Source organism: Alteromonas sp. 4NH20-0056, from assembly GCF_057539655.1.
Genome location: NZ_BAAJLS010000004.1, coordinates 1 through 115343 on the forward strand (window position 1 = coordinate 1; position 115343 = coordinate 115343).

Genomic DNA, 115343 nt, shown 5'->3' on the forward strand with positions numbered 1-115343 from the left:
ACCCTCAATGAGTACCCACACAGATTGTCTTGTCTAAATTGTTAAAGAACATTGCTACTTAGTAGCTTCACCGTAAGCCGTTGCTTTTTGGTGACTCACTCTGCTTGAGTGAGGTGCGCATTATACGCTGGAAGATTTTGATGTCAACACTTTTTGAAAATTTATTTTCTGAAGCGCATCTTCTAAACTCCCGTCTTTACTGGCCTATATAGGTAGTAGAGACTTACTTAAGGAGGTAAACCGTTTTGCTTTCCTCCCGAAGCGGATGCGCATTTTAGGGATCTGAGCGCTCACGTCAACAACTATTTTAAAAAAAGTGTCATATTTGGTTTGTTCGTTCAAAATACCGCCGATGCGGTGATAATCCACACAAATCAACCTGTACATTTTCGATTTACACCGCTGCCACTATGTTAAAATTAGAACCATAGGGTTCTCACTCATTTGAAAATCACTATGATTATGCTCTTTTACTTTTAACGAATAACGAATAACGAATAACGAAAAGGTAATACTGTGACACTACGCGAATATAAGTCTATTACTCCTACCCTTGGTGAAAACACCTATATAGATACGTCTTCGGTGATCGTAGGTGATGTTTATCTAGATGATGATAGTAGTATCTGGCCATTGGTGGCCGCACGCGGCGATGTAAATGTAATACGCATCGGTAAGCGAACCAACGTACAGGATGGCACTGTATTACACGTTAGTCGCCCGACATCGACAAACCCAGACGGCTATCCGCTTATTATTGGTGATGATGTAACAGTGGGTCATAAATGTATGTTGCATGGATGTCAGCTAGGTAACCGTATTTTGGTTGGTATGGGCGCTATCATTATGGATGGTGTGGTAGTAGAAGATGACGTGTTTATCGGTGCAGGTACCTTAGTACCGCCAAATAAGCGGTTAGAAAGTGGTTTTCTTTATGTAGGAAACCCGATGCAAAAGAAGAGAACGCTTAGTGACACAGAGATGGCTTTCTTAAAACAGTCCGCTGTTAACTATGTTTTACTAAAAGATGACTACCTGAAGTAAAGTAACAGCATCCATAGTTGGATGCTGTCTCTAAAATTTATTGATCTTCGACTTCACCAATATCGGGATCGGTTATATCGGTTACCGTTATAATTCCGCGTCGAAGATTCCAAGATAATCCAAGATTGAGTCCAGCGAGCCAATTACTCAAGCCGACTTGGTTGCTACCATTATATGCATAGGTATTTCCAAGAACAGCTTCAAGATTAGGTACGCCATTTTCTATTGGTATTTCAAGCACAACGACGCCATCATCAATAATTGAAATTGCTGTAACCTCTGCTGTCACTCCTTTCGCGCCATTGTAGGTCAAGCTCACAGCGACAGTGAGATAGTTGTCACCTTTTAAATATACTGTTGCTTGATTTGACGAAGACTGCGATATTGATACCGAGGCAGAAATTGCACCGGTTAGTGCCTTTGAAATTTGAGCTTGTAACATCGTTGACAAATTAACGGTTACATCTACTTTTCTAAGTTCAGCAGCTCTTTGAAGTTTAGATGAGATTGCACTATTTATTTGGTAGATAGACTGACCCAACTCAGAGAGACTCTGAGAGCCGCTCCACACATCACTCAGTATGTATACTGGTCTCCCGTTGACGACGCTTAATTCCATAGATACTTCGCCAAGTACACTACCAAGTGGATCAGTACTAAACCCTATAAATTCCGCAGCAGCTATTGTAACCTCATCTGGCAGCGTAGATAATTTTCGCGCTCCAATAGCATACATTCCGGGGAATTCAAGACCACCAGCATCTACAACAGTCACCTCATAATGATAACTCTTACCTTTGAAGACATCTAACACGATTACATCGGCAGGCTCACCTTTTGCTACACTAATAGCATGACTTCTCAAAGCAGAATCTGAACAGGATGAAACACTTTCACAAACTGTCACTGTTGTTGAAGCAAGAGAATTACCCGAGCTCACTAAAAGACCAGCGGTTAGAAAAAAGGAGGGGATTAACTTCATAACTTCCTTGTTTAAACGTTTTTTATAAACTCATAATGACTAATGAAAGAAGGCAAAATAAATAATACGCTCACCATCACTGAAAAAAGTTATCAAATTCGGGGGGGGGGAGTAAGTTAAATTTGCTTAAACTATTCAACCGCTTTTTTTAAATATTCGATGACGTGTTTGGTATGAGGGCGTTTTCCCGTCCATATATAAAACGCTTCGGCCGCTTGCTCGACCAGCATGCCTAAGCCATCTATTTGCGTTTCAACACCTAGCGTAGCCGCATCTCGCATAAAGCGCGTAGGGGAGTTTTTATAAACCATGTCGTAAACCACGTCACAGTTATCTAAAACACCGTCTTGCAAACTACACGGTAATTCGTTATTCAAGCTGGCGGCAGTTGAGTTAATAATGATGTGGGGCTTAACCGTTGCTATGTCAGCAAGCGACACCACATGCACTTTAGCGTTTGAAGCAGCATTGGCCACTTCTTCTGCTTTCGCTTTCGTTCTATTTGCTATAGTCAGTGAAGCAGCCCCTGCTTCTAATAACGGAGAAATCACACCACGCGCTGCACCGCCGGCTCCGATAAGCAACACGTGCCTGCCGTTTATCTCAACACCGCTATTTAGTAAATCGTTTACCAGCCCGATACCATCTGTGTTGTATCCAAGCACGTCACCGTTATCACCTTTCATTAGTGTATTAACAGCCTGCGCATCTTTAGCAGCTTGGTCATCAACTTTTGCTAGGTTAAATGCATCAAGCTTAAACGGCATGGTGACGTTGCAACCCACCGCGTCTTTCTGCGCTAAAAACACGTTTGCTGCATCAATGAAACCATCTTCTGGCGCAAGTATCTTCTCATAAGAAATACTCTCTCCAACTTGATCAGCAAACATTTTATGAATAGTTGGTGATAAACTCTGGGCAATAGGATTTCCGAATACAGCGAATTTTTTCATGGGAATACGAAACTTCTTTAAATCGAAACGAATAAGCGACAATAAGGTCGATCAGACTACACCATATTTTCGAATAGGTGGAGAAGAGAAAGTGCGAGAATTATCGAATCGTTTTTATGACATTATGGAAACCGATAGTGTTGCAGACGAACTTTATGCGATGCACCCTCAGCCGCTTACTCGCATTCGTCACGTGTTCTTTTTATATTTAAGCTTGTGGCTGGGTGGACCTGATAACTATCAACGGGAGTTTGGCCACCCGCGTTTACGCGCTAGACATTTGCCTTTTACCGTTACACCAGAACTGAAAGCGCAGTGGATGTACTGTATGCGTAAAGCCATGCATCAAACCGTTGATGATTTTACGTTGGCACAGCAATTACTTTCGTCGCTAGACCAACTAGCTGAACACATGGTGAACACAAAATAAAAACGCGCCGGTGATTTAGGCGCGTTTATCATATATGTAGTGTTAACTTACAAGCAGCTTAGTAGGTGTAGCCAATAGAGAGTGTATATACCCATGGGTCTATTTCGATGCTGTTAACGCTGCCGCTTGCTTCACCCACGTTAAACGACGCTTCTGTATCTATATCAATAAACCGCACAGACGCATTAACGTGCCAGTCTGTATCAATTTTATAATCCATACCTACTTGTGCAGATAAACCAAAAGAGTTATCGAGCGATAAATTACTGAGGCCAGCCTCTTTGTTAGCAGACGTAAATTCTTCATCAAAGATAAACGTATAGTTAATCCCTGCACCAATATATGGCTGGAAGGCTGAACTTGCATCGTTAAAGTAGTAGTTTGCAGTTAATGTCGGCGGCAAATGCGTTACTTCACCAAGCTTAGTGCCAGTATCTAATGGGTCGTTTACTGAAAAATTAACATCATGCTTAAACGGCGTTGCGGCAAGTAATTCAATATTGATATTGTCGGTAACAAAGTAAGCAACGTTAATCCCTAACTGGGTATTACTATCAATAGTAAGCGCGACACCTAAATCATTCCCACCTGCAATAATGTTAGACGTAGATTCGTCAGGGGTAACTGTTGTGAAACCGCCACGGACAATGATGTCGCCCTGCTGGTGTGCTGTCGCGAATGGCGCTGCTAGTGCAAGAGAAAGGCAAAGTGCTGAGAGTGCTTGTTTACGCATAGTGTGTCTCTTCTGTGTTTAAATAAGATGACGTCACTGTAATACGTTTACGAATAATTCTATTGATCCAGCGCAAAGGTCATTTGCACTGGGGAATCCAATAGGATAGAGGGTTGATATGGATCAAGATTACGGGCTGCAAAGGCATTGCAGCCCAACACATTACCAGTCGGTTGGCTTCAGCCAATCAATAAGTTTTGCCTCTGCGCTACCTGGCGCAGGAGTATAACAATACTCCCATCGGGCTAGTGGTGGCATCGACATTAATATCGATTCGGTTCTACCACCGGTTTGAAGCCCAAATAAGGTGCCTCGGTCAAAAACAAGATTAAACTCAACATAACGTCCACGACGATATAATTGAAAGTCTCGCTCGCGCTCAGTAAACGCCATCGCTTTTCTGCGTTCGACAATGGGAATATAAGCATCTAGGTAACCGTTACCGACCGCTTGCATAAAAGCAAATGACTGCTCAAAACCAAGTTCGTTTAGGTCGTCAAAGAATAACCCGCCTACGCCTCGCGTTTCGTCGCGGTGCTTAAGATAAAAATACTCGTCACACCAGGCTTTGTATTTTGGATATACATTCTCGCCAAACGGAGCGCATAGTTTCTTAGCCGTATCATGCCAATGCATCACATCGTCTTTAAACGGATAAAATGGCGTTAAGTCGAAGCCGCCACCAAACCACCAAATAGGCGCTTCACCTTCTTTCTCCGCAATAAAGAAACGTACATTAGCATGAGAAGTAGGAATATAGGGGTTGTGTGGATGGATAACCAATGACACACCCATTGCCTGAAAGTTTCTACCTGCAAGCTCTGGGCGATTGGCCGTCGCTGACGCAGGCATTTGGCTGCCAAAAACGTGCGAGAAATTCACCCCACCTTGTTCAATAACGGCGCCGTTTTTGATAACGCGAGAGCGGCCACCACCACCTTCTTCACGTACCCAAGAATCTTCAACAAACTGCCCTTTGCCATCAGCTAATTCTAACGTTTGACAGATGTTGTCTTGTAAGCCGAGCAAATAGCTTTTTACTAACGCTATAACTTCAGCAGCATTTTTGCCATCTAATTGTAACGACTGAGTCATGCGCGTATTACCTCTCCAGTATCGCCGTCTCTAATAATACTCGGTTTGTCTAACCCTCCGATATCACCCTCGACATACACTACGGAATCAGCAAACACCGTTTTAGCTTCATCAATGCTGCGTGTCGGAGGCTCACCCGCTAAGTTTGCACTGGTAGAAACAATCGGCCTACCGAGTTTTTCACATAACGCTTTAGCGACAGGATGATTAGTGACCCTAACTGCTATTTTCGGATGAGAGCCCGATAACCAGGCAGGTGTATTTTTCGATTTAGGCAGCAACCATGTATTAGGCCCAGGCCAACTGGAAAAGATATCAGTACGCTTATGTTGTAGTACTGCGTCATCATTTACATAGGGTAAAAGCTGAGAATAATTGGCTGCAATCAGGATTACCCCTTTCTCAATAGATCTTTGTTTTATCTCTAATAGCTTGCGCACTGCAGCTTCATTATCAGGATCGCACCCTATGCCCATTACCGCCTCGGTGGGATACACCAGTAGCTCGCCATTTTCAAACGCGCTGATAATTGGATCAACGTTATCTTCTCGCCCTTCATGAGCGTTATTTGTGGTGTTCATTTTAGTACGTTAACTCTCGTTTACTCGCAATACCCGCATAAAGGTTGAGGGCAGCATGCGCGTCCTTTTCTATCAATCATGACAGCCCACCCGCATTCTGGGCAGCTTTTATTTATTGGCGTGAAATTTAACACATAACGACATTGGGGATAGTGATTGCACGCAAAAAACTGTTTACCGTATTTATTTGTGCGTGAAATAAGCTGCCCTTTTTCACACTTTGGGCAAACGACATGCGTGTCTTCTTGCTGTTTTATGGGCTCAATATGGTGGCACGTGGGGAAATTGGTACAGCCAACAAACATACCAAACCGACCTTTCTTAATCGCTAACTCTTCATGGCACAATGGGCACGATGAACCGGATAACGTTTTAAGTAGTGTTGTTTGTTTGTCGTGTAATGGTTTACTAAAGTGGCAATCTGGGTAGCCAGTACAGCCAATAAATGGCCCTGACTTACTGTTTCTTATATGCAATGCCTTGCCACACTCTGGGCAATCCCCAAATGTGTCGTTCAACGCATGTTCATGTGCTGAAAATAATGAATGGTCTATTTTCGACATGATGGCTACAGCAATATCTGACGTGCTGCATTAATCAATGCAACACACCATCAGATTCGTCAAATAACAAATCTTCCATTTGCGCGTAAGCCTTTTCTTTGCCAGGTACATTAAATAGCACCATAAGCACTACCCACTTTAAATCTTCAAGACAGAATTCTGCTGAATCGATTTCCATGACACGGTCGATAACCATTTCGCGTGTCGACGCATCCAGCACAGCCACCTGCTCTAAGAACAAGAGAAAACCGCGACACTCTACATCGAGACGCATTTGCTCGTCGTGGGTGTAGATACGACTAAGGCTGGTATTAATCCCTTTACAGAAATACGGCTTAATATCGGTTTCTTGTAGCGCGGCTAACTTTTCAAGCCACGCAAGTGCCTTGTATATTTCATCATGATGAAAACCTGCACGCACAAGCTCTTCGGTTAACTCATCTTGGTCAACACGAATTTCTGTTTCACTGTGAATGAAATTTTCAAACAGATACATGAGGATGTCGAACATATTATTTACCCCTCAATTTAACGTAACCGCCAGGGACAGCAGTTACCAAACCACGCAACTCATACTCTAATAACACTGCCATTACCTGGTTCACAGGAGTGGCGCTGCGTTGGGCTATAACATCAATAGCAGTGATGTCGTAATCCACACTATCTAATAATGTATCGGTTGCCAAGTTATTCACTTCACTTTTTTTGCTATCGGTATCAGCCTTAGTCATAAAAGGTAATGGCTGCACCGCAATTTCATCAATAATGTCATCGACGTTAGTTATCAGTTTAGCACCTTGCTGGATTAACCAGTGACAACCTTCAGAATGCGTATTAAAAATACTACTTGGTACTGCAAATACTTCTCTCCCTATATTTGCGGCCAAATTCGCTGTTATCAAGGTGCCACTCTTAATTTTTGCCTCAACCACCACGGTTCCAAGGGTTAACGCGGCAATAATTCGATTACGTCGAGGGAAATGCCATGCTCTTGCAGACACGCCAGGAAAAAACTCGGTCATACAAGCCCCTCCTCGCTCGGTTATTTGCGCATGTAATTGCAAATTCTTGGGCGGGTAAACGTTATCAGGCCCGGTACCCGTGATAGCAATCGTACTCGCCGTTTCGCCAAGTGCGCCGTGATGTGCACTTGCATCGATACCCATTGCCATACCACTGACTACCGTTACTCCCTGCTGCGCCAGTTGCATTGATAGCATATGCGCAATTTGTTTACCTTGATGACTAGCCCTACGGCTTCCAACGATGGCGACGGAAGGGTTAACCAGCAATTGATGATGGCCCACAATGAATAACACCAAAGGCGGATTATCTAATGCGAGCAAGTGTTTAGGGTAAGTGTCGCAGGCATAACTCACAATATGGTGATTGTCGCTGACCTCCCACCATAAAATAGCGTCTGTTACACGCGCCTTCGATATCTTTTTAACGAGCGGCTTATACTCAGGTAAATCGTTTATCTTAAGGTCATCGCTAACGATGTCCTCCGGTTTACAATCATAAGCGTTGAGTAATGCTAGCCATTTCCCGGTTGGCACGTCTACCGCAGAGGCGAGGGTTAACCACGCACGTTGTGATGAAGATAATGTAGGTTGATGCATAGCCGCTCCTTGGATAAAGCGGCTATCGTTATGCTATGGATTGGCTACAATAAAACCGCGTTTTACGTTTTTACTCGCACGAGTAATGATGGCAAAACTCGCCTTTTCGAACGTTTTAAAAACAATAATTTCGCCCATCTTAAGTGCCGGTTGCTCAATAACGTCAGCAAAGAAATCACTTCCTGTCGATGCACCAGGCTCATTAACATAACGAGGGGTATCATCGTCGATAATACCTGGGCCTTGTGCGTACAAGCCCATCACGGTACCGGGGTTAACGTCTGCACTGCCTATATCAATAACAACAACATCATATTTACCGAGTAAATCATGATCGTGCAGGTCACTTATCACCGCCCCGCGTTGCGTTGTTGCGGGTTGTAAAATAAGGTCTTCGTGTGGTGATGTTGGCTCGCTCAGTACTCGATCACCGCGACGCGCTTCTTGATTAGCATCGGTTAACGCCAATAGTGTAGAACGGGGCATTTTTGCGTCCTGCACCATTTTGGCATCGGCAACGTGCACGACCTGAACACCCAGCACATTGTCGCTTAGGTCTTTTAGTGTAGAGAGCTTACGAATTATACGTAACTGATCAGTGGACGTGTTTTGATGTTGCGTTAGTACTAAATCTTCACTTACAAAACGTACGTTGGCATCATCGTTGCCCAATAAATGCGGTAAGTTCTCGTAACGTGTCGACGCCATTAATTCGTGATTATTTATATATGGGGCAAGCATCGACCACGGTAAAGTGTCAATTGGTGATGATTTCACACGACGGGTTGAATCAGGGGAAAGAACCAGCGTTTGCTTATCGCGCTGAACGGTAATGACCGGCTCGCCATCTATATACCTAACAATAAGAACATCGCCTGGGTAAATAAGATGCGGATTATCGATTTGCGTATTGTTTCGCCACAATTCAGGCCACAGCCAAGGCTTGTCGAGGAAGAGCTTTGCAATATCCCACAGCGTATCGCCCTTACTCACCGTGTAGGTTTGTGGCGCCCCCTCTTTAAGTTGCAATGCTAGTGCAGGCAACGAGAAGAATGTCGCCACAAGCAGTACTATCGTTAGGCACTTTTGTTTTAATAGATTTTTCAAATTAACCACCCGCAAATTTTTTACTGCTATTCACTGTTGAATTTTCAGACAATACTATTATATCGGCAATATGCCCTAATAGTGTGGACCAATACAAAAAACTGCACGAAATAACACTATATACGTTAGAATAGTAACTTAATAAGCACTGTAAAGTGTGCTGACTATCAGATCGTATATGAATTTATACTGCGAAAAGGTGAAGTAAGCGAGACATGGCAATTTTAGACGTATTAAGTTTTCCTGATGAGCGTCTTCGCACCGTTGCAAAACCGGTGGAAGAAGTAAATGACGAAATCAAACAACTTGTTTCGGACATGTTCGAAACGATGAAAGATGAAAACGGCATCGGTTTAGCGGCAACGCAAGTTAACCGTCATGTACAAGTTGTCGTGATGGACGTTTCCGAAGAGCAAAACGAACCGCGCGTATTCATCAACCCCGTAATTACCCACAAAGACGGAACCACGATTAGCGAAGAAGGTTGCTTATCGGTTCCAGGTAATTACGCCAAAGTTGAACGTGCTGAAGCCATTACGGTAAAAGCCTTAAATGAAAAAGGTGAAACGTTTGAGTTAGAAGCCGATGGGCTGCTTGCCATTTGTGTTCAACACGAGCTTGATCATTTAAAAGGTAAACTATTTATTGATTACCTGTCTCCGCTTAAGCGTCAGCGTATACGCAAAAAGCTAGAGAAAGAAGCTCGTCTGTCTACTCGCGCCTGAGGTAAGTTTTGACCAAATCACTTCGAGTTATTTTTGCGGGTACACCCGACTTTGCAGCAAAGCACCTTCACGCACTATTAGCATCACAACACGAGGTGATTGCTGTTTATACTCAGCCTGACCGCCCTGCGGGAAGGGGAAAAAAGCTGACACCAAGTGCAGTGAAGACCTTAGCGTTAGAACATGACATAGCGGTACATCAACCTTCGTCTTTAAAAGATGAAGACGCCCAACAAGTTTTAGCGGCTCACAGCGCTGACGTGATGGTTGTTGTTGCTTATGGTTTATTGTTACCCAAAGCCGTGCTGGAAATGCCGCGCTTGGGATGTATAAACGTGCATGGCTCTATTTTGCCGCGATGGCGTGGTGCGGCACCGATTCAACGGTCTATTTGGGCAGGCGATGCTGAAACAGGCGTAACCATTATGCAAATGGATGAAGGCTTAGATACCGGCGATATGCTTCATATCGATAGCCTACCTATCCAAAGTAGTGACACAAGCGCCACACTGTATGACAAGTTAGCAGAGCGAGGCCCTGTCTCGCTTATTCATGTTTTAGATAACATCGACACCATTTCTCCTGAAAAGCAAGATGATGCAGTTGCTACCTACGCCAAAAAGCTTTCAAAAGAAGAAGCACTTATTGATTGGCACAGTGATGCTGAACAAATAGAGCGCAATATTCGTGCGTTTAACCCATGGCCTGTCGCGTGGATGAAGGTGAATGATCAGAATATAAAAGTATGGTCAGCGGAAGTCGTTAAAGACGTACCAGCACAACACTCGCCAGGGACAATAATTCAAGCCGACAAAAACGGTATTGTGATTGCTACAGGCACAACCGCATTACGTATTTTGAGCCTTCAGATACCAGGTAAAAAAGCGATGTCAGCAGCAGACGTCGTGAATGCACGTAAAGCATGGTTTGAACCCGGCATCAACCTCTCCATTTCGGAATAATAGTGAAACCAACCCCCTTACCTAAACAAAAAAACCTGCGTGCCGATTGTGCGTGGGTGATTTATCAAATTTTAGAGCACGGAAAGTCTTCTAGAGAAATATTAGACAAAGTACAGCGCCGTCATCCACCAAAAGATAACGCGTGGATCCAAGAGATGTCGTTAGGCGTCATGCGAAAATTGCCCATACTGCAAACTTGGCTACGCTCGCTGCTCGACAAGCCTCTTAAAGGAAATAAAAAAATTATTGAGCACCTTATTCTTTTAGGGCTCTATCAATTGGCATTTTCTCGCGTTAGTAAGCATGCTGCCGTTGGCGAAACAGTTAGTGCAGCTTCCTATTTAGGGGCACCCGCACTGAAAGGTTTAGTTAATGCCGTATTGCGTAATTTTCAGCGCGATGATATCGCAGCAAAGCCCATTGATGATGAAATTATCGCGAGTGGTTTACCAAAGTGGTTATACAAATCAATTGCTGAGGCTTACAGCGATAATATCAAGCAGGTTGTTGATGCCACTAATGGCATGGCACCCATTTGGCTTCGTGTTAACGCTCAACAAACCTCGAAAGCCGCTTTCATTGCTAAACTTGATGACGCTAATATCGGGTACACGTTAAGCGATGCGCACAACGACGCGATTATTCTTGAAGGCCGTTCAGATATTACTAGCCTGCCTGGTTTTGATGAAGGTCACTTCGCCGTTCAGGATGGTGCTGCACAATTAGCGGCTTATTATCTTGATGCTCAGCCAAACGAACGGGTATTGGATTGTTGTGCAGCACCGGGAGGAAAAACGGGCCATATCATGGAACGAACGCCCTCTGTGTCATACTGCTTAGCGCTAGATGCTGATGCAAAGCGTTTAACGCGTGTTGAAGAGAACATGACACGGTTAAAGCACACTGTAGATATTAAGCAAGGTGATGCCGCTAGCACTGACGGTTGGTGGGATGGTGAAATGTTTGACCGTATTCTACTTGATGCGCCTTGTTCGGCCACCGGCGTAATTAGGCGCCACCCAGACATACGTTGGTTACGCAAATCTAGCGATATCGATACCTTGGTGGCGTTACAAGGAAAGATTTTACGGAACCTATGGAAAACGTTGAAGCCTGGCGGCACGCTGCTATATGCCACGTGTTCAATATTACCTAAAGAAAATAGCGCTCAGATCCGCGCTTTCTTGGAAAGTGAGCCTAGCGCACACCTTAGTACCATTGTTGAAAGTGAAACCACGACGACACCTGGAAGACAGATATTGCCGGGCGAACAACAAATGGATGGTTTCTACTATGCGAGACTGGTAAAGTCTTCTGGCGAATAAAAGCAATAAGGCAATGTTACAACGATGAAAATCATCATTTTGGGGGCGGGACAAGTTGGCGGCACCTTAGCCGAAAACTTAGTAGGCGAAAAGAACGAAATTACGGTTATCGATTCTGATCCAGCCATTTTGCGTAACCTTCAAGACAGGCTCGACCTTCAAGTTGTCACTGGGGTGGGATCTCACCCTGATGTTCTTAAAAAAGCGGGCGCAGAAGACGCTGACATGCTTATCGCAGTTACAAACAGCGATGAAAGTAACATGCTGGCCTGTCAGGTTGCGTTTAGTTTATTTAAAACACCCACAAAAATTGCCCGCGTTCGTTCTGAACAATACATTATTTACCAAGAACAGTTATACAAACAGCAAGACATTCCCGTTGACCATATTATTGCGCCAGAACAATTAGTTACCAAGGCAATCAAACGCCTGATTGATTATCCCGGCGCATTGCAGGTGGTAGAATTTGCCGATGGTAAAGCTAGCTTGGTTGCGGTTAAGGCATATTACGGCGGGCTATTGGTCGGTCACGCTCTATCGGCATTAAAAGACCATATGCCTAATGTAGAAACCCGTGTAGCCGCGATATACCGTCGTGGACGCCCTATCCGACCGCTTGGCACCACAGTAATAGAAGCTGATGATGAGGTTTTCTTCATTGCAGCAACTAAGCATATACGTGCCGTCATGAGCGAGCTTCAAAAGCTTGAGTCTAGCTATAAACGCATAATGATCGCCGGAGGGGGGTTAATCGGCGCCGGTCTCGCGAAGAAGCTTGAACATAATCATAATGTGAAATTGATTGAGTTCAGCAATGAACGGGCAAAGTACCTATCCGCCCATTTAGACAAGACCATTGTGTTTTGTGGTGACGCTTCTGACCCCGAGTTGCTAAGCGAAGAGAATGTAGAACAAGTCGATGCATTTATTGCGGTGACCAACGACGATGAAGCCAATATTATGTCGGCCATGTTAGCAAAGCGTATGGGCGCGCAAAAAGCCATGGTACTTATTCAACGCAGCGCTTATGTAGACTTAGTTCAAGGCGGTGAAATTGATATTGCATTTTCTCCTCAGCAGGCCACTATCTCAGCACTGTTAACGCATGTACGTCGAGGCGACATAGTTAACGTTTATAGTCTACGAAGAGGGGCTGCGGAAGCGATTGAAGCCATCGCACATGGTGATGAGAACACGTCAAAGGTGGTAGGTAAACAAATTGGCGATATTAAACTACCGCCAGGCACAACCATAGGCGCAATAGTACGGGATGAACAGGTTATCATTGCGCATAGCGATACTAAAATAGCCCCGAACGACCATATTATCTTGTTCTTAGTCGACAAAAAATACATAGGCGATGTAGAAAAGCTCTTCCAACCTAGTGCGTTTTTCTTTGGCTAATCGTTTTTCACGTGCGACCGTTAAGCTATCAGTCGCGCGTTAGAGTATTGTTGGCAGTAAGAGTCCTGTCTTAACTACGCCAAAAGGTAGGCGAGAACAGGACCAACAGTGAAAACACTTCAAGACGGCCAAACACCATTGCAATCACTAATATCCACTTTCCTGCATCCGTTACGCTGGCGTAATTTGCCGCCACGCTGCCAAGACCTGGCCCTAAATTATTCAGCATGGCTGCGGTAGCAGTAAACGCACTTAAATTATCTAAACCTGTGGCAATTAGGCCAATCATGATGATGACAAAGACCACCGCATAGGCGGAGAAAAAGCCCCACACTGCTTCTACAACCCTGTCGGGCATAGCGCGCTCACCAAGCTTTACCGAATACACCGCTTTAGGGTGAATAAGCCTATCTACTTCACGCTTCCCCTGAAGGAATAACAGGCACACCCGTACCACTTTTAATCCACCACCGGTAGAGCTTGCACACCCGCCGATAAAACTAGAAAAAATAAGAAGAATAGGTAAGAAGGTAGGCCATACCGAAAAGTCGGTAGTGGCAAAACCAGCCGTAGTACTGATTGATACCGCTTGGATCATGGCTTGGTCTAATGCCGTTTCTGCTGATGCATAAAAACCAGATAGCGTGAGTACAAAGAAGCAAATAGCAATGAGCGTAGCTTGAATAAAGAAAAACGCTTTAAACTCTGGGTCGCTGAAGTAGCCTTTAACCGATCGCGAACTTACCGCGGCATAATGGAGTGAGAAATTAAGTGCCGCAATTAACAAAAATACCGTACACACCACGTTCACCAACGGGCTATTAAAGTACCCTAAGCTAGCATCATGGGTAGAAAAACCGCCTATTGCGACCGTTGAGAAGGAGTGACATATAGCATCGAATACATCCATACCCGCTAACCAATATGACAAGGCACATGCAATGGTAATCGATAGATAGATATACCAAAGGTGCTTTGCCGTATCCGCTATACGCGGCGTCATTTTATTATCTTTTACTGGCCCTGGCGTTTCTGCACGATAAAGCTGCATGCCCCCAACGCCAAGTATTGGAAGAATAGCGACGGCGAGTACGATAATACCCATACCACCAAGCCACTGTAGCTGCTGGCGGTAAAACTGTACGGAGTGCGGCAGAAAGTCTATGCCTTCAATCACCGTAGCCCCCGTCGTCGTTAAACCTGAAAACGACTCAAAAAAGGCGTCTGTTACTGTCATACTCGGTTGTTCTAGCAAAATAAGCGGTATGGCACCTACGCTTGCTAGCACAGACCAAAACAAAGCAACGATAAGAAAGCCTTCACGTGCTCGTAAATCGGCTTTTTGTTGGCGGTTTGGGTACCACAACGCCATGCCGCCGATAACGCAAAAGATAAACGCAAGCGTAAACGGTAAACCGCTTCCATCTTGGTATATAAGAGAAACAATGGCGGGCGGGATCATCGTTACGCTAAATAGCGCGATAAGAAGCCCAAGAATACGTACAATCGCACGGTAGTGCATGTGGTTTAATGCCTTTTAATTATTACGCTACCTTTCTCAAGGCCGTGCTTTTATTCAGCAGATAGTGTGAATTATAGGGTGATAATAGCAGCGGAGAAAACCTTTGTTTCCTCCACTATTATATTTATTTCATTGATAGTACGACTTGTACCATTTTACTCAAGCCCTTTTGTGCATCAACTATAGATTCAGCCAACATATATGCCGGTGTGGTAACCACTTTGTGTTCGTTATCAATAACGACATCATCAACAGCACAGTCAACATGACTTGCGCCTATTTCGTTAAGCGCCGATGCGGTTTCTTTGTCGTTACCAATAGTAAGATGAACCCCCTCTCCATAGACATGCGCAGCGATTACTGGTGCGATACATGCGTATGCAGCGGGTTTTCTTAACGCAGCAAATTGTTGGCATAGTGCTAACACCGAATCATTCACGGTACTGTGCGCACCGTTAGTGGCAAAGTTACATAAATTTTTTGCCGCTCCAAACCCACCGGGTAATACAAGAGCATCGAATTGCTCTGGGTCACATTCTGTTAGCGGCTTAACATCTCCTCTTGCGATACGTGCCGACTCGACTAATACATTTCGTGATGAGGTGTCGTCAACCTCACCTGTTAAGTGATTTACCACGTGCATCTGCTCAACATCGGGGGCAAAACAAGTATATGATGCGCCCTGTTGCTCTATGGCTAATAACGTTAATACCGCTTCATGAATTTCCGACCCATCGAATACACCGCTACCACTTAAAATAACCGCTACGTTTTTCATTATTGCTCCTAGCCCTTATAACAACTGACTTATTCTATTTTTGGCTATAAAACAGTCAACCGTTTACAAAAAATTCTTAATAACCTTTGTTGGATTACTAATTTCTTATGCTACATTACTCGACCAGCTTGGTTAAGCCAAAATAATAAACGCACCAAGTTATCCACATTAAACGGAATGATACATTACAGGATTGTAGTTTTTATCTCTCATTATCATCCCCTTATTTTTATTGCCCCAGAAGCTGATCTTTAACTTGACAAGGATCGGCATCGTTGTCGTGCCCAGCGCTTTAGATCACAAAGTTATCCACAGATGATCCACCCGCAATAATTTCTTGCTCCTATGGCGATCAATGGCAGCCTGTGGCATCCTTGCGCCATATTCTATGCTAGGTAAAAAACATCAATGACCGATTCAAAAAAGCCTCCATTTATTCTTGTAGACGGATCGTCTTATCTATTCAGAGCCTTCCATGGGCTGCCACCGCTTACAAACTCTAAAGGGCAAGATACAGGTGCGATTTACGGCGTAGTTAATATGCTTAAAAGTTTGATCAAACAATACAATCCCACTCACATGGCAGTGATCTTTGATGCGAAGGGTAAAACGTTTCGCGATGATATTTATAAAGAGTACAAGGCAAACCGCCCTCCCATGCCTGACGAGTTGAGAAGCCAAATAGCACCACTTCATACCATCGTAAAAGCAATGGGCTTGCCGGTGATTGTTGAGTCTGGTGTTGAGGCAGACGATGTAATAGGTACACTGGCCAAGCACGCTACCGAAAAAGGGATAGAAACCTTAATAAGTACCGGTGATAAAGACATGGCACAGTTGGTCAACGAGCATGTAACACTCATTAATACCATGACAAACCAGTTAATGGATGTTGAAGGGGTAAAAACCAAGTTCGGTATTCCTCCAGAACTTATTATCGACTTTTTGGCATTAAAAGGTGACAAGGTAGATAACATTCCAGGCGTTCCAGGTGTTGGCGATAAAAGTGCCCAAGCATTGCTAAATGGTATCGGCGGTATTGAAGACATTTACAACAATCTTGATAACATTGCTGAACTATCGTTTCGTGGAAGCAAAACGATGGCGGCTAAAATGCAGGAATATGAAGAGCAAGCTCGCCTTTCTTATACGCTGGCAACAATCAGTGTGGACCTTGATTTAGACTATGACGTTGAAAACTTACGTTACACCTCACAAGATAATGAGCAACTCAAGGCGTTATTTGCTGAATATGAGTTTAAGCGCTGGCATAGCGAAGTAAGTGCACTTGCTAGCGGCGATGTTGAGCAAACCACAAGCCATTCAGATAGCGAAGAGATCACGAGTGAAGACGTCTCAAGCGATATTGATACCAGTAACTATGACGTGGTGTACACAGAGGAAGCATTTGAAGCATGGGTAGAAAAGCTTAGTAATGCCGAACTATTCGCGTTTGATACTGAAACAACAAGTCTTAATTACATGAATGCGGAAATTGTCGGCGTTTCTTTTTGTATTGAACCCGGGCTTGCCGCCTACGTGCCTGTTGCTCATGATTATGTAGACGCTCCTACTCAACTCGACCGTGATTATGTGCTTGGAAAATTGAAGCCCTTACTAGAGTCGGCAAGTCATAGTAAAGTGGGTCAGCATATTAAGTACGACAAAAACGTACTTGCAAACTATGACATCACGCTTAACGGCATTGGTTTTGACACTATGCTTGAAAGCTATGTCCTTAATAGTACTGCGCAGCGCCATGATATGGACTCGTTAGCATTAGCTTACCTAGGCCACAAGACTATTCATTTTGAAGAGATTGCTGGTAAAGGTGCTAAGCAACTTACCTTCAATCAAATTCCCCTTGAACAAGCAGGTCCTTATGCCGCTGAGGACGCAGACATAACACTTCGTCTTCACCATGTTATTTGGGAGAAGTTAAGCCAGATACCTGAATTAAAACGTTTGTTGGTTGATGTAGAAGTGCCACTTGCTTGCGTATTAGCAAGAATGGAACAACAAGGCGTATTAATTGATAGCCAACAATTACGTCAGCAAAGCCAAGATTTAGCGATTCGTATCGGTGAACTTGAAAAAGAAGTTCACGAAGAAGCCGGTGAAACCTTTAATTTGGGTTCGACGAAACAGCTACAACATATCCTTTTTGAAAAGATGGAGCTGCCTGTTATTAAGAAAACCCCTAAGGGAGCGCCATCTACTTCCGAAGAAGTGCTGCAAGAACTCGCACTTGATTACCCATTACCGAAAAAGATAATGGAATATCGGGGATTAACTAAGTTAAAAAATACCTACACCGATAAGCTGCCAAAGATGATAAACCACCGAACCGGCAGAGTGCATACTTCTTATCACCAAGCGGTAACTGCAACCGGACGTTTGTCATCAACCGACCCTAATTTGCAAAACATCCCGATCCGTAATGAAGAAGGCCGTCGCGTCAGACAGGCATTTGTTCCTCGGGATGGTTACAAGATTGTCGCTGCCGATTATTCACAAATAGAACTTAGAATTATGGCGCATCTCTCTGGTGACGAAGGCCTGTTAAATGCCTTTGCCCATGGCAAAGATATTCATAAGGCAACGGCTGCAGAGGTATTTGGTGTTTCCCTTGATGATGTTACTACTGAGCAAAGGCGTAGTGCGAAAGCCATTAATTTCGGACTTATCTATGGCATGAGTGCATTCGGTCTAGCGAAGCAATTAAACGTACCGCGTCATGAAGCACAAAAATACATGGACTTATATTTCGAACGTTACCCTGGAGTTTTGCACTACATGGACAGCACCCGAGAAGTCGCTAAAGAAAAAGGGTATGTAGAAACGGTATTTGGTCGACGCCTATATTTACCTGATATTAAAGCGAGCAACGGCGCTCGTCGTAAAGGTGCAGAGCGCGCAGCAATCAATGCGCCGATGCAAGGCACTGCGGCAGACATCATTAAAATGGCTATGCTTAAAGTCGATGATTGGATAACGTCTCTTGATACATCAGACGTGACGATGATGATGCAAGTACACGATGAATTAGTGTTTGAAATTAAAGAAGACAAATTAGAAGCCTATACCGACACCATCGTTTCACTGATGGAAAGTGCTGCAACGCTCGCCGTACCGCTTGTTGTAGAGGCGGGTGAAGGTGAAAACTGGGACCAAGCCCACTAAACAAGTAATTAGATTACGAGAAATGCGCTTTTTTATCTTATAAAACAGATTATAGCGTCTCATTTGGTAATTTAATTACAAAGCCAACTTGCCTTTTTATCACTATGTTGTAATATTGTGCGCGTAGGGTACAGAGGTGAGAAAGCTGTTTTCAAACCTTTGCTTTAACCCCGACAGATTTGTCGGGGTTTTTTTATGCCTAAAGAAAAGTGCGGTATAGAAGCAGCGAAAAAACACATAAAAATATAACGAACGCGCATTTAATTTGAACTTACCTTCAATGCCCTACTCTATATCTTTAGTTATTATGTGTTTTCCCTATATTGTGTTGGCCTCGCAAGTTGCGAGGCTTTTTTTATTCTTCTTCGTCTTGTGGCTTTTCCAAATCCAACCATTTATTCAACATGCCCTCTAATTCTGGTAATCCACTTCTGTTCAACGACGAAAATGTGTGAACAGTAACATCACCCATAAAAGCAAGAGCGGCTTCTCTAGCCATCAACAGCTGTGCTTTACGTTTTCCCGATTTTAATTTATCGGCCTTAGTTAACAGCGCAAGTACCGGTATTTTTGAATCAACAGCCCAGTGAATTAGGTCTTGGTCTAAGTCTTTAAACGGATGACGGATATCCATTAACACTACTAACCCTTTCAGCGATTTACGTTTCTGTAAATATTCCCCAAGCGCTTGCTGCCACTTTTGCTTCATTGCAATAGGCACTTTTGCGTAACCATACCCGGGTAAATCAACTAATCTTCTGTTCTCTTCAAGCTCGAAAACATTAATAAGTTGAGTACGACCAGGTGTTTTACTGGTTCTTGCTAAGTTTTTTTGACGCGTTAACGTATTTAACGCGCTAGACTTACCAGCGTTTGAACGCCCGGCAAATGCTACTTCAATTCCGGTATCGTCTTTCAAATGCCTAATATCTGGTGCACTTGTAAAGAATTTTGCTTTGGTGTAATACGACATCTAGACTTACCTCACATGCGTCATTACTTTATGTTTAAAGTCTTTTAATGATCTAAACCTAGTAAAAACCATAGTTTTATCATGGAATAGGTTTTTCTGACGCGTTAAATGTGTAAAATGAGCATGATATCACGTATATCACGCGAGCCGTTGGATCCATTTAAGAGATTTATTATGAAAAAACTGTGTTTGTTGGTATTTATGTCTTTAGGTTTATCAACTTCTGTTATGGCAGAAGGCGACGCCGAGGCTGGAAAAGCGAAATCTGCAGTATGTGCAGCATGTCATGGCCAAGATGGTAATAGCATGATAGATATGAACCCCAAGTTAGCGGGCCAACATGAAAAATATCTAGTTAAGCAGCTGATGGAGTTTAAGTTAGCGTCTGAAACTGGTGGCGAAGAAGGCCGTAATAATGCGGTAATGAACGGCATGGCCGCTCCCCTTTCTGAGCAAGACATGAAAGACTTAGCAGCTTACTTCTCAAGTCAGGATGCTAAACCAGGTGAAACTGCTGAACAGTACGTTGAAGCAGGTAGAGCACTGTACCAAGGTGGCGATGAGTCACGTGGCGTTACCGCTTGTATTGCGTGTCATGGCCCTAAAGGTAATGGCATGGGGCTAGCTGGATTTCCTGACATCAGTGGCCAGCACGCTACTTATACCGCTTCTCAGCTTAAATCTTTTCGTTCTGGCCAGCGCCACAACGATATGAACGGCATGATGCGCGATATTGCGATGAAATTAACCGATGAAGATATCGAGATTTTATCTCACTATATAGCCGGCTTACATTAATTTAAGACGCATAGATCACCTTTTGTTATTTTTTTGTAAACAATTAAGTTGTTTTTTGAAATTATTCGTGTAGTCTAACGGCTTAGTTTGTAGCAGAGCTTGTAAGTCTACGAACTGGATAACAAGAATAATAATAATAAAAAGCAACACGGAAGAAATCATAAAGTGCCAAGAAGGCCAAAAACAAAAAAATAGCGCTCTGCTAAAAAGAATAATAAGGGGAGTTCGCTAGGGAAGCTCGATTACACATAGATGTGTAAATAAAACGGGAGAGGTGTCATCTGACACTGATTAAATGTAAGGTGATGGTGAAAACCATCGCCTTTTTTTCTTTTTGAATCATGCAAAATTTATCAATAGCTTGCCCACTTTGTCACTCACAAGACACCAACTTTTATTTCGAAGATAAACGTCGACGATATCACCAGTGTGCTGACTGCGCTTTGGTTTTCGTGAGCCCTGAGTTTTTACCGACACTGATTGTAGAGCGCACTGAATACGACCTCCATGAAAACAGCGATGATGATGAAGGCTATCGCTCTTTTCTACAAAGGGCACTCTCACCACTTATTCCGCTAATCCAACCTAATGATAACGCACTCGACTTTGGTTGCGGACCATCGCCTGTGCTTGCCAACATGCTAAAAGCATCTGGGCTTTCGATGGTAGATACGTTTGATATTTTTTATAACCCCGATAAGCGAGTATTCGGCAAAAAGTACAGCATCATAACGTGCACAGAGGCGATAGAACATTTTCATACCCCATCGAGAGAGTGGAATTACTTTCTTTCGATGTTGAAGCCTGGTGGCGTGCTGGTGATAATGACTAAGCGGGTTATTGATAACACAGCCTTCGCCAGTTGGCACTATAAGAATGATAAAACCCATGTTTCCTTTTTTAGCGAAGCCACGTTTCGTTTTCTTAGTGAAAGAGACGGGTTTACCGTCGAATTTCCCAGCAATGATGTTGTATTGTTGAAGAAGCTTTAATCGTTTCGCGCTATAATAATCAACTATTCATTAATACAGATACCTATAAAATTTATGGCACGTTCAAAGAAGTCTCGTAAAGTTGGTTTAATTGGCGTCAGAAAAGACCCTGACTTTAAGCCTAGCGAGAATCGTAAAAATACTGACCCTCGCCCAAAGAAGCATAAGGGCAAACCTGCTGGCAGCAGGCACAATATTGACGAAAAAACGACAATGGGTTCGCGACGTCAAGAGAACAAAGATCCGCGACACGGCAGTAAGAAGCCAGTTCAATTGATAAAAGCGACACCAAGTATTGTTACGCCAGTACAAAAGAAAAAGTATGCTACACCCGCTGAAGAGCTTGCAGCATTAGAAGCCGACCAAAGGTTAACCTCGTTGCTTGATAAGTTAGATAACGACCAAGCACTAACGAGAGAACAACAAGCCTATGTTGACGAGAAAATGGCGCGACATCGTATTCTTTGTGATCTTCTAGGCATAGTTGACGAAGATGATGAAGAAGATGAAAGCGATCCGTTCGATGATTTAGACGCTATTGATATAGACGACTTTAAACATTAAACCGGACCCTTTTTTACATGCTTTCGATAATACTGATTTTTGCAGCCTTACTGATTATTTTAGTATTGGGCTTTTACGCTGGCCGTTTGTTGTTTCAGCTTAAAACACAAAATGCGCGACAAGCAGCGGTGAGAGAGAAACGGGTTTTTACCATAACTGAAAGTGTTTACGTGATTGCTAAAGCCATGGAGCAACAGCAATGCGACCTTTCAGAGGGGGTTATTCGTATCGTAAATCTTCTCGCTGCGCTTCCACTTGCATCACCACCAAATTTCAAAGCTGAGTACCCAAGTATTCATGCGTTGTTTGTGGATATAAGCGGTTTCGCGATACTTGATGCAAGAAAGGAATTATCAAAGTTAGAGCGCAGAAAACAAGACCTCGCAAGAGAGCAAATAGAATCAGAGTATGAGTCTAACGTCCTAAGCGAGCTGCCAAAGTTAAAGCGCTATTGTGAATCATTGATGGCATAGTGAATAAAAGAGAAAAATATAAGGCCACAGTAGAGTGGCCTTTTTTATGTATCGTCCTTATACGTAATTTGAGATTTAACATTATCTCTTTGTGCAGCCGCCCTCAATCTTTTACTTTATTCATACGGCGCTGAATAAATCGATCAATATCTATTTTAGAGCATCTGATCCGGTCGACAGAGGCTACGCTTTTGTGTGCGCTAGCCGATTGATAGTTTTGATTCTTTCCAAGCGTTCCGTTTAGCAATTGGCTTACGAGTGTTAGTGTACCTCCCCTTATCGAGTTACAATCTACTGTAATAGCGAGATTTTCCATTCTCTCGTGCTCATCGTCGCGGTAAGTTCTTGCGGGAATATCTAAATCGGGGGATATCTTTAGCTTTTGAATAGCCCGTATATCATGGTGCATCAAGATTTCGAAGGCTTGTCGATTGAATGCACCAAGATCTTTATTCGCTTTGGTTGCAAATATGTCAACTCTGATTTCCTGATCATTTGAAGGCATCTTTGTATCTACTTCAAGGCTAAATTTAATATCAAGCTCACCTTTGAGGCTGTCGAATTGAACATTCGGTTCGATTTTGGGCTGAATTATTAAAGATGAATCAACATTACTAATGTTCTCGGAAGAAGTGACAGGTATCTGGGGTGACTCCATTATCTTGTGATCAGTTTGCTCAATTGGGCGCTTAGTAGGTAACGCAATTTTAAATACATTTTGTGGACTTAGTAACGTTTCAGTATTCGTTTCTCGCTGAGTTACTGGGACGTACAAAATCGCTTTTATCGGAGAACTTGGTTTCTCAGTGACGTTAGGAGGTAAAGAATTGAAACCTAACAACGCAATGATAGCTAGAAGAGTGTGGAATATTATCGATAGAGAAAAACTTTTTATATCAGAGTTTTTTGGTTTTTTTTTCGAAAAATCATCTGTCCAATTCAAAGATTTTTCAATTGAAATAATTTCATCCATTTTTTGACACGCTTAAGCCTCGAATATCCATATATATCTAAGGTGTAATTAAAAACAAAACGTTCCGCTTGAATTCGGATGATAGTTTGAATTTCACTTTTTTGGTCGCATGACACGCCATGAGGCCGCAACACATACACGATAAACTGTCAGTTTTATCCGCATTCTGTTATTGAAGATACGAGGCTAGATGATGAATAATCTATTTTATATTCTCGCGATGCTTCTAACCTCTTCATAACAGTGACAGCTAACTTCATGGTCATTCACTATTCCTACCGCTTGCATAAATGCGTAACAAATGGTTTCCCCTACAAACGAAAAACCTCTTTTCTTCAGTGCTTTTGACATCGCTTTTGATGCATCGGTCGATGTAGGTATTTTGTCAGTAGCATGCCATTCATTAACTACCGTTTTATGGTCGGTAAACTGCCATATAAAATCTGAAAAACTCTGTTCTTTCTCAATGGCTAGATACCCTTTAGCATTTTTTATTATTGACTGAATTTTTAATCGGTTCCGTATAATGCCTTTGTTAAGTAGTAATCGTTCAACGTCGTCGTTCGTCATTTCACTTATTTTGGCGGGGTCAAAATGATAAAAAGCCTGTTCGTAGTTTTGCTGTTTTCGAAGAATAGTCAGCCATGATAACCCTGCCTGCTGCCCATCAAGACAAAGCTTAGCAAATAGCGCCTGGCTGTCCGTTACAGGACGCCCCCATTCATTGTCATGGTAAGCCTGATAATCGGTGTGTTCTGAGACCCAACCGCATCGTACTAGAGGTAGTAATGGCATAAATTCAAACTTCCTTAACATCAATCAACGTTTCGCGTGCATTAACCGAGGTTTTTCGTGGTTTACACCTACATACTCAGCGTTACAAATTGTATACTATCCCACCTTTTTAGAAACAGATAACCAATAAGCAGCGGATGTATGCAGAAATACGATATTAAAACCTTTCAAGGGTTGATCCTTGCGCTTCAAGACTATTGGGCGCGCCAAGGCTGCGTGATTATTCAGCCTTTGGATATGGAAGTGGGTGCAGGTACGTTCCACCCCATGACATTTTTACGTTCTCTTGGCCCTGAGCCAATGAGTAGTGCTTATGTACAACCGTGTCGACGCCCTACTGATGGACGTTACGGCGAAAACCCAAACCGGTTACAACACTATTATCAGTTTCAGGTTATGCTGAAGCCGTCTCCCGATAATATTCAAGAGTTGTATTTGGGCTCGCTTAAAGAACTGGGTTTTGATCCGTTAGTACACGATATTCGCTTCGTCGAAGACAACTGGGAATCACCAACGCTAGGCGCGTGGGGTCTAGGTTGGGAAGTATGGCTAAACGGTATGGAAGTGACTCAGTTCACTTATTTCCAACAGGTTGGTGGGCTTGAATGTAAGCCGGTAACAGGCGAAATCACTTATGGTTTAGAACGCCTAGCTATGTATGTACAAGAAGTAGATAGCATCTATGATCTTGTATGGACAGACGGACCTATGGGCAAAGTGACATACGGTGATGTTTTCCATCAAAATGAAGTAGAACAATCTACTTATAATTTTGAACACGCCAATGTTGAAGCGTTATTTAGAACGTTTGATGAGTGTGAAGCAGAAAGCCAAAAGCTTATTGAAAACAACCTGCCGCTTCCAGCATATGAGCAGGTTATGAAAGCGTCTCATGCATTCAATATGCTAGACGCTCGCCATGCTATTTCAGTGACTGAACGTCAACGTTATATTCTTCGGGTAAGGGCATTATCCAAAGGCGTTGCACAAAGTTATTTCGACGCACGAGAAGCCTTAGGTTTCCCTCTATGCAATAAGGAGGCATAAGATGCGTACAGAGAATTGCCTTATTGAGCTAGGAACAGAAGAGCTTCCTCCTAAAGCACTTAAATCGCTTGGGCAAGCTTTTGCCGACCAATTTCAAACCGCGTTAGAAGAAGCGGAACTTGCTTTCGATAATGTTAGCTGGTTCGCTGCACCTCGTCGCCTAGCAGTTTATGTTACTGGTTTAGCGGACAGCCAAGCAGATAAAGTTGTCGAAAAGCGTGGACCTGCGGTAAGCGCAGCGTTTGATACTGACGGTAACCCAACGAAAGCAGCTCAAGGCTGGGCGCGTGGTAACGGCATCGTGGTTGAAGACGCCGAACGCTTAGTGACCGATAAAGGCGAATGGTTGCTATACAAAGCCAGCGTCGAAGGTCAGCCGGTTGCGTCTTTGCTAGAAGGCCTTCTAAATAAAGCCGTTTCTAAACTACCCATTCCTAAGCCTATGCGTTGGGGCAGTTATGCAACCCAGTTCATTCGCCCCGTTCATACCCTTACAGTGTTGTACGGTGCAGAGGTTGTGAGTTGTTCTTCTTTGGGATTAACGAGCGGTCGTACTGTTCAAGGTCATCGCTTCCATGGCGAGCCTCGCTTTGAACTTGATCATGCTGATAATTACGCAGAAGCACTTAATGCACATTATGTGATTGCAGACTTTACCGAGCGTAAAGATACAGTTAGGCAACAGTTGGAAGACGCAGCAAAAGCACTTTCTCTAACGCCAGACTATGACGAAGCGCTACTTGAAGAAATTGCCTCGTTGGTCGAATGGCCTGTGGTTATGCAAGCTGGGTTTGATGAAGGTTTCTTAGCGGTGCCTAAAGAAGCTCTGATCTACACCATGAAAGACGACCAAAAGTACGTGCCTTTGCTTGATGATAATCACAACCTGTCTAATACTTTCTTGTTTGTAAGCAACATCGAAAGTCGTGATCCTATTCATGTTGTTACAGGCAACGAAAAAGTTATCCGCCCTCGCCTTGCTGATGCTGAGTTCTTTTTTAACAGCGATAAAAAGACAACGCTTGAAAGCCGTTTAAGTAGTCTAGAGACAGTGCTTTTCCAAAAGCAGTTAGGCACACTCAAAGAAAAATCTGAGCGAATTTCTTCACTGGCTGGCTTTATTGCGTCGCAGATAGACGCCGATGTGACACAAGCTTCTCGCGCTGGGTTACTTGCCAAGACTGACCTTATGTCGAACATGGTGATGGAATTCCCAGACGTCCAAGGTGTTATGGGTAAATACTATGCCCTGAACGACGGCGAAGATGCACCTGTTGCAGCAGCGCTTTACGAACAGTACATGCCTCGCTTTGCTGGTGATGACCTGCCAGGCTCTGGCGTTAGCGCTTCGGTAGCGCTCGCAGACAAGCTAGATACGCTAGTAGGTATATTCGGTATAGGGCAACTGCCGAAAGGCGACAAAGACCCATTTGCGCTTCGAAGAGCAGCGATTGGTGTACTTCGTATCATTACAGAGTTAGGTTTAGACCTTGACCTTGTAACGCTAGTAAATAAGGCCAGCGAAGTGTACGGCGCTAAACTTACTAACGATAAACACCAAACACAGGTTGTTGACTTTGTGCTTGGGCGCTTTGTGGCACTTCTTCAAGATCAACAGATTTCAACTGATGTGATACAGGCAGTTTCAGCACGACGTCCAACGCAACCTAAAGACTATCTTGCACGTATTAATGCGGTGTCACAGTTTAAGCAACGAGAAGAAGCTGAGGCGCTTGCTGCTGCAAATAAGCGCGTCGCCAACATTCTTGCTAAGCAATCAGAAGCTGGTGTCGATTCTTCTATTTCAGAATCATTACTGGTTGAGGAAGCTGAGGTTGCATTGTATCGTCAGCTAATCAGTGCACAAAGTAGTGTTAGTGCATCATTGGAAAGCGAAGACTACAATGAAATTTTGTCTACCCTTGCCACACTAAGAAGTGTTATTGACGCCTTCTTTGATAATGTAATGGTCATGGCTGACGATGAAGCAGTAAAGCGTAACAGGCTTGCATTGTTGTCGTTATTAAGGCAACTTTTCCTTACCACGGCAGATATATCGTTGCTTGCAAAAGCATAATATATAAAACAGTGTTTTGTTAGATTTTAAATACCCAGCACTAGGTTGGGTATTTTTTTGGAGTAAATGTGAAGCGTTATATTATTACTTTGTTTTTTGCGTTTTTACTTACCGGCTGTACTAGCAGTGGTGGTATTTCTATTCCTCAACTACCGTCTTCAACGCCTAGCATTGCGTTCGATTCGCTTTACCTGCGTGGTGTTTTTAACTGGTGGGAAGCAACGCCAGCCTACAAGTTTAAACAAGGCAGTGGCAGTTGGTATGTTGATGTAGAACTTATTGCTGATGGGCAACCTTACGACTTCAAGCTTTCAGATGCTAACTGGTCTCCATCGCAAAGCTGCGGTGCTAAATATAAAGGCCAACCCGTAATGATTGAAGCAACGGTCTACTTAATCTGTCAGCAGAACGCGGATAACCTTCAATTCACGCCTTCATCTACAGGTATTTATCGCTTTAGCATAAGTGCTGCAAGTGCCGGTGAAGTGGCATTGATTATCACTAAGCGTTAGTACTTCAGATACAAAAAAAGCCCAACATAATGTTGGGCTTTTTTTTAACTTTAAAATAACGCTGCGTTGTTTATACGTCTAAGTTTTCAACGTTAAGCGCATTCGCCTCTATGAACTCACGTCTAGGCTCAACCTGGTCACCCATCAAGGTGGTGAATAACTGGTCGCAGCTTATCGCATCTTCAATAGTCACTTGTAGCATTCTACGGCTATTAGGGTCCATTGTGGTTTCCCACAGCTGGTCAGGGTTCATCTCGCCTAGCCCTTTATAGCGTTGAATATATTGTCCACGCTTAGCTTCACTCATTAACCAATCTAATGCTTCTTTAAACGCCTCTACAGGCTGTTTTCTTTCGCCACGTTGGATGTAAGCATCTTCACTCATCATGTTATTGATAGCTAAGTTCAACGCTTTAAGACGTTCGTATTCGTTAGACTCAATGAACTCGTGGTCGATGATATATTCATAATCAATACCATGCATTCGCATAATTATCGTTATGAAATATTCACTTAATTCAGAGTCGTTACGGATTTCATAGCGGTATGTTGCACCGTCATTTTCACGTTCAGTGAGCTGTTCAACAAAGTGTTTAGCGACATTTGCTAATGTGTCTTCGTTTTTAAGATCTTCTAAGTTCAATGTTGGTGTGTACAGCATGCGATACAGAATTGATGAAGGCATGATGCGTTTCATTCTGGTTATCATTTTTTCAGCTTGCTGATATTGTTTAACCAAGGTTTCAAGACCAACACCACTGATACCAAGATCATCACTGCTTGGATACAATGTTGCACCATCTATCGCAATAGACGTTAGATAGTTAGTAAGTGCTTCATCATCTTTTAAATACTGTTCTTGCTTACCTTTTTTAACTTTATAAAGCGGAGGCTGAGCAATATAAACATAGCCACGCTCAATAATTTCAGGCATTTGACGATAGAAGAACGTTAGAAGTAGCGTACGAATGTGCGACCCATCGACATCAGCATCGGTCATGATGATAATGCTATGGTAGCGCAGTTTTTCAGGATTATATTCGTCTCGTCCAATGCCGCAACCAAGAGCAGTGATCAACGTTGCTACTTCTTGTGATGAAAGCATTTTATCAAAACGCGCTTTTTCTACGTTAAGAATTTTACCTTTAAGCGGTAATATTGCTTGGTTCTTTCTGTTTCTACCCTGCTTAGCGGAGCCGCCAGCAGAGTCCCCTTCCACTATGTAGAGTTCACTAAGCGCTGGGTCTTTTTCTTGACAGTCAGCCAGTTTACCGGGTAATCCCGCTAAATCTAGTGCACCCTTGCGGCGGGTCATCTCACGCGCTTTACGCGCTGCCTCTCGCGCCCGAGCAGCATCAATTATCTTACCTGCAATAATTTTACTTTCTTGCGGGTTCTCTAATAGGAATTCGGCCAACTTTTCGTTCATTGCAGACTCTACTGCAGGGCGAACTTCTGAAGATACGAGCTTATCTTTAGTCTGTGAAGAGAACTTAGGATCAGGCACCTTCACCGATACTACAGCAGTCAAACCTTCACGAGCATCATCGCCACTCGCGTTAGTTTTTGCTTTTTTGTTAAGCCCCTCTTTCTCCATATAGTTGTTCAAAGTACGTGTTAACGCACCTCTAAAACCGGCGAGGTGAGCTCCACCATCTCGTTGAGGGATATTGTTCGTGAAACAGAATACGTTCTCTTGGAAACTGTCGTTCCATTGCATCGCAACTTCAACAGCAATGCCGTCTTCTTGCTCACTACTAAAGTGAAATACTTTTTGATGAACAGGCGTTTTCTTCTGGTTCAAATACTCAACAAACGCTTTTATACCACCTTCATACTTAAAGTGGTCTTCTTTACCATCGCGTTCGTCTTTTAATAAAATAGACACGCCAGAGTTTAAAAACGATAACTCACGTAAACGTTTAGCTAGTATGTCGTAGTGATAAAGTGTGTCGGTAAAAGTTTCTTCACTTGGCCAGAAACGTATCATTGTGCCGTTCTTGTCAGTATCACCTGTCACGGCTAGCGGAGCTTGTGGAACGCCGTGCTTATATTCTTGTTCGTGCGCTTTACCACCACGACGAATTCGAATTTTCAGCTTGCTAGACAGTGCGTTTACCACTGACACCCCAACACCGTGAAGTCCGCCTGATACTTTATACGAGTTATCATCAAACTTACCGCCGGCATGCAGTACGGTCATGATAACCTCAGCGGCAGACACGCCCTCTTCTTCATGAATTTCGGTAGGGATTCCTCGACCGTCGTCAGACACAGAGACAGAACCGTCGCTGTGAATCAGCACAACAATCTCTGAACAGTGTCCGGCAAGCGCTTCATCGATAGAGTTATCGACCACCTCGAATACCATGTGGTGTAATCCCGTACCGTCATCCGTATCACCGATATACATACCGGGACGCTTTCTTACGGCATCTAATCCTTTAAGTACTTTAATACTGGACGAGTCGTAGTTGTTCTGTTCTGACATACTAGCTTTTACTCCTCTTTCACGCTTCCATGTTCCACGTGAAACATTTTCTTTTCGTTATATTTTTGTATAAATGAGAGCTGTGCAGATTCTATTGCAGTAACGAAAACCTGCGTATCCATTTGTAACAGCCCATCAATAAATTGTTCTCGCTTATCAGCGTCTAACTCAGCACCAACATCGTCTAATAAGAAAATACTTTTACGATGTGTTAGAACATTAAACAGCTCTGTTTGCGCCATTTGCAGCGCCGCTACAGCCATCCTAAGCTGACCACGCGATAAAAGCTCTTGGGCATTAACCCCGTCAACTTTTAGTTTAATATCGGCCTTATGAGGGCCAGATGATGTGTGACCTATTTTACCATCATACTCGCGCTTTTTAACTACGCTTTCTGACAAACACGCATCTTTTTCCCATCCTTTATAGTAACTCAAACTAATCTCAAAATCTGGTAAGAATGAAGAAGCATATTTGTGAAAAAGCGGCGTTAGTTTTTCGATATAATGTGTACGATATTCGGTAAACTTTTCTCCCGCCTCAACGAAGCATTGCTCCCAGTATTGGTATTGCGGAGAGGCTAGATTCGCCTGCTGTTTAAGCAGTGCATTTCTATGTTTTAGAAACTTAGCATACTGGTTAGAGAGCGATTGAAAGTTATGTTCCACGTGAAACAATCCCCAATCACAGAACTTTCTACGTTCTGATGGCGACCCAATAATGAGATCTGTACTTTGAGGCGTAAACAACTGGATTGGTACGAGACTAACTAAATCGCTTAGTCGTGTAGAACGTTCACCATTAACACTTACCGTGAACGTTTCATCTCTACCTCTATTTATACCAATTTTAAGAACGTTACCACTTTCATCAATACCCGAGGCAAAAACACTAAATGTGTTGGTATCGTTCTGTATGACCGCACTGTGCTTATTAGTTCGAAATGAACGTCCAAACCCAAGATAATACAGCGCTTCCATAATAGAAGATTTGCCACTACCGTTTACTCCCCTTATCACGGTTAACGATGATGATGGGGAGAATTTAACGGAGGACAAGTTACGGAAGTTGGTGAGCTGGACGTTGTCCAGTTTCATAATGAAACTCTGATATTAGGAAGAGAAGTGCGCACCCAAAACACGTGGATTAAAAGGTGCGCTATTGAATTTAGAAAAATACTGCCAATACCGCTATAGGCGCATTGGCATAATGACGTAAAGCGCAGCATCGTCTTCGCTGTCTTCTATTAATGCACTGGCATTAGAATCAGAAAGACTCACTTTAACGCCATCAGAACCAAGCGAATTCAGTACGTCGATAAGGTACGCAACATTGAAGCCAATCTCTAGGTCTTCGCCATCGTACTGCACATCAACAATCTCTTCCGCTTCTTCTTGCTCTGGGTTATTCGCAGTAATCTTTAATTCAGATGACGCTAAATTAAGACGGACGCCTCTAAACTTTTCGTTCGAAAGAATTGCGGCACGTGAAAATGCGTCTTTCAACACCGCTTTGCTTGCGATTATCTCTTTGTCACAGCTTTGGGGAAGCACACGGCGATAATCAGGGAAACGCCCATCAACTAACTTAGAAGTGAAAATAAAATCGTTTGAAAAAATACGTAAGTGATTAGCACCAATTTGCACTTTCAGCGACTTTTCATCTTCACTGATCAAACGAGATATTTCTAACACACCTTTCCGCGGAATAATCACCTGGCGCGCTGGCAACGCTGTTTCATAATTCAATCGACACAGCGCTAATCTATGCCCGTCTGTTGCGACAGTACGAATTACATGTTCTTCAGTTTCAAGAGACATACCGTTTAGGTAGTAGCGCACATCTTGCTGCGCCATCGAAAAGCTCGTTGAGTCTATAAGACGCTTGAGGTCACTGCACGTTAACTCGAACTCTACTTCGCCTTCCCAGTCTTCTAGATTAGGATAATCACTTGCCGACAAGGTAGATAACGTATAACGCCCTCTGCCTGCGCGGAGTAACGCTTTATTTCCGTCTAGCGAGAAGTGAATATCTGTTCCATCAGCTATACCGCGAATAATATCAAACAGCTTCTTTGCAGGAACCGTAATTTCACCTTCAGTAAAATCGCCCTCTAATTTAACACTAGAGATTAGTTCTACCTCTAAATCAGTACCTGTTAGCCATAGTGCATCCTCACTAACTTTAATAAGGACGTTAGACAATATGGGAAGTGTATGTCGACGCTCTACGGCACCAGACACCAACTGAAGTGGTTGTAAAAATAATTCGCGGCTTATAGTAAATTTCATCGCTGTGCTATCTCGCCTCTTAAAAGTGATGTTACGAAGACAAAGTCCGTATGAGGTTCTTATAGTCTTCTTTTATATCATGACTTTCTTCTCTAAGCTGCTGTATTTTTCTGCATGCGTGTAAAACAGTCGTATGATCTCTGCCACCAAATGCGTTACCGAGCTCTGGTAAGCTATGGTTGGTAAGCTCTTTTGCTAATGCCATTGCAACCTGTCTAGGGCGAGCAACGCTTCTGCTACGGCGTTTCGAGAGAATGTCAGCTACCTTTATCTTATAATAATCTGCAACCGTTTTCTGTATATTATCAACCGTTACTAGCTTCTCTTGTAACGCTAACAAATCACGCAACGCTTCTCTTACGAAATCGATAGTAATCGGTCGCCCAGTGAAATTAGCGTTTGCAATAACACGGTTCAACGCCCCTTCTAGCTCCCGCACATTAGACCGTAAGCGTTTTGCAATAAAAAAGGCAACTTCGTTTGGTAAGTGAATTCTGTTCTCAGCAGCCTTTCTCATTAAAATGGCAACACGAGTTTCTAATTCAGGCGGCTCAATCGCAATGGTAAGCCCCCAACCAAATCGTGATTTTAATCTGTCCTCAACACCATCGATTTCTTTAGGGTACCTGTCAGAGGTAAGTATAATCTGCTGATTACCCTCCAATAATGCGTTAAAGGTATGGAAAAACTCTTCTTGAGAGCGCTCTTTATTCGCAAAAAATTGAATATCATCTATTAACAACGCATCAACTGAACGATAGAAGCGTTTGAAATCTTCAATAGCATTGTTTTGCAGCGCTTTAACCATATCCTGCACGAACCGCTCTGAGTGCATATAGACTATTTTAGCGTTTTCATTATTCGCAACGATTCCATTACCTACGGCGTGAAGCAAATGGGTTTTACCTAAACCCGTGCCACCATAAATAAATAATGGATTGTACGAACTACCAGGATTGTTAGCCACTTGCGTCGCAGCCGCTCTCGCTAATTGGTTAGACTTACCCTCTACAAAATTGTCGAATTGATACGTAGGGTTAATATTGCTTTTATGACGCATGGCCTCGGGAATCGGAACAACCTTAGGCTGATTTCTATGAGGCTGCAGCTGTTGTTGCCCTGCGTTATAACTATTAGCACCGAAAAACTGCGCTGGCTGCCCTCCTAATGAAGAAGGGTTAGTAGCAATGATGGATTCATTGGATTGCGATGCCTGTTGACCTTGTTGTCGTTCTGCCTGTGGTTTTACCTGTGAGTGTTGAGATGCACGCGGCGCTTCCGGCGTGTCGTTTTTGCTAGACACAGGAGGTGCGGGAGGCGGATTAGTGTTTCCTCTACTCGCGACACTTTGCCTGCTCATTACTTCTAAACGAAGTACTGGCGCATCTTGCCCAGCAAATTCTTCTAACAACGCAATGATGCTATTCAAATACTTATCACGCACCCAATCTAATACAAAACGATTAGGCGCGTACAACGATACAACGCCGTCGGTCTCCTCTGAAACCAAAGGCCTAATCCACATACTAAACTGTTGTGTGGGTAATTCTTGACGAAGACGGTCAAGACATTGATTCCATAAAGACATGGCGGTGCGTTAACTCCAAACTCTCGCTAAGGAGAAACTAAAAGACATTACATTTACACATCGGCTTAAAACGGCGTGAAACACAAGAAGCAAAATAGTTTACTGAAGAATGCGAGATTTTAATTATCGTTATAATAGCTGTGGATTATCTTACTTTATCAACAAAATGTAAATGGGGATCTTGCCAGATCTTTATGATCAAAAACATAAGCTTATGTTTTTAATAAACTTAACACTTAGATCAAAAAGAGCTTTCGTTATCAACTTTCGATCCAAAAAACCCCTTAATTACGCACCGATCTTGTTAATTTTGGCAAACAAAATGCAAGTTTATCCCCTCCACTGTGGATAAGCTCGTTGAAAAACCCACCTTATTCACAGCCTAAATACACGCTATATAATCAAAGTGGTTAAAAAATGTGGTGTATTGCTCATTATTTCTACCAATAAACAACAATATTGATTGACAGTAGCCCGCGAGATCTCTAGAATTCAGCGTCCTTTTTCGATGGGCTTTTCTGGTGACTAGCACACCTACTCTGGCAACAGAGCAATGTGTTTACCAAAAACGCCTATGTTTAATTAAATATAAGTGAGACTTTGGTCATGAAAAGAACATTTCAACCGAGCAATTTGAAGCGTAAGCGTTCTCACGGTTTTCGTGCTCGTATGGCGACTAAAAATGGTCGTAAAGTACTAGCAGCTCGCCGTGCAAAAGGCCGCGCTCGTCTTTCTGCTTAAGTAGAAAGACGTCAAAGTGGGCGAAAATAATTTTTCAAGGGAGTTACGTCTGTTAACTCCCACCCACTTTACTTTTGTTTTTGATAACGCAACTCCAGCTGTATCCCCTTCTTTTACTATCCTTGCTAGAAACAATAACCACACCACTCCACGCCTTGGTATTACGCTTGCAAAAAAACGTATTCGCAAAGCGCATGACCGCAATAGACTAAAACGTCTAATCCGCGAAAGTTTTCGACATAAACAACACAACTTGCCTAATGTTGATATTATCGTAATTGGCAAATCGGGCGCTGATGGTCTTAGTAATCAAGAAGTATTCGCAACGTTGGAAAAGCTATGGAAAAAATTAAGCAAGCGTTGCAACGCGGCTTAATTATATTGCCGCTGATACTCATAAAACTGTATCAATGGTTTATTTCTCCTATTTTAGGACAACGCTGTCGTTTCCATCCGTCCTGTTCTTGGTATGCTATAGAAGCATTAAAAACGCATGGATTGATAAAAGGCGGTTGGTTATCAAGCAAACGCATACTAAAATGCCACCCTTTGCACGCCGGTGGTTACGATCCGGTACCGGAAAAACAACAAGATAAACACTCAAAATAAAGAGACCTATATGGAATCGCAACGTAGTTTTCTGATAATTGGCCTAGCGCTTGTGAGCTTTTTGCTTTGGCAGCAATGGCAAAAGGATTATGGTCCGCAACCTATACAGACTGTTGAAACTGAACAGACCCAGCAAAGCGCGCAAGGTGTTCCTTCTTTTGAAGGTACCGCTCCTTCTCAGAATGAAGACGTACCACAAGCTGATAGTGTGCCTGCATTACAGCCTGCCGTGACGAATACCGCTGCAAATCGTATTATTGAGATAAAAACAGATACATTAGACCTACGCATTGATTTGCTTGGTGGCGATGTTGTTTCAGCAGACCTACTTAAATTTCCCGTAGTACAGGGTTCTGAAGAACCTTACAGCTTACTTCGTTCTGGCAATGGCTTGTATGTTGCCCAAAGTGGCCTTATTGGCCCTCAAGGCCCGGATGCAAGCAGTAATGGTCGTCCGGTGTATCGTGCTGAAAAGAATGTCTTTGAAATGACAGGTGACACATTAATTGTTCCGCTTAAGTGGAAGAATAATGACGGCCTCACTGTGACGAAAACGTTCATTTTCGACAGAGAACGATACGACGTAAACGTCAGTTACACTATTGAAAACAATACCGGTGCGGTTGCTAACATTCAGCAATATGCTCAGCTTAAGCAGGTAATGGAATTTGAAGATGACGGCAATATGTTTATGCCTACCTATCGCGGTGCCGCATTTTCAACAGAAGACAATAGATACAGTAAATATTCATTCGGCGATATTGAAGACGAAAACCTGAAAGAAACAACACCTGCTGGTTGGGTTGGTATGCTTGAGCATTACTTTGTTTCTGCATGGGTACCACCGCAAGACGCTGTCAATACACTGTATTCAAGAAACCTACAAAACAAGTATGCGGTAATCGGTTTACTCACCCCTGCTGCACAAGTTAACTCTGGTGATACCGCAACGCTTTCAACCACCCTGTATCTTGGTCCAAAAGACCAGGATAAATTGGCAAAAATTGCTCGAGGTTTAGACCTTACAGTTGATTACGGTATTTTATGGTGGATTTCACAGCCATTATTTGCCCTATTAACCTTCTTGCATAGCCTTGTGAATAACTGGGGTGTCGCAATTATCCTTATAACTATTGTCGTGAAAGGCGCCATGTATTGGCTAACTAAGAAGCAGTACGAGTCGATGGCACGTATGCGCAACTTAGCACCTAAGATGCAACAACTTAAAGACCGTTTTGGTGATGATAGACAGAAAATGTCTCAAGCAATGATGGAGCTGTACAAGAAGGAAAAAGTTAACCCGATGGGAGGCTGCTTACCGCTTCTTCTACAAATGCCTATTTTCTTAGCATTGTACTGGGTATTAATGGAAAGCGTTGAATTACGTCACGCTGACTTTATATTATGGATAACGGATCTGTCGGTTAAAGACCCATATTTTGTATTGCCTATCCTTACGGGCGCAAGCATGTACTTGCTACAAAAACTACAACCGACCACTATTACTGACCCTATGCAGCAAAAAATAATGCAATGGATGCCAGTAATGATGAGTGTGTTTTTCCTATGGTTCCCGGCCGGTCTCGTACTATACTGGCTAATAAGTAACGTTATCACCTTGGTTCAGGCAAAAATGATTTATGCTTCCATGGAGAAACGGGGAATAAATAAATAACACTTTATTTAACTACTTTAACAGCCCGCCGATGCGGGCTGTTTCGTCTAACGAGGATACCTATCGTGCCATCATTTGATATTGTTTCTGAAATTAATATGGAAGAAGTTCGTAACGCTACTGAGAATGCAAGTAGAGAGCTATCTACACGTTTTGACTTTAGAGGCGTAGAAGCAAGCTTCGAGTATAAAGAAAAAACAGTCGTGATGAAGGCTGAAGCCGAATTCCAACTTCAGCAGATGGAGAGCCTTTTTCGTACCGCGTGTTCAAAGCGTAATGTAGATACTTCTTCAATCGATACGAAGCCTTTTGATGCTCTTGGGAAAACCTATAAACAAACCATTGCGTTTAAAGAAGGAATTGAACAGCCTATCGCCAAGAAAATTGTAAAGCTGATTAAAGATGCAAAGCTAAAGGTGCAAACCGCAATTCAAGGTGAAGAACTGCGCGTAACCGGCAAAAAGCGCGATGACCTGCAGCAGGTAATGGCGTTGATAAAAGAGTCGAACTTAGGTCAACCTTTTCAATTTAAAAACTTTCGCGATTAAATTATGCATTCGCCATCTCTGTCTACCGAAACGATTACTGCTCAAGCTACTGCGCCCGGCCGTGGTGGCGTAGGGATAGTGCGCGTGTCAGGCCCTCATGCTAAAGACATTGCGACAGCACTAGTACCAACATCGTTAACGCCACGTATGGCTACGTACACCCCATTTGTTGATGCAGAAAACCTTGTCATAGACCAAGGTATTGCGCTTTTCTTCAAAGGTCCTAACTCGTTTACCGGTGAAGACGTGCTTGAATTACAAGGGCATGGCGGTCAAGTCGTTATGGATATGCTTATTGACGCGGTACTTGCCACCGGAAAAGCGAGGCTTGCGAATCCAGGTGAATTCAGTGAACAAGCTTTTCTCAACGATAAACTTGACCTTGCGCAAGCAGAAGCCATTGCGGATCTAATCGACGCAAGCTCACAACAAGCAGCAAGAAGTGCACTTCGGTCATTGCAGGGCGAATTTTCAAAGCAAATTCAAACGTTATCAGAACAAATTATTCATTTACGCATGTATGTTGAAGCGGCAATTGATTTTCCGGAAGAAGAAATAGATTTTCTCTCTGACGGTAAAGTGTCGGGTGACCTTACGACAATAATCGAAAGCCTAAACACCGTAAGAGAACATGCAAAGCAAGGTAGTTTACTAAGAGAAGGTATGCAAGTCGTCATTGCCGGCAGACCTAATGCAGGTAAATCAAGCTTACTGAATGCGCTTGCCGGTCGCGAAAGTGCAATCGTTACCGATATTGCAGGTACCACGAGAGATGTGCTGAAAGAACATATCCACATCGACGGTATGCCCCTTCATATCATTGATACTGCGGGGCTAAGAGAAAGCCCAGACAAAGTCGAGCAGATAGGTATTGAACGGGCATGGCAAGCCATCAGTGAAGCAGATCACGTCCTTTTTGTTATTGATTCGACTACAACGGATGTCATTGACCCTTACCTCATATGGCCAGAGTTTATGGCTCGATTACCGCAAGGTATACCTGTTACTGTGGTAAGAAACAAAGCTGACCTAAGTACGTTAACGGTTGGACAATCGAAAGTAGATACCGAACAAGGTGATATTTCAGTTATTAACCTCTCAGCTAAGCATGGCGATGGCGTTGAAACATTAAAATCCCATTTAGCCCAAACAATGGGATTTGATACGACGACCGAGGGCCAGTTTATTGCTCGACGGCGTCATATTGATGCATTAGAAAAAGCATTTGAGTTTGTAACCACTGGCGAACAACAACTTCATGATGCGATGGCGGGTGAACTGCTTGCTGAAGAGTTACGACTTGCACATCAATCGCTATGCGAGATAACCGGAGAATTCACATCAGATGATCTTCTCGGTAAAATATTTTCTTCTTTCTGTATTGGTAAATAATTAATGAGTACGCATTACGAAATTATTGTCGGCACCATGTTAGGCGCATCGGAGTACGTAGCAGATGCTATTGCCGAACAGTTAGATGCAATGGGTGCTACGCATACCATTCATTTAGAACCAAATATTGAAGCATTTACGCATAATTCAACCTGGATAGTATGTACGTCAACTCATGGCGCAGGTGAACTACCGGACAATATTCAACACTTTGCGAAACAACTTAACGATACCGACATTACTGGAACGTGCGCCTATATAATTGGGTTAGGCGACACCAGCTATGATACTTTCTGTTACGGCGCAAAAGAAATAGAAACACTTATTACAGCGCAAGGAGGCACGATAATGGCCTCTCCTCTTCACATTGATGTGTTAGAACACCCTATCCCTGAAGATGCCGCTGTTGAATGGTTTTCACAAAAAATAAAATCTGTATGAGTAGTCATCTGACCCACGCTGAACATAGTGCGCTGCAATCACCGTTATCGAATGAGTGCAGAGTGCTTTATCTCCTTGGCTTACGTCCTACCGCGAATTCGTCTACCACCGCCACCGCCCCTATTGACTACAAGCCACTACTTGAACTGCTAAACGGTGATAGTAAAGACATGCCGTTTCAGCGCGGGCGACAGATCAACAGCCTTTTAAAACAGCTGGAACAAATTGGGCTTATTGCGCTACCAGACACCCTTGACTTAGAACACAGCGTTAATGGCAAGCATTTGTTGTTACCGCTTATTGCAGAGGCCGCATCTGAATTTGACCAATTGCATCAAAAACACGTGTCTATGAGCACATCGTGGACGCCTAATAATGGTCTTTTTAATGAGATGGCCTCGCTGCTTGGGATCATTGATAAAACCTATGATGAGAACGACATTGGTGAATTCGTTGCGTATTGGTTAGGCCGTCCTAGTTCAGTGTTTAGTGAATTTCAATGGACTCAAAAGTTTGCAAATAATATTAAACGAAAACGCTTAGCATCGGGCTACGCCCCCACCAAAAAAGTAGGCACACAACAAGTCAAAGTTGCAGCGGGCATAGAAGCAGATGATAATGCGAGAAAGCTGGTGGAAAAATACGCCACATCGACCAAGAAGAGTTAGATCATTATGGATCGTATTACCGACAAAATTGCGAATTTAGCAAAGGTATTAAATAAGCCTGTAGAGAAAGATAGCGAATACATCGACTATAAAACGCTTCGTAAGCAGTATGAAGCGCAAGCCAATGAAGATATTTCGCAGCTCCAGCAGCACTCTAAAAAAGCCCGTGTAGAAGCCATTCACGGGCGTTCAGACCTCAACCCCAAGTGGACGTTCTCAAACCTCGTAGAAGACAGTGACGATGTCATTGAGGCCGTTTCTATTGCACAGTCGTTTATCGCCGCACACGATGATCCAGCTTGGCGCAACAGTGGTTCTCACATGATGCTCTTTTACGGTGATTATGGCCGTGGTAAATCGCATATCGCAGGGGCGATAGCACATCAGCTAATCGATCAGTATGAAATATCTGTCCTGTATCGCCAACTATCAACGCTGCTCGAAATGCGCAATTTTTCTTATGATTTTGGGGCGACAGACAACGCAGGACAGCGTTTCCGGGAAATTAACCAAGACCTGTTAGATGTTGATCTTCTCATCTTAGACGAGGTCTGTGTCAATGAATCGGTGTTAAAGAAGAACGCGCAAAGCTGGTTTGGTAACCTTCTACGCCAACGGTTAGTGAATAAGAAAAACTGCATCATCATTACCAACCACAACCTTGCAGAGCTTGAAAACGCCTTAGGTAAGTACTGCTTTGAGTCAATTAAAGAGTACGACACCTATAAAGTTCGCTTCCAAGGCCCAAGTCGACGGGAAGGATTAGCACAAGATGAGGCTGAAATACAAAGCAGCCCTCCACGGTATCAACCGAACCAAGTGCGATAATTCGCAATGAAGGCAATAATGATTCGTTCTTATTGCCTTTTTTATTACCTAATAAAAAATTTTTTACGATCTCGTCGATGCCATTAAATAGCGATCGACTATAAATACCCAATTTTGTGGAAAGATCTCATCCACAATAAGATCGCGCTATACGCTTTGATATACATCGCTTTGCCGATCTAACAGGGGTAATGATAAACACTTTATCCCCAATTCGATCACATCTTGATCAGTCCTGTGGATAGGATCCTACAAACCACTGTGTATAAGCTCTGATCGAAAAAGGCATAACTTTTTTCGGAATTGGCATTGTGGATAAATACACGGTTTATGCACAAGTTCATAGGGGGGTTATGGATCGGTGTATACAGATGTTATTGATCGCGTAACAACATGATCTCATTATGCTTTACATGGTTACCCACAGATCTTGCCGATCCTAATAAAAGTAAAAATAAACAGATCTAGAAAGAGATCTTAAGATCAATAAGCCCTGACACACCTGAAAACTAAAACCCATTGAGGAATATTTAAACATTTTATTTATCCAATAAGTCAGATAAAATACGCGCCCTTTTTTCAGCATATTCTGAAAATTACTTATTCGTATGTTTAGTGAGGTTTACTATGTTTTACACTCAAGCCTTTGATGTCATCGTTGTTGGTGGCGGTCATGCAGGAACCGAGGCCGCACTTGCTGCTGCAAGGATGGGTGCGCAAACTTTACTACTAACACACAATATTGAAACGATTGGACAAATGTCTTGTAACCCAGCGATCGGTGGGATCGGCAAAGGACATTTGGTAAAAGAAATTGACGCCTTAGGTGGTGCTATGGCACTGGCTACCGATCGTGGTGGTATTCAATTTAGAACACTGAATTCAAGCAAAGGGCCTGCCGTTCGGGCAACACGTGCTCAGGCTGACAGAAGTTTATATCGCCAGGCAATAAGATCGACCGTTGAAAACCAAGAAAATCTGACGCTTTTCCAACAAAGCGTTGACGATATTATTGTTGAAAACGATCAGGTTACCGGCGTAGTTACTCAGATGGGCCTTAAATTTAAGGCTAAGACCGTCGTGTTAACCGTTGGGACGTTTCTTGGTGGCACCATTCACATAGGGTTAGAAAACTATCGAGGTGGACGAGCAGGCGATCCGCCTTCCATTGCGCTCGCTGAACGTTTACGTGCGTTGCCATTTCGTGTCGATCGATTAAAAACCGGTACACCAGCTCGCTTAGATGCGCGATCACTTGATTTTTCTGTGATGCAACAACAACCAGGTGATACGCCAACACCCGTATTTTCTTTCATGGGTGACAGAGCAATGCACCCTACGCAGATTCCGTGTTACATCACACATACCAACGAGAAAACACACGACATTATCCGTGGAGGGTTAGATCGTTCACCTATGTTTACTGGTGTGATTGAAGGGATCGGACCACGCTATTGCCCAAGCATTGAAGACAAAATAACGCGTTTTGCTGATAAAACATCGCACCAAATATTTGTCGAGCCGGAAGGACTCAATAGCATTGAAGTTTATCCTAATGGTATTTCAACCAGTTTGCCGTTTGATGTACAGATGAACTTAGTTCGTTCGATAAAAGGGTTTGAGAATGCTCACATTGTGCGCCCTGGCTATGCCATCGAGTATGACTTTTTTGATCCACGCGACTTAAAACAAACGCTTGAGACTAAGTTTATCAATGGCTTATTTTTCGCCGGTCAAATTAACGGTACAACAGGTTACGAAGAAGCTGGGGCTCAAGGTCTTGTTGCAGGGGCCAATGCCGCGCTTCAGGTACAAAATAAAGATCCGTTGATTTTACGACGTGATCAAGCGTACATGGGTGTACTCATTGATGATTTGGCTACCATGGGGACGAAAGAACCCTACCGCATGTTTACAAGCCGCGCTGAGTATCGTTTGTTGTTGCGAGAAGACAATGCCGATCACCGTTTAACCGCTTTAGGTAGAGAAATTGGTTTAGTTGATGACGCGAGATGGGCATCATTCAATGACAAGATGGAAATGGTCGAAGCTGAACTGCAACGCCTTAGAGGGCAATGGATTCATCCAGATCATGCGGCAACGCCTGAGCTTAACACTATGTTGAAAAACACCGTAAGCCGCGAGCACTCACTTGAAGAGCTTATTCGTCGTCCGGAAATGACGTATGAAAAACTTATGCAAATTGACAGCATTGGGCCTGGTATTGAAAACCCCATCGCGGCTGAACAAGTTGAAATACAGATAAAATATGCTGGTTACATCGCCCGTCAAATGGATGAAATTGCTAAAACGCAACGCCATGAAAACACACTACTTCCTGTGGATATGGATTTTAGTAAGATATCTGGTTTATCGAACGAGGTGGTTGCAAAACTGACTGAAGCGCGTCCGGAAACGATTGGCAAGGCATCACGTATTTCAGGCATTACACCGGCTGCAATTTCACTGCTTTTGGTTTATTTGAAGAAGCATGGCATGCTAAGAAAATACGAAAAACAAAGCGCGTAAGCAGACGAGTTATATGACAACACAGCAAGAATTGCATTCTATTTTGGCCTCTGGACTAGAGGCCCTTTCTTTATCACTCACTTCACAGCAACAAGAACAACTCGTTAATTACGTTTTGCTTATCGATAAGTGGAACAAAGCGTATAACCTGACGTCTGTTCGTTGCCCTAAGCAAATGATGGTAAAGCATATCCTTGATTCACTAGCCATTGTGCCTCACTTAACGGGAAATAAGATCATTGATGTTGGTACGGGACCAGGTCTGCCTGGAATGCCACTAGCTATCGCCTTTCCTGAAAAATCGTTTACGCTTTTGGATAGTTTAGGTAAGCGAGTGCGATTTATGACACAATGCGTCCATACGCTAAAACTGGATAATGTCACTCCTATTCAAAGTCGAGTCGAAGCGCTGAAGCCAGAAACACCTTTTGATATCGTGCTGAGTCGCGCGTTTGCGTCACTAAAAGATATGTTGCACTGGTGCGAACATCTGGTAGATTCAGAAGGAAGATTTTTGGCACTTAAGGGTCAATTTCCTCAGTCTGAAATTGATGAAGTAAGTAATCACTTTCAGATTTGTGATACACAAACTCTAACAGTGCCAAATTTGATAGGTGAAAGACACCTCGTTTGGATTAAAAAAGCATAACAGGATTCATTGTGGCAAAGGTAATCGCGATCGCGAATCAAAAAGGTGGTGTGGGTAAAACCACGACCGCGGTGAATGTAGCAGCATCTATGGCAGCGACGAAGCGCAAAGTGCTACTTATTGACCTTGATCCGCAAGGAAACGCTACGATGGGAAGTGGCGTAGACAAGTATGAAGTGGGGGCAACCGCATTCGAACTGCTTGTAGAAGATATGCCTATTAACGAGGTAATCGTTAAAAATACCGCAGGAAAATACGATTTAATCGCTGCAAACGGTGACGTTACTGCCGCTGAAATCAAACTCATGGAAATGTTTGCTCGTGAGGTTCGTCTTCGTAATGCCTTGAAGTCGGTATTAGATTATTATGATTTCATTTTTATTGATTGCCCTCCATCTCTCAATCAACTGACGGTTAATGCATTGGCTGCGGCCGATTCAGTGATGGTTCCTATGCAATGTGAGTATTATGCGCTTGAAGGGCTTACCGCATTGATGGATACCATTCAAAAATTAGCGTCTGTAGTGAATCCTGAATTGAAGATTGAAGGCGTATTGCGTACTATGTACGACCCGCGTAATCGCCTCGCAAACGACGTATCAGAGCAGTTAAAACGTCACTTTGGTGAGCAAGTGTACAGAACGGTTATTCCGAGAAACGTGCGCCTTGCCGAAGCGCCAAGTTTTGGTACGCCGGCCATGTATTACGATAAATCGTCAACAGGCGCTAAAGCGTACCTGGCGTTGGCGGGTGAAATATTACGTCGTCGGGACAAAACCACGCCTTCTCAGGCGAAAGCTAGTTAAAATACCATTCGCTGAATTCGTCAGCGTATGCCATAGAGGATACTATGTCAGCACGTAAAAGAGGCCTTGGCCGAGGTTTGGATGCACTTCTTGCAACCAGCCAATCTTCTTCGCAAAAAGAAATGGATACCGCATCTTCTGAGGTATCGCAAAGCGAGCTGAAAAAGTTACCTATCGAATTTATCGTTCCCGGGAAATACCAACCCCGAAAAGACATGTCCCCTGATGCACTTGAAGAATTGGCATCGTCCATTCGTGCACAAGGTGTAATTCAACCGATTGTTGTCAGAAGAATCGATGAGCACCGGTTTGAAATTATTGCTGGTGAGCGTCGTTGGCGTGCTGCCCAACTTGCTGAACTTGATGAAGTTCCATGCTTGGTTAAAAACGTGCCTGATGAAGCGGCCGTTGCCATTGCGTTGATTGAAAATATTCAGCGTGAAGATTTAAACGCAATGGAAGAAGCGCAAGCACTAGACCGTTTGATGAACGAGTTTTCACTGACTCACCAAGAAGTGGCTGAAGCGGTGGGTAAATCTCGTACAACGGTGACCAACCTACTACGCCTAAATAATCTAAACGATGACGTAAAGCTGTTAGTAGAGCATGGCGATATTGAAATGGGTCATGCTCGTGCGTTACTTGCACTAGAAGGTGAGTCTCAGTCTGATGCTGCGCAAGTCGTTTCTGGTAAAGGTTTAACGGTAAGGGATACTGAAAAGCTAGTAAAAAAGCTTCTTGAGCCCGCTAAACCTAGCGTTGAGAAACAGATTGATCCCGATGTTCAAAACCTTATGACTCGACTTTCAGAAAATTTAGGTGCGCCGGTTTCTATAGACCATAATGCCAAGGGAAAAGGTAAGATGGTAATTAGCTTTAACGACCTTGAACAATTAGATGGTATATTATCTAAAATTCAATAACTTACAGTCTATAAGTTGAAACTGAATGTGACGGTACGCACGCGGATATCAGAAACACCTCGCGAAAAGCGGACAGTCTAGTTTCCGGTTATATCAATAGAATATTTTCATAATAACTTTCAAAAAGCGATGTACTGTTGAAAATTATCGGTAAAACAGTATACTTCTGACGCTTTTTGTAAGATGTGAACAAGCAGCGAGAAAAAGTGACGAATAAGCTAGCAAAAAGAGGTCTAGACCTCGCTAAGAAAGGGTTACTTTTCCAGTTTGTTACTACGGTAGTAATAACAAATATTGCAGGCGTTGGTGCGGGAGTAGAATCCGCCATTTCGGTTGCCGCAGGTGCGGCAGTCAGTATCATACCAACGATGATATTTTCTGCATTTGCTTTTCGCTACGCTGGGGCTCGAAATAACGAGCGGGTAGCACGTAGCTTTAGCCAGGGTTCAAAAATGAAGCTGGCACTGACAATCATTTTATTTGTAATTGCGTTTAAGGGGCTTAATGCCTCACCACTAGAAGTTTTTATGGCTTACGTGATTATAACTGCCAGTCATGCACTGGCCATGTTTCATTACGGCAAGAAAGAATAACGAATAAAACAGCGCCGATATGAACATGTTTTATACCAGTCACCAAATTTTTACACTTTACAACTTAGGTTAAACAATGGCATCTGAATACACTACCTCAGAATACATCAAGCACCACTTGACCAATGCCACCATGTGCTCAACTGACAATGGAATAGCTTTTAACAAAGCATGTTCTGATGCTGGTTTTTGGGCATGGCATGTTGATACATTGGCATGGTCTATTGGTCTCGGTCTACTTTTTCTAATTATCTTTCGCAGTGTTGCATCAAAAGCAACTACGGGCGTGCCCGGTAAACTACAAGCATTTGTAGAAATCGTGGTTGAGTTCGTTGATGACAACGTGAAAAGTACTTTTCACGGGAAAAGCGCTGTCATCGCGCCTCTTGCGCTAACTATCTTCGTATGGGTTTTGTTAATGAACCTTATGGATTTAGTACCGGTAGACCTTATCCCTTGGGTATCTGGTTTAATTGGTGAAGCTGCATTTGGTATGGACCCACATGATGTATACAACAAAGCCGTACCAACCACCGACCTTAACTTAACGTTTGCGTTAGCGACCGGTGTATTTGTTCTTATCATCTTTTATTCACTTAAGATGAAGGGGATTGGCGGTTTCATGAAAGAGCTTACTATGCAGCCTTTCGGACACCCTGTTTTTATCCCTGTAAACTTCATTCTTGAGACAGTAACACTCTTAGCGCGTCCATTATCACTTGCGCTACGTCTGTTCGGTAACTTGTACGCCAGTGAGCTAATCTTCATATTGATTGCTACTATTGGTTACTTCCAGTTACCACTGCACTTTATGTGGGCTGTGTTCCATATTTTGGTACTTCCACTTCAAGCGTTTATTTTCATGATGTTAACCATCGTGTATTTAAGCCTGGCGTGTGAAGACCACTAAGAAATTAACGGGTGTTGATAACCCTGGAATTATCAGCACCGTTTTTAAACGAGTTCTACTTTTAACATTAACTTTAAATTTAACTTAAAATCGGAGACGTAAATGTTATACATCGCTGCTGCACTACTGATTGGTCTTGGTGCCCTAGGTACCGCTATTGGTTTCGGTCTACTTGGTGGCAAATTCCTAGAATCTGCTGCTCGTCAACCTGAACTAGCACCTCAACTGCAAGTAAAAATGTTCATCGTAGCGGGTCTTATCGACGCTATCGCGATGATCGGTGTTGGTATCGCTCTATACCTATTGTTCGCTGTTGGTGCCTAATATTACTACACACTTTTTTAGCGAACTTTAAGAGGAGGGGCGATTGTGAATTTTAACGCCACTTTTATCGGTCAATTAATCGCCTTCGCTGTATTCGTTGTGTTCTGCATGAAATATGTATGGCCACCACTGATTGCTGCGATTGAAGAACGTCAGAAGAAAATAGCCGATGGGCTTGAAGCTTCTGAACGTGCAGAGAAAGACCTTGAACTTGCTCAAGCGAAAGCTACTGAGCAAATGAAAGATGCGAAAGCGCAAGCAGCTGAAATTATCGAGCAGGCCAAAAAGCGCGCCAACCAATTGGTTGACGAAGAAACGCAGAAAGGCCATGCAGAACGCGAAAAAATTATCGCGTCTGGTTATGCCGAAGTTGAAGCTGAACGCAATCGTGCCAAAGAAGATTTACGTAAGCAAGTTTCTGCACTAGCAGTAGCTGGCGCACAGCAAATCTTACAACGTGAAATCGATGCTAACGCACAAAACGACATTGTTGAAAAACTTGTCGCAGAGCTTTAAGAGGGAGATGAGCCATGTCTGAATTGACAACCGTTGCTCGCCCTTACGCTAAAGCCGCTTTCGATTTCGCCGTCGAGAAAGGCGTCATAGCTAAGTGGCAGGAAATGCTTACTTTTGCAGGCGCTGTTGCTGCTAACGATGATATGCACGAGTTATTAACTGGTGCTGTTGCAGCCGAAACGCTTGCAGACATTTTTGTAAATGTCTGCGGTGAGCAGCTCGATGAGAATGGTCAAAATCTTATTAAAGTTTTGGCCGAGAATAAACGTTTAGCCGCGTTGCCTGAAATATCTGCGTTATTTGATGCTTTTAAAGCTGACTATGACAAAGAGATAGAAGTTGACGTAACGTCAGCCTCGGCGCTGACCGATGCACAACAATCAGATTTGATTGCGTCGTTGGAAAAACGTTTGGCACGTAAAGTGAAGCTTAATTGTAACGTGGACCCTGCCCTGATCGCTGGAATGGTAATAAATGCCGGCGATACAGTAATTGATGGTTCCGTAAAGTCGAAATTGAACCGTCTAGCAGACGCGTTGCAAGCATAACGGGGATAAGAGCATGCAACTTAATTCCACTGAAATTGCTGAACTGATCAAGAAAAGAATTGAACAGTTCAATGTAAGCAGTGAAGCACGCAATGAAGGTACTATCGTCGCAGTAACCGACGGTATTATCCGTATTCATGGCCTTGCCGATGTAATGCAAGGTGAAATGATAGAGCTTCCTGGAAGCCGCTACGCAATTGCACTAAACCTTGAGCGAGACTCAGTAGGTGCAGTTGTTATGGGTCCTTACGCGGACCTGAAAGAAGGCGATAAAGTACAATCTACAGGTCGTATTCTTGAAGTACCAGTAGGTACTGCACTACTAGGTCGTGTTGTAAACACGCTTGGTGAGCCAATTGATGGTAAAGGCGCAATTGAAGCTGCTGGTTTTGAACCAGTTGAAAAAATTGCACCAGGTGTAATCGAACGTCAATCAGTAGACCAGCCTATTCAAACTGGCTATAAGTCTGTTGATGCCATGATCCCAGTTGGTCGTGGTCAGCGTGAGCTTATCATCGGTGACCGTCAGTGCGGTAAGACAGCAATGGCAATTGATGCAATCATCAACCAGAAAGGTACAGGCATTAAATGTGTGTATGTAGCGGTTGGTCAGAAAGCATCTACTATTGCTAACGTAGTTCGTAAGCTAGAAGAACACGGTGCACTTGACCACACTATCGTGGTTGCTGCGTCAGCGTCTGAGTCTGCTGCACTACAATACCTTGCGCCATACTCTGGCTGTACTATGGGTGAATACTTCCGTGACCGCGGTGAAGATGCGCTAATCGTATATGATGATTTGTCAAAGCAAGCTGTTGCTTACCGTCAAATTTCATTGCTACTTAAGCGTCCACCAGGTCGTGAAGCTTACCCAGGTGATGTTTTCTATCTTCACTCACGCCTACTAGAACGTGCTGCACGTGTAAATGAGCAGTACGTAGAGCGTTACACTAACGGTGAAGTAAAAGGTCAAACTGGTTCACTAACTGCGCTTCCAATTATTGAAACGCAAGCCGGTGACGTATCAGCATTCGTACCTACAAACGTAATCTCGATTACTGATGGTCAGATTTTCTTAGAAACTGACTTGTTCAACGCAGGTATCCGTCCAGCTGTTAACGCTGGTATCTCGGTATCTCGTGTTGGTGGTGCTGCACAGACTAAAATCATCAAGAAACTTGGTGGTGGTATTCGTCTAGCACTTGCTCAGTATCGTGAGCTTGCGGCGTTCTCACAGTTTGCTTCTGATCTTGACGAAGCAACTCGTCAGCAACTAGAGCATGGTGAACGCGTTACAGAACTGATGAAGCAGAAGCAGTACGCACCGCTTTCAATTGGTGATATGGGTGTTTCCCTGTTCGCGGTAGAAAAAGGTTTCCTTAAGGGTATCGAGCTAAACAAAATCCTAGATTTTGAAGCGGCACTTCATTCTTATATGAATAGCGAACACGCTGACCTTATGAAGACTATCAACGAAACAGGTAACTACAACGACGAGATTGCCTCTAAGTTGAATGACGCTTTAACAAACTTTAAAGCGACACAAACTTGGTAATCAATGCAGCCGGTGATGTGTAATCACACCACCGGCAATACGTTGAGTAATCGGAGAGATAGTCATGGCCAGCGGTAAAGAAATAAAAGGTAAGATTGGGAGTATCAAGAATACTCAAAAGATTACCAGTGCTATGGAAATGGTTGCTGCGTCTAAAATGAAAAAGGCGCAGGAACGTATGGCCTCTGGCCGTCCATACGCACAAAATATGCTTAAAGTGATTGGTCACATTGCTAACGGTAACCTTGAGTATCGCCATCCTTATTTGGAAGAGCGTGAAGTCAAGCGTGTCGGTTACATTGTGATTTCCACTGACCGAGGCTTATGTGGTGGCTTGAACACCAACGAATTTAAGCTCGTCGCTAAGGACGTCAAAAAATGGCGTGACCAAGGCGTAGAAGTGGATTTCGCTGCATTGGGTTCAAAGGCGTGCGGTTTCTTTAACCGTTTTGGTGGCACTTTACTTGCTGCTGAATCGGGGTTAGGTGACAAGCCGTCTGTGAGTGATGTAGTAGGTGTAGTACGCGTTATGCTTAACGCATACGACGAAGGTAAATTAGACCGAGTTTTCTTGGTATTTAATGACTTCGTTAACACCATGACACAGACCCCTGTGATCAATCAGTTATTGCCTTTGCCAAAGTCGGAAGACGAAGAATATCAACATCGTTGGGATTATATCTACGAGCCGGATCCAAAAGAAATTTTGGAAAAATTGATGGTTCGTTACATTGAGTCTCAGGTGTATCAGGGTGTTGTTGAAAACGCGGCGTCAGAACAGGCTGCGAGAATGGTTGCGATGAAGGCAGCAACCGACAATGCCGGCAACCTCATTGATGAGTTGCAACTGGTATATAACAAAGCGCGTCAGGCTGCGATCACACAAGAAATCAGTGAGATTGTTAGCGGTGCCGCAGCGGTGTAGGCAAAGGTTTAGAAAAGATAACGAGGACTAATTATGAGTCAAGGTAAGGTCGTCCAAATCATTGGCGCCGTTGTGGATATTGAGTTTCCACAAGATTCGGTACCAAGAGTGTATGACGCACTACGAGTTACTGAAGGTGACTTAACAGGGTTAACCCTGGAAGTGCAACAGCAATTAGGTGGTGGTGTTGTTCGTAGCATCGCACTAGGTACTACTGATGGTCTGCAACGCGGTCTAAAAGTAGAAAATACCGGTGACCCAATTATGGTTCCAGTAGGTACGAAGACACTTGGTCGTATCATGGACGTATTGGGTAACCCAATCGACGAAGCAGGTCCAATTGGTGAAGAAGAGCGTATGTCTATTCACCGTGAAGCGCCTAGCTACGAAGATCAGTCTAGCTCGATAGAACTACTGGAAACAGGTATCAAAGTAATCGACTTAGTCTGTCCATTCGCTAAGGGTGGTAAAGTAGGTTTATTCGGTGGTGCCGGTGTAGGTAAAACCGTAAACATGATGGAGCTTATCCGTAACATCGCAATCGAACACAGTGGTTTCTCTGTATTCGCTGGTGTTGGTGAGCGTACTCGTGAAGGTAACGATTTCTATCATGAAATGAACGAATCTAACGTACTTGATAAAGTATCGTTGGTTTACGGTCAGATGAATGAGCCTCCTGGCAACCGTCTGCGTGTAGCACTTACTGGTCTTACAATGGCAGAGAAGTTCCGTGACGAAGGTCGTGACGTTCTTTTCTTCGTTGATAACATCTACCGTTACACCCTAGCGGGTACTGAAGTATCAGCACTTCTTGGTCGTATGCCATCAGCAGTAGGTTATCAGCCTACATTGGCTGAAGAAATGGGTGTACTTCAAGAGCGTATTGCTTCAACGAAGACAGGTTCAATCACTTCAATCCAAGCGGTATACGTACCAGCGGATGACTTGACTGACCCATCTCCAGCAACAACCTTTGCTCACTTGGATGCAACTGTTGTACTTTCACGTGATATCGCGTCTTTAGGTATCTACCCAGCGGTAGACCCACTAGACTCAACGTCTCGTCAGCTTGACCCGCTTGTAATTGGTCAAGAGCACTATGACGTAGCACGTGGTGTTCAAACGGTTCTTCAGCGCTATAAAGAGTTGAAAGATATCATCGCGATCCTAGGTATGGATGAACTATCTGATGAAGACAAGCAAGTGGTAACACGTGCTCGTAAGATTCAACGTTTCCTATCTCAACCTTTCTTCGTAGCAGAAGTATTTACCGGTGCGCCAGGTAAATATGTTTCGCTAAAAGATACAATCAGTGGCTTTAAAGGCATTCTAGACGGTGAGTATGATCACCTTCCAGAGCAAGCCTTCTACATGGTTGGTTCAATCGAAGAAGCGCTAGAGAAAGCCAAGAAAGCATAATTGAGAGGCTGACGATAGTCAGCCCTTAACGTGCTAACGTACCTAATCTGGAGGTTCACATGGCAATGACAGTACATTTGGACGTAGTAAGCGCAGAAAAACAAATTTTTTCTGGTCTTGTTGAGGCGATCCAAGTTACGGGTAGCGAAGGTGAATTGGGTATACACCCAGGACACGCGCCACTTATCTCTGCTATCAAACCTGGTATGGTGCGTTTGGTTAAACAGTTCGGTGAAGAAGAACTTATCTACGTTGCTGGTGGTGTACTAGAAGTACAACCTGGTAGCGTCACCGTACTTGCTGACACCGCGGTTCGAGCTGAAGATCTTGACGAGCAGGCAGCAGAAGAGACCAAACGACGTGCTGAAGAGCACATCTCCAACCCAGGCGCTGACTTTGATTACGCACAGGCAGCTCATGAGCTGGCTGAAGCAATCGCGCAACTTCGCCTTATTCAGAAGTTACGCAAATAAGCGAGCAGCTATAAAAAAAGCCCGCCTTTACCGGCGGGTTTTTTATTGCCTGATTGCTGTATATGTATTGTAGATAAACACATAATATATTGTTTCGTTTACCTTTAAACCGCTGAGGCATTCAACAAGGTTGCTTTATCGTCATGCTTTAGCATATGGTAGCGGAGTATTTTTAATGCATGGTTTGCTTTTGTTATACTATTGATAATTGCGACCGATATTGGCCTAACAATGTGTATCACCAATGAAACTCTCCCCGTATAAGAAAGCGCGTAACAGTACTGACATAGCATTCTATCCGCTTGTTACAACGCTTACTCTTCTAGTGATACATTACTTTTCGGGTGCATTGGATTGGCCTGCTTATTCAGATGCAGACGCTCAAAGAGACTTTAATTCTGCAATAGCAATGTCGTTAATGACAGGGTACTTTTGGTTGTCATTACGTATGCTACACCAGAATGTAGCAAGCTCCCTTATTTCGCTATTAGTTAAATCTCATCAGTTGGGACAATTTGCTCATCATCGCGAGAGACTGTCTGGTGAATTTACACACCATATATTTAACGCGTCTATTGTCTCAATACTTATTACCGTGGTGTATTGTATTTTAGAAGGCCTCCTCTCTTCTACACAGGAGTTTCACGTACTCATGCTGACCGCGTTGGCGGTACCCTTTTGGTTCTTCTCTATCCTCTATATCATGCAGGTCTCCGCCAATCTTAATTACTTAACGAAGGAACTATTACCAAAGGCTGAGAGCACGAAAGACTATGTAACATCACTTACTTCTTTAATTCGATTAGGGCTATCCAACGCCATACTTTCCATAGGGGGATTAGCGTTAGCGCCAATCTTCTGGTTTAAAAAAGACGTGCCATCACTAGATGTTTTTGTAGTTTGCGTGTTTGGTAGTAGCCTTCTGGTCTACTTATTTCTACCGGTAATTAAGCTGCGTTTTAGGTTACACAGAGAACGAAAAGCATTGATTAAAGCTCTTGAGGTAGATATTGCGTCTCGAATATCAAAGGCAGGCATCAATAACGACCCAGCTTCACTTTCATCAATTGAAACATTAGAAAGCGAGCGAGAAGCGTTAGAAGGATTATCGGTAAATATATTAACGTTTAAAGATAAGCTTCAGATTGTTGCTAGTTTTAGCCTTATCCCATTATCCTGGCTTTTACTGGCCATCTTCGAATGGATGATTGCCACGCCATTTTAAAACAGCAGGTTGCTGTATAAACGCATTTACCATAAAAGCACGCTGAGATAGTATGATGTTCTCTTATTCTTTGGCCATTAATTATGCGTATTTACGGCGATAGGCGTTCGGGAAACTGCTATAAGCTACAATTACTTTTAGCACTTCTCGATAAGCAGTATGACTGGGTTGATATAGACATTCTTGCTGGAGACACAAGGGCGCCCTCTTTTCTTGATAAATCACCTAATGGCAAAATCCCACTTCTTGAATTAGGTGACGGAAGGGTCATCTCTGAATCAAACGCTATCATGCATTTTTTAGCAAATGGAAGCCCGCTTATTCCTACGTCACCCTATGAATTTGCGACGTTATTACAATGGCAGTTTTTTGAGCAGTATAGTCACGAACCGTATATCGCCGTAGCTCGTTACATCAATATTTACCTCGGTATGCCTGAAGATAGGAAAGATGAATTCCTGGCCAAGCAAGCACAGGGTTATCGGGCTTTAGCAGTAATGGAAGCGCAACTGAGTAAAACGCCTTTTTTAATCGGTCGCCACATGTCTCTTGCTGATATTTCTCTCTTTGCTTATACCCATGTTGCACATGAGGGCGGTTTTGACTTATCTGCTTACCCAGCAATTCGACAATGGCTAGCGTTAATTAAAGCACAAACAGGCTTTGTAGCGATGAACGTATAGCTATATTTTTCGCATATGTGGTGTTGGGCTTTGCCAAAATGATTGCATGGCTTCCTGTGCTTCATAAAGCGGCGAAACGTCGACATCGAAAAGTGTATTCATTGCATACGCAACTGCCTCAAGGGTGGAAACGCCGTTATCCATCTTTGTATGACGTATCCGATAGCGTGTTATTGGGGCTTCTTCGAAGTGGTAAAAAGCGCAGGCCTTAAGCCAATTATACTGTTCAATAATGGAGTATGCTTGCTTCCAGCTTCCGTCGACAACAACAATATGATTAATGGTGTGTCGTTCATTTCCCGGTAATGTCTCAATTGCACGGCTTGAATCGTTCGGATAGATAACGGCGCATTGTGTTACGCACAGTTTGTCATGTAAGTGTGTCATCGCATCATTATCGCTCGTGACAATTATATTGGTTTTATCCGGCGCACAGAGCGATATAAGACGCGCTGTGTTCTTAGCATGTGTAACTTCTCTTTTGTGCTGAAGAATCGTCAAGGTAATCGGGAAATGAACCGTTGAGATACGGTCGCATACACAGGTTTTCACTGGATACTGACAAATGTTACAGTATGCTCTCATTTATCACCTTTTTTAAATACGCACTACCTGTGTTGATCATAACCGCTAATGTCTCGTTGAATAAATAGTTTGTTTGAGAAAAATAAATGTCAGATAGCGCAATAAACCAAAAGGTTTCGACGATTCTTGGAATGGTCCCTGAAGGGTATGTCGTCAGTTATGGGTTACTGGCTGACTTGTGTGGATTACCGGGTCGCGCAAGATTAATGGGTAAATGCCTAACTACAATTTCAGCGCCCATTGCGTGGCACCGCGTGGTCAGGTCTGATGGTAAAATAGCGTTTCCCCCTGGGTCTGACAAAGCAAACGAGCAAGGTGAAAAATTAGTGTTAGAAGGTGTTGTGGTAAAAAATTTTAAAGTCAGTATGAAGTATTACCTGTGGCAGCCTGATCTTTATACAGTATTGGCAAAACTCCCCTATTAAGCGCATACTGAAAATTGGTCGATTTTTTAACCCGCAAAATTACAAGTAGTGGTCACTCGATGTTAAAGAAAGTCAGCATAGAACATCTTAAGGTAGACATGTATGTCCACGAGATTGCAGAGCACAAAGGAACTGTTTCAATAAAGACGAAAGGTCGTGTGACCTCGCAAGCTATTATCGACGCGTTAAAAAAGAAAGGCGTAAAATCAGTGATAGTAGACACTGAGAAAGCGTTTTCTGAAAAAGACAATACGCAATCTGCTTTGGACGTGGAAATTGACGGTGTAAAGAAAGTAAAAGCTACCTCTTTAGTTGATGAACTTACCCGCGCCACTGAACTTCATAAAGAAGGAAAGCAAATTCAGGCTGATTTGTTAGACAGCGTAGCGAAGCAAACCTCTCTTGATATAGACATCCCTAAGGTATTCACGCAAAAGCTAGTGGCATCGATACACAGAAACCCCAATGCGTTACTTTGTCTTACAAAAATGCAGGAGAAAGATGATTATCTTCTTGAACACTCCCTAAATGTTGCCATTATCTTGGCAAATTTTGCTAAATATTTAGGGCTAAGCGAGCAGAAAATCGATGAGCTAGCGCATGCTGCCTTTCTTCACGATATAGGGAAAATAAAGGTAGAAGATGCCATTCTTCACAAGCCCGGACGACTAACGCCAGAAGAAATGGAAGAAATGAAACGGCATGTTGAATACGGTGTCGATTACCTTCGTGGGGAAAGTATTCCTGAAAATTTAATCACTATTGTTGGAGAACATCACGAAAGGCTTGATGGGCTCGGTTACCCTCAGGGTAAAAAAGGTGATGAAATCAGTACAGAAGGGCGCATGCTGGCTATTGCAGACATGTACGATGCGCTTACAGCCGAACGGGTTTACAAGCCTGGGCTATCCAGTCAGAAAACATTTTCTATTCTACTCGCCGACGCGCCAAGCCGTCTTGATGTGACTTTGGTCCAACGCTTTATTCAATGTATGGGCGTGTACCCGGTAGGAAGTTTAGTACTGTTATCTAATGAGCGAATTGCTATGGTAATGGATCAAACTGCGTCGCCGCTTAAACCAAAAGTAAAAGTATTTTACTCGGTTCGAAACAGCCACTTCTTGCCCCCTAAAGATATTGATCTGAATTCGGATAATTCATTGAGCGTAACGAAAGCCGTTTTGGCTACCGATTACAATATAGATGTTAAGGGCTTTTTCGAGCGATCGGTAGCGGTGTAACGTAAAGGCGCTGTAGCTTATTAGGTACATAAATAACGTTCGGCATGCTGTAGTCTTTACAAAATGTGCTGCAGATCTGCAAAGAGATAGCGTGCTTACCCTGTGAAAAATTACTAGAAAATTGTCGTAATCTGTTTAGCGTACGTTCATATTCACCCATCTATACTGCACAGTATCAACGAATTGGGCGCGTGCAGTGCCTAATGCATTACTGCTCACTCCATTGTGGAATGCTATTTGCTGCATATCCACTATGCGATTGCGCTTTTAGTTACTTTTATAAGCGCTGTATACACAGGTTAGACATTGAGGACGTTATGAAAAAATTATTTACTGTAGGACTAATCGCCGCATCACTTTCTGTTGCTGGTTGTGCTAACGATCCAAACAATACACAAAAAGGTGCGGCTATAGGCGCTGTTGTTGGTGCATTACTCGGTAAAGCGACCGGCGACAATGATAAAAGCCGTTACGCTTGGGGCGCAGCAGTAGGTGCTATTGCAGGTGGTGCAATAGGCAACTATATGGATAAGCAAGAAGAAGAGCTAAGAAGTGAGCTGTCAGACACTGGCGTGCAGGTAGTGCGTGAAGGTGACAATCTAAGGCTTATCATGCCAGGTGATATTACATTCGCAACTGACAGCTCGAGTATCAGCCCTAACTTCAATCCTGTTCTACAAGATGTCGCGAAAGTTGTGAACAACTATGAGAAAACGGTGCTAATGATCAAAGGACACACCGATGATGTAGGTGCAGAGCAATACAATCAATCGTTGTCTGAGCGAAGAGCAAGTGCGGTAAAAAATATATTGGTAAACTTTTCTGTGAATTCCACACGGATCACAACTGTGGGTATGGGGGAATATTCACCGAAAGTACCTAATGATAGCGCAGCTAATCGCTCGATGAACCGCCGCGTTGAAATGGAAATTCAACCGTTAACGGCATCAAACACCTAGTCAATATCGAGTGTTTTTATGTGCTAAGCCATTTTAGGTGGCTTAGCACATTTACTACTAATGGCTATGCTTTAACGCTTTAACTTGATTGGCCACATCGCCTGCTATTGCATTTGGGATGGGGATAGTCAGATGATACTGACTGATTTTCCATAGCTCCCCTACTTTTATCAGTACGCCAGTACCCCTTGTTTCCCCTAGCTTTTCGTTATCCAACAGTTCATCAAACCACGCTACGTTCTCGTCTGGCGAAAAATAGATGTTTCTATCGCGAGGGAGATACGTCCAGCCCGTACCTTTATCAAAGTGTGGTTTTGCATACGCTTTAAAGGCCTCAACCGTCCAAACTTCGCCAGCGTCAGTGCCTAAAAACGTTGCACCGGGGGCATAAAGCGAGAAATACCCTTCATAGTCTGCGGTAGACGCTCTCTCATGTAGTGCATCTAATACCTTATCGATTTGATGTTTGTTATCTGTCGCAGTCGCTACAGAGGTTGTCATCAGTAGAACAATAAAAATTAAAAATCGCATTGTTTGTACTCATTTAAGCGCTTGTGCTGTTAAGAGAGTAACGTGTTTTTTGTAATAACGCGTCACTATGTATTCATTATGATGTGGCAATGTAATTCAAATGGCCAACGATACGGGTAAAAATAAGTGTTCTACTCTCGTTAGGAAAAAGGTGCAACGGTTCCATAATCATGAATATTAGGAGCAAGCGTTTGCAGTTCATTGGCTTTTAAGGGCAGTTCGTACATAGTGGAGAGACATTCGTTCGCCAAGGCTTTCGCGATTTCTAACGTAGAATATTCTACTGAGCATATCGCACTTTTCTCGTGGTTATGAGTATGCGCCGATTGTGCACCTGGCGCATACGCCACCAATATTGATAAATCATTTGGTAATTCCATGCCCAACTCTTTCGCACTATTTGTCACTGACTCAGCGAGCAAAGTACTGGTACATATTACCGCTGAAAAGGTAGAGCCGGTGGCAAGCAAATCCATAAGAGGGTCAGCGGTTTCATTATTATTTGCATGAAGCACTGTTGCGCTGCTAAAAAGCGCAAATATGTCGTCATTCTTTGCGGTGCTGTCGTCGTATATCAGGGCGATATCTGTATGTCCTTGGCTAATCAAAAATGCGTTTGCACGTATTATGACGTTCACAAGCGATGCTGTAATGGCATGTTCGCTTGCATTGGTAGCGGATGTATTGAGAACAACTAACGGCTTACTTTTATTGCTAAGGTGTTGTGCGGTAGGTGCAATGGTGTTTACGACAACGCCGTCACACCCTTGAGCTAATAAAAACGATATGGCGTCACGTTCCGACGTTTCTGTATCGTGAGAGAATGCGACTACGCAGTGTTTCTGATGTTTGCGTAGCATGTGTTCGAATGAAAATAATAAATGCGAAGCAAATACCATATTGGTATTTGGCAGTACTATGCCAATGGCATTGGTATATTTTGAGGCTAATGCACGCGCAATATGGCTAGGCGTATACTGTAGTTCATCGGCAGCCTTTCTGACTTTCTCTGCCATAGCAGGGTTGACTGACTCCTTGCCATTGAGTACGCGAGAGACGGTAGACAACGATACACCTGCATGTTTTGCTACTTCGTAAATAGTCGCCATTGTATAGCCTTATATGTTTGTAAGTACTTACTTTAAGGTGATAAGTTAATATAAGTATATCGTTAGAATTAAAAAATGGGAAAGCGCTTTCTTTAAGGGGATGCTAACGCTTTTCTTAAACCCTCAACATCCAATAGTTAGCTGGCGTTGGCCACAATACGGTGTGCGAGCTCGGCGATGCGAATATTGTTATCCATTGCAGCCGATTGCAGCTTTTTGTAAGCCTGATTTTCACTTAATTTACCTTGTTGCATAAGCAGTAATTTAGCCCTATCTATTACTCTTTGCTCATTCAATGCTTGTTTAGCGCCATTAAGCTCAGTGGTAATATCGTGAATACGTTGTGCTTGCTCTCGAATTAAATCGTAGAACGACTTGTGTGCAGAAAGTGAGGAAGGTGTTAGCCCCTCGACTATATCGTTATCGGCTATTGATAGCCCTTTAACGGTTTCATCGAAAATCATCGAAATTGGCGCCCCATCGACGGGAGGGGTACTGTTTAAAGACGCGACTAACTGTTCGTTATTTCGAAGTTCTTCTTCCGCCTCACTTATCCTTTGCGCAGCTCGTTCAATTAGTCTATCGGTAATGTGTTCTTCAATATCCCGCATATCATCAATGCGTAATGTAGCGATATCGTACCAAATCTCACTTAGTGAAGCGGTGCATGAATCATTATCGTCAAGCGCACAAATCATTTTACGGAGTCGTTTAAGGTGCCGTGTGTGTTCACTGTCTAATTGTTGTTGCCACATGGAAAGTTCAGTCGCATCTGCAAACTTAGTGAAAGTATCAAAAGCATTGTTTTGAGAATCAGTCAGTGCGGTAATGCGGTCGCATAAAGAAGATTGAAAGTGTTGAGATGAGAACCCGATAGCCCCACATGCCCGCTCTTGACCTGCGAACTCTTTGCCTTGAATGAAATTGAAGAGCGCAACGAGAAGCGCGGTAATGGCGGGATCACTAGCCACATCTGCGGCCTCAAAAATTACGTCGATAAATGCGGCTATCAGTCGGCAAAAGGCATTAGTGGATTCTGAAGGCGTGAGTTGCTGTGAAGATACTTTGCTGCGTAAGCCATTTAGGTTGTCCATGCCTTGAAGGGAAAATGTAATGCTGTTTATTAAACGGATCCCTGAATCTTTATCTGAATTAGATAAATAAAGTGCATGAAGTAGGCTACGAAGCTGTTTTTCACTTTCTTTGCTAACTTCTTCTTGCAGTGCCCGTTGCTCTTTAAAGCGTTCACCTTTAGAACAAAGGAATACATTACTCATGCCTCGCTCACGCTGTAGCTGGTGGATCATGTCTGTAACGGCTTTCACTACTTTACAGTTTGATGATAAGTGGCGGAGCGCTTGAATTTCCTGATGCTTAGCCAATAAAAAGAACCGTTTTGTTATATCGCTATGTGTCGCCATCGTGAGGTGTCCAAAAGCTGTATACCAAGAATAAGCAAAAGTTGTTCCTCTCAATCGTTTAATAAATATTTAGGTTATTTTGCTCTAAAACAGTCTTATTTTCGTGTTAATTTGCGCCTTTATTACATTGGGCCAATACAACCCCAAAAAAGATGTGCCTAAAATAAGTTTGTCTGCCCCATCGCGGTGCGTTTTTTCACGTGTCGAGTGCACGGCGCGTTTCTATGAAAACATACAAAAATTCAAAATTTGACGTAAAATCATGTATTAGAACAATATTTCAAAAAAATGTTCGTGCATAAATATTGGCACTAATGTTGTAACGATTATATTTAGAACAACCGAACAATGTATCTTGGCAAATAACAAGATAAGGACAAAGGCGTCCGCAACTTATTTCTTTGGAAATAAGAGCGGGCGTTTTTTTATGCCTTTAATTTAGGCTGAAAATATTTTTGGCGATTATAAACAACAGAATAGGTGATTAAAGATGGCGTATTTACTTCCCTCCGAATTTGCAACCAAGATGGTTGATGCAGGCGAATCCAAAATATACATGTCTACTCGCGACACACTAATTCGCGCTTTTATGGCGGGTGCCATTTTGGCGTTGGCCGCCGTTTTTGCCATAACCATTGCGGTTCAAACAGGAGTGTTTTTAATTGGTGCAATACTCTTCCCTGTAGGTTTTTGTATGTTGTATCTCATGGGGTTTGACTTGCTTACGGGGGTCTTTGTGCTCACTCCGCTGGCCTGGCTGGCAAAGCGACCGGGTGTAACATGGCCACAAATTCTCCGCAATTGGGGCTTAGTGTTTTTAGGGAATTTTGCAGGTGCGCTGAGCGTGGCATTTATGATGTCGTTTGTTTTCACCATGGGTTACAACATTGACGGCGGTGCTATAGCTACAAAGGTGGCGGGTATCGGAGAGGCGAGAACGCTAGGGTATGCAGAGCATGGCGTTGCTGGCTGGTTTTCTATTTTTATTCGCGGCATGTTGTGTAACTGGATGGTATCGCTTGGTGTTGTTGGTGCAATGATATCTACTCACGTAAGCGGTAAAGTGTTGGCGATGTGGATGCCTATCATGCTGTTCTTCTTTATGGGTTTTGAGCATTCGGTGGTTAACATGTTCTTGTTTCCATTCGGCTTAATTATGGGTGGCGAGTTCTCAGTGATGGATTACTTTATTTGGAATGAAATTCCTACCGCACTCGGTAATTTAGTGGGAGGCTTAGCGTTTACTGGTTTAACTATTTATTCAACACATGTGCGTACCGCGCCTAAACGCGTTATCGCTACAGGTGCTAGCAACAAAACAGTGCTTGCAGCAAAAGTGAATGACAAAATATAAACCGTGATCACCCTTCGACACGGTGCCTTTTCGAACAAAGGCACAAAACCGATTAATCAGGACCATCATTGTGTGGTGGTGCCTGATTTTTCGCCATCTGCAAATTTTGATGCTATCGCCATTGTCTCTGACGGAATAAGTAGCAGTCAGGTTAGCCAGTATGCAAGCAACTTTGCTGCTGAAACGTTTGTACGCGAATTCCCGTTAACAAGTGACGTGTGGTCTATATCGAGGGCGGCACAACATGTGTTACGTAGTATAAATACAGAGCTTTACATAAAAAATCAACAAAGCCCCTATTTTGAAAACCTTGATAAAGGGTATGTCTGTACCTTTAGTGCAGTCATTTTGAAAGGACAGTCTGCGGTGTTACTACATTGTGGTGACAGTAGCATTTATCACATACACCGCGGTGAAGTAACGCTTTGCACCCGTCAACATCGAGAAGCCGGCGAGGGCAAAAATACTTATTTAAGTAATGCACTGGGTATTCGGCCTAACTTAACCGTTGATATTACCACCCTAACGGTAGCGCCTAACGATATGTTTGTATTAATGACAGATGGCATAGCGGATACCTTGTCGCCAAAAACATGGTACGCGATACATCAGCATAATACATCTAGTGCAGATTTGGGGGCGCAGCAAATAGCGCAAGCAGCATTGAATGCAGACTGTGACGATAACGTCACGATAGCGCTGCTTGACGTATTGTCCATTGCAAAAGAAGAGCAAACACCTTACACCTCAAATGGCTTTCTTCCGTTTTTAGATACGCCCAAGTCAAACGATGTAATAGACGACTGGATAATACAGCGGCAGTTATATTCCAGTGAACGCAGTCTGGTTTTTCTTGCTAAGCATAAGCTCCATAATCATCAAGCGGTGTTAAAAATTCCTGCAAAGTCGATGCACGATAACGAAAGCTTTTTAGATGAAATGGTGAAAGAGGAGTGGATTGGCGCACGCGTACAACATGACAATGTTCTTAAACCCTACAAGTGCCCCTTTACACGACATTACTTTTATATTGCCATGGCGTACACACCTGGAATAAGTTTACGCCAATACCGAAACGACGTTGGTAGCGTTCCTCTTGCTAAAGTTCGAGACTGGAGTACGCAAATGGTTAGCGGCCTAACGGCACTGCATCGGCAAGACGTGCTTCATCAAGATATCAAGCCAGATAACATCATGGTTGATGAAAACGGTAAGGTCACACTGGTAGACTTTGGTGCCGCGAGCATAGCGGGTTATCATTTTTCGCATAGTGATGTGCAGCTTGCCATTCCTGGAGATCTATTATTTACCGCTCCGGAATACTTTGTAGGGCTTTGGCCTGATGAAAGCTCAGATCAGTTTTCTTTAGCAGTGGTCCTATACTTTTTACTCAGTGGCGATTATCCCTACAACAGTAACGTTGCCAAGAAAAGCAACTACGCAGGTCTACTTAAATTGCGTTATATCAGCTTGCTACAACGAAACGTCGCCGTTCCTATGTGGGTTGATGAAACGCTGAAACGGGCTTGCCATCCTAAAGCGTCGAAACGCTATCCGAGTTTGTCTGAATTTCTATACGATTTAAACCATCCTAATCCATCTTACCGTAAAAGCCTGCCGCTGATGGAGCAGCATCCAGTACGGGCATGGAAAACCGTGTCTGGCGTATTGCTGGTATTACTTCTTGCTATGTTTGTTGTTCATTATACGTAACCTGAACCTTGTTTGAGAAACGGCGCTCAGTATCAAAGGAATGCACCATAAACTATCTTCTTTGCTTATTCGTGGTGCGATATCAACGGGTTTACGCCAACGTTATTTTGCTAAGTCTTTGTAATATAGCGATGAAAAGCATTGGCACTATACTTGTATTATTATTTTCATAGTCTCGACTAGGTACCTGTGTATCATCGAGTAGTAACATATTTAACAATGTACTTAATCAGGCAACGAAGCCCACAACCAGGAATGGTTGTGGGTTTTTTTTGCTTAAAATAAAGGTGAACGAGATGACGCTTTCCTCACAGCAGCAACAACGCATTGTGATAATTGGCAACGGTATGGTTGGCCATCACTTTGTTGAGCAACTTATAAACAGCAAAGCTGACTACCATATTACCGTGTTAAGTGGAGAGGGCCGTTTAGCTTACGACCGCGTTTACCTATCGTCCTACTTTACGGGTAAAACCGCAGCCGATTTAGCGCTTACAGACGAAAAAACGTATCAGCAGTGGGAGGTAAATGCCGTTACCAGTGCGTGGGTAACGGATATTGATCGTACTCATCAAGTCGTCACCACTAAAGATGGTACTGCTTACCCCTACGATAAACTGGTGTTAGCGACAGGCTCTTATCCTTTCGTTCCTCCAATCCCCGGCAACGAGCAAGAACATTGCTTGGTGTATCGCACCATTGAAGATCTTGAGTCTATTAGTGCCTCTGCCGCACAAAGTAAAATAGGCGTAGTGGTGGGAGGCGGCTTACTGGGGCTTGAAGCAGCCAATGCACTTAAATCAGCAGGATTAGAAACGCACGTGGTTGAATTTGCACCTCAACTAATGGCGGTGCAGCTTGATGCTATGGGGGGCTCGCTGCTTAAAGATAAAATTGAAGCGCTCGGCGTACAAGTACATACACAAAAAGCCACCGAGATTATTGAGGCTGGTGAGCACTGCCGCTATCGAATGAAGTTTTCTGATGGTTCACACCTTGAAACCGATATGGTGTTATTTTCTGCCGGTATTCGACCTAGTGATCAGCTAGCCCGTGAATTTGATTTAGCCGTAGGTGAACGCGGCGGTATTGTTATCGATAATCAATGTAAAACCTCCGATCCTAATGTATATGCTATTGGGGAATGTGCATTGTGGGAAAAGCGTATTTATGGGTTGGTAGCGCCAGGATACGCCATGGCCCGCGCCGCCGTTGCTAGTTTGACTAACAATGAAGGCGAATTTACAGGTGCGGACATGAGTACCAAACTTAAGCTAATGGGCGTTGAAGTGGGGTCTATTGGTGATGCTCATGGCAATACCCCAGGGGCGCTGGTGTATACTTACCACGACCAACCTGCAGGCGTGTATAAAAAACTTGTTGTCGATGAAACTAAAACACAGGTATTAGGCGCGGTTCTTATCGGCGATACCAGCGACTACGATACTTTGTTGCAATATGCGCTAAACAACATTGCGCTGCCCGATGCGCCAGAAGCGCTTATATTACCGTCCTCAGGAGAAAAGCCCTTGTTAGGGGCCGATGCTCTTGGCGACAGCGCCACTATTTGTTCATGTCACAACGTATCTAAAGGCGATATTGTTGAGGCTATCGAAAGCGGTAGTTGCTCTTTAGGCGATATTAAATCGTGCACAAAAGCCAGTACAGGCTGTGGGGGATGTTCGGCATTACTTAAAAACGTTGTCGATGCTGAACTAGAGAAACGTGGCGTAGAAGTATCTAAAGCCATTTGCGAACATTTCAATCACACTCGCCAAGAGCTCTATCATCTTATTCAAGTAGAAAATATTGAGACGTTTGATGCACTGCTTGAAAAGCATGGTAAAGGGTTAGGCTGCGAAATTTGTAAACCGGCCGCTGCTTCCATATTTGCGTCGGTATGGAATGACTATATCCTTCGTCAGGCACATCAGCCACTACAGGACACCAACGATACGTATCTTGGCAATATGCAAAAAGACGGTACTTACTCTGTTGTGCCGCGGGTAGCGGGTGGTGAAATTACCCCAGATAAACTGATTTTGCTGGGTGAAGTTGCAAAAGAATACAACCTCTACACCAAAATAACGGGCGGTCAGCGCGTTGACTTATTTGGCGCACGCGTAGAGCAGCTCCCTGCAATTTGGCAAAAACTAGTGGCCGGTGGTTTTGAGACCGGACATGCCTATGCGAAGTCGTTGCGTACGGTTAAATCCTGTGTGGGCAACACGTGGTGTAGGTTTGGTGTGCAAGACTCTGTTGGCCAAGCTATCGACTTGGAAAACCGCTATAAGGGTCTACGCGCACCACATAAAATAAAATTTGGTGTATCGGGCTGTACGCGGGAATGCGCCGAGGCTCAAGGGAAAGACATTGGCATTATAGCAACGGAAAACGGGTGGAACCTTTACGTTTGCGGTAATGGAGGGATGAAGCCACGCCATGCCGACTTATTCGCTACCGATTTAGATGACGCAACACTGGTGAAATACATCGACCGCGTACTGATGTTTTACACAAAAACGGCCGACCGCCTGCAACGCACATCGGTGTGGATGGAGAACCTCGAAGGCGGGTTGGACTACCTCAAGTCGGTAGTTATCGACGATTCGCTTGGTATTTGTGACGACCTTGAGGCTCAAATGCAACATATTACCGACAGCTATCAGTGCGAATGGAAAACCACCATTGAATCGCCTGAGGCGCTTAAACGGTTTCGTCAGTTTGTAAACAGCGACGAAACCGACTCAAACATTCAGTTTGTTACCGAAAGAGATCAAATTCGCCCTGCCACCAGCGCTGAAAAATACGCTGGTCAACAAGCCATTCCAGTAGACATCATTTAGGAGAAATTTATGCAGGCTCAGGCTGAGGTATTAACAACGTGGAACGATGTGTGTCATACCGACGATCTTGTCACAAATAGTGGGGTGTGCGTGCTGCTTGAGGGCAAGCAAATAGCCCTTTTTAAAATTCAGATTGAGGGTAACACCCAATATTTTGGTGTTAGTAATTGGGATCCGATTGGGCAAGCTAACGTTTTGTATCGCGGTATTGTGGGCACTTTACAGGGCAATATTGTAGTGGCATCGCCACTGTACAAAGAGCATTACGTACTTGCCACGGGACAATGCTTAGAACGAGATGATGTCAGCATACAATCATATGAAGTTCGGGTTGATCAAAACCGTGTTTTTATCGCGACGTTATAGCACATTAGCGAATTAGATTAATTATGACTACAACACCAACAGCCACACTACCCAACCACCCTTGTCAAGACGACAGGTTGCTGCAAACTACGTGTCCATATTGTGGTGTTGGGTGTGGTGTCGATGTTATTCAGCGTGGTGGTATGCAAGGGCAGTTAAGCCAACTTACGGGAAGCCCTGAACACCCTGCGAATTACGGCCGACTGTGTATTAAGGGCACCCACTTATTAGAAACCCTTGATAAGCACAAACGCTTAACTCAACCTCTTGTTTTTGGTCAAGTAGCTACATGGGACACGGCAACTAACGAGATTGCTGGGCGTTTAAGGCAGATTATTGAAAAGCATGGGCCTGATGCTATTGGATTGTATGGCTCGGGGCAGTTGTTGACAGAAGATTACTACGTGGCCAATAAGTTGATGAAAGGCTTTATTGGCACGGCGAATATCGACACAAATTCAAGATTATGTATGTCATCGGCGGTAGTGGCCTATAAGCGCGCCTTTGGTGAAGATATTGTGCCCTGTAACTACGACGATTTAGAGCATACTGACTTACTGATTTTGATAGGCAGCAATGCGGCGTGGACACACCCTGTACTTTATCAGCGCATTGAGCGTGCTAAGCTTAGAAACCCTGCAATGAAGGTTGTCATCATCGACCCTCGTCGCACCGACAGCAATACGTTAGCCGACCTACATATAGCCCTTCGGCCAGGCTCCGACAGCGCCTTATTTTGTGGTTTGCTGCATTACTTAGCAAACAATAACGCCTTAGATAAGCCATTCATTGAAGCATCTACAAAAGGCTTTGATGATGCACTAGATGCTGCGTCACAGTGGCCACTGGCAAACGTTTCTGACGCATGCGATGTACCGCAAGAGCACTTAAAAACCCTGTTTAGCTGGTTTGCTGAATTGCCGCGAGTTATCAGCTTCTTTTCGATGGGGATTAATCAGTCTACCACTGGTGTGGATAAAGGAAATGCGATTATCAACTGCCACTTGGCCAGCGGTAAAATAGGCCGAGAGGGGTGTGGTCCGTTTTCAATTACCGGCCAACCCAACGCAATGGGCGGGCGAGAAGTCGGTGGTTTATCTACTATGCTGGCGGCGCATATGGATATTGAAAACCCTGAGCACCACCATACGGTAAGGTCGTTTTGGCAGGCGCCAAATTTAGTGACAAAGCCGGGCTTAAAAGCAGTTGATATGTTTCAGGCTGCCGCCGATGGCAAACTCAAATGCTTGTGGATAATGGCAACCAATCCCGTAGCAAGCATGCCAAATAGAGCTCTGGTTGAAAAAGCACTGACCCATTGTGAATTAGTGATTGTGTCTGAGACTGCGGCTAAGAATGATACGCTGCGCTTTGCTGATATTGTATTGCCCGCCACGGGGTGGTCTGAAAAAAACGGCACCGTAACTAATTCCGAGCGACGCATCTCAAGACAGCGCGGCTTACTAGCCCCTATTGGCGAGGCAAAACACGACTGGCAAATCATCAGTATGGTAGCCCGTGCCATGGGGTTTAACGATGCCTTTAATTACCATCATCCGCAGCAAATCTTTAACGAGCACTGCGCGTTAACCTCTGCGAATAATAATGGTAGTCGTGCGCTTGATTTAGGCCCGCTTGCCAATTTAACGGTAGCTGAGTATGACGCGTTGCGGCCTCAGCAATGGCCCCTTGAATCGGCACACCGCATAGGCCGCGAGCGATTATTTTCAAATGGTGAGTATTACACCAAAGACGGCAAAGCCCGTTTTATGGCAATAACGCCTCAAAAACCTGAACAACAAACCAGCACGCAGTACCCTTATATTCTTAATACAGGGCGGGTGCGCGATCAGTGGCACACCATGACGCGCACTGGCAACGCGTCGCGGTTACTTAAACATATCGATCGACCCTGGCTAAGTATTCATCCTTATGACGCAAAACTAAAAGGTATTAGCGAGGGTTCGCTCGTTGAACTTCACGCGGCTTGCAGTGACAGTATCAAGGTAATATTACCTGCCAAGCTGGATGATAGGCAGCGAGTTGGCGAGTTGTTCGCCCCTTTTCATTGGTCGGCCACGTGGGGGTCGCATTGCAAAGTGGGTGCACTTCTTAACGGGGCAAACGATGCACTATCAGGTCAGCCTGAGTTGAAGCACGGCGCGGTCAGCGCAACTTTGTTTAACGCTGCCACAAAGGGTATCCTTTTTGGTGAAAGCGCTTTGGTTGATGCTATAAAAACGTCATGTTTTTACTGGCTCGATACCACATCAGGCATTACAGCGTATACCCAAATTGCCGACATTATCTCTCCAATGCCGTTATTAAATAAAATTATGCCGCTGCTGCCACAACATACCCAGTGGTATACCTTTCAATGTGAAAAGCAAAGCACTTTAGTCGCCACACGGAATGGAAAAATGGTATTGAGCATTTTGCTCAATACAACGTCGTTATCTATTCCTACCGAGTGGCTAGAAAATTTATTCGACAGCGACCATGCGCTTACTCAGGCACAAATAAACAGCTTATTACACCAGCAACCCGACGAAGCTTTTATGTTAGGTAAGATTGTATGCAGTTGTTTTAGCGTGCGAGAAAAAACCATTACTACAGCCATTGAGCAAGGTAATAACAGTGTTAGCGGCTTAGGTGCTGCACTTAAATGTGGAACTAACTGCGGTTCATGTAAAACGGAGTTGGCGTCATTGCTTTCTGCTAACAACAAAGCCAGCACGCTCTCTATATCTGACAATGATAGCGCACCTGCAAATACATCGGTGACAGAGGAAACCCTATTATGAACGCTCGATTACATGCTTTCTCTGGTGCTTTACATAGCGCCCTATTTCGTATTCAAAGCGCGTTTGTTAACCGCGATACACGTATTGACTCGACTACGCCACCTAGTACGCGAAATGGTAGAAAAAATATGGCCGAGGGCGAGGTGTTTATCGTTGGTGCCGGACCCGGTGATGCCGAGCTTTTAACCCTTAAAGCGCACCGCCTTTTACAAACTGCCGATGTGGTATTGTTTGATTGGTTGGTTAGCCAGTCAGTATTAGACTGTATACCACGGCATATAAGTAAAGAGTTTGTGGGTAAGCGGTGCGGTAAACACAGCATGCCACAAGCCATGATTTGCCAGCGATTGGTTGAACTTGGCCTTGAAGGCAAGCGAGTAGTGCGACTAAAAGGCGGCGACCCTGCCATTTTTGCGCGTACGAGTGAAGAGACGACAGCGCTTCACAATGCAGGTATCAAGTTTGCCATTGTGCCGGGCATTACAGCGGCCTCTGGCGCCTCTGCCTATACGGGTATTCCCCTTACCGATAGACGATTTGCCCAGTCGGTAAAATTTATGACCGCGCAATTTCAAAACCCAGAAAAGCAGGCCGATTGGGCCGCTATTGCTTACAGTGCAAAACATGAAACAACCGTTATTTACATGGGGCTTAAACGGTTGCAGCAGCTCTCTGAAAAACTTATCAACGAAGGTATAGATAGTGCGATGCCAGTCGCCGTAATAGAAAATGCATGTTGTAGTCAGCAACGGGTAGTTGCAGGTACAATCAAAAGCATATTTAAATGCGTAGCAGAGGCTGAATTTACTGGGCCGGCGTTGGTCATTATTGGTCATGTCGTAACAGCACGTCAGCCCGTAGCACTCGAACTGATAAGCCAACCACATGCAAAAAGCACCATTTAGTCATTATATTCAAGCCATCGGTAAGGGCAAACGGGGTCATCGTCACTTAACTTTTGATGAGGCGTATGATGCCATGTCTCAATTGCTTGATGAGCAAATAGCCCCTGAACAAGCTGGTGCGTTTCTCATGTTACTTCGTATGCAAGAAGAATCGGTTAATGAGCTCAGTGGTTTTACCAAAGCCTGTCGAGAACGTTTATATAATAACAATACTTCATGGAATGCTACTGTTGATATTGGATGCTATGCGGGTAAACGACGTCAGTTACCTTGGTATTTGTTAAGTGTGGCGCTGTTAGCGCAACATGGCCACCGCGTTTTCTTACATGGAACCTCTGAACCTGGCTCACAGCGCTTTTATGCCAGCCATGCATTGGCTGATTTGGGTTTGCCACTGGCACAATCGATTGGTGAGGCCTCAACGCATATGGACTCTTATCGTGCGTGCTACCTTGATTTAGACGTTGTGCTCTCTCCGCTCTCTCGAATCATAAAACTACGCGAATTGTTTGGGTTGCGTTCCTGTGCGAATACATTAGCGCGGTTATTAAACCCAAGTGCAGCACCCTTTGCGGTGCAAGGTGTCTATCATACCCATCTAGACGAGCGTCATGCAGAGGTTAACAAAACGCTAGCACAACACTCTTTAGTGTTTCGTGGTGATGGTGGCGACCCAGAAATAAACCGTGACAGAAATACTAATCTTTTTATCACGCGTGAGGGCATAACAGAGCACATTGTAATGCCTGAAGCAGAGAGTTGGACAATGAAGGAGTGTAGTTTCACTACGGGGACTATGTTAGCGGTGTGGCATGGTGAACAACGTCATGATTATGCAGAGCAGGCCATTACCGCCACATTAGCGAGTTATATTATGTTGATAGAAAGCTGCTCGCTACCAGAAGGGCTCAGACAAGCCGAACAATGGTGGAATGAACGTAACCAGAGTGAATTACCCTTCTGCGTTGCGCACAATAATTGCGCAATTAACGCACTATAGTGATACACAACACAGGATGGTTACTCTTCTTTTTTTAGTAAGTTTATGAAATTTATGCAATTTAATTTTGGCATTGATTATGTATGTATATTTAGTAACGCAATAAGTTAACGCGCAATCTAGCCCTGCTAATATGGGGTAATATATTTTTGCTCTGTCCGCTTGGTATTCCGGCAGAACATACGGCAACGAAGCCCACCAGCCCACGATGACATCGTCATTACAGGCTGTTGGGTTTTTTTTTGGCTAAAGGAAAGTAAATGTTATCTAGTACATTAAACAAAAAGCTTGAAAAAGTAGTAGGCACAATCAGCATTATTGCTGCAATGTTGACGACATCGGTAACCATGGTTAATGCCAAAGAACTTGGATGGCCAGAGAAAGAGGAGCTAAAAATTGGGTTTATTAAATTAACCGATATGGCACCGCTTGCTGTTGCTTATGAAAAAGGCTATTTCGAAGATGAAGGGCTTTATGTGACCCTTGAAGCTCAGGCCAACTGGAAAGTGCTGCTAGACAGAGTTATTGATGGACAGCTTGATGGAGCGCATATGCTAGCAGGCCAACCTCTTGGTGCCACCATTGGTTTTGGAACGCAGTCGCATATTGTTACCGCTTTTAGCATGGATTTAAACGGCAATGGTATTACTGTCTCGAACGATGTGTGGGCTGAGATGAAAAAGAACATCCCACATGAAGATGGCAAACCAATCCATCCTATCAAAGCCGATTACCTTAAACCGGTTGTAGATAGTTACAAAAATGCTGGTAAGCCCTTTAAAATGGGCATGGTTTTTCCTGTTTCTACTCATAACTATGAACTTCGTTACTGGTTAGCAGCAGGGGGCATTCACCCGGGATATTATGCACCGCACAAAGGTGACACATCAGGCCAAATCGATGCGCAAGCACTCTTGTCTGTAACGCCCCCCCCTCAAATGCCTGCGACGATGGAAGCCGGCACTATCTACGGTTATTGCGTAGGCGAGCCATGGAACCAACAGGCGGTATTTAAAGGCATAGGTGTGCCGGTTATTACTGACTACGAAATTTGGAAAAACAACCCAGAAAAAGTATTTGGCGTAAGTAGCCAGTGGGCTGAAGAAAACCCAAATACTCACATTCGTGTGGTAAAAGCGATGATCCGCGCAGCAATGTGGCTTGATGCTAACAATAATGCTAACCGGCCCGAAGCCGTAAAAATCTTATCAAATAGCAGCTATGTTGGTGCAGATGAGGAAGTCATTGCAAATAGTATGACAGGCACCTTCGAATACGAAAAAGGCGATAAACGTGATATTCCCGACTTTAATGTATTTTTCCGCCACAACGCTACCTACCCCTACTACAGCGATGCTATTTGGTATTTAACACAAATGCGCCGTTGGGGCCAAATCGCTGAACCTAAGTCAGATAATTGGTACATAGAAACGGCGAAAAACGTGTATCGTCCAGACATTTACACAATGGCAGCGAAAGCGCTTATAGAAGATGGGCTCGCTCAACCTAAAGATTTTCCTGACTTTGATTCTGAAACCGGATTTAAACCACCGCAAACTGAGTTCATCGATAACGTAACCTTTGATGGTTCTCAGCCAAATGCTTATCTCGAACAGTTTTCAATTGGACTAAAAGGCGACGCGGTGCTCTAGGCGCGCCGATTGACGAGGAAGAGGCAATACGATGAGTAAATCGATACAAACGATAAGCCAAATTGGCCAATTGGACGGAAAAAATAGGTTCACAAGTATGGCTTCAATGCTACCTAAGCTACTCATGCCATTGGTTGGTATTCTATTATTTTTAGCTGTGTGGAATGGCGTAGCGAAATCGATTGATACTTCACTAGGGCAATTTCCTGGGCCAGCGCAAGTATGGGAGCAAAGTGTAACGCTTATCGCTGAGCATAGTGCTCAGCGAGAAAAAGCGGCGGCATTTTATGAACGCCAAGAAACCCGAAATGCACAACGCATCTCGCAAGATGAAAGTTATGTGCCCAAAGTCCGAGAGTTTACAGGTGCTCCCACTTTCTTTGATCAAATTTGGACCAGTCTATACACGGTAATGGTGGGGTTTTTTATTGCTAGCGTTATCGCGGTTCCTGTTGGGATACTTTGCGGGCTTAGTAAGTCAGCGTATTCCGCGATTAACCCGCTGATTCAAATATTTAAACCTGTTTCTCCCTTGGCCTGGTTACCATTGGTAACAATGGTTGTCAGCGCGCTTTATGTCAGCGATGACCCGATGTTTTCTAAGTCGTTTATCACCTCAGCAGTAACGGTGTCGCTGTGCTGCCTTTGGCCAACACTAGTTAACACCGCCGTAGGAGTATCGAATATCGATTCAGATTTAGTGAACGTTAGTAAAGTATTGCGATTAACGCCCCTAAAGCACGTACAAAAAATCGTTCTACCTGCTTCTATTCCTATGATTTTTACCGGTTTGCGTTTGTCACTAGGCATTGGATGGATGGTGTTGATTGCCGCTGAAATGTTGGCACAAAACCCAGGGCTTGGGAAGTTTGTATGGGACGAATTCCAAAATGGTAGTTCTGAATCATTAGCCAGAATTATGGTAGCGGTGATCACCATCGGTATTATTGGTTTCATGCTAGACCGCTTGATGTTAGCTGTTCAACGCGTTGCTAGTTGGGATAAAAACTCGGTATTGCGATAAAAAAGTGAAATCAGAATAAGGAATTTATCATGCAAAAAAAACATTTAGAGTTGTCGCAGGTAGGTATTGATTTTCCAACGCCGAAAGGGCCTTTCACTGCACTCACTGATGTTAATCTGAAAATTAAAAAAGGCGAATTCATTTCACTTATTGGGCATTCTGGATGCGGCAAATCAACGGTATTAAACATTGTTGCAGGCTTACACCAGGCAACGAACGGTGGCGTGATTTTAGATGGGAGTGAGGTAAAGGAACCTGGACCTGAGCGTGCAGTTGTCTTCCAGAATCATTCGTTGTTGCCATGGTTGTCGGTTTACAAGAATGTTGAGTTGGCAGTTAAGCAAACCCAAAAAGCTAAATCGAAAAAAGAAATGCGCGACTGGATTTTGCATAACCTTGAATTAGTCCACATGACACATGCACTCGATAAACTACCTTCTGAAATATCTGGCGGTATGAAACAGCGTGTTGGTATAGCAAGAGCGCTTGCAATGGAGCCAAAAGTGCTATTGATGGATGAACCATTCGGCGCTTTAGATGCACTTACTCGCGCGCACTTACAAGATTCATTAATGGCTATTCATGCAGAGCTTGGAAACACGGTTATTATGATTACCCACGATGTAGATGAGGCAGTGCTACTGTCAGACCGCATCGTAATGATGACAAATGGCCCTGCCGCTACTATTGGCGAAATCCTCGACGTAAATTTGGCTCGTCCGCGAGACCGTTTAGTGTTAGCGGATAACACAGAATATAACCATTACCGGCATCAAGTATTGACCTTCTTATACGAAAAACAAAAGAAGATAGAACCGGTTTCAACCTATAAAAAAACGGCAAAAAAGAACGCATCAAAGAATATTGACGCTGCTTAGCACTTAAAAAGTAATAACAAATAAAAACACAAAAGTTACTCGACGTTTTACGGCCGGGTTAGGTTTTCTCACGCAAAATTTAGGAATTCACTATGAAAAAAGTAGCAATATTCTTTAACCGAACGGTACTCACGCTGGGTATTACGGCAGCGCTATCTCCTATGGCTCAAGCGGCAGATTGGTACGATGCATTATCAGATATAAAAGCCAGTGCAGATTTTTACCTACGCTATGAAGGCGCTTCACAAGACAACGCACTAAAAGACGCTAATGGCCTTACTCTTCGTACCTTCGCCGGTATAGAGTCGGGTGAGTATAACGGGTTTTCGTTCAAGGTAGAGATGGAAGACAGCAGAATTGTGTTAGGGCAAGGTGATTACACGGTAGGGCCTACAGGTTATAACCTTGGTGAGTATTCGGTTATCGCTGACCCTGAAACTACCGAGCTTGATCAAGCTTATGTTCAATATAGAACCGATAAGCTAAAAGTTAAGCTAGGACGGCAGGTGATTGCACTTGATACGCACCGTTTCATTGGTAGCGTAGCGTGGCGTCAAGACCGTCAAACCTTTGATGGGATATCTGTGAATTACAATATAAGCGAAAAAATAAACGCGTTTTATGCTTATGTAAACCAGCGCAATCGTATTTTTGCCGAGGCTGCCGACTTTGATGCAAAGGATCATTTTTTGAACCTAAGCTATAGCACGGACTTGGGGAAATTAACGACCTATGCTTACTTGCTAGAAATAGACAATGGCACTGAAAATGCACTAGATACGTACGGTATACGCTATGCAGGGGCTTATACCACTGATTCTGTGAAGTGGTTGTACACCGCAGAGTTTGCTAAACAAACTGCCGAAAACGCAACAACCGATTATGACGCAAATTATACGTTACTAGAAGCTGGCGCAGTTGTATCTGGTATAACCACAAAATTGGGCTATGAAGTGTTGGGGTCTGATGATGGTAATTATGGCTTTGCAACGCCACTAGCAACACTGCATAAATTCAATGGCTGGTCAGATCAATTTTTAGGAACACCAGCGCAAGGGTTAAAAGATTTCTCTGCCTCGATTTCCGCTAAGTTTGCCGGTGGCAAATGGACTGCGATATATCATCAATTTGATGCTGATGAGTCATCGTCAACGCTAGACGATTACGGTAATGAATTTAATTTGTTGTACACCACAAAAGTGGCAGAAAGATTTAATCTTGGCGTGAAATACGCAAATTACTCTGCAGAAGACTTTAGTGTAGACACCGATCGGGTTTGGCTATGGATATCAACCAAGTTTTAAGGGTAACCCCCAGTTATGAAGGTGATATCAAATAGTGTTCGCGTTGAGCATCTGCCGCACCAACAATGTATTGGATTTATTTTGGCTGGTGGACGCTCTTCACGTATGGGTAGAGATAAGGCGATGGTATCGGTAGGTGGGCAAACGATGTTACAAATTGCCCACTCTGTGCTGCACAAGGCGCAGATACACCAACGGTTTGTTGTGGGCGGACAATATGCTGATATAAATGAAAAAAACAAAGGGCTTGGGCCCGCACGAGCCATTTGTGACGTTCTACTAACGCCGAGCACCGTAAACGCTGAAAGTAATAATTATGCCCTGTTCATGCCAGTCGATATGCCCTTTTTGACCTCAGCCAGCTTAAGAAAGCTGCTGCATTTAGCGAGAAAAAATCGACAGGCGTTTTATTTTAAAGAACATTATCTACCCTTTGTTACGCCGTGGTCAGTAGAAATGGCACAGAGACTAAAAGGAGTGTCTGAAGCATATCCATCGCCGTCTGTTCGCAATGTGCTTCACGCGATAAATGCTAAAAGTGTAACCTTTAGCGGTGAGCTGCGTGAACTTGCTAACATTAATAGCCCTGTAGAATTAATAAAGGCGACTGGCGGCGCGATAAAGGAAAACCATAATACTCGGTTAGCGTAGCAACGCGCACAAGGAGCTAAGTGAATATGTAAATACTTAATCCCAGTGCAGTGTGCTTTTGCTACCTGTGTTTTACGCAAGCTAAGCCGGCATATTGCCAATCTGTTTAAGAATACTGCCAAAGGCTCGTCCGCCGTTCTTTTGAATTTGTTTATCGAAATAAAGCGTACCTAAAAGAAATATAGTGATGTGGCCTTGCGAGCGCCATGTGACATGCGTTTTGCCGTCTTGTTCTTTAAGCGTGATTTCGCCTAAGCGGTGGTCGTAAGGAAGAGGGGAAGACTTTACTACTTTATACCCCAACTTGTACGGCGGTTCGAAGGCAACAATTTCTTCATGCAGATTTGCGCCACCAGCAATAATCTCGCGTACGGCACCTAAACCATTCTTTTCGTTCTTGCCTTCTACCAATAAATTAGCCTCATCTATCCCTTTAAATTGGGCATAATTGGCATGATCGCTAAGCGCAGCGAAAACGGTTTCTATTGGCTTATCTATCGTTCTTTCTACATGAATTGAAAACATTCTTACCCCATTTACATAAACACGACGACGTGGTTTTCGAGTTACTATAGAGCAAACATTTTGTAGCTCAAATAAACTCTTCTTATCTGCAACTATAGGCAATAAACGCGGTTATCTTGTGCTTTTTTTACCTTGCGGCCTATTAAGAAAATATTACGCAATATGGAACATTATTCCCGAATGTGTATTTAGATAGCGTCATGTAGCGCAGCAATAAATATGTACATGCATCAGCTTGCTAACGTTTTAAAGTAGCGTTATTGCATGACTACGTTTTTCCGCTTCTTTCATCTATGTCGGTACCGGTAGCGATAAAAAAACGCTCGACTTTATTGGGTTTTGTGAAGTAAAAATTCAATAAAAACAATAGTTAAAAGTGTTTTTGTGACCAGGGTGTACTGGAGCAGTTCGTTTGTTTCATTACTAGAAAAAATCGCCTATATTGATAGATGAACCTACCTTCTAGGGGTTAACGCTGTTGCCGCGACATAATAGCTTTTTCAATTTTATAAATATCGAAAAACAGATTGGCGTTAACTTTGCAAAAGCTAAGTGTGACTTAAGATAAAAGCAAAGATGGTGGCGGGAATATGCGTATTGAACCCATATCCTATTGAACGAGTTTCACGCTGCACATCTTTGCAAAACAACATAATGCAAACAAGACGACCATGTCGCTTATGGTTTACGTTATGGTAACAACAAGGGAAATACAATGAAGCTTATCAAATCAACATTAATTGGTTGTCTTTCAGCTGGCGTTTTAGTGGCCGGCAGTGTTCATGCCGAGGCAATTAGCTCAGATACTGTAATGCAAACCCAAGTGGCGCAGTACAATAAAACGCAGCTTATCGATATGGTAAACCGAGCAGATGTGCAAAATAAGCTGATGAGCTTAGGAGTGAACAGTAACGATGCTGTTGCTCGTATAAACGCAATGACGGATAGCGAAATAGCTCAGCTAAATAATGAAATCAATCAAGCTCCTGCAGGCGGTATTGTGGGTGCTGTACTAACGGTGCTTGCGGTTATTGCCATTCTTGATTTGGCAGGCGTAACCGATGTATACCCCTTTATACGTCCAGTAAGTAATTGATTAAATGGAAATGATTTTTAAGAAAGCCTGCTTACTAGCAGGCTTTTTGTTGCTGGTAGGCTGCCAAGGTACGCCACAAGCAGACCGATTACGGCAACAAGGATTAGCGTCGCTCCCACCATCTCATACCATTGCCCATGTTCCTTTTTATCCGCAAGAGCAATTTTACTGTGGGCCGACAACTCTGTCTGAAGTCTTTGGCTTCTACGGAAGCGATATATCTCCCAACGATATTGCGCCTAAGATGTTTATCCCTGACAAGGATGGAAGCTTACAACTAGAAATGATAACGGCAACCCGCCAGTATAGCTTTTTGCCTTATACGGCCCGCGGAACGCTTTCATCTATCATGGCATTAGTTAGCGATGACATTCCCGTTATAGTTTTCCAAAACCTCTCTATTCAATTGTTACCGCAATGGCATTATGCGGTAGTAACAGGTTTTGATAGCGAAAAGGGCACAGTAACGCTGCATACGGGGGTTACCCCAGACCACGACATGTCATTTGAGCTGTTTGAGCGTACATGGGCACGAGGCAATTATTGGTATCTAGCACCCGTTCCACCTGGCGTTACATCGTCAGAAATGGTGCCATTCACCTATACGAGCGCAGCCTATGACATGTTGAAGGTGGGCGATGAGTCGCGTGCGCTGGCATTTTTAGACACCGCAACAAAACAGTGGCCTACGCAATGGTTGGCTTACTTTTTACTGGCTAATCACTTCATGAAAACCGATGAATCAAAGGCGCTTCAATGGTTTGAAAAAGGGTTAGATGCGGGCCAAAACGAACCTGCATACCTTCATAACTTTATTGTCTTGTTATACGAAATGGATGATACGTCGAGAGCAAAAGCACTGTTAATCGACGCAATAACGCGTTTCCCGAATAACAAAGCGTTATTGGCGTTAGCCAAAAAAGAAGGCGTAACGAATTTGCCAGATAAAACCGCGTAACACGAATACAGGGTAGCCAAACTTGCACAAATAGCGTTAATATTTCTTTTATAACAGAGCATTGTGTTACTTATCTTTCGGTGTTTATACTATCTTGGTGAGCTTCTTCACAATACTCACAAATAATAAATCAACGATAACAACAAGAAGTTTGTCGCAGGATGCGGCATTAAGATTAAAGCTTGCTACCTGCAAACTTCATCAAGGAATGATTATGAAAGATATTTTTTTCTTCGACTCAATGCTAACGCCTAAAATTATCACTTTTGTCTACTGGCTGTTGCTTCTAGGTTCGGTAATAAGTGGCGTAACGACAATGTTTGTAGGGTACGACTCAAACTTTATTTACGGTCTATTTATTATTGTGTCAGGCTGTATTGGCGCCAGAATCTGGTGCGAACTGCTTATCGTACTGTTCAAAATTCACAGTAACCTTCAGAAAATTGCTAACAAAGAATAATTTAAGTATTTAAAAGGTGCTGCTGTACGCAGCACCCTCGATAAAAACGACTGCCTTAATCGTTAAAAATCTTAGAGATTAAAAACACAAAAGCCCAGAAGTACTGGGCTTTGTCGGTATTACTGCGTGCAGTAGCAAATTACTCAATATTCTGGATCTGCTCGCGCATTTGCTCAATCAATACCTTAAGCTCAACCGCTGACTGGGTAATATCGGTGCTGATTGATTTAGACCCTAACGTATTCGACTCACGGTTGAATTCTTGCATCATGAAATCTAAACGGCGGCCTACTGCCCCGCCCTTTTTCAAAATGTTACGTGTTTCTTTAACGTGTGTATTTAGGCGGTCTAGCTCTTCGGCAACATCAACTTTTTGCGCTAGCATAATCATTTCTTGTTCAAAGCGACCGGCATCTAATTCTACTTTTGCCTCTTCAAAACGAGTTTGCACTTTTTCGCGCTGCCATACCATTATTTCAGGCATTCGGGCTGCTACTTTTGCAACTTCGGTTTCAATGGCATCTAAACGTTGAGTAATCATGCCCTTAAGCGCATCACCCTCGGTTGCGCGTGCACTTATAAAGTCGTTTAGGGCTTGATCGAACCCCGTCATCACGTCGGCATGGATGGTGTCCATATCGGCTTCTTCTGCCGCAATAACACCAGGCCAGCGCAATACGTCAAGTGGGTTAACACCACTAGATTGTCCTTGCGACTGCACCCAATCAGCAGCTTGCATTACTTGTTTGGCAAGTGCTTCGTTTAAGCTTAACTTGGTGACGGCTGCATCGTTTGCGGTAAATCGCAATGCACATTCAACCTTGCCTCTAGCTAGCTTTTTTCTAAAACGTTCGCGAAGTACAGGCTCTAGCGAACGGAACTGTTCGGGCAAGCGGAAGTAGGTTTCTAAAAAACGTTGGTTAACTGAACGAATTTCCCATACGGCAGAGCCCCACTCTTTTTTAGTTTCTACGCGGGAAAATGCGGTCATGCTGTAAATCATAACTATCCTTATCTATAAAATTGAAAGCGTGCAAAAACAACGCGCTATGGCGAGTTGTATACCTAATAAAATGAAAGGCACGCTAACTTGCATTATCTATAGTAGCGTAGTTTCAACAAAAACAGATAAAGGAAAAGGGTGAAAGTTCGTTTTTAACAGGCGGCCTTAGTGGGTTATACTTAACGCCCTAGCGAATAAACGCTATTGAGCGATAAATATGGTTGCTCGATGTGCTTATTTTTATGCATTTACGTTGTGGAGAACACTATGCGTCCAAGCGGCAGAACCGCCAGTCAAATCCGTCCAGTTACTATTACTCGCCAGTTTACTTGTCACGCCGAAGGCTCGGTGCTGGTGGAGTTCGGCAACACTAAGGTTTTGTGTAACGCAACCGTAGAAGAAGGTGTTCCTCGCTTTATGAAAGGGCAAGGAAAGGGCTGGATAACGGCTGAATACAGCATGTTACCTCGTGCTACGCATACGCGAAGCGGCCGTGAAGCTGCTCGTGGCAAACAAGGCGGCCGTACGCTTGAAATTCAACGCTTAATTGCACGCTCATTGCGCGCAGCGGTAGACCTTAAACTGCTTGGAGAAAATACCATTACACTAGATTGTGATGTTATTCAGGCCGACGGCGGAACACGCACTGCTTCAATTACTGGCGCATGTGTTGCTTTAGTTGATGCACTTACTTATATGCGCGCTAAAGGAATTTTAAAAGCGAACCCGCTTAAGCATATGATTGCAGCGCTATCGGTTGGCATTTATGAAGGTACGGCCATTGCTGATTTAGAATATACCGAAGACTCAGAAGCTGAAACCGACATGAATATTGTCATGACGGAAACCGGCAAGCTGATTGAAGTACAAGGTACTGCCGAGGGTGAACCGTTCTCGTTTGAAGAATTAGATGAGCTGTTAACTATTGCGAAGCATGGTTTACGTGAATTATTTGATATTCAAAAAGCAGCATTAGCGTAAGGAGCAAACATGAAAGCATTCCAACGAGACTTTATTGAATTTGCCATAGCGCGTGGCGTTCTCAAATTTGGTGAATTTACGTTAAAGTCGGGCCGTGTTAGCCCGTACTTTTTTAATGCTGGATTGTTTAATCGTGGCGGCGACCTGGCGAAGCTTGGTCGCTTCTATGCCAATGCATTGGTTGATGCGGGTGTCGAATTCGACGTATTGTTTGGCCCGGCCTATAAAGGTATTCCTATTGCTACTACTACAGCGGTAGCATTAGCTGACCATCACGATATCGACACGCCTTACTGCTTCAATCGCAAAGAAGCCAAAACCCATGGTGAAGGTGGAACGCTAGTAGGTAGCCCACTAGAAGGGCGCGTTATGCTCGTTGATGACGTGATTACCGCAGGTACGGCCATTCGAGAGTCAATGACTCTGATAGCACAGCAGCAGGCATCATTATCGGGGGTGCTTATTGCCCTTGATAGACAAGAGCGTGGTAAAGGCGAGTTATCAGCAATCCAAGAAGTAGAACGCGATTTTGGTACTCAGGTTATTGCAATAGTAACCTTAGCAGATGTTGTTGCTTACCTTGAAGAGCAGGGTAACAGCACCGAGCAGGTTGCAGCTATTAATACATACCGTGAAAACTATGGCATCTAGTTTTGATGAGGCGTTTAACGGCGCGACTACCCATCTAGACGCGCTAGGATTGCGTTGTCCAGAGCCTGTAATGATGGTGCGGTTAAATATTCGCAAGTTGGCCGATGGTGAAATACTGTCGGTAACGGCTGACGACCCTTCAACCGCACGAGATATCCCCAGCTTCTGTCGGTTTATGGAACACACGCTTGTGGCGTCACAAACCGATGTCATGCCTTATCAGTACGTTATTAAGAAAGGGCGCGATTAAGCGCCTTTTTATTATTCTTTCGCCAGTAGTCATAACGGACACGGGTTTTAGATTATTACGTTAGATAACCACCACAGCAACAAAACAATGAGCGTTATGGCAATTACTGCTTTCATCCGATACCGCTTGATAAGTTGCTCAGCTTTGTCGCCCGCGTAGTACACCACTGCAGCAAGGCCAAAGTAACGAAGTGAGCGAGCAATCACGGTAGCGATTAAGAATAATGGCAGCGAAAATTTGGTCGCTCCCGCTGCGAGCATAGCCACTTGAAAGGGAATGGGGGCAATACCTAAAGTCATCACAAACCAAAAGCCTTGGCTGTCCATTTGAGATTTAACGTTTTCGAACTGTTCTGCGCTAAAGAAGCTGTCAATTATCCACTGACCAATAAGGTCAAACAGATAGTAACCCAGAGCGTAACCGAAAATAGCACCAATCACGCACCCAACGGTGGCCATTAATGCTATTTTCCATAGACTTTCTCTTCGTGCTTGCATCAGCGGTATCATTACCGCTTCAAGCGGAATAGGAACAATGGTTGACTCTAAAAATGATGCGAAAGTAATACCTGTCAGCATGTGCTTTGAATCAATGAATTGTCGTGTCTTCCTTTTAACTTTTGTTCCTATTGCCACGTAAATGTTCGCTTATTGTTTGTAAATTTTTCCATCTTTCATTACGAAAGACACGTTTTCCATTAAGGTAATATCCTCTAGCGGGTTACCCTTAACGGCGACAATATCAGCAAGCTTTCCTGGTGCTAAGGTTCCTAGCGTATCGCTTATTCCTAGCAGGTCTGCAGTATTCACCGTTGCACTGATAATGGCGTCAGCAGGGCGCATTCCGGCTTCTACCATTAACGCAAACTCTTGCCCGTTATCGCCATGTGCTGATACTCCACTGTCTGTACCAAAAGCAATTTTCACGCCTGCTTTGTGTGCTTTTGCGAAGGTGTCTTGGATCAACGGGCCGATTGCTGCGGCTTTAGGGCGAACCAGGTCTGGGAAATAACCATCAATCTTGGCTTTATCGGCAACAAATTTTCCGGCCAAAATTGTGGGAACGTAATACGTGCCGTGCTTTTTCATTAACGCGCGAGTGTCGTCGTCCATGTAGGTACCATGCTCAATTGAATCTACACCCGCGACGATGGCGCGTTCCATTCCCTCTTTACCATGGGCATGCACGGCGACGGTCATGCCGTAATCTTTTGCCGTATCGACAATAGCTTCAAGCTCATCCACCATAAATTGTGGATTTTGACCGCTCTTGGCCACACTTAACACACCACCAGTTGCAGTAATTTTTATAAGATCAGCGCCGTTTTGATAACGCGCACGCACTGCTTCACGGGCCTCCACCTCGCCGTTTACCACCCCTTCTTTTGGGCCAACATCGGGTCTAAGTAGGTGAGCCATGCCGTTACTAGGGTCTGCATGACCCCCTGTTGTCGCGATAGACTTACCTACGGTGAAAATACGAGGGCCTGTGGCATAGCCCTTACTAATGGCATTGCGTAATGCCACCGTTTCATAGTGGCTATCACCTAAATTTCTTACGGTGGTAAAACCCGCTTGCAAGGTTTTCTCTGCGTAGTTTGCCGCACGTAACGCATAGTCTGCTTCGTTTAAAGAAAAGCGCTCTAGGTAGGTTTGAGGCCCACCATGCTGAGAGGATAGGTGCACGTGCATATCCATGAGCCCGGGCATTACAGTGGCGTCTTTTAAATTGATAACTGTGTCGCTGTCATCACCGTTAACGAACCCCGATTTAATGGCTTCAATCTTATTGCCTTCAATAACAATAGTGACGTTTTCACGTATTTTATCTGAAGTACTGGTAAAAGCTTTTCCGGCGTGAATAAGTGTTGCAGCAAATGATGAGGTGCAAAGTGTCGATGCGCCAATGGCAATGGCGAGTACAGAAAGTGTCTTTTTCATATTCGTTTTTCTTTTTGGTTGTAAAATAGACGAACAACCAATGTAGTGTAGGTATTTATTGAACGCAAAGACTACCTGCACAGACCGTGCATTATTTAGGACGAAGTGCAGTTTTTATTTGTCTTAGTGGTGTTTATTGCGTGACTTTGCCAATACAGAAACGCTGGCCATGAGATGAAAGCATAAACTGAGTGGTACCACCCTGCTCGACGACATCTGCTTGCTCTAGTAGTTGGTAGTACACATTTTGATGCAGGCGGCCCCACAAGTTTCGTCTTACGCACACATAAGGAATAGGCGTGGCATTGTCATCCTGCAGTGATGCAGGCGGCGCATTGAGGATTAATTGCTGTTGTTCGGTTAAGGCTATTTCATCGCCCGTTTGTGTGATTAGCGTTAGGGTTTTGTCATCATAACGCCAACTTGTAATAACAAAGGGCACATCTTCAACGCGAATGCCTACTTTCTCTACGGGCGTTACTAAATAATAGTTATCTTCTTCTTTTTTAAGCACAGACGCGAAGAGCTTAACTAAACTCGCACGACCAATAGGACTGCCTTCGTAAAACCACCGCCCATCAATGGCAATGTTAAGGTTTATATCGCCACAAAACGGCGGGTTCCATTTTTCCACAGGCGGTAAAGCGCGAGCAGTTGTCTGCTCGCCCTCTAGCTGTTTTTGAAACTTAGTTAGATCCATCTTGCTCTATCAGTGTCTGTAATTCACGAAGCTTGGCTTTAATGCGGCGCATGTTGTCCGGGCCGGTGCGTAAAAGCTGCTTTTGCGGTTCGTTCAGGGCTTCTAAACGCTCATCTGCATACGTGTAACTGACAGAGTCTGACAATACTTCAACTGGCACCGGTACTTCAGGCGTATCAAGTAGTTGGTCTATCGCAGTAAGTAATACGTCATTAAATGGCGTATCAGGGTCGCCTATTTCGTCGTACTTTGCCTGAATATCACCTTTGTACATTCTATATACGTTTAGCAGCGCTTCGTTATCGAACGACTCCAGCATGTTCACGTAAGGGGTATACCGTTTGTAGCTTGCTGCATCAATCCATTGCTTACCTGCTTGAGAGTAAACGCGGAAGTTCTGCTCTGGAGGCGTTAACAACTGATGATTTGGTGCCATTTCATCATTGGCTAGGTTGGTAACCGACACAACAAAGCGTTGAAGTAAGCCTTCTTTAACAAGCAATTGATTAACGCTATCGTTATTATTTTGAGCAATATCGTTCAGTGATTTTTTAATTGCGGGGTCGCTTGTATCAAGCGGTTCAGGTGCTTCTTCCAATTCGGGCATTGGCGCAATAACGTCCGGCTCTTCCAGTTCAACTGTAGGTGCTGCCGGCCTGGTTTCAAACTCTTCAGGCGCTTCTGGTTCTGTTACCTGAGGTTCAACGACTTCTGGCACGGGTGCGACAGGTACAGGTTCTTCAGAGGGCCAAAATACAACGGCTAGAATGACAATTAGTACCGCACCCGCAATAAGAAAATGGGGAACTAAACTACGATTTTCTGACGATTCGCTCATGATGACTCCGCTGACTGTTAATCCTTTTGATCATACTACCAGAGATAGCACTGAATATAAGAAATTCAAATAGAAGAATTGTTCCCAAGTAATAATAAAATTTATATTTCTACATTGTTTGAACGTAGTAACGTCACATTTCGTTTACTTAAAGCAAAATAAATATCGTGAATTGTGAGTAAATCACCCCCGAACGTCGCCGATCTATAAAAAAACCTTGTAAGACAACAACATTTCGTTAACATCTAGGGGTATTCATTGTGCGTGGTAGTTATGACTGTAATTTTATTTGCTATACCCTTATTTTTTATCCTTATTGCGCTTGAACTCGTCGTAGATGCGCGTAAGAAAACGGGGCATTATCGGGCTAACGACGCGATTACAAGTCTAAGTGCGGGGGTGTTGTCACGCGTAATGACACTTGCCCACCAGCTTATCCCTTTCACGATTTATGTGCTTATTTTTGAAGCCGTATCGGTTTTTACCCTTGATGCATCGGCTTGGTGGGTGTGGCTGCTGGCCTTCGTGCTCTAAGACTTTTGTTACTATTGGAATCATCGCATGGGTCATGAGATGAGCTTATTGTGGGCCGCGCACGTGGTACATCATTCCAGTGAAGACTACAATCTTACAACGGCTCTTCGCCAAACCAGCGGTGCATTGTTCAGTTGGGTATTCTATTTACCCTTGGCCGTGTTAGGTTTTCCACCAGAGCTAATCATTACGGTGGGCGCACTTAATTTAGCGTATCAATTTTGGGTACATACTCAGCATATCAGTACGCTCGGTTGGATGGAAAAGTGGTTTGTAACCCCCTCTAATCACCGTGTGCACCATGCGCAAAACCGTGTTTATATAGACAAAAACTACGGCGGTGTTTTTATAATCTGGGATCGGTTATTTAATACCTTTATCCCTGAGTTACCTGATGAACCTCCTGTTTATGGCATTCGTGGGGCGCTAAAAAGCTTTAATCCCATTTGGGCAAACCTACAGGTATATAGCCAGCTTGCACATGACAGTTATCATACCCGCAAATGGCGAGATAAGTTGCGAGTGTGGTTTGGACGCACGGGGTGGCGGCCTGACGACGTTACTGAAGCGTTTCCTATAGAAAAGAGACCGTTATCGGAATTTAAGAAGTTTAATCCATCACTAAATGCAGCGGTAACCAAGTACAGTATGGTTCAGCATGTTGTCATGCTCGCGGTTACTTTATTCTTTCTATTGCGCTTTGATGCACTAAGTGGTGCTCAACAGCTTATTATTGCAATAACCATTGTTTTACTGAGTATTCAGAATGGTTTTATTCTATCTCAGTCGCGGATGGCGCTTGCTTTAGAAGCCCCAAGATTGCTGGTTTTTCCATTGTTATGGTACGCCGGTAATTTACCTATTGCTGGTCTTTTACTTGCGGTGAGTTCGTTGGCCAGTTTGATAATGCTGTTCTTGGCAGTTCGTCACCATCAACCACGAAAAATAATTAATAAACCAGCTGTGTTAACTGAACCTGAAAACCTCGCATAACGTAAAAAACCGGAAATTGCGGGAGGCGTTATGCATAAGTTTTTGTTCAGTAAAATAGAAGATACACCAACGGTAATTGACTATTTAGAAGTTCAGTCTTTCGAAATGAACGTGTATTTAGTGTATGTATCTATCGGCGATAAGAGTGGTATGGTTTACGATAAGCACGACAAACCGATGCGCTTTTTTAGTACCGGCCATATTCGAGAGGCGTTTGCGCACTGTGCTGTTGAGAAGGCAGTAATGAAGCACGATACGCCATACGACGAAATGATCGGCAACCCGCCTAAAAGTGCAGAGCAAATGGCCCTACCGTTTAGTATGGAATTACCTTATTAATATTACTGCTATTGTACGCAATACTATTACCTTTTATAACCATGGTTGCGCCGCGTCTCGCATATCTATTCGTGCACTCAGGCGCTTTGCTAACAAATAAAGCCCACCCAGCTTACGATGAATAAATAACGCATCTACCGGCGGTGTATGCCAAAAGTCTAGCTCCATGGTTAAGCCCATCCCCTTTTCGTGCAAACGCTGAATTAAATCCGTTTCCCCAAAATCATAGGGGCCTGCTTCACGCAGTGCTTCGCATGCTTCCATGCCCATTTCAACAACTGCGCGCTGCTGCGTATTTGTGTGAGCATTAGTAAGTAAACCAATATCCAGCGCTGCTTGTAACATTGCCTTATTATCTTGATGTGCGGCGCTCTTGAGCAGTGCGTTGTAACTATCAGATATGGTATCGGGCACCGCCCTGGTTGCGCCAAAATCAAGTAGCACCCACTGTTTAGTGTCGGTGTTAAAGCGGTAATTTGCTAAGTTTGGGTCGCTTTGCAACAGCTTAAATCCAAAAATCTCGCTGAAGAATAAGCGCATTAGTTGGGTCATGGCGGTGTCTCGAACCGCTTGGGATTGTTCTAGCAGGGCATCTAGTGGCTGTGCCTCTATAAAGTCCATAGCAAGCACCGTGCTTGTTGTCAGAGGTTCGTAGACGGTGGGTATCAAAAAATCGTCATCGCCACACAAGGCCGCTTTATATTGTGTAAGCATAGCGGCTTCTCGAATATAGTCAGCTTCTTGGTGAAGCTGTGCTTTGGCCTCTTCTAGTAACGGTTTGATATCCAAAGATGAGGGGAGTAAGCCAGTAAGCTTAATCAGCGTTGCTACATTATCTACATCGCTATTAATGCTTTTCTTGATGCCTGGATACTGCACCTTTATCGCTAACATTTTCCCGTCAAGGGTTATGGCTTTGTGCACTTGTCCGATAGAGGCTGCCGCGATAGGTGAAAACGAAAAATACAGTAGATTATCTTGCCACCCTTCGCCCCACGCGCTGTTCAATGTATCTATCAGCTGATCTTTGGGCATAGGGTCGGCATCTTCTCTTAAGCGCCCTAAAATAGCCGCAAGCTCAGGGGGAAGAAAATCGCCCGTATCCATTGATATCAATTGGCCCAGCTTCATGGCCGCGCCACGCATGTTGGCAAGTTGGTCGGCTATGCGGTTGATATTTTGCGGAGTAAGTAATAACGAGGATAAAACAGGGCGCTCGCCTTTAAGCAATTGCCCTGCGCCATTAGTAAGTACGTTGCCGGCAATTTTTCCGGCAAGCGAGCCTAATTTACCTATTCGCGATAAACGCGTTGAAGGAATGGCTTTGGTGGGTCTTGATGGGTCGCCCTCTGACATAGCATGGCCTTTTAAAAGTATATTTTAAGTATACGGCGCCAATGCCCTGCGCGTTTACTTCTTTACGCGCTAAATCGAAGGTTTTAAAGAGTGCGTTTACACAATTTGGGAGATGAACTGAATAATAAGTCCAAATACGCTACCAATAGCAAACCCCGTCCAGCCACTCTTGCTTACATAGCGAAGCGTTGCTGCCCCGAAAATGCCGCACCACAGCATAGCCGAATAAGTCGATACCATGCCACTTCCCATTCCAGAATTAGGGAGAAAAAGCATAACGACAAAGGTCAGTGCCATGCCGCCACTTAAAATTACCCACATGATATTTTTACTGTCGGCAAACGCCTTTGTTGCTGCGGAATTATTGCTCATTGTGCACCACGGAAATCTATTACCATGGTTACAAATTAACAGAGTTTTAACAAAAGGGAATAAGACTTCAGCCTTATATGATAATGATGCTGATTTCGAGCTAAGACATGTTGATGAAGAGCAAAGCGTATAAAGCGGGAAAATAGAAAACCGGCATAATGATATGCCGGTTTTATTCTTAGTCGTGATGACGGTTGAATGACACCTCTAATAAGGTCACATTGTCTGTAAAGGTCAGTGTTTTCAGCGGACCATTACCTTCAACGTTTATGGTGTTTACCTGAGAGGGCCATAAGTCACGCAATGCATCGTGACGTATTTTTAACCCTTCTAGCGCAGGTGGTTGCGCCGTTTCTTGGTAAACCCAAAAGTGTTTTCCTTCCAACTCAAAACCAACCAACGACAAATCAAGCGCGTTTTCTTCACCATTAAGCAAAGCAAAATGGCTATTCACATAGTCAGCGAATGCTTGTTGCGTGTCAGTATCGTCCATTATGTCAGCATGCTTATCAAATAGCGCTTTAACTGCATGCTCAGCATCATGAAGATTAAATCTGTGCATCACTTCGATGTTCTCTGTTCTTGGGTTGAACAGCACCGTGGTAATGGCAGCTTTTATCTGATGTGCATGGGCAACACTGCTAAATAAACCACATAAAATGAAAGCGATAGCGAACAGGGCATGAATGCCCTGTTGCTTGCTAACGGTAGATAACTTATTTGTCATCACCGTCCTCTTCGTCATCAGTTTTTAGTTCGGTTTTTGAATCTTGCATAAGGTCGCGGTACTCATAAGTACTGCGCGGCTTGTTCTTATACGCTTCAATACGCGAAGGAATAATACGACGTGGATAGTGGTTGTTTTCCACATCTACATCTGCAGTTTCCCAGTGTGGATCAACGGTTACGCCAACAAGTACTTTGTCTTTATCAGTAACGACAAGTTTCGTTACTGCTTTAGGTGTGCGGCGCCAGATTTCAGCAGGAATACGCATTTCTTCTGTGGTTCCGTCTTCGAAAGCAAGCTCTAAGATGATTGGCATAACCAAGCCACCTTTGTTGCTGAAGTCTAACACGTAGTAGTTTTTGTCTTCTTTTACAGCACGTTCAAACGCAGCACGTTCCCATGGCTCTAGTTTATCCATGAATTTTTTGTACTTGTTACGTTCTTTGTTAGTAACAGTAAAACGATCGTTTTCGTCATAGAAATCGCTAATATCGTCGAAACGGTCTACCCAAAGCTCTTTACCTTCCTGTTTGTTACGAATATCGGTAAGTGACTTAGGCTTATCCATTTCAGCTTCACGCTCACGAGTGAAGTCGATGTCAGGATCTTCAGTATTCAAACGAAGTTTGTAAACGCTGTCTAGGCTAATGTCGACATGATCTGTTGAGTAGAACCAGCCACGCCAGAACCAATCTAGGTCAACACCAGAGGCTTCTTCCATTGTGCGGAAAAAGTCAGACGGCGTTGGGCGTTTAAACATCCAGCGCTGTGCGTACTCTTTAAAAGCAAAATCAAACAGTTCACGACCAAGGATAGTCTCGCGCAAGATGTTTAGCGCTGCCGCTGGCTTGGTATAGGCATTAGGGCCTAAACGAAGTACAGAGTCAGACTGCGTCATAATAGGAACTTGTGTTTGTGATTTCATGTAGCCAGTAATGTCACGTGGCTCAACACCCCATGGGATCGTTGGGTCCCATTCACGGCCTGCAACGCCATCTAAGAAGCTGTTTAAGCCTTCATCCATCCATGTCCACTGACGCTCGTCAGAGTTTACAGTCATCGGGAAATAGATGTGCCCTACTTCGTGAATAACCACGCCGATAAGGAAGCGTTTTTCAGCAAGTGAATACGTGCGAGAGCCGTCGTCTTGTAGTTCAGTACGAGGGCCGTTGAACGTAATCATTGGGTATTCCATACCGCCAACAGGGCCATTTACCGACTGAGCTACGGGGTACGGGTAGTCGAAACTAAAGCGGCTATATACATCCATAGTGTGGATGATGGACTCAGTAGAGTACTTCTGCCAAAGCTCGCCACCTTCTTTCGGGTAGAACGACATCGCCATCACAAGAGGCTGTGTGTCGCCACCTTGCTGGTAACCGCGTGCATCCCAAGCAAATTTACGTGATGATGCCCATGCAAAGTCACGTACGTTTTTCGCTTTAAACGTCCAGGTTTTAAGTTTAGATGTCCCTTCTTTCTCGTTTTCTATGGCCTCTTCAGGCGTGACAATGAAGACAATACGGTCGGCTTTTTCCGCTTTCTTTAAACGTTCGCGCTGTGTTTTTGTAAGAACATCTTTCGGATTTTGCAGTTCACCGGTGGACGATACAATGTGATCGGCTGGAACGGTAATGTCTACTTCGTAATTACCAAATTCGAGCGTAAATTCACCACGACCAATAAACTCTTTGTTAGTCCATGCTTCATAATCGGTGTACGCCGCTAAACGAGGGAACCACTGTGCAAGCAGGAATATATCGTTGCCGCCTTCGCGTTCATCATCAGGGAAGTGTTCATAACCTGCGCGAGCCGATACTGCATCTTCTTCAACAATGTTGAACGCAAAATCGATATCGAAGGTGACTTTCTTACCCGGCTTTAATGGGGTAGCTAAGTCTACACGCATCAACGTACCTACTGTGGTGTGGCGAAGGTCGTTGCCTGATTTGTCTTCAACGCGAGAAATGGTGTAACCCAGTTCGTTATCGTCTACAAACTGTTGGCGGCGCAATGCACCCATGCTTAATTGCGCAGGTTTATTACCACTTGCAGCTTGTGTTGCAGGACCGCGGTTGCCAATTCCACCAAATGTAGTGGTTAGGGCTGACATTGAGTCGTCACGGAATTTGTTTTGATCAAGCTGAATCCACAAGTATTTCAACGTATCAGGTGAGTTATTGTGATACGTGATGGTTTCGCTAGCTTCAATTCGACGCTCGCCTTCAAGTAATTTTACGTCAATGTCGTAATCTACTTGTTGCTGCCAATACTGATGACCTGGCTCACCAGCGGCGTTACGGTATACGTTAGGTGTAGGTAGAACTTCGTCTAGCTGACGGAATTTATCTTCAAAATCGCCTTTTGTTTGTTTTATTGCGGCGTTTGCTGAGGGCAGATAAATCAGCATAGACAACACTGGTGCAAACCAGTAGAGATGTCGTTTTGAGGTGCTCATGCAGTTTCCTTGCAACGTGTTGAAATAGAATTCTTATAAGATACCAAACTTAGTATATAAGGGTGGGTAATTGAATCCCAGCTTTTGAACGTATACTCGCGCACTTTTAACGCAAAAATGTATCAATAGAGCGTTTGTTTCGCATCATAAGTATCGTATTCTACAGCTATTGTTTCCCTCTTTACTTCCACTATGAATAGTTTCTCTTGGCAACGTGCCGTTATTAAAGTTGGCAGCGCGCTTATCGCGCCTGAAGGTGATGCATGCAGTGCAAAGTACCTATTGGCACTGGCTCGATTTATCACCACTAGCCGAGAGGCAGGCAAAGAAGTGATTGTCGTGTCGTCAGGAAGTGTTGCAGCAGGCAAAAGTAAAGTGGCTGTTCGTAACAATGCGTCAATTGCTGAGAAGCAAGCTATGGCGGCAATAGGCCAGAATTTAATGATGGCAAATTGGCAACGTTTCTTTGATTTTCCCTGTGCGCAGATTCTATTAACGGCAGACGATCTTCGTGATAGAACGCGCTACGTCAATATCAAAAATACGCTAAGAGAATTACTCAATCACCAAGCCTTGCCTATCGTAAACGAAAACGACACGGTTGCGGTTAACGAATTAAAAGTAGGTGATAACGACAATTTGGGGGCGTATACGGCGCTGGTCGCGCAAGCGGATACCCTTATTATCTGTTCTGACATCGACGGTTTATTTACTGCCGATCCGCGAAAAGACAAAAACGCAGTGCTAATCGACCATGTCCCACGTATCACCGATGATATTTATGCATTGGCTGGCGGTGCCGGCTCAGCAGTAGGTACAGGCGGGATGCGCACGAAAATAGAAGCGGCCGATAAGTGTGCAAGTAGTGGTATTCAAACGCTTATTGTTAATGGCAGAAAGGGTGGAACGTTTGATGCTCTGCTCGATGGTAAGGTTCCCGGTACGCTCTTTAAGGCAAGCGATACGCCTGCTAATGCTCGCCGATTATGGCTTACCCATACCCTGAAAACCAAAGGCCGCATTCATATCGATGACGGTGCAAAACGTGCATTGATAGAGCGTGGCGCGTCGTTACTACCTTCTGGTGTTTCACATGTTGAGGGCATATTTTCGCAAGGTGATGCTGTTGAGGTGGTATGCAATGGTGACACCTTAGCCAAGGGATTAACCTTATATAACGCAAATGAGTTATTGCGCATAAAAGGAATGAAGTCGCAACATATCGCTAATGTGCTAGGTTATGAGAACACTGAAGTTGTAATCCATCGAGATGACTTAGTGCTTGTTTAGCCTTTGTTAGTGCGTTTCATAGGACAAAAATGACAGACATTACGCCCACACTTACCGATTATCCATATCACATTGAGATTGCTACCCGCTGGCAGGACAACGATGCTTACGGGCATATTAACAATGTCATGTATTACAGCTTTTTCGATACGGCGGTAAACCGATTTCTTATTGAGGAAGGTGAGTTAGATATTCATAACAGCAGTGCCGTCGCGTACGTGGTAAGCAGTCAATGTCAGTATGTTGCGCCGGCGGCTTATCCAGAAACGATTTATGTTGGCCTAGAAGTTAAAAAAATTGGCAGAAGTTCAGTAACCTATGGTCTGTCAGTATTTGCTGGTGAGGCAAAGCGTCGTGTGGCTCACGGTCAATTTGTGCATGTATTTGTTGATAGAAGTTCAGACAAGGCTGTTCCTATCCCAGTAAAGATTAAAAGCGCGCTAACAAGCATTGCCAGTCAAGAACAAGGCGAGTAAACCCATCATGACAATGAATCAAGGGGTGCTGTCAGGTGTTTTTCTTGATACAGAGACGTTGTCTTTAGCGACCCTTGACACCACAGCGCTAAAGGCGCTCGATGTTGAATTAAGGTGCTATAAAAGTTCTTGTGCCGATGAGGTGGTATCACGCATCGAAGATGCCTCGTTTATTTTAGTCAATAAAGTCAACCTTAACCGTGATGTGTTACAGCATGCTAAAGCGTTAAAATACATCGGTGTAACGGCCACGGGTATCAATAATATCGATACTGAATACTGTGCACAGCAAAACATTTGCGTTCGTAACGTAACGGCATATGGTACCGAGAGCGTGGCGCAACATACGCTCATGCTATTACTTAACCTAGTGACCAATTTCCCGCGCTATCACAACGATGTTCAACAAGGAAATTGGTCTTCGTCTGAGCATTTTTGCTTGAATCAGTACCCTGTTACTACCTTGTCAGGTAAGCACGCTGTTGTTGTAGGTCACGGTGAATTAGGTCAACGGGTCGACGCTTTGTTTAATGCATTTGGAATGCGAGTAAGCATTGCGGCTAGGCCAGGTAAGGAAAACGATGATCGCCCTACTTTGGATAGCCTGTTACCTACCGCTGATGTTGTGTCGTTGCACTGCCCACTGACGAAAGACAACGAAAAGCTTATAAACGCGCGTACACTGGCGCTAATGAAGCCAAGTGCGGTATTGATAAACACTGCCCGCGGCGGACTAGTGGATGAAGCCGCCTTATTACGCGCGTTGAAGCTCAATAAACTAGGTGGTGCTGCGCTTGATGTTATCTCTGAAGAGCCGCCATCACCCGAGCACATTTTTATGAGCAACCTCATGCCAAACTTGCTGATATCGCCCCACAATGCCTGGATTGCACAAAGCGCGCGCCAACATTTGCTTGATAAAACCGTCTCACAACTTCAAGAATTTTTGGCCAGTCTATCATGAACAACACGGTACTTTTTGCTGTTTGCTCACTCATTTGGGGCTCAACATGGATAGCAATCACTTATCAAGTGGGCCATACCTCTGAGCCACTCGCCGTTGCATGGCGTTATACGTTGGCATCACTTTGTCTTGGTGGGTACTGTTTGGTAAGAGGGTTACCTTTTTCACTGCCGCTGCATGTACATATAAAAATGGCGGGGGTAGGGTTATTTCTTTACAGTTTAAACTATACCTTACTGTACATGGCACAAGCCCACATCATTAGTGCGTTACTGGCGCTTATGAGTTCATGTATCATTTACATTAACGTTGTCCTTAGACGCTGGTGGCTAAATCAACCTATTCGATTAGAAGTGGTTATTGGCGCTACATTTGGGTTAACCGGAATTACCTGCATGTTTGTCCCAGAATTTTCTAAAGTGTCGATGGACGCCGCGCTTGTTGTGGGGCTGGTTATTGCGCTGATTTCGTTCCTGTGCGCTTCGGTTGGCAACGTTATTTCTGAACGTATTCTTAGCAGCGGTACGCCGGTCATTCAGATGAATTTCTATGCCATGAGTTATGCCATGGTGTTTTTATACATTACAGCGCTGTTTTCACCTGAAGCCCTTGTTATACCCACAGCCCCCTCTTTTTACTATTCGTTATTGTATCTTGCCTTTTTTGGCTCGGTATTAGCGTTTGGCGCATACATGAAGCTGCTGAAACAAATCGGCGCAGATAAAGCGGCCTATGTGGTATTGGTATATCCCATCGTTGCGCTAGTTATTTCTACGTTTTTCGAGGGTTACACGTGGAGTTGGCTGTCGTTTGTGGGTGTGTTTGTTGTGATAGTAGGCAACGCCATAGCGATGGGAAAAGTACCGCTATTTATGCGTCGCCCTACCATTATATAAATACACAACATGTAATATAGCTTGCTATAACGCATTTATTTTTTTGTTTAGCTCGTAACTCGGCTCAGTCACAATCGTTTCTAGTGTTTCAACGCGCTCAATAAGCGTCGCAATTTGTGCGTCTTTTTGCTTGAGGGCTTCATTTAATTGCTGCTTTTCCGATTGAATGAAAGGGTTATTGCAGGTTCCTTGTAACCAATCATTTAAGCGCCATTGAAATTTAGCATCTAGATAGCTGGCTAGCAGGGCGATAGTGGCGATGCTGCCGATAAGCAAAACAAGACTTAATGTAGACATAACATACTCCTGATAACAGTTAATAAAAATCACATTTCATAGCTTCTAGTCTCGCCGTGAATAAAAAAATTACAGCAAATGTAATTATTTTTGTTTAACGAAGACTACAACGATAAATAACCACATTAACAACAGTGTTCACTGGCACTGAATAGAGGAAGTGCGTTGGTTCAAGGGTTTGACGATGTATTCTCACAATACGAAGGGTTACTCGGGCGCGTAGCAAATAGCTATGAAGCCAATGACGCCATGCAGCAAGAGCTACTGCAAGAAATTGCAGTAGCAGTTTGGCAGGGCTTGTCTCGTTTCAAAGGTGACAGCAGTATCAAGACCTACATTTTACGGATTGCCCATAACCGCGCGGTAACGCATGTTGCCAGCCAAGTAAAAAGGGTTGATACCCATTCGTTTGACGATAGCGATGACACCTACCACGACCCTCAGCCATCACCAGAAACCTTAACCAGTAACCAACAGTCGTTAGCTCACTTACTTGCTGCGGTCAGAGCGCTGCCTCTTCAACAACGCCAAGTGCTAACGCTTTCGCTAGAGGGGTTGTCGTATGATGAGGTTGCCGAGGTGTGTGGCCTAACTAAAAACCATGTTGGGGTTATTTTGAAACGCGCAAAGGCTGCAGTGGTTAAAGGAGAATTGAATGCAAAATAATGATGAGTTAGCCAATCTTTGGCAAACACAGCCTACACAAAAAGTCGATATTGAAGCCGTTAAAAAAGACTTTCATCAAGAAACCACAAAACAACGACGTTATTTTATTCTCGATTGCTTGGCTATGCTGCCCGGCACCATTTTACTTTTCACATATTGGACAGAATTTTCGTTATTAGCAAAAGTCATGATTGGGGGAATTTTTCTCTTTAGTTATCCACTTGTTGGGTATCAGCTGTGGCTCCGCCGTATTGCTGCGTTTGCTAAAAGCGACGGCACAAACGACTACCTTAGCCAGCTAAGTAAGCAATTTAAAAACAATATTCGCATTGCCGTGTTAAACAAACACTCAGCATGGTCTGCAGCGCTTTTTCTCTGGGTATTTTGGGCGGTAATGTTTTTCACGGGTGAGCTAAAAGATGAGAAAATATTGAAGACCGTCGTCATACTCGTGGGTACCACCATCGTCATGGTTGGGTGGTATATATGGGCGGATAAACGGAAACAACGTTTTCAACGAGAATGGCAAGCGCTACAAGACATGAGAGGGTAGCCCTTAAGCGCAAACAATGATCACTTGTGGTTATTCATCGTTTGCATCATCGCTCGGCTCTTTCGCCTCGCCAGAGAAAAACTCGTAATACAGGTCCAATGCAAACTGTGATTGGTCGTCAATAGTTGTTTGTACTGCCTCTAAAAATAGGCGTGGTAATAATTGATAGCGCAAAGCCAAGTCGGGTGGCTGTTGACGTCTACGCAGCGTGCTATTTGCATCGTTATTGCTAAGGCCTACATCCACATTATATTCTACCGAAAGTCGATCGTTAATTTGCCCCGTTACCGATAGCCTGTCTTCGTTCGTACCTAACCTAAAGTCTTCAATGCCCAACGATTTACCGACCTGTCCGGTAAGCGATTTTGTATTCGATAAACCAAACCCAAGCAAAATAGCGCCATAGTTGGGGTCTTGTGTCTCTGCGTCTGGCCCTTGTCCGGTAAGCAAATACGATAATACATTTTGCTGATCCATTGCGGGCTCAGAGAATAAGTTTATCGATGGTGCATCGGCAGAGCCATCTATGCGAATACCCGCAATAACATTGTCATCGGTCTTGTCTGGGTCACGTATGGCTTCAATCAGTAACAGTGGTTGGTCGATAGGCCCATTAAACTGAACCTCACCCGTTTGTATAACAAGTTGCTGCCCATAAGCACTGTAACGGCCATCAAGTATCTGCAAGTCGCCAAATCCAACTAAAGCCGGTTGAGTGTTAACGCGAATACCGCCATGTAAATTTGCGTTTAAGCCGAAGGCTTCTAGTTTTACATCGCCGGTTTTCTTTTTGTCGATATTGACCATTACCGAGGCATGAACGATATCTAATGGCTCTTCTCTGTCAGGTTCGCCGCGTAAATACACATCTTTTGACGGAGAAACCGCACTTTCTGGAAGCGATTCAATCTCAATACGCGCCCATGGAATATTGATATCGCCCGATATATCCACTCGCTCTGCGGTGGCATTGACATCGATATCTGGGGATATTCTAAACACCATGTTGGGCTGTTTTACTTCAAATTTGTCACCGGAAAGCGAAAAGTCGACGCTGGGTGTGTCAGACCAATTGATGCCGCCGGTTAGTTCGCCTTTTCCTCCACCTAAAATAAAGGTGCCGGTAAAGTCAGCTGTCTGCCCATCAAGTATAATAGATTGTTGCCAGTCTTTGAGTGATACCGGCGTGTCTTGGATATCAATGGCGCCGTTGGCAACTTTCAACTCTCCAGACAACACTGGCGATGTAACCGCACCTTTTAATCGAACGTTACCATTGAGGTTACCGGTAAGCGTTCGAATTGCTGGTGAAAGTGGCTTTAGCGGCGACACGTCAATGTCGTTGATAACAAGCATGCCATCTAGCGGTATATTTTCCTCGAAAGGATGAACAGAAACATTCAGTTCAGCATGGCCTAAATCATCACTCTTTATTATTGAGCGTGCAGAGAGCTTACCTTGTTTCATTGACCCTTCGGTTTCTATTGCATTAATTGTAATATCAATAGGGCGTGTTTTACCCAGTTGCCACGTGGCAGGTGACAGTGATGCATTAAACTGGGCATCGATGTCGCCATTTGCTGAATACGAGCCTTGTGATGCTGCGGTAAGAGTGGCTGGTACGGCGGAGGTAACCAGTTCAGGAAACAGTTCATGCGCCCACAAACCAACAGGTAGTAAATTAGCAGCAAGGTTCCATTGGGCGTTGTTGTTCTCAACGTTAAAGGTATCAATACACAGTTGGCCTTCATTTCTTGATACCCAACAGTGTGTGCTAACGGCGGCTGACACCGGTGTAGTGGCTACTTGCACATCAAAAGGCGATTCAAGTAACCAATTCATATTGGCAAGTTTAAGCGAGCTTTCTTTGATACGTCCTTGCCACGTATTGTTTGCCCAGCTGCCCGAAAATTGGGTATTAATATTATGCTCGGGGACATTCATCGCCAGGGTGACATCGTGATTACTGTACGTGCCTTCAAAGGACACATCGCCATTGATTAACCCTTGCTTCGCGACCTCTGCGGAAAGGTTTGGCGAGATAGCAATATTGTTAAGGTGAACATCGCCGCGTGTTGACGGGTCGTTCCAAGGGCCTGTCACTTTTATTGTGCTTTTTACTTCGCCTGAAATGTCAGAGTACAAGGTCTCAACCTGTTTTACGTTAATCCCCACATCTGCATTTACATAGCGTTTGTTTAATACCTGCGCATTAATATCAATGGCATTATCTGCTTGCTGAACCTTTAGGGTTGTCACCACAAGATCGCTTGGGCCTGAATATACCGCGGAGCCTTTAACCGACAATGGCTTTCCTTGTAACATGCCGCTGATATCGAGGTCTTTGAGGCTCATGTGAAGACCTTTTTTATCGTATTGCACCACACTGGTTAGGTTACCATTGAGTGCATCGGGTGCCCTGCTATCAAGTAAAGAGGCTGACACGTCGGTTAAGGTAGTGCTACCTTCCCAATAAATAGACTCATCGAGATATAAGGTGCCTGTATTACTTAAACGTCCACCCAGAGCCTCAATACTGCCTTCAGTCACCGAAATATTGTTTTCTTTTAAAATAACGTTTAACGCAACTGGAATCCGTCCTGCATCTGGCAGTGTTGCTGCTCCTTCACCACGCAATACATAGTCTCCCATGGTGCCATTTAAACTCACTTGGCCTGCATGCAATTTGCCTTCTGCTACTAAGGGGAGGGCTTGCTCTTGCCAGTTTGCGTCAAATGAAATAGGCAGTTTTTCATCTAAAATATTGGTTTTAAGCGCGATGTTTCCGTTAATCTCTCCTGTTACTGCAATATTTGCAGACAGGTCAGACAAATCCCCTGTCGCTTTTGCAGTGACTGACTGCTGGTCGCCATTTATTTCACCCGAGGCATCGATATCTATCGATAATGGATACGGTGAGGCTAGCGAGGCCTCTAATGACCCCGTTAATGTTCCTTGTTGATGGGCAACTAATAGCGCCTCCATTGCAATATTGGAGCGGTCAAAAATAAAGTTCTCAAACGACAAGGTTTTAAGTGCGTACTGTGTCTCACCTTGGTTGAACTGCATGCCGTTAAGCTCGAATGTCTCCAGCGATACAGGAATAGGGCTTTCGATGGTCGGTAATTCAGGCACTGTGTATGAGAGCGAATACGATGAAGGTAATGTTGAGGTGCTGGTAGGCTGTGCAGTGGGCTTTTTCTCGCCAGGTTCAATGGTTATCGCTAATGAAGATAAGGTTAGTTTCGCTATGTCTATGCGAGTGTTTGCTTCAACATTATTAACTTGAAGCGCGCCTACACGAATTTTTTGCGCTAGTAACTCAAGCGTAAAGTCGCGGATGTCCGCGTGCTCAAGCTCAATAGGAAAGGGCAATGCAAACGCTGTAGACGTCGTGTTATCTGTTTCAGCTGGCTCGCGTTTTTGAACAATTGTGGCTTGATTGAGAACCACGTCATTAACACACACACGCGGCTCAAACAGGCAGCGCCACGTAATATCAACAAAAAGGCTATTAACGTTAGCTTGCCATGTTTCATCTTCATACGAAAGCGCGCTTATCGTTAACCCATCAGCAATACCGCCTTGTATTTTTTCTATCGCTAAATTATCAACAAAAGAGGTAGCGGCAAGCCTAATTGTTGGGCCGCCTAGTGGGCTAATTAATATCGCGTAAACCAGTACGACAAGCAGTACGGGCGAAAGCAAAACCGTCGACAGTGTACGTTTTCTCATAGCTCTGGCCCCAACATTAAGTGCAGTCGCCAAGTATTTTCGTCTGGTGCAAAGCCTCGTGCGAGATAAATGCGAACTGGGCCAATTGGCGAAAGCCAATGTACACCAGAGCCAACGCTGTATGTCAGTGTTGTATTCGTATCGTTAGTTGCCGTACCTGCATCAGTAAAGGCGGCTATTCGCCAACTGTCGGCGACGCGATAAGCGTATTCAACGCTTGCAGTAGTTAGATACTTTCCCCCTATCGCATCTATAGCAAGCTCACCAGTTTCTGGGTCTATTACTTCGTCCTTTGGTGAAATATCTCTGAATCTAAACCCTCTTACACTTTGATCTCCACCCGCATAAAAACGCAATGAAGCGGGTACCTGAGAGAAGTCGTTAGTGCGTATTGCACCTAGTTCGCCTCGCACGGTTAGACGATGCTTTTCGTTAAATGTGCGTATGAGCATCCCTTCTGCTACAGACTTAACAATGTCGATATCTGAGCCAGCGTTCTCGCGGCCAACTTGTGTTAAAACTTCAAAATAGGTGCCCGATGAAATATCGAAATCGTCGTCTTTTTCCAAATAAGTGAGCGCATAACCTGGAAGGATAAGCGACGTAGTGTTGATATCCGCTTCTCCTTGGTCATAGGTTTCGGTTAGGTAAGTTAGCGACCCGTCTTGTTGCCATGGCGAATCGTCTTCTTGCCAATATCGATGTAGTGATACCGATAAGGTTTCACTGTTGAAAGACGTATTGCTGTACTCAATAAATTGATAACCCGCTTCAACACTTACATAATCTCGAGTGATGTTTTTCATTGGAATACGGTAGTCAGCGGTAATCGATTGTTCGGGCTCAGAAAGAAATAAATCTGCAGAGGCAGAGTGGCCGTATTTGTTCACCCAAGGTCGTTCCCAGCCGAGGCGCACTCGTGGGCCTGTGTCGGTTGCGGCGCCAAGTGATACATTGTAAGTATCGCGAGGTCGATGCGACAGTGATACTTCAATGGGCACAAGTAAACCGTCAGCCTCGCTTACAACAGGCCGTGCGATGACGCGTTTAAAATAACCGGTCTGATTTAGGCGTCGGTTGAAATCGCTGAGTATTGAAGATGAATAAGGCTGACCGCTTTCAAACGGAGCAAGGCGATTAATGATAGCTTTCGCCTTGTCATCACCCACGAATTTGATAGTACCGAATTGATACTGAGGGCCGCTTTGTGCGATTAAAAGAATATTCGCCTCTTTTTCTTCACGTACTAAGTCAAGCCGCGTTGCTTGCCAAAAAAAATCAAAGTAGCCATTGGACAGCGCATAATTAAACATTGCTGATTTAAACGAGCTGTAAATGGGCTGGTTAAGTACATCGCCTTTTTCTAGAGCGAAAGCATTAAACCGCGAGCGGAAAGCTGGGTCTTCTCGCCCTGCGCCTATGATCTCTCTGGTCACGTGACCTACCGTAAGCGGCTCATTGAGCGCAACGTTTACTAACACGGTATCGTTATTAACGTCTATTGCTGCTTCGCTATTGTAATAGCCAAAGGGCTCGACCGCTTTTGATACAGTACGTTGAAGGGTATCTTGCCAAAATGGTTCAGTAAGCGCGGTAACATCGACATCGAGGTTGTTTAAGTGAATGCGGATGTTGTTCTTTAACTTATCTTGTTTCACCCCCGCTATTTTGTAATCAACAGCAAAAACGTTGTTGCTAAACGCTAAACATATAACAAGCAGCACCCCTGTCGCGATTGTTGCATGAGTAGCACGAAGCAATACCCCAAAAAGTGTCATCAAACGCGCAAGAGTTTGCGTGCCAGACATAGAATAAAAACAGGGGTAATGCATGTAAACAATCAGATCCTTTTGACAATGCGTGCCGAAGTAAACGCAGATGGTAACGCCATGTTAGAACGCGTTAATACCTAGTCTTGTAGTAACGCAAATGAATGCCGTAAGCATACCATAGACTAATAAAAAGCTACCTATAGATAGTGATAGAAAGCGATGAGCGATCAGTTTATTAAGATTATAGATACCGTTATTGCGTGGTAAGGTTGTGGCAAGACATCATTTTTATAACGGGTAGAAAGTGATATTGTTAACTCAAAATTATGTTGGCAAATATCGTGTTTGCACGGAGCACAGGCGTTATTCGCCTTATTTACAAAGGACTGTGTATGCGTTTATTCACTTACCCCGGTTACGCCGTAATGGTGTTATTGACTTCTTTTTTCACTATTTCTTCGGCCATTGCGCAAGAGACTGTTGCAAGCGACCCTCAACCTTATACCGCCTTTAGTGCGTTACCTAAATATCGAGGGCCAGCGCTATCCCCTGACGGAAGCCGTTTATTGTTTGTACAAAATATAACAACGCCTGAAGAGGTTGCGGTGCTTAAAAGTTACGATCTTAAGACGGGTAAAAATCACTACCTGCTTAAATCGGATAACGAAGCGGTCAAAATTAATTGGTATCGCTGGGTGAATAGTGAACGTTTCGTGGTTAGTGTGCGTGTTGAAAGTAAGCGTGGTAAAACGAAAGTTCATGATACCCGTTTAATTAGCTTAAGGTTTGATGAAGAAAACCCTGAGTTAGAAAGCCTAATTAGCCAGCATAGGTTGAAGCATTACGCGACCAATAAAAACTACACTCCCCAATTTCAAGATGAGGTAATCGATTGGCTGCCAGACGAACCAGACCATATATTAATGGCGATTGATGTCGTTATGCCGGGTTTACCGTCGGTCTACAAAGTTAACGTTGTTACCGGGAAAGTTAAACGGCTCATTAAAGGTAAGCGAGAAATACGCGATTGGATGACCGATAGGCAACACAATGTGCGCATTGGTGTCACACTCAATTACGAGTCGGGTGAACGCGAAGTGTTGCTGAAAGAGGGTGACGAGTACACAACCCTGTTTAGTTACAATGCGATGAATGAAAAAGGGGAATATCCGCTGGGCTTTGCAAAAGACCCTAATATTCTCTATTACCGAGGATATAAAGGCGACTACAAAGCCATATTCTCATTAAATCTTAGTACGATGGAGCACAGCGAAGTTTATGCTGATGAAGGGTATGACGTTGACGGTGGCCTGATTTACTCATCGTTGACGAATGATGTAGTGGGAATACGGCATAACGGTAGGCAGTACTGGGACAAAAGCCTAGCGGGGTTACAGAAAGGGCTAGAAAAAGCACTGCCTGAATATACGAATACCTTAGTTAGCTTTAGTGACGATGAACAAAACTATATTTTATATATTGAAAATGATGTTACGCCAGGCACATACCTTATTGGAAGTCGAGAGCAAGGTTCGTTAGATATATTATTCCAGCAATACAAGCAAATCGATCAATCGCGGCTATCCAAGCATAAGCTGATTACCTATAAAGCCAGAGACGGTATAGAGATAGAAGCATTTGTGACGCTGCCAAAAGGCGACGGCCCTTTTCCTACTATTATTCACCCTCACGGAGGCCCAGGTGCACGAGACTTCAGTGGCTTCGATTACTGGACTGCTTACTTCACAAATAAAGGGTACGCTGTTTTACGGCCCAATTTTAGAGGCTCTCGAGGTTATGGCTTTTCGTTTGCACAAAGCCAAATGAAAGGGTGGGGATTAGCCATGCAGGACGACATTACTGATGGCGCGATGTGGATGGTTGACCAAGGGTACGCTCAAGAAAATAACCTATGTATTGTCGGCGCAAGCTACGGCGGATACGCGGCGCTAATGGCTACCGTAAAAACGCCCGAATTATTTAAGTGTGCTGTCAGCTTTGCCGGTGTGAGTTCGCTGAAGCACTTGGTTCAGTCGTCGAGAAGCTTCCTTAATAATGAGTTTGTAAAAAATCAAATTGGTGACGACTCTGACGATTTAGAGGCACGCTCTCCGTATTACAATGCAAAAGGGATAACAACGCCCATCCTGCTTGTTCATGGCGAGGAAGACAGAGTGGTTTTAGTACGCCAAAGTCGTTATATGGCCGACGAGCTTGACGATTTAAACAAGGAATATACATATGTTGAACTTGAATCAGGCGATCACGGGCTCTCTATTCAAAGAAATCGACATCGTTTCTTTGCTGAGCTCGATGCCTTCTTAGATAAGCACTTATCTGCGCCTGCCTTAAAGAACAATGTTTCTGCAGTAACATCACAGTAACGTGATTAACGCCATCAGTATTCGTAATAGCATTTAGTCGAATACTGACGGCTTTTTAACCGCATATAAGCTATACTTCTGCGCCTCGTATGCGTGTCTTACCTCTGTGCGTTGCCACTGAAAAAAGCCACCGTTTGTATTACAGCTTCTTTTTAGAAGAAAGAGGCAATGTCATGCTCGAGTATATACTGGGGCTATGCCCCCTTGTTTCCTGATAACACAGAGTAAAGAAATTGTCGCCGAACTCGCAGACTTCACAAAAAGCTCCATTAGGTATTGTCGAATTTGTTGCCCTCATGGCAACCATGACATCGCTAGTGGCATTAAGTATTGATGCTATGCTTCCTGCACTTCTTCAAATCGGAGAAGCGTTGAACGTTGAAGAGCCTCATCATACCCATCTTATCGTTACGCTTTTCTTTATCGGTATGGCGTTCGGACAAATGTTCTTCGGGCCGTTTGCCGATAGTCGGGGTAGACGACTTACCATTCTAATTGGGCTATGTATTTTTGCACTTGGTACGTTCGTATGTATGGCCGCTACAAATCTAGAAACAATGCTGGTTGGGCGAGTCATTCAGGCGTTTGGGGTATCCGGGCCTCGTATTGCAGCACTAGCCATTATCAGAGATTTGCACGTAGGTGATGCAATGGCGAAAGTAATGTCTTTCATTATGATGGTGTTTATTTTAGTCCCCATGCTCGCGCCCGTTATTGGGCAAACCGTTATGGATTTAGCCTCTTGGTATCATATTTTCACCCTGTTTTTAGTGGTTGCGGTATTGTCGGGTATTTGGTTTTTTACACGGCAAGGCGAAACGCTGCCAAGAGAAAGAAGACGTCCTTTCTCATTCAAACAGTTCTATATCTCATCAAAGTTCATCCTTACTCACCCTGCGGTCATGGGATACACTGTTTCGATGGGCTTTATTTTTGGCTCTTTTTTAGCATACCTAAGCGCAAGCCAGACTATCTTCCAAGTGTTTTATAACGTTGGTGATATGTTCCCTTACTACTTTGCTATTTTGGCTTTTTCTATTGGCCTTGCCTCTTATTTTAACGGCAAAATGGTGATGAAGTTTGGTATGCGTAGGCTATGTCGTTTTGCGCTTAAAGGTGTCAATATTTTTGCAATCGTTTACTTGATTTTACTTACCTCATACAACGGATTACCGCCATTGTGGATGACGGTCACGACCATGTTTATTGGTTTTTTCTTTGTCGGAATTTTGTTCGGAAACTTAAATGCGATGGCAATGCAGCCATTGGGTGAAATGGCAGGGTTAGGCGCGGCGATTATCGGTTCGCTATCAAGTCTTTTTTCAGTACCAATAGCACTGTTTATCGACAGCTTTTTGAACGGTAATTTGTACCCTATTGGAGTAGGTTTTTTTGTTTTCTTTGTGCTTGCGTATGTGGCAGTTCGTTATGCAGAACGTGTAAGGGAATGCGGCGAGTAAATCGTTGGGCTGTTATCGCTGACAATAAACAGCAGGCATAAAAAAGCCCGACCAAAATGGTCGGGCAAGAGGGCTTAGTAAAGCACCTAACGACAGAAACTGTCCTAACCGATGATGGCTTTCATGTCAGTCATGTAGCCACGCAGGGTTGTACCTACTTGCTCAACACCATGTGAGCGAATTGCTTCGTTAACATCAACTAAGCGCTTGTTTTCCACTTGGTTAGATGATGAAGACAACCCTTTACCGATTACTGTAGTATCGATAGTAGGCATAAATTTCTCGCGCAGAAGCGGAATGGCCGCATTGGCAAACAAATAGTTTCCGTATTCTGCTGTGTCTGAAATTACCACGTTCATTTCATACAAACGCTTACGAGCGATAGTATTAGAAATAAGCGGTGTTTCATGCAGTGATTCATAATAAGCAGACTCAGGTAAAATACCTGCTTCAACCATTACGTCGAAGGCTACTTCTACACCGCACTTGATCATGGCTACCAATAGGATGCCGTGGTCAAAGAATTCTTGCTCGCTGATTTCACCTTCATAAACAGGTGCGTTTTCAAACGCGGTTTCACCGGTTTCTTCACGCCATTTAAGTAGGTTGGCGTCGCCATTTGCCCAGTCTTCCATCATCGTGCGAGAAAATTCGCCGCTGATAATGTCGTCTTGATGCTTTTCAAATAACGGACGAAGCATGTCAGTTAACTGTTCTGAAAGCGCAAATGCTTTTAACTTAGCTGGGTTTGATAGACGGTCCATCATATTGGTCACGCCACCAATCTTAAGGGCTTCAGTGATGGCTTCTAATCCGTACTGAATCAATGCACCTGCGTAACCTGCGTCAATGCCATCAGCCGTCATTTTTTCAAAGGCAAGTACAGCTGCAACTTGTTGCATGCCACAAAGAATAGTTTGCTCGCCCATTAAGTCAGACTTTACTTCTGCAACGAAAGACGACTCAAGAACACCCGCTCTGTCACCACCGGTTGCACTCGCTAATGCTTTTGCAATGTCCCAGCCTTTATTTTCTGGGTCATTTTCAGGATGCACTGCGATAAGGGTTGGAACTCCAAAGCCACGCTTATATTCTTCACGTACTTCCGTTCCTGGGCATTTCGGAGCACACATTACAACAGTAATGTCGCTGCGAATTTGCTGACCTTCTTCAACAATGTTGAAACCGTGAGAATACCCCAGCGTTGCGCCTTTTTTCATTAAAGGCATAACCGCTTCAACCACACTTGCGTGCTGCTTATCTGGAGTAAGGTTATAAACCAAGTCAGCGTCTGGAATAAGGTCTTGATACGTACCAACAGTAAACCCGTTACCATTCGCACGTTTGTAAGAGTCTCGTTGCTCATCAATGGCAGCTTGACGCAGTGCGTAAGAAACATCGAGGCCAGAGTCACGCATATTTAAGCCTTGGTTAAGGCCCTGTGCGCCACAACCTACGATAACCACTTTTTTGCCTTTTAATGCCTGACATCCGTCAGCAAATTCTTCGCGTGCCATGAAACGACAGCGGCCAAGCTGATCTAACTGCTGGCGAAGAGATAAAGTATTGAAATAATTAGCCATAATAATTCCGAACAACATTCATTTTAGTCATTATCAGCTACCAACCGTGGTGCCGAAGACCTCGTCTATGACGACTTGTTATGAAGAGTAAGGGATTTCTTTTGTTTTGGAAAATGATATATTTGCAAGATAATATTGCAAAAGGTGAAACGTTATGGATTTTCGCAGTTTACAACTGTTCACACATTTAGCGACTAGCTTGCATTTTGGAGATACGGCGCAGGCTATGTATGTTTCACCCTCTACGCTTAGCCGTGTTATTCAAAGGCTTGAAGACGATTTAGGGTGTACGCTGTTTAAGCGAGACAATAGAAAGGTTGCGCTAACGCATAGCGGACATAAACTATTGTCGTTTTCGTCACAGGCATTAAAAGACTGGCAACAATTAAAAGTAGACTTGCGTGAAGACAGCGAAGCGCTAAAAGGTGAAATTAGTGTGTTTTGTTCGGTTACTGCAAGTCAAAGCCACCTGCCTGCAATGTTACGACAGTTTCGCCAACAACATCCGGGCGTGGATATACGCCTTATTACAGGCGACCCTGCACTAGCTATCGATAAAGTTAAAAAAGGCGAGTGTGACTTATCAATCGCGATATACACGCCGGATTTGCCTACCGATTTACACTTCTCACCGCTAGATGCGGTACCACTTGTCTTGATTGCCCCTAAAGACTGGCGATTAACCCATCTAGACCAGATTGATTGGACAAAGCATCATGTGATTATGCCTGAGACCGGGCCTACAAGACGTACAGCCTATCATTGGTTTGCAGAGCAGGGTATTCGCCCGAACGTCTATGCATCTGTAGGCGGAAATGAGGCTATCGTTAGCATGGTGGCGCTCGAATGCGGTGTTGGGTTTGTTCCTAAAGTCGTACTTGATCACTCTACTATGTCCAGCGCAGTCACGCAGATAAACGTTGCTGATATAGAGCCTTATGCGCTAGGGCTATGCTGCTCTCAAGATAAGCAGCACGAGCCATTAATTAACGCCTTCTTGGGGTTAAAAACAGTTTTATAAGCTGGTGGTATATATTACTAACTGCTTAGCTGTTTAATCAGGTTATCAAGTGCACGGTAGCCCAACGCTTCTGCAATATGATGCCGTTGTACGTTGTCTTGTTGTTCTAAATCGGCCAAGGTCCGAGCAACTTTTAATGTCCGATGAAAAACACGCATCGAGAGGTTGAGCTTTTTTGCTGCAGCTTTAAAGAAGGTAAGATCGCTCTCATTCACCTGACAGTAGGTTGATAGTTCGCTGGCGCTCAGCGACGCATTCGGTTTGCCTTGCCGAAGCAGCTGGCGATCTCTTGATTGTGCAACATGTTTAATGGCCACTCGCATGGAATCTTGCTTTCCACTTGGCACTGGCGGTAGGTCGTAATCAGGTAAACGGGGCACCTCAACTTGTATATCAATTCTGTCTAAAAATGGCCCAGAAAGGCGGTTTAAGTAGGTGAGTTGCTGAGCAGGCGTTAGCCTGTTGTCGTCAATATCGCCCGTTGGACTGGGGTTCATTGCGGCAACTAATTGAAAATTAGCGGGGTACGTGGCACTTCGAGATGTCCGCGAAATATGAACATCGCCTGTCTCCAGTGGCTCTCTCAATACATCCAAGGCTTTTCGCCCAAATTCTGGCAGTTCATCTAAAAATAACACGCCATGGTGCGCTAACGAAATTTCTCCGGGCGAGGGATTACTGCCGCCTCCGGTGAGTGATGTGGGCGAGCTTGTGTGATGCGGGGAACGCAAATGCCTACGCAAGAATTGTACTGCATCTCGCTTTTCACCCTTAACCGAGTGAATTGCCGCAACTTCTAGCGCTTCTTGCTCGCTTAATGGTGGCAGTAATGCCAGAAGTTTACTCGCCAGTAAGCTTTTTCCGGTGCCAGGCGGGCCAACCATTAAAATATTATGGTTGCCGCTCGCCGCTATCATCAATGCACGCTTGGCTTGTTCTTGCCCGATAATATCGTCCCACTCACCTAGCGCTTCTGGTTGATTGGCAGCAAGAAAGGGTTGCCCTTTTCTCAATGCCTTTGCTTTTGATAGGTGTGCATAAACTGATACCAAATCGAACGCAGGGTAGCGGGTAGCATGTGAGACGAGCGATGCTTCGACATCGTTATCGCCTGGGAAAATGACCGGAATATCTTCATTAGCTGCCGCCATTAATACGGGGATAAGCCCTGCGACACTTTTTATTTCTCCGTTAAGGCCTAACTCTCCAACAAAGGCGATACCTAATAAACTGGTATCAGATAAATAGCCTGATGCGACTAAAATGCCTACCGCAATGGCTAAGTCGAACCGCCCGCCGTATTTTGGAATATCTGCTGGGGCCAGATTTACCGTAATGCGTTTTGCGGGAAAGTCGAAACCGCTATTAATAAGGGCGCTGCGCACCCGCTCCCGTGCTTCTTTAACACTGGTTTCAGCCATGCCTACCAGTTGAAATGCGGGTAAACCATTGGCTAAATGCACCTCAACCGTTATTTCCGGTGCGTCAATTCCCTGCCCTGCAAACGTTTTTACTATTGCCATACCCATAATGGAACACTCCTTTTCGTGTCACCATACGCAAGATAGGTATTTGCTATAACTGAACAAGGGAATAGGTTTTAATGATCTTTGTAAAATACCGGTAATTGCCAATGCCAACGCATTGCGCCAAGCCTAAACAGTACGGTAGTAACAAGTGCTGCGACACCGCACCACGTTGTTGCATAACCTAATTGCATGCCAATACCATAGGTAACGCCGCCGGCTACACAGGTCATCGCGTACAGTTCGCCGTTTAATACTAAGGGTATCTCACGGCATATCACATCACGCAATAAGCCTCCAAAAACACCGGTGATCGTCCCCATTGCTACCGCGACCGCAATGCCCGTGTCGTTTGCCAGCGCTTTTTCGATGCCTACCACGTTAAATAGTGCAAGACCAAAGGCATCGGCGATAAGCAAATAGTGGAAGGGAAAGCGTGGGCTTAAGCGCAGCCAAATAATGGGAATAAACGCTGCAATTAATGTGGTGTACAGATAATCGGTATCGGCAATCCAAAATACAGGTACATCAAGCATCATGTCACGTAATGTGCCACCGCCAATAGCCGTTGCACTTGCCAATACAATAACGCCAAATCCATCCATGCGCTTTTGGTAGGCCATTAACGTGCCTGAAATCGCGCACACGGCAACACCTGCTAAATTTAACCAATGAAACCAATCGATCATCTATGGAATACTCGTTTTTGTTAAAATGTTAAAACCTAAATTAAGACGCAAATTACTTGATTCAAGCGCTACTTTCATGCTATTTCTTTGCCCATCATTGTTGTGGTTCGGCCAAGCTGCAACATTACAGGGTATTTAAAGCCATAAACCCTCCAGTAACAACCATTCAATAGCAAAGCCTTGGAAATGGGCCTACGCTTGTCATTTAGCATGAAATGCGATTGCATATAGTGCGACTTTCAATATCGACTAAACAACCGATTAACGCTGATACAGCCTCAGGACAAAGACGTAACCCTTTTTATTCGTTTAACGTCTATTTGCCTGCAATACTGAGCGCTTACACTGTGTAATGTATCATTCGCTTCGGTATTATTATTTTGCATTTATTTTTATACATTTAACGGGAAGGATTTATGCCCAAGTTACGTTCTGCAACCACTACGCAAGGTCGAAATATGGCAGGTGCTCGCGCGCTATGGCGAGCAACAGGAATGAAAGACTCTGATTTTGGGAAACCGATTGTTGCTATTGCGAACTCATTTACGCAGTTTGTGCCTGGGCATGTGCACCTTAAAGATATGGGGCAATTAGTGGCGCGCAGCGTTGAAGCAGCAGGCGGTGTGGCTAAAGAGTTTAATACTATTGCGGTAGATGACGGCATTGCAATGGGCCATAGCGGTATGCTTTATAGCTTACCTTCTCGTGAAATCATTGCTGACGCCGTTGAATACATGGTAAATGCGCATTGCGCCGACGCCATTGTCTGTATTTCTAACTGCGACAAAATTACGCCGGGAATGTTAATGGCCTCAATGCGCCTTAATGTTCCCGTTGTTTTCGTTTCTGGCGGCCCGATGGAAGCGGGAAAAACAAAGTTATCTGATCAAATTATCAAGCTTGATTTAGTTGATGCCATGGTCGCTGCAGCAGACGATAAAGTCAGCGATGCGGATTCGGATGAAATAGAACGCTCGGCTTGCCCTACGTGCGGCTCGTGTTCGGGCATGTTCACTGCCAACTCGATGAATTGTCTTACTGAAGCATTAGGTTTATCGCTGCCTGGTAACGGTTCTATGTTGGCAACCCATGCTGATCGCGAAGGGTTATTTAAGCAGGCGGGTAGGCAAATTGTAGAGCTGTGTAAGCGCTATTACGGCGACGATGATGAAAGTGTACTGCCACGTAATATCGCCAACTTTAAAGCATTCGAAAATGCCATGTGCTTAGACATTGCCATGGGCGGGTCGACCAATACTATTTTGCATTTGCTTGCCGCTGCCATAGAGGGTGAAGTGCCCTTCACAATGGACGATATTGATCGCCTTTCTCGAAAAGTACCTCATTTATGTAAAGTGGCGCCGTCGACGCCTAAATACCACATGGAAGATGTTCATCGAGCCGGTGGCGTATTAGGTATTTTAAATGAGCTAAACAAAGCAGGCTTATTAAATACCGATGTTAATCACGTACTAGGTAAGCCCATCACAGAGGTTATCAGTGAATGGGACGTGACTAA

Annotated in this window: 109 protein-coding genes and 3 pseudogenes (1 of these 112 running past the window's edge); 74 read left to right on the plus strand and 38 right to left on the minus strand. The window is 44.0% G+C overall.

Translation table 11 applies throughout. From position 1 onward, the window contains the following. Positions 1–516: 516 nt before the first annotated feature. On the plus strand, positions 517–1044 hold the full coding sequence (locus tag AC27EZ_RS08595; protein ID WP_487134943.1) for a gamma carbonic anhydrase family protein: 528 nt from the start codon (positions 517–519) through the stop codon (positions 1042–1044). 37 nt (positions 1045–1081) lie between these two features. Here the strand turns inward: AC27EZ_RS08595 and AC27EZ_RS08600 are convergent, their stop codons facing one another. Continuing rightward, positions 1082–2026, minus strand: coding sequence for a hypothetical protein (locus AC27EZ_RS08600; protein ID WP_487134944.1), 945 nt, complete (start codon positions 2024–2026; stop codon positions 1082–1084). Positions 2027–2157: 131 nt separating this feature from the next. After that, the gene (gene aroE / locus AC27EZ_RS08605) at positions 2158–2979 is read right to left on the minus strand and encodes a shikimate dehydrogenase (protein WP_487134945.1); all 822 of its coding nucleotides are present in this window, start codon (positions 2977–2979) and stop codon (positions 2158–2160) included. Here aroE and AC27EZ_RS08610 point away from each other — a divergent pair. Next, a complete protein-coding gene (locus AC27EZ_RS08610; RefSeq protein WP_487134946.1) occupies positions 2978–3409 on the plus strand; it encodes a group II truncated hemoglobin in 432 nt (143 codons plus the stop codon). The two genes, aroE and AC27EZ_RS08610, sit on opposite strands and share 2 nt — an antisense overlap. A 58-nt stretch (positions 3410–3467) precedes the next feature. On the opposite strand, the gene AC27EZ_RS08615 is transcribed toward AC27EZ_RS08610, so the two are convergent. The 7 genes from AC27EZ_RS08615 to AC27EZ_RS08645 form a co-directional block, all read right to left on the minus strand. Beyond that, positions 3468–4142: an OmpW family outer membrane protein gene (locus tag AC27EZ_RS08615; RefSeq protein WP_487134947.1), complete on the minus strand. Its 675-nt coding sequence runs from the start codon at positions 4140–4142 to the stop codon at positions 3468–3470. Positions 4143–4304: 162 nt separating this feature from the next. After that, positions 4305–5237, minus strand: a complete 933-nt coding sequence (gene hemF / locus AC27EZ_RS08620) for an oxygen-dependent coproporphyrinogen oxidase (RefSeq protein ID WP_487134948.1) — start codon at positions 5235–5237, stop codon at positions 4305–4307. After that, positions 5234–5818, minus strand: a complete 585-nt coding sequence (gene tsaC / locus AC27EZ_RS08625; protein WP_487134949.1) for an L-threonylcarbamoyladenylate synthase type 1 TsaC — start codon at positions 5816–5818, stop codon at positions 5234–5236. Before tsaC ends, hemF begins: the two co-directional genes overlap by 4 nt. A 20-nt stretch (positions 5819–5838) precedes the next feature. Continuing rightward, the gene (locus AC27EZ_RS08630) at positions 5839–6381 is read right to left on the minus strand and encodes a DNA topoisomerase family protein (protein WP_487134950.1); all 543 of its coding nucleotides are present in this window, start codon (positions 6379–6381) and stop codon (positions 5839–5841) included. A gap of 34 nt (positions 6382–6415) precedes the next feature. Beyond that, complete coding sequence (locus AC27EZ_RS08635) at positions 6416–6892, minus strand: DUF494 family protein (RefSeq protein WP_487134951.1); 477 nt, start codon at positions 6890–6892, stop codon at positions 6416–6418. Position 6893: 1 nt separating this feature from the next. After that, positions 6894–8003, minus strand: a complete 1110-nt coding sequence (gene dprA / locus AC27EZ_RS08640; RefSeq protein ID WP_487134952.1) for a DNA-processing protein DprA — start codon at positions 8001–8003, stop codon at positions 6894–6896. 33 nt (positions 8004–8036) lie between these two features. Continuing rightward, entirely contained in the window at positions 8037–9119 is a 1083-nt protein-coding gene (locus AC27EZ_RS08645; protein ID WP_487134953.1) for a LysM peptidoglycan-binding domain-containing protein, read from the minus strand. Positions 9120–9325: 206 nt separating this feature from the next. Between AC27EZ_RS08645 and def the strand changes: the two genes are divergently transcribed. From def to trkA, 4 genes are read left to right on the plus strand one after another with little or no spacing between them, the layout of a single operon-like run. After that, on the plus strand, positions 9326–9835 hold the full coding sequence (gene def / locus AC27EZ_RS08650) for a peptide deformylase (protein WP_487134954.1): 510 nt from the start codon (positions 9326–9328) through the stop codon (positions 9833–9835). An 8-nt stretch (positions 9836–9843) separates the two neighbouring features. Next, the gene (gene fmt, locus AC27EZ_RS08655; RefSeq protein ID WP_487134955.1) at positions 9844–10797 is read left to right on the plus strand and encodes a methionyl-tRNA formyltransferase; all 954 of its coding nucleotides are present in this window, start codon (positions 9844–9846) and stop codon (positions 10795–10797) included. A gap of 2 nt (positions 10798–10799) precedes the next feature. After that, positions 10800–12122, plus strand: coding sequence for a 16S rRNA (cytosine(967)-C(5))-methyltransferase RsmB (gene rsmB, locus AC27EZ_RS08660; protein WP_487134956.1), 1323 nt, complete (start codon positions 10800–10802; stop codon positions 12120–12122). Between the two features lie 24 nt (positions 12123–12146). Then, complete coding sequence (gene trkA, locus AC27EZ_RS08665) at positions 12147–13526, plus strand: Trk system potassium transporter TrkA (RefSeq protein ID WP_421133043.1); 1380 nt, start codon at positions 12147–12149, stop codon at positions 13524–13526. A gap of 70 nt (positions 13527–13596) precedes the next feature. Here the strand turns inward: trkA and AC27EZ_RS08670 are convergent, their stop codons facing one another. Further along, the gene (locus tag AC27EZ_RS08670; RefSeq protein WP_487134957.1) at positions 13597–15048 is read right to left on the minus strand and encodes a TrkH family potassium uptake protein; all 1452 of its coding nucleotides are present in this window, start codon (positions 15046–15048) and stop codon (positions 13597–13599) included. Between the two features lie 124 nt (positions 15049–15172). Further along, complete coding sequence (gene elbB / locus AC27EZ_RS08675; RefSeq protein WP_487134958.1) at positions 15173–15826, minus strand: isoprenoid biosynthesis glyoxalase ElbB; 654 nt, start codon at positions 15824–15826, stop codon at positions 15173–15175. 408 nt (positions 15827–16234) lie between these two features. Between elbB and polA the strand changes: the two genes are divergently transcribed. Further along, positions 16235–19009 (plus strand): DNA polymerase I, encoded by a 2775-nt coding sequence (polA, locus tag AC27EZ_RS08680; RefSeq protein ID WP_487134959.1) that lies wholly within the window; start codon positions 16235–16237, stop codon positions 19007–19009. Positions 19010–19364: 355 nt separating this feature from the next. Here polA and yihA read toward each other — a convergent pair whose 3' ends face one another. Further along, the gene (gene yihA / locus AC27EZ_RS08685) at positions 19365–19982 is read right to left on the minus strand and encodes a ribosome biogenesis GTP-binding protein YihA/YsxC (RefSeq protein WP_487134960.1); all 618 of its coding nucleotides are present in this window, start codon (positions 19980–19982) and stop codon (positions 19365–19367) included. Between the two features lie 174 nt (positions 19983–20156). On the opposite strand from yihA, the gene AC27EZ_RS08690 reads away from it, so the two are divergent. The 4 genes from AC27EZ_RS08690 (at position 20157) to AC27EZ_RS08705 (ending at position 22809) form a co-directional block, all read left to right on the plus strand. Then, positions 20157–20780, plus strand: coding sequence for a c-type cytochrome (locus tag AC27EZ_RS08690; RefSeq protein WP_487134961.1), 624 nt, complete (start codon positions 20157–20159; stop codon positions 20778–20780). A 452-nt stretch (positions 20781–21232) separates the two neighbouring features. Continuing rightward, a complete protein-coding gene (locus tag AC27EZ_RS08695) occupies positions 21233–21772 on the plus strand; it encodes a class I SAM-dependent methyltransferase (protein WP_487134962.1) in 540 nt (179 codons plus the stop codon). Between the two features lie 54 nt (positions 21773–21826). Next, entirely contained in the window at positions 21827–22336 is a 510-nt protein-coding gene (gene yihI / locus AC27EZ_RS08700) for a Der GTPase-activating protein YihI (protein WP_487134963.1), read from the plus strand. A gap of 17 nt (positions 22337–22353) precedes the next feature. Beyond that, positions 22354–22809: a DUF2489 domain-containing protein gene (locus AC27EZ_RS08705; RefSeq protein ID WP_487134964.1), complete on the plus strand. Its 456-nt coding sequence runs from the start codon at positions 22354–22356 to the stop codon at positions 22807–22809. A 103-nt stretch (positions 22810–22912) separates the two neighbouring features. Here AC27EZ_RS08705 and AC27EZ_RS08710 read toward each other — a convergent pair whose 3' ends face one another. After that, positions 22913–23782 carry a hypothetical protein gene (locus tag AC27EZ_RS08710; protein ID WP_487134965.1) on the minus strand — a complete coding sequence of 290 codons (870 nt, stop codon included), beginning with the start codon at positions 23780–23782 and terminating at the stop codon, positions 22913–22915. 207 nt (positions 23783–23989) lie between these two features. Next, positions 23990–24577 carry a DNA-3-methyladenine glycosylase I gene (locus AC27EZ_RS08715; protein WP_487134966.1) on the minus strand — a complete coding sequence of 196 codons (588 nt, stop codon included), beginning with the start codon at positions 24575–24577 and terminating at the stop codon, positions 23990–23992. Between the two features lie 141 nt (positions 24578–24718). On the opposite strand from AC27EZ_RS08715, the gene glyQ reads away from it, so the two are divergent. The 3 genes from glyQ (at position 24719) to AC27EZ_RS08730 (ending at position 28213) form a co-directional block, all read left to right on the plus strand. Next, positions 24719–25624 carry a glycine--tRNA ligase subunit alpha gene (gene glyQ / locus AC27EZ_RS08720; RefSeq protein WP_421133033.1) on the plus strand — a complete coding sequence of 302 codons (906 nt, stop codon included), beginning with the start codon at positions 24719–24721 and terminating at the stop codon, positions 25622–25624. Between the two features lies 1 nt (position 25625). After that, complete coding sequence (glyS, locus tag AC27EZ_RS08725; protein WP_487134967.1) at positions 25626–27701, plus strand: glycine--tRNA ligase subunit beta; 2076 nt, start codon at positions 25626–25628, stop codon at positions 27699–27701. A gap of 68 nt (positions 27702–27769) precedes the next feature. After that, the gene (locus tag AC27EZ_RS08730) at positions 27770–28213 is read left to right on the plus strand and encodes an early set domain-containing protein (RefSeq protein WP_487134968.1); all 444 of its coding nucleotides are present in this window, start codon (positions 27770–27772) and stop codon (positions 28211–28213) included. A gap of 70 nt (positions 28214–28283) precedes the next feature. On the opposite strand, the gene gyrB is transcribed toward AC27EZ_RS08730, so the two are convergent. From gyrB to dnaA, 4 genes are all read right to left on the minus strand, one after another. Further along, entirely contained in the window at positions 28284–30704 is a 2421-nt protein-coding gene (gyrB, locus tag AC27EZ_RS08735) for a DNA topoisomerase (ATP-hydrolyzing) subunit B (protein WP_487134969.1), read from the minus strand. Positions 30705–30712: 8 nt separating this feature from the next. Further along, a complete protein-coding gene (recF, locus tag AC27EZ_RS08740) occupies positions 30713–31801 on the minus strand; it encodes a DNA replication/repair protein RecF (RefSeq protein WP_487134970.1) in 1089 nt (362 codons plus the stop codon). 93 nt (positions 31802–31894) lie between these two features. Continuing rightward, positions 31895–32995: a DNA polymerase III subunit beta gene (dnaN, locus tag AC27EZ_RS08745; protein WP_487134971.1), complete on the minus strand. Its 1101-nt coding sequence runs from the start codon at positions 32993–32995 to the stop codon at positions 31895–31897. Between the two features lie 31 nt (positions 32996–33026). Beyond that, a complete protein-coding gene (dnaA, locus tag AC27EZ_RS08750; RefSeq protein WP_487134972.1) occupies positions 33027–34583 on the minus strand; it encodes a chromosomal replication initiator protein DnaA in 1557 nt (518 codons plus the stop codon). A 606-nt stretch (positions 34584–35189) separates the two neighbouring features. Between dnaA and rpmH the strand changes: the two genes are divergently transcribed. The 24 genes from rpmH (at position 35190) to AC27EZ_RS08870 (ending at position 55563) form a co-directional block, all read left to right on the plus strand. Continuing rightward, positions 35190–35324 (plus strand): 50S ribosomal protein L34, encoded by a 135-nt coding sequence (rpmH, locus tag AC27EZ_RS08755; protein ID WP_014290886.1) that lies wholly within the window; start codon positions 35190–35192, stop codon positions 35322–35324. Positions 35325–35340: 16 nt separating this feature from the next. Further along, positions 35341–35700, plus strand: coding sequence for a ribonuclease P protein component (rnpA, locus tag AC27EZ_RS08760; RefSeq protein WP_487134973.1), 360 nt, complete (start codon positions 35341–35343; stop codon positions 35698–35700). Further along, positions 35664–35933, plus strand: a complete 270-nt coding sequence (gene yidD / locus AC27EZ_RS08765; protein ID WP_421133025.1) for a membrane protein insertion efficiency factor YidD — start codon at positions 35664–35666, stop codon at positions 35931–35933. Before rnpA ends, yidD begins: the two co-directional genes overlap by 37 nt. Before the next feature lie 10 nt (positions 35934–35943). Further along, positions 35944–37608, plus strand: coding sequence for a membrane protein insertase YidC (gene yidC / locus AC27EZ_RS08770; RefSeq protein WP_487134974.1), 1665 nt, complete (start codon positions 35944–35946; stop codon positions 37606–37608). A 65-nt stretch (positions 37609–37673) separates the two neighbouring features. Then, positions 37674–38156 carry a YajQ family cyclic di-GMP-binding protein gene (locus tag AC27EZ_RS08775; protein ID WP_487134975.1) on the plus strand — a complete coding sequence of 161 codons (483 nt, stop codon included), beginning with the start codon at positions 37674–37676 and terminating at the stop codon, positions 38154–38156. A gap of 3 nt (positions 38157–38159) precedes the next feature. Further along, on the plus strand, positions 38160–39548 hold the full coding sequence (gene mnmE / locus AC27EZ_RS08780; RefSeq protein ID WP_487134976.1) for a tRNA uridine-5-carboxymethylaminomethyl(34) synthesis GTPase MnmE: 1389 nt from the start codon (positions 38160–38162) through the stop codon (positions 39546–39548). 3 nt (positions 39549–39551) lie between these two features. After that, complete coding sequence (locus tag AC27EZ_RS08785) at positions 39552–39989, plus strand: flavodoxin domain-containing protein (protein ID WP_487134977.1); 438 nt, start codon at positions 39552–39554, stop codon at positions 39987–39989. Next, the gene (locus AC27EZ_RS08790; RefSeq protein ID WP_487134978.1) at positions 39986–40657 is read left to right on the plus strand and encodes a DnaT-like ssDNA-binding domain-containing protein; all 672 of its coding nucleotides are present in this window, start codon (positions 39986–39988) and stop codon (positions 40655–40657) included. The genes AC27EZ_RS08785 and AC27EZ_RS08790 overlap by 4 nt, the downstream gene beginning before the upstream one ends. 6 nt (positions 40658–40663) lie before the next feature. Continuing rightward, positions 40664–41485, plus strand: coding sequence for an ATP-binding protein (locus AC27EZ_RS08795; RefSeq protein WP_487134979.1), 822 nt, complete (start codon positions 40664–40666; stop codon positions 41483–41485). A 627-nt stretch (positions 41486–42112) separates the two neighbouring features. Beyond that, positions 42113–44014: a tRNA uridine-5-carboxymethylaminomethyl(34) synthesis enzyme MnmG gene (gene mnmG / locus AC27EZ_RS08800; RefSeq protein WP_487134980.1), complete on the plus strand. Its 1902-nt coding sequence runs from the start codon at positions 42113–42115 to the stop codon at positions 44012–44014. A gap of 13 nt (positions 44015–44027) precedes the next feature. Next, on the plus strand, positions 44028–44663 hold the full coding sequence (gene rsmG / locus AC27EZ_RS08805; RefSeq protein WP_487134981.1) for a 16S rRNA (guanine(527)-N(7))-methyltransferase RsmG: 636 nt from the start codon (positions 44028–44030) through the stop codon (positions 44661–44663). A gap of 11 nt (positions 44664–44674) precedes the next feature. Continuing rightward, a complete protein-coding gene (locus AC27EZ_RS08810; protein WP_421133016.1) occupies positions 44675–45469 on the plus strand; it encodes a ParA family protein in 795 nt (264 codons plus the stop codon). Positions 45470–45513: 44 nt separating this feature from the next. After that, positions 45514–46392, plus strand: coding sequence for a ParB/RepB/Spo0J family partition protein (locus tag AC27EZ_RS08815; protein WP_487134982.1), 879 nt, complete (start codon positions 45514–45516; stop codon positions 46390–46392). Positions 46393–46598: 206 nt separating this feature from the next. Next, complete coding sequence (locus AC27EZ_RS08820) at positions 46599–46985, plus strand: ATP synthase subunit I (RefSeq protein WP_487134983.1); 387 nt, start codon at positions 46599–46601, stop codon at positions 46983–46985. A gap of 76 nt (positions 46986–47061) precedes the next feature. Continuing rightward, positions 47062–47895, plus strand: coding sequence for a F0F1 ATP synthase subunit A (gene atpB / locus AC27EZ_RS08825; RefSeq protein WP_421133013.1), 834 nt, complete (start codon positions 47062–47064; stop codon positions 47893–47895). A gap of 102 nt (positions 47896–47997) precedes the next feature. Next, entirely contained in the window at positions 47998–48219 is a 222-nt protein-coding gene (gene atpE, locus AC27EZ_RS08830) for a F0F1 ATP synthase subunit C (RefSeq protein WP_032095247.1), read from the plus strand. 45 nt (positions 48220–48264) lie between these two features. Next, a complete protein-coding gene (atpF, locus tag AC27EZ_RS08835) occupies positions 48265–48735 on the plus strand; it encodes a F0F1 ATP synthase subunit B (protein ID WP_032095248.1) in 471 nt (156 codons plus the stop codon). A 14-nt stretch (positions 48736–48749) separates the two neighbouring features. After that, a complete protein-coding gene (gene atpH / locus AC27EZ_RS08840) occupies positions 48750–49283 on the plus strand; it encodes a F0F1 ATP synthase subunit delta (protein ID WP_487134984.1) in 534 nt (177 codons plus the stop codon). Between the two features lie 13 nt (positions 49284–49296). Continuing rightward, positions 49297–50838, plus strand: coding sequence for a F0F1 ATP synthase subunit alpha (gene atpA / locus AC27EZ_RS08845; protein WP_487134985.1), 1542 nt, complete (start codon positions 49297–49299; stop codon positions 50836–50838). Positions 50839–50902: 64 nt separating this feature from the next. Next, positions 50903–51763, plus strand: coding sequence for a F0F1 ATP synthase subunit gamma (gene atpG, locus AC27EZ_RS08850; protein ID WP_487134986.1), 861 nt, complete (start codon positions 50903–50905; stop codon positions 51761–51763). Positions 51764–51796: 33 nt separating this feature from the next. After that, complete coding sequence (atpD, locus tag AC27EZ_RS08855; RefSeq protein ID WP_487134987.1) at positions 51797–53182, plus strand: F0F1 ATP synthase subunit beta; 1386 nt, start codon at positions 51797–51799, stop codon at positions 53180–53182. Positions 53183–53241: 59 nt separating this feature from the next. Next, positions 53242–53655, plus strand: a complete 414-nt coding sequence (locus AC27EZ_RS08860; protein WP_487134988.1) for a F0F1 ATP synthase subunit epsilon — start codon at positions 53242–53244, stop codon at positions 53653–53655. Positions 53656–53899: 244 nt separating this feature from the next. Then, a complete protein-coding gene (locus AC27EZ_RS08865; RefSeq protein WP_487134989.1) occupies positions 53900–54880 on the plus strand; it encodes a hypothetical protein in 981 nt (326 codons plus the stop codon). An 83-nt stretch (positions 54881–54963) separates the two neighbouring features. Next, entirely contained in the window at positions 54964–55563 is a 600-nt protein-coding gene (locus AC27EZ_RS08870; RefSeq protein ID WP_487134990.1) for a glutathione S-transferase family protein, read from the plus strand. On the opposite strand, the gene AC27EZ_RS08875 is transcribed toward AC27EZ_RS08870, so the two are convergent. Next, on the minus strand, positions 55564–56148 hold the full coding sequence (locus AC27EZ_RS08875) for a tRNA-uridine aminocarboxypropyltransferase (RefSeq protein WP_487134991.1): 585 nt from the start codon (positions 56146–56148) through the stop codon (positions 55564–55566). It lies immediately after the preceding gene. Between the two features lie 86 nt (positions 56149–56234). On the opposite strand from AC27EZ_RS08875, the gene AC27EZ_RS08880 reads away from it, so the two are divergent. The 3 genes from AC27EZ_RS08880 (at position 56235) to AC27EZ_RS08890 (ending at position 58773) form a co-directional block, all read left to right on the plus strand. Further along, positions 56235–56573, plus strand: coding sequence for an MGMT family protein (locus AC27EZ_RS08880; RefSeq protein WP_487134992.1), 339 nt, complete (start codon positions 56235–56237; stop codon positions 56571–56573). Positions 56574–56632: 59 nt separating this feature from the next. Continuing rightward, a complete protein-coding gene (locus tag AC27EZ_RS08885) occupies positions 56633–57814 on the plus strand; it encodes a cyclic di-GMP phosphodiesterase (protein ID WP_487134993.1) in 1182 nt (393 codons plus the stop codon). Positions 57815–58131: 317 nt separating this feature from the next. Continuing rightward, positions 58132–58773 carry a YiaD family glycine zipper/OmpA-like lipoprotein gene (locus tag AC27EZ_RS08890; protein ID WP_421133003.1) on the plus strand — a complete coding sequence of 214 codons (642 nt, stop codon included), beginning with the start codon at positions 58132–58134 and terminating at the stop codon, positions 58771–58773. A 57-nt stretch (positions 58774–58830) separates the two neighbouring features. Here the strand turns inward: AC27EZ_RS08890 and AC27EZ_RS08895 are convergent, their stop codons facing one another. The 3 genes from AC27EZ_RS08895 to AC27EZ_RS08905 all read right to left on the minus strand — a co-directional run bounded on the left by AC27EZ_RS08895 (position 58831) and on the right by AC27EZ_RS08905 (position 61834). After that, positions 58831–59304 carry a nuclear transport factor 2 family protein gene (locus AC27EZ_RS08895; protein WP_487134994.1) on the minus strand — a complete coding sequence of 158 codons (474 nt, stop codon included), beginning with the start codon at positions 59302–59304 and terminating at the stop codon, positions 58831–58833. Between the two features lie 140 nt (positions 59305–59444). Next, complete coding sequence (locus AC27EZ_RS08900; RefSeq protein WP_487134995.1) at positions 59445–60413, minus strand: LacI family DNA-binding transcriptional regulator; 969 nt, start codon at positions 60411–60413, stop codon at positions 59445–59447. 137 nt (positions 60414–60550) lie between these two features. Further along, on the minus strand, positions 60551–61834 hold the full coding sequence (locus tag AC27EZ_RS08905) for a nitrate- and nitrite sensing domain-containing protein (RefSeq protein ID WP_487134996.1): 1284 nt from the start codon (positions 61832–61834) through the stop codon (positions 60551–60553). A 490-nt stretch (positions 61835–62324) separates the two neighbouring features. On the opposite strand from AC27EZ_RS08905, the gene AC27EZ_RS08910 reads away from it, so the two are divergent. From AC27EZ_RS08910 to mobA, 14 genes and pseudogenes are all read left to right on the plus strand, one after another. Next, entirely contained in the window at positions 62325–63188 is an 864-nt protein-coding gene (locus tag AC27EZ_RS08910; RefSeq protein WP_487134997.1) for a formate/nitrite transporter family protein, read from the plus strand. Positions 63189–63191: 3 nt separating this feature from the next. After that, on the plus strand, positions 63192–64901 hold the full coding sequence (locus AC27EZ_RS08915) for a bifunctional protein-serine/threonine kinase/phosphatase (RefSeq protein ID WP_487134998.1): 1710 nt from the start codon (positions 63192–63194) through the stop codon (positions 64899–64901). Between the two features lie 296 nt (positions 64902–65197). Next, the gene (nirB, locus tag AC27EZ_RS08920; protein ID WP_487134999.1) at positions 65198–67747 is read left to right on the plus strand and encodes a nitrite reductase large subunit NirB; all 2550 of its coding nucleotides are present in this window, start codon (positions 65198–65200) and stop codon (positions 67745–67747) included. Between the two features lie 9 nt (positions 67748–67756). Continuing rightward, entirely contained in the window at positions 67757–68113 is a 357-nt protein-coding gene (gene nirD, locus AC27EZ_RS08925) for a nitrite reductase small subunit NirD (protein ID WP_487135000.1), read from the plus strand. Positions 68114–68136: 23 nt separating this feature from the next. Continuing rightward, positions 68137–69618, plus strand: a pseudogene (locus AC27EZ_RS08930) (molybdopterin-dependent oxidoreductase); the annotation flags it as partial. 327 nt (positions 69619–69945) lie between these two features. Beyond that, positions 69946–70260: pseudogene (locus AC27EZ_RS08935) on the plus strand (molybdopterin dinucleotide binding domain-containing protein); the annotation flags it as partial. A 411-nt stretch (positions 70261–70671) separates the two neighbouring features. After that, positions 70672–70917 carry a (2Fe-2S)-binding protein gene (locus tag AC27EZ_RS08940; protein ID WP_487135272.1) on the plus strand — a complete coding sequence of 82 codons (246 nt, stop codon included), beginning with the start codon at positions 70672–70674 and terminating at the stop codon, positions 70915–70917. Then, positions 70914–71822 carry a uroporphyrinogen-III C-methyltransferase gene (cobA, locus tag AC27EZ_RS08945; protein ID WP_487135001.1) on the plus strand — a complete coding sequence of 303 codons (909 nt, stop codon included), beginning with the start codon at positions 70914–70916 and terminating at the stop codon, positions 71820–71822. The genes AC27EZ_RS08940 and cobA overlap by 4 nt, the downstream gene beginning before the upstream one ends. After that, positions 71803–72822 carry a glycosyl transferase family protein gene (locus tag AC27EZ_RS08950; protein ID WP_487135002.1) on the plus strand — a complete coding sequence of 340 codons (1020 nt, stop codon included), beginning with the start codon at positions 71803–71805 and terminating at the stop codon, positions 72820–72822. Before cobA ends, AC27EZ_RS08950 begins: the two co-directional genes overlap by 20 nt. 326 nt (positions 72823–73148) lie before the next feature. Beyond that, positions 73149–74474: a CmpA/NrtA family ABC transporter substrate-binding protein gene (locus tag AC27EZ_RS08955; protein ID WP_487135273.1), complete on the plus strand. Its 1326-nt coding sequence runs from the start codon at positions 73149–73151 to the stop codon at positions 74472–74474. A 97-nt stretch (positions 74475–74571) separates the two neighbouring features. Continuing rightward, entirely contained in the window at positions 74572–75498 is a 927-nt protein-coding gene (locus AC27EZ_RS08960) for an ABC transporter permease (protein ID WP_487135274.1), read from the plus strand. Positions 75499–75527: 29 nt separating this feature from the next. Continuing rightward, on the plus strand, positions 75528–76376 hold the full coding sequence (locus tag AC27EZ_RS08965; protein ID WP_487135003.1) for an ABC transporter ATP-binding protein: 849 nt from the start codon (positions 75528–75530) through the stop codon (positions 76374–76376). A 92-nt stretch (positions 76377–76468) separates the two neighbouring features. Then, entirely contained in the window at positions 76469–77680 is a 1212-nt protein-coding gene (locus AC27EZ_RS08970) for an alginate export family protein (protein WP_487135004.1), read from the plus strand. A 15-nt stretch (positions 77681–77695) separates the two neighbouring features. After that, positions 77696–78331: a molybdenum cofactor guanylyltransferase gene (mobA, locus tag AC27EZ_RS08975; protein WP_487135005.1), complete on the plus strand. Its 636-nt coding sequence runs from the start codon at positions 77696–77698 to the stop codon at positions 78329–78331. A gap of 81 nt (positions 78332–78412) precedes the next feature. Here the strand turns inward: mobA and AC27EZ_RS08980 are convergent, their stop codons facing one another. Beyond that, positions 78413–78856: an SRPBCC family protein gene (locus AC27EZ_RS08980; RefSeq protein ID WP_487135006.1), complete on the minus strand. Its 444-nt coding sequence runs from the start codon at positions 78854–78856 to the stop codon at positions 78413–78415. A 715-nt stretch (positions 78857–79571) separates the two neighbouring features. Between AC27EZ_RS08980 and AC27EZ_RS08985 the strand changes: the two genes are divergently transcribed. The 3 genes from AC27EZ_RS08985 (at position 79572) to AC27EZ_RS08995 (ending at position 81370) form a co-directional block, all read left to right on the plus strand. Then, on the plus strand, positions 79572–79952 hold the full coding sequence (locus AC27EZ_RS08985) for a PA2779 family protein (protein ID WP_487135007.1): 381 nt from the start codon (positions 79572–79574) through the stop codon (positions 79950–79952). A gap of 4 nt (positions 79953–79956) precedes the next feature. Continuing rightward, positions 79957–80910 (plus strand): PA2778 family cysteine peptidase, encoded by a 954-nt coding sequence (locus AC27EZ_RS08990; protein ID WP_487135008.1) that lies wholly within the window; start codon positions 79957–79959, stop codon positions 80908–80910. Between the two features lie 214 nt (positions 80911–81124). Beyond that, the gene (locus AC27EZ_RS08995) at positions 81125–81370 is read left to right on the plus strand and encodes a DUF4282 domain-containing protein (protein ID WP_421132982.1); all 246 of its coding nucleotides are present in this window, start codon (positions 81125–81127) and stop codon (positions 81368–81370) included. A gap of 139 nt (positions 81371–81509) precedes the next feature. Here AC27EZ_RS08995 and AC27EZ_RS09000 read toward each other — a convergent pair whose 3' ends face one another. Continuing rightward, entirely contained in the window at positions 81510–82373 is an 864-nt protein-coding gene (locus AC27EZ_RS09000) for a YicC/YloC family endoribonuclease (protein ID WP_487135009.1), read from the minus strand. 267 nt (positions 82374–82640) lie between these two features. On the opposite strand from AC27EZ_RS09000, the gene rph reads away from it, so the two are divergent. The 3 genes from rph to tusA are packed head-to-tail and all read left to right on the plus strand — an operon-like array spanning position 82641 to position 84255. Beyond that, positions 82641–83354: a ribonuclease PH gene (rph, locus tag AC27EZ_RS09005; protein ID WP_421132972.1), complete on the plus strand. Its 714-nt coding sequence runs from the start codon at positions 82641–82643 to the stop codon at positions 83352–83354. A gap of 9 nt (positions 83355–83363) precedes the next feature. Further along, positions 83364–84005 carry an orotate phosphoribosyltransferase gene (pyrE, locus tag AC27EZ_RS09010; protein ID WP_487135010.1) on the plus strand — a complete coding sequence of 214 codons (642 nt, stop codon included), beginning with the start codon at positions 83364–83366 and terminating at the stop codon, positions 84003–84005. After that, on the plus strand, positions 83995–84255 hold the full coding sequence (gene tusA, locus AC27EZ_RS09015) for a sulfurtransferase TusA (protein WP_487135011.1): 261 nt from the start codon (positions 83995–83997) through the stop codon (positions 84253–84255). Before pyrE ends, tusA begins: the two co-directional genes overlap by 11 nt. A 47-nt stretch (positions 84256–84302) precedes the next feature. Here tusA and AC27EZ_RS09020 read toward each other — a convergent pair whose 3' ends face one another. From AC27EZ_RS09020 to AC27EZ_RS09035, 4 genes are all read right to left on the minus strand, one after another. Beyond that, positions 84303–84890, minus strand: a complete 588-nt coding sequence (locus tag AC27EZ_RS09020; protein ID WP_487135012.1) for a YqaA family protein — start codon at positions 84888–84890, stop codon at positions 84303–84305. A gap of 12 nt (positions 84891–84902) precedes the next feature. Beyond that, the gene (locus tag AC27EZ_RS09025) at positions 84903–86195 is read right to left on the minus strand and encodes a metal-dependent hydrolase family protein (protein ID WP_487135013.1); all 1293 of its coding nucleotides are present in this window, start codon (positions 86193–86195) and stop codon (positions 84903–84905) included. Positions 86196–86328: 133 nt separating this feature from the next. After that, positions 86329–86895, minus strand: coding sequence for a DUF1285 domain-containing protein (locus tag AC27EZ_RS09030; protein ID WP_487135014.1), 567 nt, complete (start codon positions 86893–86895; stop codon positions 86329–86331). Continuing rightward, the gene (locus tag AC27EZ_RS09035) at positions 86882–87733 is read right to left on the minus strand and encodes a DUF3014 domain-containing protein (protein WP_487135015.1); all 852 of its coding nucleotides are present in this window, start codon (positions 87731–87733) and stop codon (positions 86882–86884) included. Before AC27EZ_RS09035 ends, AC27EZ_RS09030 begins: the two co-directional genes overlap by 14 nt. A gap of 273 nt (positions 87734–88006) precedes the next feature. Between AC27EZ_RS09035 and AC27EZ_RS09040 the strand changes: the two genes are divergently transcribed. The 3 genes and pseudogenes from AC27EZ_RS09040 (at position 88007) to AC27EZ_RS09050 (ending at position 89599) form a co-directional block, all read left to right on the plus strand. Then, positions 88007–88267: a hypothetical protein gene (locus AC27EZ_RS09040; protein ID WP_487135016.1), complete on the plus strand. Its 261-nt coding sequence runs from the start codon at positions 88007–88009 to the stop codon at positions 88265–88267. A 12-nt stretch (positions 88268–88279) separates the two neighbouring features. Beyond that, a pseudogene (locus tag AC27EZ_RS09045) lies at positions 88280–89260 on the plus strand (sterol desaturase family protein); the annotation flags it as partial. A gap of 30 nt (positions 89261–89290) precedes the next feature. Then, positions 89291–89599: a DUF6482 family protein gene (locus tag AC27EZ_RS09050; protein WP_487135017.1), complete on the plus strand. Its 309-nt coding sequence runs from the start codon at positions 89291–89293 to the stop codon at positions 89597–89599. Positions 89600–89632: 33 nt separating this feature from the next. Here AC27EZ_RS09050 and AC27EZ_RS09055 read toward each other — a convergent pair whose 3' ends face one another. The 4 genes from AC27EZ_RS09055 to AC27EZ_RS09070 all read right to left on the minus strand — a co-directional run bounded on the left by AC27EZ_RS09055 (position 89633) and on the right by AC27EZ_RS09070 (position 94512). After that, positions 89633–90955: an ABC1 kinase family protein gene (locus AC27EZ_RS09055; protein ID WP_487135018.1), complete on the minus strand. Its 1323-nt coding sequence runs from the start codon at positions 90953–90955 to the stop codon at positions 89633–89635. A 96-nt stretch (positions 90956–91051) separates the two neighbouring features. Next, a complete protein-coding gene (locus tag AC27EZ_RS09060; protein WP_487135019.1) occupies positions 91052–91327 on the minus strand; it encodes a hypothetical protein in 276 nt (91 codons plus the stop codon). Positions 91328–91505: 178 nt separating this feature from the next. Further along, positions 91506–92054, minus strand: coding sequence for a DUF6702 family protein (locus tag AC27EZ_RS09065; RefSeq protein WP_487135020.1), 549 nt, complete (start codon positions 92052–92054; stop codon positions 91506–91508). Further along, complete coding sequence (locus AC27EZ_RS09070) at positions 92044–94512, minus strand: M1 family metallopeptidase (RefSeq protein WP_487135021.1); 2469 nt, start codon at positions 94510–94512, stop codon at positions 92044–92046. Before AC27EZ_RS09070 ends, AC27EZ_RS09065 begins: the two co-directional genes overlap by 11 nt. A gap of 192 nt (positions 94513–94704) precedes the next feature. Here AC27EZ_RS09070 and proB point away from each other — a divergent pair, with 192 nt between their 5' ends. Genes proB through AC27EZ_RS09090 form a run of 4 tightly spaced genes read left to right on the plus strand, consistent with a single transcriptional unit; the run spans position 94705 to position 98138 of the window. After that, complete coding sequence (proB, locus tag AC27EZ_RS09075) at positions 94705–95802, plus strand: glutamate 5-kinase (protein WP_487135022.1); 1098 nt, start codon at positions 94705–94707, stop codon at positions 95800–95802. 29 nt (positions 95803–95831) lie between these two features. Beyond that, complete coding sequence (locus tag AC27EZ_RS09080) at positions 95832–96278, plus strand: acyl-CoA thioesterase (RefSeq protein ID WP_487135023.1); 447 nt, start codon at positions 95832–95834, stop codon at positions 96276–96278. A 7-nt stretch (positions 96279–96285) separates the two neighbouring features. Further along, complete coding sequence (locus tag AC27EZ_RS09085; RefSeq protein WP_487135024.1) at positions 96286–97242, plus strand: D-2-hydroxyacid dehydrogenase; 957 nt, start codon at positions 96286–96288, stop codon at positions 97240–97242. After that, entirely contained in the window at positions 97239–98138 is a 900-nt protein-coding gene (locus AC27EZ_RS09090; protein WP_487135025.1) for a DMT family transporter, read from the plus strand. The genes AC27EZ_RS09085 and AC27EZ_RS09090 overlap by 4 nt, the downstream gene beginning before the upstream one ends. Positions 98139–98162: 24 nt before the next feature. Here the strand turns inward: AC27EZ_RS09090 and AC27EZ_RS09095 are convergent, their stop codons facing one another. After that, entirely contained in the window at positions 98163–98435 is a 273-nt protein-coding gene (locus tag AC27EZ_RS09095; protein ID WP_487135026.1) for a hypothetical protein, read from the minus strand. A gap of 165 nt (positions 98436–98600) precedes the next feature. Here AC27EZ_RS09095 and AC27EZ_RS09100 point away from each other — a divergent pair, with 165 nt between their 5' ends. Then, on the plus strand, positions 98601–99101 hold the full coding sequence (locus AC27EZ_RS09100; protein ID WP_487135027.1) for an RNA polymerase sigma factor: 501 nt from the start codon (positions 98601–98603) through the stop codon (positions 99099–99101). Beyond that, the gene (locus tag AC27EZ_RS09105) at positions 99091–99654 is read left to right on the plus strand and encodes a hypothetical protein (RefSeq protein ID WP_487135028.1); all 564 of its coding nucleotides are present in this window, start codon (positions 99091–99093) and stop codon (positions 99652–99654) included. The genes AC27EZ_RS09100 and AC27EZ_RS09105 overlap by 11 nt, the downstream gene beginning before the upstream one ends. A 30-nt stretch (positions 99655–99684) precedes the next feature. Here AC27EZ_RS09105 and AC27EZ_RS09110 read toward each other — a convergent pair whose 3' ends face one another. Next, positions 99685–103389: a translocation/assembly module TamB domain-containing protein gene (locus AC27EZ_RS09110; protein ID WP_487135029.1), complete on the minus strand. Its 3705-nt coding sequence runs from the start codon at positions 103387–103389 to the stop codon at positions 99685–99687. Beyond that, entirely contained in the window at positions 103386–105167 is a 1782-nt protein-coding gene (locus AC27EZ_RS09115) for an autotransporter assembly complex protein TamA (RefSeq protein WP_487135275.1), read from the minus strand. Before AC27EZ_RS09115 ends, AC27EZ_RS09110 begins: the two co-directional genes overlap by 4 nt. 386 nt (positions 105168–105553) lie before the next feature. Between AC27EZ_RS09115 and AC27EZ_RS09120 the strand changes: the two genes are divergently transcribed. Then, positions 105554–107545 (plus strand): alpha/beta hydrolase family protein, encoded by a 1992-nt coding sequence (locus AC27EZ_RS09120; protein ID WP_487135030.1) that lies wholly within the window; start codon positions 105554–105556, stop codon positions 107543–107545. 296 nt (positions 107546–107841) lie between these two features. Further along, complete coding sequence (locus AC27EZ_RS09125) at positions 107842–109005, plus strand: multidrug effflux MFS transporter (RefSeq protein ID WP_487135276.1); 1164 nt, start codon at positions 107842–107844, stop codon at positions 109003–109005. 104 nt (positions 109006–109109) lie between these two features. On the opposite strand, the gene ilvC is transcribed toward AC27EZ_RS09125, so the two are convergent. Next, on the minus strand, positions 109110–110588 hold the full coding sequence (gene ilvC / locus AC27EZ_RS09130; protein WP_487135031.1) for a ketol-acid reductoisomerase: 1479 nt from the start codon (positions 110586–110588) through the stop codon (positions 109110–109112). 154 nt (positions 110589–110742) lie between these two features. On the opposite strand from ilvC, the gene ilvY reads away from it, so the two are divergent. Next, positions 110743–111609, plus strand: a complete 867-nt coding sequence (ilvY, locus tag AC27EZ_RS09135) for an HTH-type transcriptional activator IlvY (RefSeq protein ID WP_487135032.1) — start codon at positions 110743–110745, stop codon at positions 111607–111609. Between the two features lie 17 nt (positions 111610–111626). Here the strand turns inward: ilvY and AC27EZ_RS09140 are convergent, their stop codons facing one another. Together AC27EZ_RS09140 and AC27EZ_RS09145 are read right to left on the minus strand one after the other, a co-directional pair. Beyond that, entirely contained in the window at positions 111627–113138 is a 1512-nt protein-coding gene (locus AC27EZ_RS09140; RefSeq protein ID WP_487135033.1) for a YifB family Mg chelatase-like AAA ATPase, read from the minus strand. A 71-nt stretch (positions 113139–113209) separates the two neighbouring features. After that, on the minus strand, positions 113210–113824 hold the full coding sequence (locus AC27EZ_RS09145; protein ID WP_487135034.1) for a trimeric intracellular cation channel family protein: 615 nt from the start codon (positions 113822–113824) through the stop codon (positions 113210–113212). Positions 113825–114240: 416 nt separating this feature from the next. Here AC27EZ_RS09145 and ilvD point away from each other — a divergent pair, with 416 nt between their 5' ends. Then, positions 114241–115343, plus strand: the 5' portion of a protein-coding gene (ilvD, locus tag AC27EZ_RS09150; protein ID WP_487135035.1) for a dihydroxy-acid dehydratase. The gene runs 748 nt beyond the window's last position; 1103 of the gene's 1851 nt are visible here — the first part of the coding sequence; the start codon lies at positions 114241–114243; its stop codon lies beyond the right edge, outside the window.

What these genes read in the sequence shown, in the direction of transcription:
- tsaC (WP_487134949.1), bottom strand. Translation starts at nt 5,818, where the DNA reads ATGAACACCACAAATAACGCTCATGAAGGGCGAGAAGATAACGTTGAT.
- AC27EZ_RS09025 (WP_487135013.1), bottom strand. Translation starts at nt 86,195, where the DNA reads ATGAAAAAGACACTTTCTGTACTCGCCATTGCCATTGGCGCATCGACA.
- AC27EZ_RS08630 (WP_487134950.1), bottom strand. Translation starts at nt 6,381, where the DNA reads ATGTCGAAAATAGACCATTCATTATTTTCAGCACATGAACATGCGTTG.
- AC27EZ_RS08910 (WP_487134997.1), top strand. Translation starts at nt 62,325, where the DNA reads ATGGCGTATTTACTTCCCTCCGAATTTGCAACCAAGATGGTTGATGCA.
- AC27EZ_RS08815 (WP_487134982.1), top strand. Translation starts at nt 45,514, where the DNA reads ATGTCAGCACGTAAAAGAGGCCTTGGCCGAGGTTTGGATGCACTTCTT.
- atpA (WP_487134985.1), top strand. Translation starts at nt 49,297, where the DNA reads ATGCAACTTAATTCCACTGAAATTGCTGAACTGATCAAGAAAAGAATT.
- AC27EZ_RS08970 (WP_487135004.1), top strand. Translation starts at nt 76,469, where the DNA reads ATGAAAAAAGTAGCAATATTCTTTAACCGAACGGTACTCACGCTGGGT.
- AC27EZ_RS09035 (WP_487135015.1), bottom strand. Translation starts at nt 87,733, where the DNA reads ATGAGCGAATCGTCAGAAAATCGTAGTTTAGTTCCCCATTTTCTTATT.
- AC27EZ_RS08955 (WP_487135273.1), top strand. Translation starts at nt 73,149, where the DNA reads ATGTTGACGACATCGGTAACCATGGTTAATGCCAAAGAACTTGGATGG.
- AC27EZ_RS09085 (WP_487135024.1), top strand. Translation starts at nt 96,286, where the DNA reads ATGACAATGAATCAAGGGGTGCTGTCAGGTGTTTTTCTTGATACAGAG.
- AC27EZ_RS08860 (WP_487134988.1), top strand. Translation starts at nt 53,242, where the DNA reads ATGGCAATGACAGTACATTTGGACGTAGTAAGCGCAGAAAAACAAATT.
- recF (WP_487134970.1), bottom strand. Translation starts at nt 31,801, where the DNA reads ATGAAACTGGACAACGTCCAGCTCACCAACTTCCGTAACTTGTCCTCC.
- trkA (WP_421133043.1), top strand. Translation starts at nt 12,147, where the DNA reads ATGAAAATCATCATTTTGGGGGCGGGACAAGTTGGCGGCACCTTAGCC.
- AC27EZ_RS08790 (WP_487134978.1), top strand. Translation starts at nt 39,986, where the DNA reads ATGAGTAGTCATCTGACCCACGCTGAACATAGTGCGCTGCAATCACCG.
- AC27EZ_RS08865 (WP_487134989.1), top strand. Translation starts at nt 53,900, where the DNA reads ATGAAACTCTCCCCGTATAAGAAAGCGCGTAACAGTACTGACATAGCA.
- atpH (WP_487134984.1), top strand. Translation starts at nt 48,750, where the DNA reads ATGTCTGAATTGACAACCGTTGCTCGCCCTTACGCTAAAGCCGCTTTC.
- proB (WP_487135022.1), top strand. Translation starts at nt 94,705, where the DNA reads ATGAATAGTTTCTCTTGGCAACGTGCCGTTATTAAAGTTGGCAGCGCG.
- AC27EZ_RS09080 (WP_487135023.1), top strand. Translation starts at nt 95,832, where the DNA reads ATGACAGACATTACGCCCACACTTACCGATTATCCATATCACATTGAG.
- AC27EZ_RS09105 (WP_487135028.1), top strand. Translation starts at nt 99,091, where the DNA reads ATGCAAAATAATGATGAGTTAGCCAATCTTTGGCAAACACAGCCTACA.
- atpB (WP_421133013.1), top strand. Translation starts at nt 47,062, where the DNA reads ATGGCATCTGAATACACTACCTCAGAATACATCAAGCACCACTTGACC.
- ilvY (WP_487135032.1), top strand. Translation starts at nt 110,743, where the DNA reads ATGGATTTTCGCAGTTTACAACTGTTCACACATTTAGCGACTAGCTTG.
- AC27EZ_RS08995 (WP_421132982.1), top strand. Translation starts at nt 81,125, where the DNA reads ATGAAAGATATTTTTTTCTTCGACTCAATGCTAACGCCTAAAATTATC.
- AC27EZ_RS08870 (WP_487134990.1), top strand. Translation starts at nt 54,964, where the DNA reads ATGCGTATTTACGGCGATAGGCGTTCGGGAAACTGCTATAAGCTACAA.
- AC27EZ_RS08600 (WP_487134944.1), bottom strand. Translation starts at nt 2,026, where the DNA reads ATGAAGTTAATCCCCTCCTTTTTTCTAACCGCTGGTCTTTTAGTGAGC.
- dnaA (WP_487134972.1), bottom strand. Translation starts at nt 34,583, where the DNA reads ATGTCTTTATGGAATCAATGTCTTGACCGTCTTCGTCAAGAATTACCC.
- AC27EZ_RS08785 (WP_487134977.1), top strand. Translation starts at nt 39,552, where the DNA reads ATGAGTACGCATTACGAAATTATTGTCGGCACCATGTTAGGCGCATCG.
- AC27EZ_RS08710 (WP_487134965.1), bottom strand. Translation starts at nt 23,782, where the DNA reads ATGGATGAAATTATTTCAATTGAAAAATCTTTGAATTGGACAGATGAT.
- AC27EZ_RS09125 (WP_487135276.1), top strand. Translation starts at nt 107,842, where the DNA reads ATGGCAACCATGACATCGCTAGTGGCATTAAGTATTGATGCTATGCTT.
- AC27EZ_RS08960 (WP_487135274.1), top strand. Translation starts at nt 74,572, where the DNA reads ATGGCTTCAATGCTACCTAAGCTACTCATGCCATTGGTTGGTATTCTA.
- hemF (WP_487134948.1), bottom strand. Translation starts at nt 5,237, where the DNA reads ATGACTCAGTCGTTACAATTAGATGGCAAAAATGCTGCTGAAGTTATA.
- AC27EZ_RS09055 (WP_487135018.1), bottom strand. Translation starts at nt 90,955, where the DNA reads ATGTCAGAGGGCGACCCATCAAGACCCACCAAAGCCATTCCTTCAACG.
- AC27EZ_RS09070 (WP_487135021.1), bottom strand. Translation starts at nt 94,512, where the DNA reads ATGAGCACCTCAAAACGACATCTCTACTGGTTTGCACCAGTGTTGTCT.
- AC27EZ_RS09120 (WP_487135030.1), top strand. Translation starts at nt 105,554, where the DNA reads ATGCGTTTATTCACTTACCCCGGTTACGCCGTAATGGTGTTATTGACT.
- AC27EZ_RS09030 (WP_487135014.1), bottom strand. Translation starts at nt 86,895, where the DNA reads ATGGATCTAACTAAGTTTCAAAAACAGCTAGAGGGCGAGCAGACAACT.
- nirB (WP_487134999.1), top strand. Translation starts at nt 65,198, where the DNA reads ATGACGCTTTCCTCACAGCAGCAACAACGCATTGTGATAATTGGCAAC.
- glyS (WP_487134967.1), top strand. Translation starts at nt 25,626, where the DNA reads ATGCGTACAGAGAATTGCCTTATTGAGCTAGGAACAGAAGAGCTTCCT.
- tusA (WP_487135011.1), top strand. Translation starts at nt 83,995, where the DNA reads ATGGCATCTAGTTTTGATGAGGCGTTTAACGGCGCGACTACCCATCTA.
- AC27EZ_RS08715 (WP_487134966.1), bottom strand. Translation starts at nt 24,577, where the DNA reads ATGCCATTACTACCTCTAGTACGATGCGGTTGGGTCTCAGAACACACC.
- aroE (WP_487134945.1), bottom strand. Translation starts at nt 2,979, where the DNA reads ATGAAAAAATTCGCTGTATTCGGAAATCCTATTGCCCAGAGTTTATCA.
- AC27EZ_RS09090 (WP_487135025.1), top strand. Translation starts at nt 97,239, where the DNA reads ATGAACAACACGGTACTTTTTGCTGTTTGCTCACTCATTTGGGGCTCA.
- AC27EZ_RS08900 (WP_487134995.1), bottom strand. Translation starts at nt 60,413, where the DNA reads ATGGCGACTATTTACGAAGTAGCAAAACATGCAGGTGTATCGTTGTCT.
- AC27EZ_RS08875 (WP_487134991.1), bottom strand. Translation starts at nt 56,148, where the DNA reads ATGAGAGCATACTGTAACATTTGTCAGTATCCAGTGAAAACCTGTGTA.
- AC27EZ_RS08950 (WP_487135002.1), top strand. Translation starts at nt 71,803, where the DNA reads ATGCAAAAAGCACCATTTAGTCATTATATTCAAGCCATCGGTAAGGGC.
- dprA (WP_487134952.1), bottom strand. Translation starts at nt 8,003, where the DNA reads ATGCATCAACCTACATTATCTTCATCACAACGTGCGTGGTTAACCCTC.
- AC27EZ_RS08890 (WP_421133003.1), top strand. Translation starts at nt 58,132, where the DNA reads ATGAAAAAATTATTTACTGTAGGACTAATCGCCGCATCACTTTCTGTT.
- mnmG (WP_487134980.1), top strand. Translation starts at nt 42,113, where the DNA reads ATGTTTTACACTCAAGCCTTTGATGTCATCGTTGTTGGTGGCGGTCAT.
- polA (WP_487134959.1), top strand. Translation starts at nt 16,235, where the DNA reads ATGACCGATTCAAAAAAGCCTCCATTTATTCTTGTAGACGGATCGTCT.
- yihI (WP_487134963.1), top strand. Translation starts at nt 21,827, where the DNA reads ATGGCACGTTCAAAGAAGTCTCGTAAAGTTGGTTTAATTGGCGTCAGA.
- nirD (WP_487135000.1), top strand. Translation starts at nt 67,757, where the DNA reads ATGCAGGCTCAGGCTGAGGTATTAACAACGTGGAACGATGTGTGTCAT.
- AC27EZ_RS08985 (WP_487135007.1), top strand. Translation starts at nt 79,572, where the DNA reads ATGAAGCTTATCAAATCAACATTAATTGGTTGTCTTTCAGCTGGCGTT.
- atpD (WP_487134987.1), top strand. Translation starts at nt 51,797, where the DNA reads ATGAGTCAAGGTAAGGTCGTCCAAATCATTGGCGCCGTTGTGGATATT.
- AC27EZ_RS08990 (WP_487135008.1), top strand. Translation starts at nt 79,957, where the DNA reads ATGGAAATGATTTTTAAGAAAGCCTGCTTACTAGCAGGCTTTTTGTTG.
- AC27EZ_RS09050 (WP_487135017.1), top strand. Translation starts at nt 89,291, where the DNA reads ATGCATAAGTTTTTGTTCAGTAAAATAGAAGATACACCAACGGTAATT.
- ilvC (WP_487135031.1), bottom strand. Translation starts at nt 110,588, where the DNA reads ATGGCTAATTATTTCAATACTTTATCTCTTCGCCAGCAGTTAGATCAG.
- AC27EZ_RS08880 (WP_487134992.1), top strand. Translation starts at nt 56,235, where the DNA reads ATGTCAGATAGCGCAATAAACCAAAAGGTTTCGACGATTCTTGGAATG.
- glyQ (WP_421133033.1), top strand. Translation starts at nt 24,719, where the DNA reads ATGCAGAAATACGATATTAAAACCTTTCAAGGGTTGATCCTTGCGCTT.
- AC27EZ_RS08615 (WP_487134947.1), bottom strand. Translation starts at nt 4,142, where the DNA reads ATGCGTAAACAAGCACTCTCAGCACTTTGCCTTTCTCTTGCACTAGCA.
- AC27EZ_RS08885 (WP_487134993.1), top strand. Translation starts at nt 56,633, where the DNA reads ATGTTAAAGAAAGTCAGCATAGAACATCTTAAGGTAGACATGTATGTC.
- AC27EZ_RS08670 (WP_487134957.1), bottom strand. Translation starts at nt 15,048, where the DNA reads ATGCACTACCGTGCGATTGTACGTATTCTTGGGCTTCTTATCGCGCTA.
- AC27EZ_RS09065 (WP_487135020.1), bottom strand. Translation starts at nt 92,054, where the DNA reads ATGACAAATAAGTTATCTACCGTTAGCAAGCAACAGGGCATTCATGCC.
- AC27EZ_RS08980 (WP_487135006.1), bottom strand. Translation starts at nt 78,856, where the DNA reads ATGTTTTCAATTCATGTAGAAAGAACGATAGATAAGCCAATAGAAACC.
- AC27EZ_RS09000 (WP_487135009.1), bottom strand. Translation starts at nt 82,373, where the DNA reads ATGATTTACAGCATGACCGCATTTTCCCGCGTAGAAACTAAAAAAGAG.
- AC27EZ_RS09095 (WP_487135026.1), bottom strand. Translation starts at nt 98,435, where the DNA reads ATGTCTACATTAAGTCTTGTTTTGCTTATCGGCAGCATCGCCACTATC.
- gyrB (WP_487134969.1), bottom strand. Translation starts at nt 30,704, where the DNA reads ATGTCAGAACAGAACAACTACGACTCGTCCAGTATTAAAGTACTTAAA.
- yidD (WP_421133025.1), top strand. Translation starts at nt 35,664, where the DNA reads ATGGAAAAAATTAAGCAAGCGTTGCAACGCGGCTTAATTATATTGCCG.
- mnmE (WP_487134976.1), top strand. Translation starts at nt 38,160, where the DNA reads ATGCATTCGCCATCTCTGTCTACCGAAACGATTACTGCTCAAGCTACT.
- dnaN (WP_487134971.1), bottom strand. Translation starts at nt 32,995, where the DNA reads ATGAAATTTACTATAAGCCGCGAATTATTTTTACAACCACTTCAGTTG.
- pyrE (WP_487135010.1), top strand. Translation starts at nt 83,364, where the DNA reads ATGAAAGCATTCCAACGAGACTTTATTGAATTTGCCATAGCGCGTGGC.
- AC27EZ_RS08940 (WP_487135272.1), top strand. Translation starts at nt 70,672, where the DNA reads ATGTTAGGTAAGATTGTATGCAGTTGTTTTAGCGTGCGAGAAAAAACC.
- AC27EZ_RS08690 (WP_487134961.1), top strand. Translation starts at nt 20,157, where the DNA reads ATGAAAAAACTGTGTTTGTTGGTATTTATGTCTTTAGGTTTATCAACT.
- AC27EZ_RS09140 (WP_487135033.1), bottom strand. Translation starts at nt 113,138, where the DNA reads ATGGGTATGGCAATAGTAAAAACGTTTGCAGGGCAGGGAATTGACGCA.
- atpG (WP_487134986.1), top strand. Translation starts at nt 50,903, where the DNA reads ATGGCCAGCGGTAAAGAAATAAAAGGTAAGATTGGGAGTATCAAGAAT.
- AC27EZ_RS09040 (WP_487135016.1), top strand. Translation starts at nt 88,007, where the DNA reads ATGACTGTAATTTTATTTGCTATACCCTTATTTTTTATCCTTATTGCG.
- AC27EZ_RS08895 (WP_487134994.1), bottom strand. Translation starts at nt 59,304, where the DNA reads ATGCGATTTTTAATTTTTATTGTTCTACTGATGACAACCTCTGTAGCG.
- rpmH (WP_014290886.1), top strand. Translation starts at nt 35,190, where the DNA reads ATGAAAAGAACATTTCAACCGAGCAATTTGAAGCGTAAGCGTTCTCAC.
- elbB (WP_487134958.1), bottom strand. Translation starts at nt 15,826, where the DNA reads ATGAAAAACGTAGCGGTTATTTTAAGTGGTAGCGGTGTATTCGATGGG.
- atpE (WP_032095247.1), top strand. Translation starts at nt 47,998, where the DNA reads ATGTTATACATCGCTGCTGCACTACTGATTGGTCTTGGTGCCCTAGGT.
- rph (WP_421132972.1), top strand. Translation starts at nt 82,641, where the DNA reads ATGCGTCCAAGCGGCAGAACCGCCAGTCAAATCCGTCCAGTTACTATT.
- AC27EZ_RS09110 (WP_487135029.1), bottom strand. Translation starts at nt 103,389, where the DNA reads ATGAGAAAACGTACACTGTCGACGGTTTTGCTTTCGCCCGTACTGCTT.
- AC27EZ_RS08965 (WP_487135003.1), top strand. Translation starts at nt 75,528, where the DNA reads ATGCAAAAAAAACATTTAGAGTTGTCGCAGGTAGGTATTGATTTTCCA.
- mobA (WP_487135005.1), top strand. Translation starts at nt 77,696, where the DNA reads ATGAAGGTGATATCAAATAGTGTTCGCGTTGAGCATCTGCCGCACCAA.
- AC27EZ_RS09145 (WP_487135034.1), bottom strand. Translation starts at nt 113,824, where the DNA reads ATGATCGATTGGTTTCATTGGTTAAATTTAGCAGGTGTTGCCGTGTGC.
- rsmG (WP_487134981.1), top strand. Translation starts at nt 44,028, where the DNA reads ATGACAACACAGCAAGAATTGCATTCTATTTTGGCCTCTGGACTAGAG.
- AC27EZ_RS08705 (WP_487134964.1), top strand. Translation starts at nt 22,354, where the DNA reads ATGCTTTCGATAATACTGATTTTTGCAGCCTTACTGATTATTTTAGTA.
- def (WP_487134954.1), top strand. Translation starts at nt 9,326, where the DNA reads ATGGCAATTTTAGACGTATTAAGTTTTCCTGATGAGCGTCTTCGCACC.
- AC27EZ_RS08795 (WP_487134979.1), top strand. Translation starts at nt 40,664, where the DNA reads ATGGATCGTATTACCGACAAAATTGCGAATTTAGCAAAGGTATTAAAT.
- AC27EZ_RS09115 (WP_487135275.1), bottom strand. Translation starts at nt 105,167, where the DNA reads ATGACACTTTTTGGGGTATTGCTTCGTGCTACTCATGCAACAATCGCG.
- AC27EZ_RS08610 (WP_487134946.1), top strand. Translation starts at nt 2,978, where the DNA reads ATGGGAATACGAAACTTCTTTAAATCGAAACGAATAAGCGACAATAAG.
- AC27EZ_RS08635 (WP_487134951.1), bottom strand. Translation starts at nt 6,892, where the DNA reads ATGTTCGACATCCTCATGTATCTGTTTGAAAATTTCATTCACAGTGAA.
- AC27EZ_RS09060 (WP_487135019.1), bottom strand. Translation starts at nt 91,327, where the DNA reads ATGAGCAATAATTCCGCAGCAACAAAGGCGTTTGCCGACAGTAAAAAT.
- cobA (WP_487135001.1), top strand. Translation starts at nt 70,914, where the DNA reads ATGAACGCTCGATTACATGCTTTCTCTGGTGCTTTACATAGCGCCCTA.
- yihA (WP_487134960.1), bottom strand. Translation starts at nt 19,982, where the DNA reads ATGTCGTATTACACCAAAGCAAAATTCTTTACAAGTGCACCAGATATT.
- AC27EZ_RS08905 (WP_487134996.1), bottom strand. Translation starts at nt 61,834, where the DNA reads ATGGCGACACATAGCGATATAACAAAACGGTTCTTTTTATTGGCTAAG.
- yidC (WP_487134974.1), top strand. Translation starts at nt 35,944, where the DNA reads ATGGAATCGCAACGTAGTTTTCTGATAATTGGCCTAGCGCTTGTGAGC.